Origin of the sequence: Paenibacillus wuxiensis, from assembly GCF_040195695.1 — a bacterium.
Taxonomy (GTDB): domain Bacteria; phylum Bacillota; class Bacilli; order Paenibacillales; family Paenibacillaceae; genus Paenibacillus_B; species Paenibacillus_B suaedae.
This window is the reverse complement of sequence record NZ_JBEFZI010000004.1, coordinates 288,358-403,700: the sequence shown is the minus strand read 5'-3', so window position 1 is coordinate 403,700 and position 115,343 is coordinate 288,358. Positions and strand designations below refer to the sequence as shown.

General features: G+C 47.3%; 101 protein-coding genes and 1 riboswitch (2 of these 102 only partly in view). Of the genes, 29 read left to right on the top strand and 72 right to left on the bottom strand.

Annotated features, from left to right (window positions below; genetic code table 11):
* Nucleotides 1-962: the 3' portion of a M23 family metallopeptidase gene (locus tag ABN764_RS10845; RefSeq protein ID WP_446671877.1), read on the top strand. The gene continues 157 nt to the left of window position 1, outside the view; only the last 962 of its 1,119 coding nucleotides appear in the window; the start codon falls outside the window, past its left edge; its stop codon occupies nucleotides 960-962.
* A gap of 39 nt (nucleotides 963-1,001) precedes the next feature.
* Entirely contained in the window at nucleotides 1,002-1,442 is a 441-nt protein-coding gene (locus ABN764_RS10840) for a bactofilin family protein (RefSeq protein WP_446671876.1), read from the top strand.
* A 35-nt stretch (nucleotides 1,443-1,477) separates the two neighbouring features.
* On the opposite strand, the gene ABN764_RS10835 is transcribed toward ABN764_RS10840, so the two are convergent.
* The 7 genes from ABN764_RS10835 to ABN764_RS10805 all read right to left on the bottom strand — a co-directional run bounded on the left by ABN764_RS10835 (nucleotide 1,478) and on the right by ABN764_RS10805 (nucleotide 9,371).
* Nucleotides 1,478-2,482: an LCP family glycopolymer transferase gene (locus ABN764_RS10835; protein ID WP_446671875.1), complete on the bottom strand. Its 1,005-nt coding sequence runs from the start codon at nucleotides 2,480-2,482 to the stop codon at nucleotides 1,478-1,480.
* A gap of 145 nt (nucleotides 2,483-2,627) precedes the next feature.
* Entirely contained in the window at nucleotides 2,628-3,497 is an 870-nt protein-coding gene (gene rfbD / locus ABN764_RS10830; protein ID WP_028531643.1) for a dTDP-4-dehydrorhamnose reductase, read from the bottom strand.
* Nucleotides 3,494-4,084: a dTDP-4-dehydrorhamnose 3,5-epimerase gene (rfbC, locus tag ABN764_RS10825; protein WP_021254348.1), complete on the bottom strand. Its 591-nt coding sequence runs from the start codon at nucleotides 4,082-4,084 to the stop codon at nucleotides 3,494-3,496. Before rfbC ends, rfbD begins: the two co-directional genes overlap by 4 nt.
* 162 nt (nucleotides 4,085-4,246) lie before the next feature.
* Nucleotides 4,247-4,720, bottom strand: a complete 474-nt coding sequence (locus ABN764_RS10820; RefSeq protein ID WP_446671874.1) for a hypothetical protein — start codon at nucleotides 4,718-4,720, stop codon at nucleotides 4,247-4,249.
* Complete coding sequence (locus ABN764_RS10815) at nucleotides 4,710-4,868, bottom strand: hypothetical protein (protein ID WP_174809408.1); 159 nt, start codon at nucleotides 4,866-4,868, stop codon at nucleotides 4,710-4,712. The genes ABN764_RS10820 and ABN764_RS10815 overlap by 11 nt, the downstream gene beginning before the upstream one ends.
* Nucleotide 4,869: 1 nt before the next feature.
* Nucleotides 4,870-6,240, bottom strand: a complete 1,371-nt coding sequence (locus ABN764_RS10810; RefSeq protein WP_446671873.1) for a lipopolysaccharide biosynthesis protein — start codon at nucleotides 6,238-6,240, stop codon at nucleotides 4,870-4,872.
* 26 nt (nucleotides 6,241-6,266) lie between these two features.
* Nucleotides 6,267-9,371, bottom strand: a complete 3,105-nt coding sequence (locus ABN764_RS10805) for a heparinase II/III domain-containing protein (protein WP_446671872.1) — start codon at nucleotides 9,369-9,371, stop codon at nucleotides 6,267-6,269.
* Between the two features lie 116 nt (nucleotides 9,372-9,487).
* On the opposite strand from ABN764_RS10805, the gene ABN764_RS10800 reads away from it, so the two are divergent.
* Entirely contained in the window at nucleotides 9,488-11,128 is a 1,641-nt protein-coding gene (locus tag ABN764_RS10800; RefSeq protein WP_446671871.1) for a hypothetical protein, read from the top strand.
* Nucleotides 11,129-11,374: 246 nt separating this feature from the next.
* On the opposite strand, the gene ABN764_RS10795 is transcribed toward ABN764_RS10800, so the two are convergent.
* From ABN764_RS10795 to ABN764_RS10715, 17 genes are all read right to left on the bottom strand, one after another.
* Nucleotides 11,375-12,544, bottom strand: a complete 1,170-nt coding sequence (locus ABN764_RS10795) for a DegT/DnrJ/EryC1/StrS family aminotransferase (protein ID WP_268623617.1) — start codon at nucleotides 12,542-12,544, stop codon at nucleotides 11,375-11,377.
* Entirely contained in the window at nucleotides 12,537-13,652 is a 1,116-nt protein-coding gene (locus ABN764_RS10790; protein WP_446671870.1) for a lipid II:glycine glycyltransferase FemX, read from the bottom strand. Before ABN764_RS10790 ends, ABN764_RS10795 begins: the two co-directional genes overlap by 8 nt.
* Nucleotides 13,645-15,006, bottom strand: coding sequence for a polysaccharide deacetylase family protein (locus ABN764_RS10785; protein WP_446671869.1), 1,362 nt, complete (start codon nucleotides 15,004-15,006; stop codon nucleotides 13,645-13,647). Before ABN764_RS10785 ends, ABN764_RS10790 begins: the two co-directional genes overlap by 8 nt.
* 29 nt (nucleotides 15,007-15,035) lie before the next feature.
* Nucleotides 15,036-15,857, bottom strand: a complete 822-nt coding sequence (locus ABN764_RS10780) for a GNAT family N-acetyltransferase (protein WP_446671868.1) — start codon at nucleotides 15,855-15,857, stop codon at nucleotides 15,036-15,038.
* Between the two features lie 7 nt (nucleotides 15,858-15,864).
* Nucleotides 15,865-16,473: a sugar transferase gene (locus ABN764_RS10775; RefSeq protein ID WP_142545712.1), complete on the bottom strand. Its 609-nt coding sequence runs from the start codon at nucleotides 16,471-16,473 to the stop codon at nucleotides 15,865-15,867.
* A complete protein-coding gene (locus ABN764_RS10770; protein ID WP_268623612.1) occupies nucleotides 16,473-17,303 on the bottom strand; it encodes an N-acetyltransferase in 831 nt (276 codons plus the stop codon). The genes ABN764_RS10775 and ABN764_RS10770 overlap by 1 nt, the downstream gene beginning before the upstream one ends.
* Nucleotides 17,304-17,319: 16 nt before the next feature.
* Nucleotides 17,320-18,615, bottom strand: a complete 1,296-nt coding sequence (locus ABN764_RS10765) for a glycosyltransferase family 4 protein (protein ID WP_446671867.1) — start codon at nucleotides 18,613-18,615, stop codon at nucleotides 17,320-17,322.
* On the bottom strand, nucleotides 18,612-19,298 hold the full coding sequence (locus ABN764_RS10760) for a WbqC family protein (protein ID WP_174810960.1): 687 nt from the start codon (nucleotides 19,296-19,298) through the stop codon (nucleotides 18,612-18,614). Before ABN764_RS10760 ends, ABN764_RS10765 begins: the two co-directional genes overlap by 4 nt.
* Nucleotides 19,295-19,948 carry a PIG-L deacetylase family protein gene (locus tag ABN764_RS10755; RefSeq protein WP_065292608.1) on the bottom strand — a complete coding sequence of 218 codons (654 nt, stop codon included), beginning with the start codon at nucleotides 19,946-19,948 and terminating at the stop codon, nucleotides 19,295-19,297. Before ABN764_RS10755 ends, ABN764_RS10760 begins: the two co-directional genes overlap by 4 nt.
* 1 nt (nucleotide 19,949) lies before the next feature.
* Complete coding sequence (locus ABN764_RS10750; protein WP_268623609.1) at nucleotides 19,950-21,236, bottom strand: glycosyltransferase family 4 protein; 1,287 nt, start codon at nucleotides 21,234-21,236, stop codon at nucleotides 19,950-19,952.
* The gene (locus ABN764_RS10745) at nucleotides 21,223-22,374 is read right to left on the bottom strand and encodes an O-antigen ligase family protein (RefSeq protein ID WP_446671866.1); all 1,152 of its coding nucleotides are present in this window, start codon (nucleotides 22,372-22,374) and stop codon (nucleotides 21,223-21,225) included. The genes ABN764_RS10750 and ABN764_RS10745 overlap by 14 nt, the downstream gene beginning before the upstream one ends.
* Before the next feature lie 142 nt (nucleotides 22,375-22,516).
* Nucleotides 22,517-23,830, bottom strand: a complete 1,314-nt coding sequence (locus ABN764_RS10740; RefSeq protein WP_446671975.1) for a nucleotide sugar dehydrogenase — start codon at nucleotides 23,828-23,830, stop codon at nucleotides 22,517-22,519.
* 27 nt (nucleotides 23,831-23,857) lie between these two features.
* Nucleotides 23,858-24,997 carry a DegT/DnrJ/EryC1/StrS family aminotransferase gene (locus ABN764_RS10735; RefSeq protein WP_446671865.1) on the bottom strand — a complete coding sequence of 380 codons (1,140 nt, stop codon included), beginning with the start codon at nucleotides 24,995-24,997 and terminating at the stop codon, nucleotides 23,858-23,860.
* A 39-nt stretch (nucleotides 24,998-25,036) separates the two neighbouring features.
* Nucleotides 25,037-26,062: a Gfo/Idh/MocA family protein gene (locus ABN764_RS10730; RefSeq protein ID WP_446671864.1), complete on the bottom strand. Its 1,026-nt coding sequence runs from the start codon at nucleotides 26,060-26,062 to the stop codon at nucleotides 25,037-25,039.
* A complete protein-coding gene (locus ABN764_RS10725; RefSeq protein ID WP_446671863.1) occupies nucleotides 26,059-27,894 on the bottom strand; it encodes a polysaccharide biosynthesis protein in 1,836 nt (611 codons plus the stop codon). Before ABN764_RS10725 ends, ABN764_RS10730 begins: the two co-directional genes overlap by 4 nt.
* Before the next feature lie 41 nt (nucleotides 27,895-27,935).
* Nucleotides 27,936-28,616: a CpsD/CapB family tyrosine-protein kinase gene (locus ABN764_RS10720; RefSeq protein WP_021254368.1), complete on the bottom strand. Its 681-nt coding sequence runs from the start codon at nucleotides 28,614-28,616 to the stop codon at nucleotides 27,936-27,938.
* Nucleotides 28,597-29,334 carry a YveK family protein gene (locus ABN764_RS10715; protein WP_081676260.1) on the bottom strand — a complete coding sequence of 246 codons (738 nt, stop codon included), beginning with the start codon at nucleotides 29,332-29,334 and terminating at the stop codon, nucleotides 28,597-28,599. The genes ABN764_RS10720 and ABN764_RS10715 overlap by 20 nt, the downstream gene beginning before the upstream one ends.
* A 271-nt stretch (nucleotides 29,335-29,605) precedes the next feature.
* Between ABN764_RS10715 and ABN764_RS10710 the strand changes: the two genes are divergently transcribed.
* On the top strand, nucleotides 29,606-29,995 hold the full coding sequence (locus ABN764_RS10710) for a helix-turn-helix domain-containing protein (protein WP_174809042.1): 390 nt from the start codon (nucleotides 29,606-29,608) through the stop codon (nucleotides 29,993-29,995).
* Nucleotides 29,996-30,396: 401 nt separating this feature from the next.
* Here ABN764_RS10710 and ABN764_RS10705 read toward each other — a convergent pair whose 3' ends face one another.
* The gene (locus tag ABN764_RS10705) at nucleotides 30,397-31,707 is read right to left on the bottom strand and encodes an MFS transporter (protein WP_174809046.1); all 1,311 of its coding nucleotides are present in this window, start codon (nucleotides 31,705-31,707) and stop codon (nucleotides 30,397-30,399) included.
* 112 nt (nucleotides 31,708-31,819) lie between these two features.
* Nucleotides 31,820-36,421 (bottom strand): glutamate synthase large subunit, encoded by a 4,602-nt coding sequence (gene gltB, locus ABN764_RS10700; protein ID WP_446671862.1) that lies wholly within the window; start codon nucleotides 36,419-36,421, stop codon nucleotides 31,820-31,822.
* Between the two features lie 437 nt (nucleotides 36,422-36,858).
* Between gltB and ABN764_RS10695 the strand changes: the two genes are divergently transcribed.
* Both ABN764_RS10695 and ABN764_RS10690 read left to right on the top strand, forming a co-directional pair.
* A complete protein-coding gene (locus ABN764_RS10695; protein ID WP_021254373.1) occupies nucleotides 36,859-37,170 on the top strand; it encodes an ArsR/SmtB family transcription factor in 312 nt (103 codons plus the stop codon).
* A gap of 188 nt (nucleotides 37,171-37,358) precedes the next feature.
* On the top strand, nucleotides 37,359-38,543 hold the full coding sequence (locus ABN764_RS10690; RefSeq protein WP_446671861.1) for an MFS transporter: 1,185 nt from the start codon (nucleotides 37,359-37,361) through the stop codon (nucleotides 38,541-38,543).
* Nucleotides 38,544-38,803: 260 nt separating this feature from the next.
* Here the strand turns inward: ABN764_RS10690 and ABN764_RS10685 are convergent, their stop codons facing one another.
* A complete protein-coding gene (locus tag ABN764_RS10685; RefSeq protein WP_174809646.1) occupies nucleotides 38,804-41,002 on the bottom strand; it encodes an Ig-like domain-containing protein in 2,199 nt (732 codons plus the stop codon).
* A gap of 256 nt (nucleotides 41,003-41,258) precedes the next feature.
* Here ABN764_RS10685 and ABN764_RS10680 point away from each other — a divergent pair, with 256 nt between their 5' ends.
* On the top strand, nucleotides 41,259-41,849 hold the full coding sequence (locus tag ABN764_RS10680) for a lipoprotein BA_5634 family protein (protein WP_446671860.1): 591 nt from the start codon (nucleotides 41,259-41,261) through the stop codon (nucleotides 41,847-41,849).
* A gap of 109 nt (nucleotides 41,850-41,958) precedes the next feature.
* Here the strand turns inward: ABN764_RS10680 and ABN764_RS10675 are convergent, their stop codons facing one another.
* Nucleotides 41,959-42,540: a TetR/AcrR family transcriptional regulator gene (locus ABN764_RS10675; protein WP_028531634.1), complete on the bottom strand. Its 582-nt coding sequence runs from the start codon at nucleotides 42,538-42,540 to the stop codon at nucleotides 41,959-41,961.
* A gap of 196 nt (nucleotides 42,541-42,736) precedes the next feature.
* Between ABN764_RS10675 and ABN764_RS10670 the strand changes: the two genes are divergently transcribed.
* Together ABN764_RS10670 and ABN764_RS10665 are read left to right on the top strand one after the other, a co-directional pair.
* Nucleotides 42,737-43,846: a UDP-N-acetylglucosamine--LPS N-acetylglucosamine transferase gene (locus tag ABN764_RS10670; protein WP_028531633.1), complete on the top strand. Its 1,110-nt coding sequence runs from the start codon at nucleotides 42,737-42,739 to the stop codon at nucleotides 43,844-43,846.
* A gap of 41 nt (nucleotides 43,847-43,887) precedes the next feature.
* Nucleotides 43,888-44,262, top strand: coding sequence for a permease (locus tag ABN764_RS10665; protein WP_446671859.1), 375 nt, complete (start codon nucleotides 43,888-43,890; stop codon nucleotides 44,260-44,262).
* 166 nt (nucleotides 44,263-44,428) lie between these two features.
* Here the strand turns inward: ABN764_RS10665 and ABN764_RS10660 are convergent, their stop codons facing one another.
* The 17 genes from ABN764_RS10660 to ABN764_RS10580 form a co-directional block, all read right to left on the bottom strand.
* Nucleotides 44,429-45,262: a C40 family peptidase gene (locus ABN764_RS10660; RefSeq protein ID WP_021254380.1), complete on the bottom strand. Its 834-nt coding sequence runs from the start codon at nucleotides 45,260-45,262 to the stop codon at nucleotides 44,429-44,431.
* Between the two features lie 422 nt (nucleotides 45,263-45,684).
* The gene (locus tag ABN764_RS10655) at nucleotides 45,685-46,593 is read right to left on the bottom strand and encodes a cation diffusion facilitator family transporter (protein WP_446671858.1); all 909 of its coding nucleotides are present in this window, start codon (nucleotides 46,591-46,593) and stop codon (nucleotides 45,685-45,687) included.
* Between the two features lie 506 nt (nucleotides 46,594-47,099).
* Complete coding sequence (locus ABN764_RS10650; RefSeq protein ID WP_446671974.1) at nucleotides 47,100-47,822, bottom strand: N-acetylmuramoyl-L-alanine amidase; 723 nt, start codon at nucleotides 47,820-47,822, stop codon at nucleotides 47,100-47,102.
* Nucleotides 47,806-48,225 (bottom strand): phage holin family protein, encoded by a 420-nt coding sequence (locus tag ABN764_RS10645; protein ID WP_072727433.1) that lies wholly within the window; start codon nucleotides 48,223-48,225, stop codon nucleotides 47,806-47,808. The genes ABN764_RS10650 and ABN764_RS10645 overlap by 17 nt, the downstream gene beginning before the upstream one ends.
* Before the next feature lie 67 nt (nucleotides 48,226-48,292).
* Entirely contained in the window at nucleotides 48,293-49,921 is a 1,629-nt protein-coding gene (locus tag ABN764_RS10640) for an XkdV family phage structural protein (protein WP_446671857.1), read from the bottom strand.
* Nucleotides 49,922-49,975: 54 nt separating this feature from the next.
* Nucleotides 49,976-50,617 carry a hypothetical protein gene (locus ABN764_RS10635; RefSeq protein ID WP_446671856.1) on the bottom strand — a complete coding sequence of 214 codons (642 nt, stop codon included), beginning with the start codon at nucleotides 50,615-50,617 and terminating at the stop codon, nucleotides 49,976-49,978.
* Nucleotides 50,610-51,794, bottom strand: coding sequence for a baseplate J/gp47 family protein (locus tag ABN764_RS10630; RefSeq protein ID WP_446671855.1), 1,185 nt, complete (start codon nucleotides 51,792-51,794; stop codon nucleotides 50,610-50,612). The genes ABN764_RS10635 and ABN764_RS10630 overlap by 8 nt, the downstream gene beginning before the upstream one ends.
* Nucleotides 51,766-52,134, bottom strand: coding sequence for a DUF2634 domain-containing protein (locus ABN764_RS10625; protein WP_021254387.1), 369 nt, complete (start codon nucleotides 52,132-52,134; stop codon nucleotides 51,766-51,768). The genes ABN764_RS10630 and ABN764_RS10625 overlap by 29 nt, the downstream gene beginning before the upstream one ends.
* A complete protein-coding gene (locus tag ABN764_RS10620) occupies nucleotides 52,131-52,403 on the bottom strand; it encodes a hypothetical protein (protein ID WP_446671854.1) in 273 nt (90 codons plus the stop codon). The genes ABN764_RS10625 and ABN764_RS10620 overlap by 4 nt, the downstream gene beginning before the upstream one ends.
* A gap of 100 nt (nucleotides 52,404-52,503) precedes the next feature.
* Nucleotides 52,504-53,301 (bottom strand): phage protein, encoded by a 798-nt coding sequence (locus ABN764_RS10615; RefSeq protein WP_315742583.1) that lies wholly within the window; start codon nucleotides 53,299-53,301, stop codon nucleotides 52,504-52,506.
* Complete coding sequence (locus ABN764_RS10610; protein ID WP_446671853.1) at nucleotides 53,285-53,605, bottom strand: phage baseplate plug family protein; 321 nt, start codon at nucleotides 53,603-53,605, stop codon at nucleotides 53,285-53,287. The genes ABN764_RS10615 and ABN764_RS10610 overlap by 17 nt, the downstream gene beginning before the upstream one ends.
* A 30-nt stretch (nucleotides 53,606-53,635) precedes the next feature.
* The gene (locus ABN764_RS10605) at nucleotides 53,636-54,217 is read right to left on the bottom strand and encodes a LysM peptidoglycan-binding domain-containing protein (RefSeq protein WP_446671852.1); all 582 of its coding nucleotides are present in this window, start codon (nucleotides 54,215-54,217) and stop codon (nucleotides 53,636-53,638) included.
* A 70-nt stretch (nucleotides 54,218-54,287) separates the two neighbouring features.
* A complete protein-coding gene (locus ABN764_RS10600) occupies nucleotides 54,288-56,291 on the bottom strand; it encodes a hypothetical protein (protein ID WP_446671851.1) in 2,004 nt (667 codons plus the stop codon).
* Nucleotides 56,292-56,455: 164 nt separating this feature from the next.
* Nucleotides 56,456-56,740 carry a hypothetical protein gene (locus tag ABN764_RS10595; protein WP_005542653.1) on the bottom strand — a complete coding sequence of 95 codons (285 nt, stop codon included), beginning with the start codon at nucleotides 56,738-56,740 and terminating at the stop codon, nucleotides 56,456-56,458.
* Nucleotides 56,741-56,799: 59 nt separating this feature from the next.
* Nucleotides 56,800-57,204 (bottom strand): phage structural protein, encoded by a 405-nt coding sequence (locus ABN764_RS10590; protein WP_446671850.1) that lies wholly within the window; start codon nucleotides 57,202-57,204, stop codon nucleotides 56,800-56,802.
* A 228-nt stretch (nucleotides 57,205-57,432) separates the two neighbouring features.
* Nucleotides 57,433-58,431 carry a DUF3383 family protein gene (locus tag ABN764_RS10585; RefSeq protein ID WP_174810620.1) on the bottom strand — a complete coding sequence of 333 codons (999 nt, stop codon included), beginning with the start codon at nucleotides 58,429-58,431 and terminating at the stop codon, nucleotides 57,433-57,435.
* A 6-nt stretch (nucleotides 58,432-58,437) separates the two neighbouring features.
* Nucleotides 58,438-58,899, bottom strand: coding sequence for a hypothetical protein (locus tag ABN764_RS10580; protein WP_174810619.1), 462 nt, complete (start codon nucleotides 58,897-58,899; stop codon nucleotides 58,438-58,440).
* Nucleotides 58,900-59,254: 355 nt separating this feature from the next.
* Between ABN764_RS10580 and ABN764_RS10575 the strand changes: the two genes are divergently transcribed.
* The 3 genes from ABN764_RS10575 to ABN764_RS10565 all read left to right on the top strand — a co-directional run bounded on the left by ABN764_RS10575 (nucleotide 59,255) and on the right by ABN764_RS10565 (nucleotide 66,541).
* On the top strand, nucleotides 59,255-59,719 hold the full coding sequence (locus tag ABN764_RS10575) for an ArpU family phage packaging/lysis transcriptional regulator (protein WP_021259509.1): 465 nt from the start codon (nucleotides 59,255-59,257) through the stop codon (nucleotides 59,717-59,719).
* Nucleotides 59,720-59,895: 176 nt separating this feature from the next.
* The gene (locus tag ABN764_RS10570) at nucleotides 59,896-61,080 is read left to right on the top strand and encodes an MFS transporter (RefSeq protein WP_326848298.1); all 1,185 of its coding nucleotides are present in this window, start codon (nucleotides 59,896-59,898) and stop codon (nucleotides 61,078-61,080) included.
* A gap of 358 nt (nucleotides 61,081-61,438) precedes the next feature.
* The gene (locus tag ABN764_RS10565; RefSeq protein ID WP_446671849.1) at nucleotides 61,439-66,541 is read left to right on the top strand and encodes a S8 family serine peptidase; all 5,103 of its coding nucleotides are present in this window, start codon (nucleotides 61,439-61,441) and stop codon (nucleotides 66,539-66,541) included.
* Between the two features lie 107 nt (nucleotides 66,542-66,648).
* Here the strand turns inward: ABN764_RS10565 and ABN764_RS10560 are convergent, their stop codons facing one another.
* Entirely contained in the window at nucleotides 66,649-67,413 is a 765-nt protein-coding gene (locus tag ABN764_RS10560) for a TrmB family transcriptional regulator (protein WP_021259512.1), read from the bottom strand.
* Between the two features lie 350 nt (nucleotides 67,414-67,763).
* Here ABN764_RS10560 and ABN764_RS10555 point away from each other — a divergent pair, with 350 nt between their 5' ends.
* Both ABN764_RS10555 and ABN764_RS10550 read left to right on the top strand, forming a co-directional pair.
* Nucleotides 67,764-69,800: a peptidoglycan D,D-transpeptidase FtsI family protein gene (locus tag ABN764_RS10555; protein ID WP_446671848.1), complete on the top strand. Its 2,037-nt coding sequence runs from the start codon at nucleotides 67,764-67,766 to the stop codon at nucleotides 69,798-69,800.
* Nucleotides 69,801-70,060: 260 nt separating this feature from the next.
* Nucleotides 70,061-71,287: a niacin permease NiaP gene (locus ABN764_RS10550; RefSeq protein ID WP_021259515.1), complete on the top strand. Its 1,227-nt coding sequence runs from the start codon at nucleotides 70,061-70,063 to the stop codon at nucleotides 71,285-71,287.
* A 111-nt stretch (nucleotides 71,288-71,398) separates the two neighbouring features.
* On the opposite strand, the gene ABN764_RS10545 is transcribed toward ABN764_RS10550, so the two are convergent.
* From ABN764_RS10545 to ABN764_RS10535, 3 genes are all read right to left on the bottom strand, one after another.
* Nucleotides 71,399-72,070, bottom strand: a complete 672-nt coding sequence (locus ABN764_RS10545; RefSeq protein WP_446671847.1) for a response regulator transcription factor — start codon at nucleotides 72,068-72,070, stop codon at nucleotides 71,399-71,401.
* A 182-nt stretch (nucleotides 72,071-72,252) separates the two neighbouring features.
* A complete protein-coding gene (locus ABN764_RS10540; RefSeq protein WP_446671973.1) occupies nucleotides 72,253-73,707 on the bottom strand; it encodes a sensor histidine kinase in 1,455 nt (484 codons plus the stop codon).
* Nucleotides 73,700-74,365 carry a response regulator transcription factor gene (locus ABN764_RS10535; protein WP_446671972.1) on the bottom strand — a complete coding sequence of 222 codons (666 nt, stop codon included), beginning with the start codon at nucleotides 74,363-74,365 and terminating at the stop codon, nucleotides 73,700-73,702. Before ABN764_RS10535 ends, ABN764_RS10540 begins: the two co-directional genes overlap by 8 nt.
* A gap of 161 nt (nucleotides 74,366-74,526) precedes the next feature.
* Between ABN764_RS10535 and ABN764_RS10530 the strand changes: the two genes are divergently transcribed.
* The 4 genes from ABN764_RS10530 to ABN764_RS10515 all read left to right on the top strand — a co-directional run bounded on the left by ABN764_RS10530 (nucleotide 74,527) and on the right by ABN764_RS10515 (nucleotide 77,939).
* Nucleotides 74,527-75,324, top strand: coding sequence for a hypothetical protein (locus ABN764_RS10530; protein ID WP_446671846.1), 798 nt, complete (start codon nucleotides 74,527-74,529; stop codon nucleotides 75,322-75,324).
* Nucleotides 75,325-75,542: 218 nt separating this feature from the next.
* Nucleotides 75,543-76,967: an ABC transporter permease gene (locus tag ABN764_RS10525; protein WP_446671845.1), complete on the top strand. Its 1,425-nt coding sequence runs from the start codon at nucleotides 75,543-75,545 to the stop codon at nucleotides 76,965-76,967.
* A 12-nt stretch (nucleotides 76,968-76,979) separates the two neighbouring features.
* Entirely contained in the window at nucleotides 76,980-77,657 is a 678-nt protein-coding gene (locus ABN764_RS10520) for an ABC transporter ATP-binding protein (RefSeq protein ID WP_315742550.1), read from the top strand.
* A 33-nt stretch (nucleotides 77,658-77,690) separates the two neighbouring features.
* On the top strand, nucleotides 77,691-77,939 hold the full coding sequence (locus ABN764_RS10515) for a hypothetical protein (protein ID WP_446671844.1): 249 nt from the start codon (nucleotides 77,691-77,693) through the stop codon (nucleotides 77,937-77,939).
* Between the two features lie 408 nt (nucleotides 77,940-78,347).
* Here ABN764_RS10515 and ABN764_RS10510 read toward each other — a convergent pair whose 3' ends face one another.
* The 5 genes from ABN764_RS10510 to ABN764_RS10490 all read right to left on the bottom strand — a co-directional run bounded on the left by ABN764_RS10510 (nucleotide 78,348) and on the right by ABN764_RS10490 (nucleotide 81,420).
* Entirely contained in the window at nucleotides 78,348-78,803 is a 456-nt protein-coding gene (locus tag ABN764_RS10510; RefSeq protein WP_446671843.1) for a DUF6630 family protein, read from the bottom strand.
* Nucleotides 78,804-78,817: 14 nt separating this feature from the next.
* Complete coding sequence (locus ABN764_RS10505) at nucleotides 78,818-79,792, bottom strand: hypothetical protein (RefSeq protein WP_446671842.1); 975 nt, start codon at nucleotides 79,790-79,792, stop codon at nucleotides 78,818-78,820.
* Nucleotides 79,793-79,805: 13 nt separating this feature from the next.
* A complete protein-coding gene (locus ABN764_RS10500; protein ID WP_446671841.1) occupies nucleotides 79,806-79,991 on the bottom strand; it encodes a hypothetical protein in 186 nt (61 codons plus the stop codon).
* 260 nt (nucleotides 79,992-80,251) lie between these two features.
* Nucleotides 80,252-80,656 carry an Imm7 family immunity protein gene (locus ABN764_RS10495; RefSeq protein ID WP_446671840.1) on the bottom strand — a complete coding sequence of 135 codons (405 nt, stop codon included), beginning with the start codon at nucleotides 80,654-80,656 and terminating at the stop codon, nucleotides 80,252-80,254.
* A gap of 14 nt (nucleotides 80,657-80,670) precedes the next feature.
* A complete protein-coding gene (locus ABN764_RS10490) occupies nucleotides 80,671-81,420 on the bottom strand; it encodes a restriction endonuclease fold toxin (RefSeq protein ID WP_446671839.1) in 750 nt (249 codons plus the stop codon).
* A 135-nt stretch (nucleotides 81,421-81,555) separates the two neighbouring features.
* Here ABN764_RS10490 and istA point away from each other — a divergent pair, with 135 nt between their 5' ends.
* The gene (gene istA, locus ABN764_RS10485) at nucleotides 81,556-83,043 is read left to right on the top strand and encodes an IS21 family transposase (protein ID WP_446671838.1); all 1,488 of its coding nucleotides are present in this window, start codon (nucleotides 81,556-81,558) and stop codon (nucleotides 83,041-83,043) included.
* A gap of 1 nt (nucleotide 83,044) precedes the next feature.
* The gene (gene istB, locus ABN764_RS10480; RefSeq protein WP_446671837.1) at nucleotides 83,045-83,770 is read left to right on the top strand and encodes an IS21-like element helper ATPase IstB; all 726 of its coding nucleotides are present in this window, start codon (nucleotides 83,045-83,047) and stop codon (nucleotides 83,768-83,770) included.
* Nucleotides 83,771-84,620: 850 nt separating this feature from the next.
* On the opposite strand, the gene ABN764_RS10475 is transcribed toward istB, so the two are convergent.
* The 12 genes from ABN764_RS10475 to ABN764_RS10420 all read right to left on the bottom strand — a co-directional run bounded on the left by ABN764_RS10475 (nucleotide 84,621) and on the right by ABN764_RS10420 (nucleotide 98,630).
* The gene (locus ABN764_RS10475) at nucleotides 84,621-85,469 is read right to left on the bottom strand and encodes a barstar family protein (protein ID WP_446671836.1); all 849 of its coding nucleotides are present in this window, start codon (nucleotides 85,467-85,469) and stop codon (nucleotides 84,621-84,623) included.
* Nucleotides 85,470-86,103: 634 nt separating this feature from the next.
* Nucleotides 86,104-86,703, bottom strand: coding sequence for a hypothetical protein (locus ABN764_RS10470; protein WP_446671835.1), 600 nt, complete (start codon nucleotides 86,701-86,703; stop codon nucleotides 86,104-86,106).
* Nucleotides 86,704-86,714: 11 nt separating this feature from the next.
* Entirely contained in the window at nucleotides 86,715-86,864 is a 150-nt protein-coding gene (locus ABN764_RS10465) for a hypothetical protein (protein WP_446671834.1), read from the bottom strand.
* A 9-nt stretch (nucleotides 86,865-86,873) separates the two neighbouring features.
* Entirely contained in the window at nucleotides 86,874-87,812 is a 939-nt protein-coding gene (locus tag ABN764_RS10460; RefSeq protein WP_446671833.1) for a hypothetical protein, read from the bottom strand.
* 697 nt (nucleotides 87,813-88,509) lie between these two features.
* On the bottom strand, nucleotides 88,510-89,109 hold the full coding sequence (locus ABN764_RS10455) for a pentapeptide repeat-containing protein (RefSeq protein WP_446671832.1): 600 nt from the start codon (nucleotides 89,107-89,109) through the stop codon (nucleotides 88,510-88,512).
* Nucleotides 89,110-89,120: 11 nt separating this feature from the next.
* Nucleotides 89,121-92,138 (bottom strand): contractile injection system protein, VgrG/Pvc8 family, encoded by a 3,018-nt coding sequence (locus tag ABN764_RS10450; protein ID WP_446671831.1) that lies wholly within the window; start codon nucleotides 92,136-92,138, stop codon nucleotides 89,121-89,123.
* 75 nt (nucleotides 92,139-92,213) lie between these two features.
* On the bottom strand, nucleotides 92,214-92,666 hold the full coding sequence (locus ABN764_RS10445; RefSeq protein WP_315742531.1) for a DUF4280 domain-containing protein: 453 nt from the start codon (nucleotides 92,664-92,666) through the stop codon (nucleotides 92,214-92,216).
* A 51-nt stretch (nucleotides 92,667-92,717) separates the two neighbouring features.
* On the bottom strand, nucleotides 92,718-93,239 hold the full coding sequence (locus tag ABN764_RS10440) for a serine protease (RefSeq protein WP_315742529.1): 522 nt from the start codon (nucleotides 93,237-93,239) through the stop codon (nucleotides 92,718-92,720).
* The gene (locus tag ABN764_RS10435) at nucleotides 93,236-94,423 is read right to left on the bottom strand and encodes a pentapeptide repeat-containing protein (RefSeq protein ID WP_446671830.1); all 1,188 of its coding nucleotides are present in this window, start codon (nucleotides 94,421-94,423) and stop codon (nucleotides 93,236-93,238) included. The genes ABN764_RS10440 and ABN764_RS10435 overlap by 4 nt, the downstream gene beginning before the upstream one ends.
* 22 nt (nucleotides 94,424-94,445) lie before the next feature.
* Complete coding sequence (locus ABN764_RS10430; RefSeq protein ID WP_446671829.1) at nucleotides 94,446-95,861, bottom strand: phage baseplate assembly protein V; 1,416 nt, start codon at nucleotides 95,859-95,861, stop codon at nucleotides 94,446-94,448.
* Nucleotides 95,845-96,531, bottom strand: coding sequence for a hypothetical protein (locus ABN764_RS10425; RefSeq protein WP_446671828.1), 687 nt, complete (start codon nucleotides 96,529-96,531; stop codon nucleotides 95,845-95,847). Before ABN764_RS10425 ends, ABN764_RS10430 begins: the two co-directional genes overlap by 17 nt.
* A 473-nt stretch (nucleotides 96,532-97,004) precedes the next feature.
* Complete coding sequence (locus ABN764_RS10420) at nucleotides 97,005-98,630, bottom strand: ABC-F family ATP-binding cassette domain-containing protein (protein WP_072727464.1); 1,626 nt, start codon at nucleotides 98,628-98,630, stop codon at nucleotides 97,005-97,007.
* 708 nt (nucleotides 98,631-99,338) lie between these two features.
* On the opposite strand from ABN764_RS10420, the gene rsgA reads away from it, so the two are divergent.
* A complete protein-coding gene (gene rsgA / locus ABN764_RS10415) occupies nucleotides 99,339-100,466 on the top strand; it encodes a ribosome small subunit-dependent GTPase A (RefSeq protein ID WP_446671971.1) in 1,128 nt (375 codons plus the stop codon).
* Nucleotides 100,467-100,722: 256 nt separating this feature from the next.
* Here the strand turns inward: rsgA and ABN764_RS10410 are convergent, their stop codons facing one another.
* A complete protein-coding gene (locus tag ABN764_RS10410; RefSeq protein ID WP_446671827.1) occupies nucleotides 100,723-101,808 on the bottom strand; it encodes an MBL fold metallo-hydrolase in 1,086 nt (361 codons plus the stop codon).
* Between the two features lie 457 nt (nucleotides 101,809-102,265).
* On the opposite strand from ABN764_RS10410, the gene ABN764_RS10405 reads away from it, so the two are divergent.
* From ABN764_RS10405 to ABN764_RS10375, 7 genes are all read left to right on the top strand, one after another.
* Nucleotides 102,266-103,411: a virulence factor gene (locus tag ABN764_RS10405; RefSeq protein ID WP_446671826.1), complete on the top strand. Its 1,146-nt coding sequence runs from the start codon at nucleotides 102,266-102,268 to the stop codon at nucleotides 103,409-103,411.
* A 298-nt stretch (nucleotides 103,412-103,709) separates the two neighbouring features.
* A complete protein-coding gene (locus ABN764_RS10400) occupies nucleotides 103,710-104,102 on the top strand; it encodes a GntR family transcriptional regulator (RefSeq protein WP_446671825.1) in 393 nt (130 codons plus the stop codon).
* Entirely contained in the window at nucleotides 104,099-104,800 is a 702-nt protein-coding gene (locus ABN764_RS10395) for an ABC transporter ATP-binding protein (protein ID WP_446671824.1), read from the top strand. The genes ABN764_RS10400 and ABN764_RS10395 overlap by 4 nt, the downstream gene beginning before the upstream one ends.
* Nucleotides 104,801-104,815: 15 nt before the next feature.
* On the top strand, nucleotides 104,816-105,562 hold the full coding sequence (locus ABN764_RS10390; RefSeq protein ID WP_446671823.1) for an ABC transporter permease subunit: 747 nt from the start codon (nucleotides 104,816-104,818) through the stop codon (nucleotides 105,560-105,562).
* A 20-nt stretch (nucleotides 105,563-105,582) separates the two neighbouring features.
* On the top strand, nucleotides 105,583-106,506 hold the full coding sequence (locus ABN764_RS10385; RefSeq protein WP_446671822.1) for an ABC transporter ATP-binding protein: 924 nt from the start codon (nucleotides 105,583-105,585) through the stop codon (nucleotides 106,504-106,506).
* A gap of 57 nt (nucleotides 106,507-106,563) precedes the next feature.
* Entirely contained in the window at nucleotides 106,564-107,715 is a 1,152-nt protein-coding gene (locus tag ABN764_RS10380; RefSeq protein WP_446671821.1) for an ABC transporter permease, read from the top strand.
* 247 nt (nucleotides 107,716-107,962) lie between these two features.
* Nucleotides 107,963-108,352, top strand: a complete 390-nt coding sequence (locus ABN764_RS10375; protein ID WP_174810760.1) for a hypothetical protein — start codon at nucleotides 107,963-107,965, stop codon at nucleotides 108,350-108,352.
* A gap of 31 nt (nucleotides 108,353-108,383) precedes the next feature.
* On the opposite strand, the gene ABN764_RS10370 is transcribed toward ABN764_RS10375, so the two are convergent.
* Nucleotides 108,384-109,670, bottom strand: a complete 1,287-nt coding sequence (locus ABN764_RS10370; RefSeq protein WP_021254740.1) for a Gfo/Idh/MocA family protein — start codon at nucleotides 109,668-109,670, stop codon at nucleotides 108,384-108,386.
* Between the two features lie 309 nt (nucleotides 109,671-109,979).
* Nucleotides 109,980-110,171, top strand: a riboswitch (Lysine riboswitch).
* A gap of 110 nt (nucleotides 110,172-110,281) precedes the next feature.
* Here ABN764_RS10370 and ABN764_RS10365 point away from each other — a divergent pair.
* Nucleotides 110,282-111,730: an amino acid permease gene (locus ABN764_RS10365; protein WP_021254741.1), complete on the top strand. Its 1,449-nt coding sequence runs from the start codon at nucleotides 110,282-110,284 to the stop codon at nucleotides 111,728-111,730.
* 208 nt (nucleotides 111,731-111,938) lie between these two features.
* On the opposite strand, the gene ABN764_RS10360 is transcribed toward ABN764_RS10365, so the two are convergent.
* The 4 genes from ABN764_RS10360 to ABN764_RS10345 form a co-directional block, all read right to left on the bottom strand.
* Nucleotides 111,939-113,141 (bottom strand): transglutaminase domain-containing protein, encoded by a 1,203-nt coding sequence (locus ABN764_RS10360; RefSeq protein ID WP_174809584.1) that lies wholly within the window; start codon nucleotides 113,139-113,141, stop codon nucleotides 111,939-111,941.
* Nucleotides 113,142-113,477: 336 nt separating this feature from the next.
* Nucleotides 113,478-114,383: an alpha/beta hydrolase gene (locus tag ABN764_RS10355; RefSeq protein ID WP_446671820.1), complete on the bottom strand. Its 906-nt coding sequence runs from the start codon at nucleotides 114,381-114,383 to the stop codon at nucleotides 113,478-113,480.
* Between the two features lie 113 nt (nucleotides 114,384-114,496).
* Nucleotides 114,497-115,177 (bottom strand): bifunctional 4-hydroxy-2-oxoglutarate aldolase/2-dehydro-3-deoxy-phosphogluconate aldolase, encoded by a 681-nt coding sequence (locus ABN764_RS10350; protein WP_446671819.1) that lies wholly within the window; start codon nucleotides 115,175-115,177, stop codon nucleotides 114,497-114,499.
* 51 nt (nucleotides 115,178-115,228) lie between these two features.
* On the bottom strand, nucleotides 115,229-115,343 hold the 3' end of the coding sequence (locus ABN764_RS10345; protein WP_446671970.1) for an ROK family protein. 860 nt of this gene lie beyond the right edge of the window; only the last 115 of its 975 coding nucleotides appear in the window; its start codon lies beyond the right edge, outside the window; the stop codon is at nucleotides 115,229-115,231.

Sequence of the window (115,343 nt, the reverse complement as noted above, 5' to 3'; positions counted from 1 at the left end):
AATCTACCGCACATATTCAAGAGCTTCAGGGACAAGTGACTTCCCAGACTACGGCCTTGGACGTCACCGTTAAGGACAAAGACGAGGCCATTCGTCTTCTGAAAAATGAAGTCATCCGCTTGTCTTCCCAAGCAGAATCCGTCAAAGATCGATTGGAGCAGATGAGTTCCCTGGAGAAGCAGCTTCAGCAATTCGTCGAAGGATACATCGCTCCTTCGGATGCATCCAAACATTCAGCTATGCTATCCGCCCCCTCACAATCCTCTGGTTGGAATGAACGCATTCAGGTTGGCGGCGAAGACATCGAGGCAAGCACGGATCAAATTCTTAATTTGGCAAACCGCTCTCGCATCGATCTCAAGCAAGTAAGTGACATGTTGAATACAATGCAGCGTTCTGTTCCGACTACCTTGAAGCAAGCACAGAACAGACAATCGACGATCGCAGGAACGCCGTCCATCTGGCCGACGAAGTCACGCCGTATCACATCCAGCTTCGGCTATCGCCAAGATCCAATGCATGGCCGAGCCGCCTTCCATGCGGGACTCGACATCGGCGGCGAGCTGGGCGACCCCGTCTATGCCGCAGCTGACGGCAAGGTCATTGAGGCCGGATTTCAGCCAGCACGCGGCAACTATATCGTCATCCGCCATGTCAATCAACTAGACACCTGGTATATGCATCTACAGTCGATCCTCAGCGACGTAAATGACACAGTGGCGAAAGGCGACCATATTGCCAAGCTTGGGAATACCGGACGAAGTACAGGGCCTCATCTTCATTTTCAAATTGTACAGCGCGGCGAACCGATCGATCCGTTTCCTTATGTACGCAACGCTCTGTATGAGACTGCAAGTTCCAAGAAATCTATCCCTACTCCTCTTATTCGCACCAGACGTTCAAGCGAACCATTGACGTCTCTCAGCACTCGTGCCGACTCGTATCCGATTTATCAATCCTAGCTTCGTCATCCCGATCCATTTCAAGGAGGTTATGCGAGCATGCTCCGTCGCTCAACACAACAACCGAAGCACAGTGACACGTATATCGCACCTGGGACTCAATTAGAAGGCGCAATCCGCTGCGAGGCAAACATCCGCATTGACGGCAAGTTCACAGGAGAAGTGACTTGCAGTGGTACGATTACAATTGGTGAACATGGAGAGGCACACTCTACCCTTACCGCCAATCATATTATTGTAGCAGGCAGCGTAGTTGGCGATATTCACGCAAGCGGCAAATTAGTAATTTCCTCAACGGGGCAAGTCTGCGGCAATTGTCTATCGGAAGTGCTGTTAATCCAGGAAGGCGGATTGCTGAATGGAACAAGCCTCATGGAACGTTCATCCGAATCTAGCTCATCCAAGAAAGGCAGCAAGGGGAACCGACAAGAGGCGGCCAACGCATCTAGTCATAAAGAAAGCGAGAAGCAAGCGGGATAACCGCTTGCTTCTCTTTCTATTATGTATTCTTATGCTTACCCCTTCAATTGGTTGCGTATCGATTCGGCTATTTTCTGCAATTGTTCTTCATCAGGGAGGAAGTAGTAGATCCCGTTGATCGTCTTCCCCTTCCCCTGCAGCACCTGCTGCTCCACTCTCGTCAATTGTGGCCGATAATGAAGCATCAGCTGCTTCCAATCGTCAAATTGCAGGTTTGTACGGATATTCTCCTTTACCTGTGCGAGCAAATCCATCCAATGTCCTGCTGAGTCAAGTTGGGCCGACTTGTTCAGTATCGCCTGCAGCACTTGGCGCTGTCGCTGCATGCGGCCAAAGTCGCCATCTGGATCCTGCTTGCGCATCCGAACATATACGAGTGCTTCTCTCCCTTGCAACGCCACCTTGCCCTTCGGGAAAGTTATACCGTCGTCCGTGAATGATAAGCGATTCTCTACTTCTATGCCGTTTAAGGCATCTATCATCGACACAAACCCATTCATATTCGTCTTCACATAATAATGAACAGGCACCTTAAAGAGCTGTTCCACCGTGGCAACTGTCATTGGAACTCCGCCAAATGCATAGGCATGATTGATTTTATCAACCGTATGGTGGCCTACGATTGACGTCCTCGTATCACGAGGAATGCTGAGCAAGGACAAGGTACCACTCTGCGGGTGAACCAGAACCAGGGCGAGCGAATCAGATCTCCCCTTATCGCCAGGCCGCTCATCCGTCCCGATCAGGAGCAGCGTGAAGGGGCTCTGCTCGGATAAATTCGGCAGACCCATAGCTGCCTGTGTCGATGCTGGCACTGTCTCGTTCCTATCTCGCACAGCATGCTTCGTCGAATTAGATGTCGGCTGCTCCAGTAATGGCCCTCTCGTTCCTTCCGGGAGCGGTTCATACATCGCATCAGCCGTTCCCTTCAACGTATTCCATATGATAAGAAGAACGGTAGATACAATTAATATCATAGCTCCTAGTAAGATAAGAACGACCTTGTGCCATCTTCGCAATGAGTTCCTTCGTACTATCAAACATCTCCCCTCCCCTTGCTCCCCTCTATTCACCTTGATCGTTCGTGCAAATTTGAACCGACCGGCCAGATCGCGCAAGCAAACAACGAATAACGAGATCCATCTTATTCACTTGTGCGATCTGCCCTTTCACCCTATTACCACTCTATTTCTCGGGAGGAGCATCCTTCTGCAAGAAATGCCGTATTGCCTCATTCCAATGTCGAAGCAGCGAGAAGTCATTAAGCCTCAACGCTAGTGGCTCCAACACTGAATATTCAGGTCTGCGAGCAGGCCTTGGAAAATGAGAGGTGGGCACCGCGCGTACGATCGTAGACAAGCCTGCCTCCTTGATAATTGCTGTAGCGAATTCATGCCACGAGCAGCTTCCGCTGTTCGTAATATGATAGGTTCCATATTTGGTAGTGTAGAGCAATTCGACTATCTTCTCCGCCAAATCAAGCGTATACGTAGGCGAACCTACTTGGTCATTAACGACTTGCAGCACTTGTTCCGTCTGGGCCTTCCTTAGAATCGCTTTGACGAAGTTGTCCCCATACAAGCCGAAAACCCAAGAGGTGCGTACAATAAATGCAGCAGGATGATGATTTCGTACAAATCTCTCGCCTTCCCACTTCGAACGCCCATAGATATTGATGGGACGAACGGAATGGAACTCATTGTATGGGCAGTCACTCTTCCCATCAAATACATAATCCGTGCTGATATATACAAGTGCTGCACCAATACGGTTAGCCGCTACGGCCACGTTGCGCGTCCCGTAGCTGTTAATTCGATACGCTGTGTCAGAATCCGACTCAGCCAAGTCTACCTTCGTATACGCCCCAGCGTGGATAACATGTGTAGGACGCTCCTTCTCCATCACCGTCCGCACTCGCTCCGCATCCGCCACATCCATATCGTGATGCCCGTAGCCAACTGCCGATATGCCATGGCGATGCAGCACAATCAGCATCTCCATTCCAAGTTGTCCACCTGCTCCTGTAACCAGCACCTTCATCTCTTCCTTGTTCACTCGGCAACACCATCCTTATTGCAAGAATTGGGAGCTGCCTTCCAAGCAGGAAGCTCGGCATCTTCTAACATCGGATGCTTGGCATCCTTCTCGGACAAGATGGGCTTGCTTACAGGCCAGTCAATATGAAGCGCTGGATCGTTCCATGCAATCCCTCGGTCGGATGCCGCATGATAGGGAGCATCCACCTTATATAGAACCTCTGTATTCGGAACGAGCGTACAGAAACCATGTGCAAAGCCTTGCGGGACGAGAAGCTGCCGACGATTTGATGCGCTTAAGATAGCACCAACCCATTGTCCGAACGTCGAAGAGCCTTTGCGAATATCAACCGCAACATCATAGACGGCCCCGACTGCAACCCGTACCAGCTTCGTCTGCGCATAAGGATCCAACTGATAATGAAGACCTCGCAGTGTGCCAGCACGCACAGATAAGGAATGGTTATCCTGCATGAACGAATAATTTATACCAAGCTCTTCCCACTTATGTGCGTGATAGCTCTCCATAAAAAATCCGCGTTCATCCTCGAACACATTCGGCTCGAGAAGAAGTACTTCGGGTAATTTTGTCTGACTGACCTTCATCCTGACAACTCCCTTTTCGAGAGATAATTCGTGACTGATTGAAGAGGCTTTTCGCCCACTCATAACTATTCTATGCCGTTCGCCCTCTTATTGACATTCAATGTGGGGAAAGTGCGACATATATCCATCAATCACATATTCGGGATGATTCCAGTTCTACGGTCAGCCGAACCATTGGACGTGCGTCCAAGCAGGATCGGGGTTATACAAAAAACATTGATTATACGTATTCATCATTTTGGAATAATGTGGACATTCCTTCGAAAGTTGAATGTTTAGTCGTGAGGTAAGCATTGCTTTCTGCTGAGGGGTTAATATAAATTTGACGGTGTATTGATATTCAACCTGTTCTTGTTCATGCTTCCGTTCTTTGCACACAACGTTTCCGCGAATGGACATACGGTCGTTGTCAAATTCACATGTAAATGCTAATGAATAATGGTTCGATATTGGCAATCTCAAATGAGTAATCATCGTTAAGCAGTTCGGGCTAAGCCCGACAAGCATAACTTCACAGCTTCGCGCGTGATGAACAGGCTCCTGATGCACGCAATCTATTGTCATCAGAACTGGAACCGGCTTGGGCAAGACAATGAATAGTTGCGACGGATACGCAGTAGACCAATTATTCGTCATGATATTCCTCTTGTGCAATCTGAACAACAGAATGACTCGCAGCACATTCCCACCTTGCACGAAAAATGCCTAATTGCAACATGATGTCCGTAATATCAACCGTTCGTTTCTCTGCCAAGTTCTCTCTTTCATGCAGCTCAACTGTCATGTCATGCCTCACTCCTATCACCTCGTTCATTCACTGTCGTATCGGTTCCACCTGTTGCAGCGGAATTCATCCACTCTTCCTTACGCTTCCTTATGCCGATAGCGCTCATTCGATAAATAATCAAATAGAATACGCCCAATATCACGGCTTGCAAGATGGCAGCCGCCAGCGGGGACAATTGCAGCCATACGACGATTAGCAAACCTAGCGCCAATACCAGAAAACGAGTAACCGTCCACCAAAAATTCCAATGCTGCAGGCGAAGGGATTCTAAAATGACGGATACCGGAGAAAACAAAATATTTACACCGTACAATAGCGCGTAGACCGGCACATATTTGGCAGCAGGCTCCCATGCAGTACCGAACAGCCATACAAATAACGGCGGGCCTACAACCGCGATTACAACAATAGGTACTACTCCAATTCGACATAGCTTGCGAAACGTATCCCGGAATAGTTGCTCGAGCATCTGCGGATTCTCGCGTGCATGCTTCATCGATTCCGCGTAGAACACTTGCGAGATAGACATGCTCAGCAGCAGTATCGGCCCTCCCAGCACCTTATCTACGAGAGCGATGGAGCCCGCTTCCTTCAACCCATAATATCCCGCCATGAAGAGCGGCAGCATTTGGAGTGTCATCGAGGTGAATACTCCTGATCCAGTCACATAAAGCGCAATTTTGCGATATCGGCTGGCCATCTTCTTCATAATGCTCCAATTCGCTTGACGGGCCCATTGGCCGGGCCGGAATTGCTTATGAAATAACGTGTACAGTGTTCCCGTTCCTGCTACGCGTCCAAATACTTCGCCCAATACGAGTCCGACTCTGCCCAATCCGACGAACGGAGCAGCCAACTGGATAAGGATTCCCCCCATCCCCTGCACCCATTTCGTTCTGGCTAGCGGTCCATAGCTTCTCGTTCGGAGCGCCCAATAATTTAACGTATTATAGAGGCCATAACCGAAGAAGGATATAGGAAGCAGGTACACGATCATTCCAATTCTGAACGAATCAGTTATCATCGGCGCAAACAAAATAATCGCTGCCAAGAACACACCGGTGAGAAGAACGAGAAGCAAAAAACAAAAAGTTACGATATAGGGGATATGCTCTTCGTCCTCCTCCATCGGTATCGCTCGTTCAAACCCCAAGCTTCCGAACAAAACAGAAATCGCCAGTATAGACATATAAACAGCCAGCTCACCATATTGCTCAGGTGTATACAAATGTGCCAAGAGGGGGGATAGAACAATCCCTATTCCTTGGGCGGCAGCCGTCCCGCTAAGCATAATAATAACGTTCTTAACAAAGGATCCCTGGCCGGTGAGCACGCGCCAGCGCTTGATCGCAGTATGGATAATGTTCATTCTCGTACCCTTCCTTTGTCATTCCGCTAGAATTGGCGTACTTGCGATAGAGGGATAACAAACGACTGCCCTGCCTGAATATCGTAGATGAATCTATCGCCGATCTGTTGTTGAATAAAGGTCGTATTGCCAAGACTGACGACCACATGACTGCCTTCCTGCTTGATTACACTCTTAATCGTGTAAGCCGCATTCCGTACAGCTGCAGAGTTCGATGAAGTCACCGAATGATTGTCAACATACACCGTAGCACCAACTAGTTTCTTCACATCGAACGATGCCAAATTTTCAAATTTGAGTTCCAAACGATTATCAAGGCTCCACCCTGTTGTAAATCCAGCAACTTTCCCTACTAAGCGCTCTGCTTCCGATTTGGACTCCTGCTTGCCGCCATCGTTCTGCAGCCACGTTCCATCGTGTGCATACTGAACCTTCGCCCCCTTAGACGACATACTTGTCAGTCCAAAAAAGCCCTTGAATGACAGTCCGTTCTCCAATTGGTATTCCCGATTCGATTCCAGACTGCAAATAATCGTATCTTTCCGACCATTTTGGAGGGCAACCTCAATGGCCATCGCTTCCCATTCAGGAACAGCCGCGCCTTGATGGGTTACGCTAAGCCTTCGAATTGTTTTGATCGTTCGTTCCTTCGCGAATGGCTCCAGAATCGAAGTGAACAAGCTCTCCCCGCCAGGACGCCGTGTTAATAAATAATCGAGTCGCCGAGGATTCCCCGGCTTATTTTGGGGTGGATCTCCCTGGGCAACTGCTGCATCTGTATACGAACCAAGCATCGTAACCCGCAAATTCGGCTTCACCTGCACGCGGTTATATGACACAGACTTCGCCGACTTCCACTCTGCATAAAACTGGCCGATCGGATCCTTGTCCTTACGGACATTGTACAAATAGTTATATCCACTCTTGCTCTGCTCCGAATAGGCAGGATCTGCAAGAGGAATCTGTTCGCCAGCATACGTGCCTGACTTCTGCTCCACTAATTTCAGCCCACCTGTCTCGACCGTTCCTTCCATGCCGTGAAAGCTTGACACTTGTTCACCCGCCCCCTTGACGCGGAAGAAATCAACGGCATAGGCAACTCGATCATCAATGGGAATAAGAGCGAACGTCCTTCGATACACGTCAGCCCCCTCGTACGCATAGGGCGCCTCCACATCGATTAATTTGGCGTATTTGCCGTCATCAAAATGACGTGGAATGCCAACCCATGAATTTGGCTGCTGTCCTTCCTTATTGAACACAACTGTATTATGCGATATGGTGTTCGATTCCCAGCGTCTGCGCAAAATGTTATCATCAGCGAAGGTCACGTAACCTAGATCCGGGGCCATATCTAGACCGAACCCATATAAGCCGATATTCAGCGCATCCCGATGAGCGTGGGATGTGCCATTTCGCCCATAGTACAACCAAGCCTCAATATCCCCATGCCTCAAAGCTGTGTATCCATATCCCGTTAAATTGATACTTTTGAACTTATAGCTGCCCTGAGATTGTACGACTTTCCGGAACTGAGCAAGCAGTGCTTCCATCTTCGGCTGGAACAAATCATTTGTAATCCCTTCCGTTCGGTTTCCATTCAATAGAAATGCTGCCTGGGCAAATAAAGGATCGCGATATTTAACAAATGCCCTCCATACCAAGTCCCGCTTCGCCCAAATATTATCTTTGCCTATCGAGCCAGAATCCCCGATATTGGGTGTGTCCTTGCCTTGCATCACAAGATCAAGAAAGGCATAGAACATCTTCTTCACCTTCGGATGCTTATACAAATCCGCGCTTGGGACGCGCTCATAGCTGTCCAAAATATCCGCCAAACTGTTCATTCGTTCCAACCAAGTCACATTGTATTCAGGGGAAGCTTCATCACCATAGCCATCGCGATCAATACGATTCGCCAGAACGTCATAGACGCCCCCGCCGCTTATTCTCCATCCGCCGCCCGCTACACGCTCCAACTGCCCTGACTGCAGCGCAAATTGAATCCACTCCGCAGATTCAGGAAGCTGATCCAAGGTAATAGCCGCTAGTGCAATCACATTCTGATGAGATCCGAAGTTGCCTGAGATCTGCGCTTTCTTGACAGCAGGCACAATTTGACGAATGATACGATTCTCAAAGTTTTGCTTTATACTGTCGGCTGTTCCCTTCGATGAGGGAAGGCTGTAACGAGCGGCTTTCTTTTGCAAAAAGGACAAGTATGGAGCAGTCTTCTTCTGGAGTACGGGTAAAAAGGCATCGTAACTGAGGAGCAGCTGCTCCGTCAGTGTAACTTCAGCAATTGATCCCAATACTTTTCCCTGTCCCGTCCCGCCGTGCGCATTTTTGAACCCATCCTCCCACCGATACACGGAGACGTCCATATCAGGATACACATCGGCTACACGATCTAATAGAATCAGGCCGCTATAAGCGTACTTCTCATTTCCCGTATATAAGTAGGCTTCACGCAGCGAACGCAATGCATCAGTTAACCACTGACTCCATACCCAATGATTGTAGAACGCGATAAACGTATACTTGTTGCCTTTTTCATCAACATATCCACTGCCGTCATCGACGCCAAATGCCGTGCCTTTGTCCGGATACAGCGTATTCACCAAATATTTGCGGTCGGCGCGCTTCGGATCAAATCCTCCCTTATCATCTAAGCCGCTCCGGTAGTATGAAGCGAAATCATTCGTTGGGAACATCATTCCATTCGATTTATCCTTTACTTTCCACGGCTTCGCCACAGGATTAATTTCGTAGCTTGAACGGTCATCACGAGGCCCCTTCTGACCACCTATCACACTTCCCATCTCTTCATTCACATCATAGCTTCTCGGCAAGGCCTGCGTGGTAATCATCGACCATAGCTCTTCGTAGCTCAAATCTATATATTTTTTCGCCCTTCTTATGCTTGCATCCCTTTCATCCCGCGCCCATTTATACATTTTCACATTGTCCTGAACAGCTTGGCGTTTTTCTGCTGTATAGTAATTGCTCCTGGACTGACCTGCTGCATGCGGACTGTTCATAAGCACGAAATCGATACAAAAATATAGTACAGCAATAATGAAAGAAACAATAATTAACTTCCATTTCCAATCAATTCTATAAGTTGTCATATATGTAATCTCCTTACTCATATATCGTGACATTTGCTGTCATCACTTTCTAGTAGGGCGTTTCATATTGTATAAAAAACAAGCTACTATTCCGATAGAAGAGGATGTGTCCGCCTATGCTTAATCCGAGCTTTGTTACTCCGCAGAACTTCGGAGCCTTGTATGATGGAGCAGCAGACGATACCACTCCCGTCAATAAAGCGCTGCAATTCGCTGCGGTCAATCAGATGAGCGTCTACTTTCCTCCCGGCAAAGGTGCTGTAGTCTCCCAAGCAATCACCGTGCCATCCGGCGTCAGACTTATTATGGATGCCCCGCTTATTTATAAGGGAGACAACACTCAACCTTGTCTGCTGATCGGCAATGCCATCGAATCTACCACCATGATGGATTACAAATTGAATGTCCGAAATGCTCAAGTATCCGACTGGAGCAACGAAGGGAACATCGGCATCATTCTGACCAACTTCATCTCATGTAATGTCGACATTGTAGGGGTCGATGGCTTCACAATCGGTCTGCAAGCTAAGGGAAATAGTAAAGGATTCTCCTTCAACAAGCTGACACTTGGACAAATCATGAATAATAAGATTGCGCTGGATTTGTCGGCTGTTCGTTCTGGCTGGGTCAATGAAAATTTATTTGAGAATGGAAGGTTTGGATGCTGGAGTCAGGTCAATACAAATGCAAGCCGTTACGGAATTCGCATTGTATCGCCTGATAATTCGTACTTGTACAATAACAACAATGTCTTTATCAAGCCTAGCTTCGAGCTTGGCCAATCCTACCTTACGGGCAATGCCGAAGCAGTCCCGCTTCTGATCTATCACGGTGAGCAAAATAAATTCCAAGATATGCGCAACGAGGACAATAATACAACCTTTGTACGGGTGTTCAACTCGTCTTCGAATAACGTGTTCAATGTCGGTTATGGAGAACTGAACGGAAGCAATATCGATGATCGAAGCCGTTATCCTGTATCCGTGTACTCCTCACGCAAATCCAAATTAATCAATACAAAAGGAAACATGATCTTCCTATCCGGTCCCCTGAATAAAATAGCCTGCTACTACAATGGGAATAGCTTAGTCAATATTCCACGCGTTAATGTCGCCACTTCTCGCACGTCCACAGTTCTGAAATCTGGAGCAATGACGCTCGCCAATGAATATGTAGAGCTTATTCAGCCAGCAATCGGCGTATTCATCAACACCTCCAAAGCCAAGCGATTTATTGTACAAAAAGATACGATCGCTGGATATGGGGGACGCGTCATTGTCATCTGCTACGATGCAAACGGCAACATTCTAGGAAGCACTATTCAAAATGAAGCAACAGTCAAAGGCTCCTCCAACGCAGAGCCCTACTTCAACACAACCGCACCCGGGGGTGGAGCAATAGGCGGTTATATTACCGGCTCTGATTCCAACAAAGACTTCTATTTCCGTGTTCATTCTGATGTCACTATGATACGCGTCTTGTTATCAGGAGGAACACAGCCGCTGCGCATCAAGAGTTTCTGCATTTACAGCATCGACTGCACGGCAGCGGTCTGGTCTGGCTACGAAGAGATCATTCCTGGTGTGAATCTTGGCACGCAGCCGCCTACTGCAGGACAATGGGATAAAGGGCGAATGATCTTGAACGATAATCTCTCGCTGCTCGGCACCGACGGCAGCAAATATGTTGTAGAAGGCTGGCAATGCATTCAGGCACCCAATCAGTGGATAGAAAAAAGATCCTATACAGGCTTATAGAGGTTGTTCAAAAAGTCCGCTTTTGATCACGAAGTAAATCATGAAGTGGGCTCGGCATCGAATCTTGAATTCAGCCGGGCCTTCCGGTGCTCATGTACCCAAAACGTACGCTCCGCTCCTCATGCCCTAGCTTCATCCAACTTTCTCGGTGCTGAAAACCAGCCTTTTTGAACACGCACTTATAAAAAAATGGTATGGGCAGCCGGGTGATTCCTTCTTCACTCGGCTTCTAAGCCTCTTCCTGTTCTACACACTTTGCCGATAAATCGCATTCTGCTGTAAATGTTCCAAAACGACATCGACCACCCGATCCTGTTCGGCACTCGTCAGATTCGAGCCGGATGGCAAGCATAGCCCTTGTGCAAACAATTGCTCGGACACACTAAGATGCGATTCGTGAGGGAAATATAAGCTGGAGTGGAACATCGGCTGCAGATGCATCGGCTTCCATACGAGACGTGACTCGATGCCGTTCTGCTGCAGAGCAGTTTTGATCGAGAGCGGATACGTCCCCGTACGCTTGCAGTCAACCAAGATAACCGTAAGCCAGCAAGTCGATCTTCCGTAGGTAGGTTCTGATATCAGTCGAATACCATCATAAGCTTCCAATACACTCCGATACCGCTGATATACAGCCCTTCTTGCGGCAATTCGCCCTTCAATCACGGTGAGCTGACCACGTCCAATTCCTGCCAGCACATTGCTCATCCGGTAATTGTACCCCATCTCATAATGCTCATAGTACGGCAGATCCTCTTTAGCCTGAGTCGCCCAATGTCTGGCCTTTCTAAGTGCCACGGGGTCGCTGCTCACCAGCATTCCCCCTCCGGATGTGGTAATGAGCTTATTGCCGTTGAACGAATAGATGCCGAAATGACCGATTGTCCCACAATGTCTGCCACGATAGGTCGTACCTAGCGACTCTGCTGCATCTTCCACCACAATAATGCCATAACGATTGCAGATAGTCATAATTGCATCCATATCTGCGCTCTGCCCATAGAGATGAACGATGACAGCAGCTTTCGGCGTCTTCCCCTCTTGCGCAAGCTGCTCACATGCCCGTTCCAGCGCCTCTGGCGACATATTCCAGGAATTCGGCTCCGAATCAACAAATACAGGAATCCCGTTCAAGTACAAGATAGGATTCACACTAGCTATAAAGGTAAACGTGGAACATAGCACATAATCGCCCGCTTCTACCCCGGCCAGCCGTAAAGCCAAATGGATGGCCGCCGTCCCTGAGCTTAGCGCAACTGCTCCTTGCGCCCCTACATAATGGGCCACTTCTTCTTCAAATGCCTGAATATGCGGACCGACGGAGGACAACCAATTACTAGCAAATGCCTCATCGATCTTAATCCGTTCTTCATCTCCCATATGCGGAGGAGACAGATATATATAAGGCTTAGACATACTGGGTCACCTCTGCTGAGTCAATCCCAACCGCCATAAGTGAAGGGTCGCGATAAAATGGGAAATACTCGCTCTCCGTAATACCATTAAATTTGCTTTTTAATAATTTGTATAGGTAGGGATCTCGTACTTTCCTTCCAACATAGAAGTCCAATGGTTCATGATTATTGAACCCTTTCTTGAAGCGATACAAGGAATCATTGCCCGTATAACCGCCGCCTAAATGAATCTTCTTGAATCCTCGTTCCTTGAAGTGCTGTATGGCGAAGTACAGCAAAAAATTATTGGGCGCGCAAGAAAAATATCGCTCATTGGAAGCGAGCAGATGATAGTGCACATGTTCACCTTCATGCAAAAATATCGATGCACAAACCAACTCGTCTTCCGCGTATATTCCCAGCATGGTGAGCTGATCGGATAGGCGATCCAGCATGTCATAAAAGTATTGTTCGGTAAAGTAATAGCTGGCCTGGGCCTTCACACGATCCATCGTGTGATAATACATATCAATGAAAGATTGAAGCCGTTCTAACGTCATCGTTTCCTGCCGTCCAAAAAGTCCAGATTTCAAAGATACACGAATTCGATTCCGGTTCTTGGAGCTGAACTTGGCGAAAATATCGTCTACCGCCGGCTCTAAATCTACACTGATCGTATTGCGCACGAAGCACGGATCCACATCCATGTAATCCTGATGATTGCGATAAAGAGGATGAAATCTGACAAACTCCGTTATAATTTTTTGTTCCTTACAATAGCTGGAGAAGGCTTGCTGAAATCGCCCAAGCAATCCATTACGATCTTCATCATGTAAGGAAGTGCATATAGGCCCTCCATAACCGTATGGGGTAATGATGTCGTACATTTCCGGAGCGTCTTCCCATAAGCGCTTAATATGCGGTAGAGTATTGACTTGCCTGAGAACAAATGGATAGATGACAGTTCCGGTATCTTCTTTGTAAATAAATAGACGTGCCGATTCTTCCTGTCCGCTCTCGTATAAGGAGCAATAGCCTGATAACCAATATATGTCCGGATCCACTATACTCATGGCAAGCTCATCCCATTGCTTCCTATCGTCAGGCGACAGTATTTGAACATTACCCAATTGGACACCCTCCTTGAATGACGAACGAATGATAGTAATTCGCATATGGCTTCCAGAACGAGTTGCGAATGTTGGAGTTGTGCCACAATAAAACGAACTGTCCGCGATATCGATACACGACTCCTAGAAGGTTATTCATCTGCTCAAACATCTGAGCGGGTTCAAGTCCTTGATAACCGCCAAGGCTTACCTCCATTGCGGTTAGAGGGAGCTCTTGTAGAGATAAAGGCTGTCTGGCATGAATATCAAAGACACGGTATGAATGGCAGATTCCGCTGCGAAACCCGATTTCATCGGCATACCCAATCGTACTGTCTATTTTCATCCCGGCTCGCTCCCATATGCCCCATGTATCCGGAACACGGAAGCGCAAATAATGATGCCTTCCCTCTGTAACCACGCATCCCGCCGCCTCTTGAAGCCGCTCCTTCTCTTGCAAGAACAACTCTTCATTGCAGTATGCATCATAGCTGGGGTGGAATCCGACGATATGACCGCGCTCACGTACACGCTTGAGCACCGAACGAGCGAGTTCTCCCCGGACATCATATCGATTGTCGTAAAAGGTCGTGCCCCCCGCCATAAAATAGAACCTGGATTGAACCCCTGCCTGCTCAGACAGATCCATCAGCCAATCAAAGGTATCGTACGGGTCGGCACATCTACCTGACTTTACTTGTATGTATTCCAGCATGCTTCGAATGGGAGCCAATGGACTCAAGTTGGCCAAGCCTCTTGCCATACTCCGAATAAGACGCTTCATACCGTCCCAATATCGCAAATCATCCACATCATGCGTCACAATCAATTCAGAGGGACGATCTGTTCGTTCTGCCTCCAACCCTACTTCAATGAGCATATTCCAGAGCATCTCAGCCATCTCATTCACAACAGGACGCTGCCAGAAGCGGCTCCGAACAGCCAAACTGCCGGATGAGGGGAACCGTTCATGACGGTCTCTTATGTTCGCGCACTCTTCCCATCGAGTGAGCATAAAAAAGCAAGCAGCCAGCAGATCTGCTTCGCAATACAAGTCCCCTCCATCCACTCGCCATTCCCCTCTCCCGAACCATACGGGCAAATCCCCTTCGGGAGCAAATCTGGAGTTGGCATAGGACACACGTAGTTGGCTCGTATCCGCGGACAAGTAAGACAATCCATCCTCATATTGAGCAAAGAAGGCATCTCTGATATACAGGCTTCTCCCGTTCGACAGTGCGAACCGGATATAGGGCGACTGATCCTTATCATTGTCCGCGACGAGTTGATACGGTAATCCGAGCATATCGCCGACCAATTGTTGAATGATATATGTTCGTTCGGGTACGAACAATGCAGGTATTGTTATAATCATGGCCCTTAACCCTTCCTGTCCTCATCTTATCAAGACAATGGCTTCACCATGCGAAACGCTACAGCCAACTGTTCCATGCCGGAGTGAGGCGGCTCTTCCCCTCCGTCTGACACAAGCACTCTTCGATGCGGGGCAAGACGTGCAAGCAGAGCAAGCACATCCTTATTCATTGCAGCTTTCAAGCGCATACGGAAATAATTCTCCTTCATAAGCACAATTCGTTCTTCTTGATGATCGAAGCTCACGCGAAAGAATCCATAGCCATACCCTTCGAGGCTGGCTACCGCTTGCGGCCAGTCTTGAATCATATAATCCAAGCTGCTCTCTTCCGCTTCTACGTCCATCCATTGATGCAGCGGAGCACTTGCATACCAATAATAAGCATGCTGTCGAACGAATCCGTTCCGCTCATATAGCCGAATGGCAGATTCGTTCGTGTCGAATGCATCAAGCTGCACGGAAGAGAAGCCCTCCTTCGCGGCGTGAATGCTTGCCTGTCGAATCACATGGGAGCCGATGCCTCTTCCTCTGAACAGAGCAGATACGTAGAAATTGTTCAGAAATAAGATGTCATCGAGCAGTCTCCATTCTGCGAAGCCAATCAGGGAATTCGCATTCGTATATATCCCAATAAAATGCGAAGTGAAACGAGACGGAGGGATAGCAAGCGAAGCACGCAAAAAATCAGCATATCCATGGGCCGAAAAAAGCGTCGCTTCATAGAGCCCCACAGGCATCCATGACTCGCTCATGCGTGAGATTTCCTCATAATATTTTGGTTCCAACGTTCGGACATGAACAGATTCGCCTCGTGACTCGATGCGGCAGTCAGGAAATAATCGTTTCCACATGTCCCCGTCACCCCTCGCGGCTGTGATATCGTTCCTTATCGAGGTCAGAAGCCCCACGACTTCCGGGAAGTGCAACTCCCTCCCGCTTGACCACAGTAATGATTGTTAAGAACAAAATTTTGATATCCAGCCAGAAGGACCAGTTCTCCACATACTGGACGTCAAGCTCCAAACGTTCATTCCAGGATAGATGATTCCTTCCCTTCACCTGGGCTAATCCAGTAATGCCCGGACGAACATGGAATCGTTTCTGTTCCCGCTTCGTGAAGTACGGCAAGTGCTTCACGAGCAAAGGCCGTGGTCCTACCAGACTCATGTCACCACGCAATACGTTCCACAATTGGGGTAGCTCATCCAAGCTCGTTGAGCGCAGGAACGTACCGAAAGCGGTAATGCGATGCGCATCTGGAAGCAGTTGCCCTGCACTGTCTCTGGCGTCTGACATCGTGCGAAATTTATAAACCTGGAATACGCGTTTATCCTTGCCCGGCCTCTCCTGCTTGAAAATGGCCGGCGAACCTAATGCAACGCGAACGCAAATATAGGTAATAAGGAGGATTGGGCTGATTACGAGCAGTAAAATGGACGAAACTGCAATATCGAATATACGCTTCATTACTGATGCTGCAGCAATTGTTCCTTGGCCACTTGACGGAGAACGCGTGCAGGAATCCCCATGACCAATTGCTGTCCTTCCACATCTTTAGTAACAATACTTCCAGCCGCGACAACGGCTTCTTCTTCAATGACAACCCCCGGCAGCGTTACGACTCCAGCCCCAAGACGTCCGCCCTTCTTCACAGTTATTCCCTTCATCCACTTAAATCGTTCCTTCGTTCGGCCAATGAAATTGTCATTGCTCGTGATAACACCCGGCGCAACAAATACATCATCACCAATAGTGGAATAAGCCGTAATGTAACAATTCGTTTCCAGCTTGCAGCGTGCGCCTACCGTACAATCGTTCTCTACCGAAGCTCCGCGTCCGATAATCGTACCAGCACCTACACGTACACGTTCACGCACAGTAGCTAGGTCGGCGACGAATACATCCTGCTCCAGAACAGCACCCGCATATACGATGCTAGCTGTTCCAATCGTACAGCCTTTCTCGATGATGCACGGATCCTGGCTTCCTCTATCTTGAAGTACAGATCGTTTCGCACGAAATGGCTGCTTGCCGATGACGGCTTGATCCATAATCGTTACCCCATCGCACAAAACCGTCTTCTCTTCGATGATGACATGACGGCCGATAACCGCTCCCTTGCCAATGACCGCACCTGCTCCAATGATGCTCCCATCGCCAATGCAGACTCCATCTTCGATTGTCACTCCATCACCAATTACACAGAAATATCCCAGCTTCACCTGTTCTCCCATTCGAATATCCTGTCCCAACACTTGCAATTCTGCTGATGCTCGCTTGTCATCCTTTATCCCCATCTTCGAATCATCCCCTCTACACATCGTAGGACGCAGCCGTATTGCGCTTGCTAACTCGCTTCTCGTTACGCCCAACGTCCTCCGCTATTGCCGCGGAGAGCTTATAGGACATGCGTTCCCAATCATGCTCTCGTTCCACATACGCTCTTGCTCTGCGGCCCATTTCCTCCCGATCCTTCAACTGCCTCGCCAGTTTGGACAGAGCTTCACTTAATTCCTCTGGATCTTGCAGGACAAGACCGATTCGTTCCTTTGCAATGACCGAATCGTCAATCTTGCCAACGAGAAGAGTCGGCAATGAAGAGGCCATATAGTCGTACATTTTGTTGAAGCTCATGCCCCATTTGTATACAGAAGCATCACGCAGCGCAATTAAGCCTACATGAGCCCGCGCCAAAAGTGTGGGCACAGCTTCCTTCTTCACGAGTGGGAGGAAGGCTACATTAGTCAATCCCGCTTGTTCCGCCTGCTTCACTAGAGCTTCCTTCTCCGGTCCGTCCCCAACAAATACGAATTGAATATTACTGTCGGTTCCCTTACTAAGTGCTGCTGCTTCCAAGAGATGATGTATGCCGTCAGAAATACCGTGCGATCCGGTATAAATCGCAATGAACTTCCCTTGCCATTGTTCAAATTGGCGCTCCACCTCAGAAGGGAGTTCGGCCAGCGGAAGAGCGAAGCGCTCCATATCGACACCATTAGGCAGAACCAGTACCTTCGATCCCAGCCCGCTCTGCTTCTCCACATAATCAGCAGCTTTATCGAACAGCACGATGATGCGGGACGCCTTCCGATATAAATGAGATTCCAGCCAATAGAGCGCCTTGACGATCGGATGGTTCGGCGACATCTTGCCGAAGTCTATGAGTGTCTGCGGCCATAAGTCTCGTTCCTCGAAGTAGAATACCGCATTATGATGAGCAGCGAGGCGGGAACCGATCCATGCAGCCGCAGGATGCATAAGGGAGCCGATGATGAGATCTGGGCTCTCTTTGCGCCGCCGCCCCTCCCAATAACAGCGCCATGTATAATCCAGCATATTCTTAACGCGCCGCCAATCATTGCGCTTATAAGCTGTTGTGCGGAGCCAGACGAACCGCACTCCATCATATGTCACTTCCCGAACCGCATTGCGCGAGCCTTCCAAATGATTAATCCAATTCTGATGCCCGTAGGCGGAAGCAAATATCGTGACACTCGCTCCTTGCCTCACAAGCTGCTTCGCCAAATCAAAATGACGAGTCCCTCCGCCTGTGCCAGGGGCGACTCCGTAATGATTCACGATCCATATGTTCATTCCAGCTACACTCATACTGCCGCCTCCTTCCAATGCAAAGTTTCCACTTGCATCGCATAATCCAGCGAGCTTAACCCGCCCGTAAACCCTTCCCTGACATGTCTTTGCGGATAAGAAAACGGTGTGAATTCGTGATATTCCACCCGGATTCCATATTTGTGAAATATGGATTCATCTAAATACTCCCTGCCGCTGGGGCCTGATAAATAAACATCGCCGCCTGCCTCATGCACGAGCTGAGCAAGCAGCTCCGATTTACTCCCATCTGCCAACATGGAACTCGAACGGATGAGCGGAGTGCGAATGTCCAGCCAGTTCATGAGCAGCTCGATGCTCGGTATAGCAAAATCGACAAGGCGCTCATATTTCCCACCGTAGAGATCGTGTAGTTCATTTTTCCGCTGAAGATACCCAGGGCATTTGCCATAGCTGGCCTCGAGCTGGCGCATGTGCTCCGCCTGCCAGTCGCGGTTGTTCGCAATTCGCACATCGATCGTCCTCGTTCCGAACAAGCCTTCCTTCGCTACGGGAATAGTCAGCCATTTCGGACCGCCTTGCGTGTCGATCATTGTGCGATTTTGATAGCCATTTTTCGTGAATTGAACGGTATCGAGCAAGATGAACAAATCCGAGCAGGCCATCTTATGAAAAAAACCAAGCCACGGCAGCACATTCGGCTGATGAATGCTGACAATCATATTCTCACCCTGAGGGGTTCAAAGGCTTCGGCATACTCTTCACCGATTTGAACGCCTCGAATTTTGGCCAATCCAAATACCATCTCTCTCGTAAAATAACTCCGGTTCAGATGCAGCTGAGAACGATATTGCTGCAAAGCCTCCCATTTCCGCTCCATATATTTCCGGTCAAGCGGGGCAAATATTCGTGAATTGGTGCTCAGTTGATTCCAAGGGAGCTCGTAACCGTAAAGGGATTGTTCCTTGAATGCGCGCTGGCTCTCACTACAGATGACCTGATGATCTTGATGTATATCGGACGAGGATGGCACTAGAACCAAATCCGGTTTCATGTCTCGCTTCATTCCAACGAGAACTTCCAGCAATTCTTGGCGATGGGTGGGAAATTGGCGGACAGGGAATCGATAGATGATGCGATTGTCATGTGGAATTTCCAATACGTCCATGGATGCATGAAATTCATGCGCCAGCGTGTCTTTGGCAAAATCGCCTGGCAATGATTGCTCAGCTACCGAAAACGCCGCGACAACAACATTAGCTCCAGACTCGATCTGCTTCGCAATAAACGCGCCGCAGCCTAGTTCCGCATCATCCGTATGAGGAGCCAGCACCAAAATGTTACGAGCGCTAACTTGTGTTGGTAGTACCATGCTACTTTACAACCTTCCTTTCACGTTCCCTATTCATCGTGCCAAAGGCAGTTTGCTGTACTTCTTCCTTCCTGATGCGACCCGTGACGTCGGCATAAACATGCAGCAGCTTTTCTTTTTCTACATTCCAATGATAGAGAGACTGAACTGCTTCTTGCCCGCAGCGCCCCATTTCTTCCGCTTCTTCATGATGCGTAATGAGCCAATCGATTCGTTGCGATATGCCTTCAAGATCGAAGGGGTCGACACAAAATCCGCAGCCTGCTTGCTCAATAATCTGCCTCCACTTCGGGAAGTCAGAGGCGATGACGGGAATGCCTGCCGCCATATATTCGAACAGCTTGATCGGGAGCGCGTCTATGTAATTGATCGTCGGGTGCAAAATAACGAGCCCTGCTCTCGAACGAGCCATCGTTTCATATACCTGCTTACGGTTCAACTGCCCGAGGTAATCAACTTTGGCCCAGCCGGAACGTCCCATAGCAACATGCTTCTCCTCGGCAGAAGCGAAGGAACCCGCCAGCAAAAGCTTTTTATCCGGTATTCCGAACTCCATGGCGCCAACTATCTGCTGAAGTCCGCGAATATTCCCGATGGAGCCAACATAACAGACGGCGTCCTCCTTACCTGCATGTTGGGAAATGCCAACGAATTCCCCGGATTGTACAGATTGTGGTGACTCGGCAGTGTGTACGAATTCGTCCAGAATTGGATAATTGCACACTGTCTTGGTGCAACACTTCGGGTGTCTAGCGAACCGTTCTTCAATATGAGTCGTTGCCGTTACAATCGCATCGAAGCGAAGACTAGCCCAGAGCTCTATCCGCTCCACCAATCGCGATACGCCGCCTCTTAGCCACTTCGGAATCCACCCTTTGCTCAATATCTGGCGCGGGACATCTTCATGCACATCGTATATGACTCTGTATCCCTTTTTCTTCAGCCACAACCCTATCGGAATCAATTCTGGATCATGAAAATGGTATACGTCTGCATCTATTTGCCTCGCCGCCTTATAGAGTCGCCATGTTGTTGTCCACATTCTCTCAGACCGAGAACGTGGAATCGGCAGAGGGACAATTCGCACCCCTTCAATAACTTCCTCTCCATGGTGCGGTACAATGAACAGTGTGTTATATCCCGCCTTGGCCAGTGAGACAGCTTCTTTATACGTTATGCGGGAATCGTTAGCATCGTGGGCCGTGCTAAGCATGCATACCGTGAACAAATGATTACGCTCATGATGATCCGCCGTCAATTCGCTGCTGTCATATTTAACGGTGTGCAATAGAATGCTCCTCCTCTCGCGCTGCTAATAATCCTGCTTTAGTAATGACTGGAAGCAGGCCGATTACGGCAAAGAACGCTCGATTGTCGGGAATATCGCCACTGACCGTTACATTGAACAGCATGGCTATAAATATCATGACCAGCACGATCCAGCGCTCGGATTGAGCAGATTTCAAGATCAATATCGCATATCGGATCGTAATGCCAATCAATAAAGCTAAGAGCAGCAAGCCAATACCACCGAGTTCTACCATCACTTCGATGAACAGATTATGCGGATAATCGCGGAAATCGTCCATCTGAGACAGCACAGGCCATGATCCAATCCCATTGCCCCGCAATGGGGATCTCAGCCAGTAATCTCCCGCTTCGCCTGCATACGACACCCTTGCGGAGGCCGAACCCCCAATTCCATCACTTCCCGGCATCAGCAGAGATAACCGGAGCAATGTCTGTGGTGGATTCGGAGATGCAGACCATATTACCGCTGTAGAGATCGCCCCCGCTATCATGGCAAGCAACAATAAGCTGTAACGCCTTACGTACATCCGATTGTGCTCCAATCGAATCGAATACAGCATCGGCAAGAGCAAGGACAGAAATGTTGCTAGCAGAGGACCTCTACCCCCGCCAACAAATAAGTGAAACATACAAATACCGAATGAGAACAATGAGAGCAATTTATACAGGGCTTCTCTCTGTCCGAACAGAAGCTGCCACATGAATACAATTGCACCTAAGCTCGAAATTTGGCCTGCTCCTAAATACGTGCCACCCATAACGTTGACAAATCCCTTCCCCCCGGACGCTGCGTAGGTGAGGATCCCTTCCCCTGCAATCCATAAGGAGAATATGCCGAGCGCCATTATGAATCGCTGTACCCGCTTCGGTTCCGAAGCAATGATCCATGAGCTGCCGATGATTGACCACAACACGAGTGTAAGCATCTTGGACACTTTATCAGTGGCATAGATCTGGCTTGGGGACCAGATTAGCGACAGCATCGCATAGGCTGCGAGCAGAAGATAAATGGCTGTTACCATGTAGCTGTCCCATAGAACGATGAATTTCCTCTTCATCAGTACAAAAATCGATACCAGCACACCGAGTCCCAACGTCAGCATCGTGATGTCCATCGGTATCCAACTGAATCTTGGATCGGATTTGAATACACCTGCGAACAGAAAGATCACAAATAACATTTCAAAGGAAAAAAGGGTGTGAAGGAGACTCTTCAAAAGGTGATCAATCCGAATTGTGCTGGCACGCCGATGGTGATTAAAGTCGATAATATTTGGCTGAACCATACTCGCCCTTAACCGCATTGCGCGTATCGTATACAACTTGGGATTGTTCACAGATGAACTGATAATCGAAAGCGGAATGATCGGTTGTAATGACCGTAATATCCGCTCCTCCCAGGAGCTCTCCCGTTAATTCTGACGCTTCCATACACTGTCCTCGATGGATGCAGTGAACGACATGCGGATCGCTAAATACGACATCTGCCCCCTTCGACTTCAAGGCATCCATAATGGTGAGCACGGGGGATTCCCGCCAATCGTCTACATCCTTTTTGTAAGCCATGCCGAGCAGGACGATGCGCGAATTTTTTATTGTTTTCCCTTCTTCATTCAGGATCGATCCAATCCGAGTCACTACATATTCCGGCATTGTTCGGTTGATTTCACCGGCCGTTTCAATGAGCCGCATATGGCAATTGTATTCACGAGCCTTCCAGCTTAAATAGAACGGATCGATCGGAATGCAGTGCCCGCCGAGGCCAGGCCCTGGATAGAACGCCATAAATCCATATGGCTTCGTCTTTGCAGCATCAATGACTTCCCAAATGTTAATCCCCATTCGATTGCACAGAAGGGTCAGCTCATTTACAAGGGCGATATTGATGTTGCGGAACGTGTTCTCGAACACCTTCTCCATCTCCGCAACTGCGGGAGAACTTACTTCAACCACATCTCCCTCCAAAACGGATCGATAGAGCTGAGCAGCCACTCGGGTGCATGACGCTGTTATACCGCCAACTACTTTTGGTGTGTTTTTTGTGTTATAGCTTTTGTTGCCTGGATCTACCCGCTCAGGAGAATACGCCAGGAAAAAGTCAACGCCACAGGTAAGGCCCGAAGTTTCTAGAATAGGCTTCACCAACTCATCCGTCGTCCCGGGATACGTCGTACTTTCTAAGATCACTAGCATTCCGGGACGCAAGTGCTTGGCAATTTCCTCTGTTGATTGCTTGACATAGCTCGTATCCGGTTGATGATAGCTGTCTAACGGAGTCGGCACGCAGATCGTTACGACATCCACTTCATTTATGAACGCAAAATCTGTAGTTGCCATTAATTTATTCGTCTGCACCATCATGCTCAATTCTTCGTCGACGACATCGCCGATATAGTTAATCCCTTGATTAATCAGGCTCACCTTCGTGTCCTGTACGTCGAAACCGATGACTTGGAAGCCGGATTTGGCCTTCTCCACCGCCAACGGCAGTCCCACGTATCCCAAGCCTACTACGCCGATCACAGCTGACTTATCAAGCAGCTTTTCCATTAGAACATCGGCCGCACTAATCGCAAAAGAGCTGGCAACTACACTCATCTATTTATCACGTCCTTTAAAAAACTGTGTCACGGCATCTATAATGTATTGCTGATCCTGCTGAGTCAGTTCAGGGAACAACGGCAGCGCCATACAGCGGGCGGAGGCCTGCTCTGCATGCGGCAGGTCGCCTTCGCTATATTCAAGCGGGCGATATACCTCTTGAAGATGCAGCGGAACCGGATAATATACACCGGAATCAATTCCCTGCTCCTTGAGATGCGCCATTAACTGTTCACGCTGATCAGTCTCAATAATGTACAAATGATAAGCATGCTTTCCGTAATCCAGCTCTGTTGGAAGCGTAATAGGCAATTGTGACAGCCCTTCTTCGTACTGCTTCACCTTCTGCCGGCGCACGTCTGTCCATTCATTCAATCTGCGCAACTTGACACGGAGCAAGCTCGCTTGAAGCTCATCCAGCCGGCTGTTATAGCCTACTCTCGCATGATAATATTTCGGATTCGAACCATGAACACGCAGCATTCGAATGGTACGGGCAAGTTCTGCGTCGTGCGTAACGACGATGCCGCCATCTCCGAATCCCCCTAAATTCTTGGTAGGGAAGAACGAAAAACATCCCGCAGTGCCAAGGCTTCCTGCCTGCTTCCCGTTATAATCTGCGCCCAGCGCCTGACAAGCATCTTCCACAACATGAAGCCCATGCCTCATGGCAATGTCATTCACGGCATCCATATCTGCCATCTGTCCGAAAATATGTACCGGAATAATTGCTTTCGTGCGCGGCGTTATCGCTTTCTCGATACAATTTGTATCAATCAAATACGTTTCTGGATTCACATCAACAAACACAGGAGTTGCCCCGACACGCGAGATCACTTCCGCACTGGCAAAGAAGGTAAAGGGAGAGGTAATTACCTCATCTCCAGGTCCGACACCGAGCGCATCTAAGGTCAGCATGAGCGCATCTGTTCCATTCGCTACTCCAACGGCATACGGAACATTCAAATATTGCGCCAACTCTTCTTCGAACGCTTGAACTTGCGGGCCGTTAATATAATGGCCGCTAGACAGCACTTCTTCTGCAGCCCGCAGCAGCTCTTCTGAAATCGACGCATAGGAAGCTTGCAAATCAATAAGAGGGATGCTGCGTTTTGTTTGCACGAGAATATTAGACAACCGAATCTCCACCTTCACCTATTAGTCCATTCATCCCGATTACAGGGAAATGAGCTGCTCTTCGCTGCTCCGTTGATTCACGCTTGCATCGTAGATGTCCAACACCATCTGCAGCGCTCTCTTGCCATCTTCGCCTGATACATGCGGATCACGATCATCGCGAATCGCGTCGACCATATCCCGAATCATATGGGTATGTCCGGGCTCGCCAAAAGGATTTAAATGCGTATGCTCAACAAATGCCAACGCTTCTTGCTTATCAAGGGATGCAAAGTTCCAATATTTAATCCAGTGCGCGGTTGGACCGCCTATCACCGCTGAACCATGCTCGCCGAACAATGCAATCTCTTCCTCTAAGTTGTTCGGATAGACGGTCGAAGCAACTTCTACCGAGCCAAGTGCGCCATCGGCAAATTGCACTACAGCCAATGCCACGTCCTCCATTTCGATATTTCTCAGACGCGTTGCCGACATGGCTCGCACTTTAACTGCCGGCCCCATCAGCCAAGCTAGCAAATCCATCGAATGGATGCCTTGATTCATCAGGACACCGCCATCCATTGCTCTCGTTCCCCGCCAAGGAGATTGATTGTAATAGTCCTGGTTCCGATTCCAGCGAAGCTTGACGCTCGCATGGCTCAGCTTGCCGAATCTCCCATCATCCAGCATTTTCTTCAATTGCACAATTGCCGGACGATAGCGGTTCGGATGTACGACTGCCAGCTTCACCTTATGCTTGCTGCATGCTGCTATCACCCGCTCTGCATCGAGAATCGTCAAGGCGAGCGGCTTCTCCACGACAACATGCTTGCCAGCCTGAGCCGCTTGAATGGCCATATCCGCATGCATCCCGCTTGGCGTGCAAATAATGACCACATCTACACATGGATCCTGCAGCATGTCTCTATACTGCAAATACGCCGCAATCCCGTTCTCTGCCCATGGTTTCATCCGCTCCGCGTCCGAGTCGCACAACGCTTGCAGTACTGCTCCTTGTACGTTCTGAATAGCTTCCACATGCTTTGCTGCAATATGGCCGCATCCTACAATCCCGAATCGTATCATCGTGCCATCTTCACTCCTTCATCCGAACTCGAAATAGTTTCCATTAAAAAACGCTTCAAATGTAGGGGATTATCAAGAAGAAGCTCATTGAGCTGCTTATTCCAGTGCTCGAATGCGCGCTCCTCCATCAGAAGCGGATTGCCGACAAAAATGCGCTGATGTTTCGTTCTCCGCAATCCCTCCTCCTCCGTTGACAATTCCTCATGCAGCTTTTCCCCAGGTCGTATTCCCGTTACTTCAATTTCAATATCTTTGTAAGGCTCAAAGCCGGACAAACGGATTAAATCTGTTGCTAAATCCAAAATTTTAACAGGCTTGCCCATATCCAAGATGAATACCTCTCCGCCAACGGCATAGGCTCCAGCTTGAATTACTAAGGCAACAGCTTCTGGAATCGTCATGAAAAAGCGCGTCATATCCGGGTGTGTGATCGTGATGGGCCCGCCCTGCTGGATCTGCTCCTTGAAGCGCGGAATTACACTGCCGCGGCTGCCAAGCACATTGCCGAACCGAACCGAAGTAAAGTTCGTACTGCTGCGCTCGTTCAGATGCTGGATGACCATCTCAGCCATTCGCTTCGTTGCCCCCATGACACTCGAAGGATGCACAGCCTTATCTGAAGAAATAAGGACGAAACGCTCACTGCCAAATCGATGGGCACATTCCGCTACATTCCTCGTCCCGTGCACATTATTTCGAATAGCCTCGGAAGGGTTCAGCTCCATGAGCGGGACATGCTTATGCGCCGCCGCATGAAACACGACATTCGGAGCATATTCGTGGAACAGTTGTTCAAGTCTTGGCTTATTTTGAATATCCGCAATGATTGGCATCATTTCCAGCCCAGGATGAAGCCGTTGAAGCTCCGACTCAATGGCATAAATACTGTTCTCTCCATGACCAAGCAACAGCAATAACTGCGGACTAAGAGCAGCGATCTGACGACATAACTCGGAGCCAATAGAACCCCCAGCCCCTGTAACAAGAACCGTTCTACCCCGAATATAATTGCAGTTGTCTTGCAAATGTAGACGAACAGGCTCTCTCCCAAGCAAATCCTCGACGTCTACATGACGAATATCGTTCACCGTGAGCTTGCCCTGCATCAGGTCATCAAGACTAGGCATCGTATAAATATTGCAGCCCGTTGTCTTGCAGCAATCGATAAATTCGGCAATTTGCTTGCGCGGCAAGGAAGGCAGGGCGATAATAATGTCCTGAATCTGATATTGCTGTACAGCTTGCATAATCGAATCACGGCCACCAACGACCGGAATGCCCACGATTTTTTTGTTCCACTTATTTGAATCATCGTCGATGAACGCTGCAGGCAGGGAGTCTGAATGCTCATTGTCCAATATCTTTTTGGCCACTAGCGACCCACAATCACCCGCTCCGATAATGAGAATGTGACGCTTCACCTGCTGATGGCTCACCGTATGTCTCTGCCTGTACCTTTGCAGCATTCGGATTCCTCCGACGGACAGAAGAACCGTCTCATAGGTCATGATCATAACCCCCCATGGCACCTCATTTCCCCATAGGAGAATAGATATCATCGAAGACATACCACAGCCAGCCGTAACGGCAGACGCAATTAACAACACATGTCTACTATCTGCATAACGCCATACTTGTTCATATAAATTGAACACCTGGAAGCCGATCAGACAGCAGACGATGGTAAGCACGCTGAACCCGATCACGAACGAATTTCCAATCTGTCCTTCGTTAGCATGGATCGTAAGCAAATAGGACAGCCCGACACTTGCAGCAATACATCCTGCATCCAGAACTGCAAAACTCCCTTTCTTGAGCCACCACAATTTCAACTCCATCACTCCATTAGTTCAGTTGTCTCTATCCCGAGCAGCTATTTCATCGCAATTACCTGTGAATTCAACGAATTGCGCCGTTCGACTTGATTGAGTACAGTGCCGATAATCGTACCGCTCACGCACTCTATGGCCTCTTTCACTTTCATGAGCGTAGCAGCTTTTACTTTTCCAGATTTGACAACGATCAGTACCGCATCGCACAAACCTGACAATATTAGTCCATCCGTGACTTTCGTTATGGGGGGCGAATCGATAAGAATCAGATCGAATTGTTCTGCAAGATGACTTAAGAGGTATTCCATTTGAGAGCTGCCCAACAGCTCGGAAGGATCACTGTTCGTCGGATTCCCAGGGAGTATGAATAAATTAGGTATGGAGCTTTCTTGTATCATTTCTTCCGACCATTGCGCAGATTCCAAATAATCGCCTAATCCGCTGCGCTTCGAGAGGGAGAATACATGGTGAAGTGTTGGCAGCCGCAGATTCGCATCGATGATTACGACTTTCTTTCCTTCTAGCGCGAAGGCAATTCCCAAATTGCTAGCTACCGTCGTCTTGCCTTCCCCATGCACGGATGAGGTCACCAAAAGAGTTCGATCATTTCGCTTGGCTAGCATATAATTCAACTTCGTTCGCAATGCGCGGTACGTTTGGGAAATGTTAGACGTCTTCTTCATATGCACTAATAGCTGAATTTTACGTCGATATCGGAACATTCTTTTTATCACCCGCCAATTTGGTATTCGCTGTCTTTTGCGTCAACATATCTCCTCTTTTGCAAGGTTCGATGGACACGAGAGGTGAAAGTTCCAGTTCCCTCAGTCGTGCTTCATTTCGCACAACATCTCCTGTCATATCTTTCATGCTGACAAACAGCATGAGTAAAATAAAGCAAGCAGCCCCAACGATCACTGTGTTGCGCAATACATGGGATTCGACTTCTGGAATCATGCGCTGTTGGTGATTCGGGTCATCGAGAATGAGAATGTTGTCCATTTTGTAGATGAATGCTACTTGTCTTTTTAGCGTGCTTGTTACATCATTCATAATGTCAATCACTCTCGATTCTGAGACGTCTCGAACGGTTATAGACATTACTGGGGTTTGCTCCACCGTGCTTACCGAGATGCGATCCGCGAGTTCACTGATTGACAGGCCCCAGCTTGGATTATCACGTATAACCGCCCCAAGAATAGTAGGTGTCTTAATTAATTCCTTAAAGGTGTTCATCAAGGATATATTCAAATTCATTCTTTCCATCGTCATTTCTGCATCTGAACCGCTATTGCTCATAATCATCTTTACTGTAGAGCGATAGGTCGGTTTTTGAGTTACTTGCATGAACAATGCCGCAAGCAATGTTACAATAAGGGTAGTGATGATTAGAAACCATTTTCTACGGTTGATAACTTCAAGCAAGGTTAGAAGTTCGATGGTCGTTCACTCCTTTTTGATGGATTATAATGCTTCTCTACTTGAGGAAACGTAATCGATTTATCTTCAATTGACCATCATATGGGGGGGACACTATAATAGAAAAAGAGGTTCTAAAGTCATAGTTTTGATACATTTTGTAACCTTGAACTACTTTTAGATTAAGATACATTTTGTATCGTGTCAATTCATTTCTGTATAATTTATAATTTTTTTGCGACATATTGTTTCAAAAAGGGTGTATCGTCTTAGCAAGGGAGGAATTGTTGGCATGAGTACCGGAAATCGCATATCATATCTTCGAGATCAGAAGGGATGGACACAAGAGGGACTCGCTGAGCTGCTGGGTATTACCCGGGCCGCGCTTTCTCACTATGAAAAAAATCGCCGCAAGCCTGATTTTGAAACGTTGACCAAATTAGCGGATTTATTTGGAGTATCTATAGATTATTTGGTGGGACGCATCTCCAATCCAACAACAACCTTGACACATGAGGTTCGTGAGTTTGCAGACGCTTTGGAGTTGTCTGACGAAGACTTGATGAAGAAGTTCCGTCTTACGGTAGATGGACGTGAGCTGTCTGAGGACGAATCGCGGCGCTTCATCGCATTTGTGCGTGCCGAGCGTTCCATGCAGCCAACTTCCAGAATTAAGAAATAACCATAAGAAAACAATACATCCTCCATTGATCAAATGGAGGATGCTCATCTACATACTATTCAATTGCAGGTATAGCCTCCGGTCGACGGTATACATCAGGCCATCGTTCAAGATCAATTTGCAATTGAGTCAAAATGTCAAAAATATCTAGTTTAGTCTGTTTATTGTCTAGACTTGTTTCATTTTGACTTTTCAGATTATGATTCTCCCCTATTCCTCCCATAACCCGTACCTCACTTATCTTGTAATGACCACTGCTATAACTCTTTATTTAGTTCCAAATTGCCATATTTCAATCTTTATTATAACCCATAAGATGCAGGTACACTGTCGTATCATGGGGAGAGGAGCGTACCTATTCAGTTCTACTTTTGTCGAATTATATACGTATTCTTCAAAAATTACGAAGATGAAGGAAAAGAGCGCGGACGAACTGGAACTTTGCCTTGACGTTGAAGCCATGCATGAATGATAAAACTAATAATCGATAATACTGCAATAGCGATTGAGATGACCGCTACGCCAGCAAGGCCGCTATGATCGTAAGTAACGCCTAGCAAATACGGCCCTATCATCCGTCCAATAGAGCTGATTCCTCCTGCAACCCCCATATAGAATGGAGCCTCACGACCAGCCCGAGCGGATAGGAATGCCGGGACAGCAGGAGATACTAGCATTTCTCCTAGTGTTGCCAATGCCATTCCAAGCACGAAACCTGCATAGTTCGGCACGATCCAAATGACGAGATATGCCGCTCCATAAAAGATGCCGCTCCATGTCAGCTGATCGGTTACCCGCTTCGCCACGGTTCGCTTCAGCCATGTCGTAAGCGGCTGGGCTGCAAAGATAAGTACGCCGTTCAACGTCCACAGCAGGCTGTACATTGAGAAGCCCATGCCCTGATCATCAATATGCGGGGCGATCCCGCTTCCCCACAAGGAATTCGCCAGCCATATGCACATGGCCCCTAAGGACATGAACAAATATATGCGATAAGCGGCAAGCTTATTCCATAGTGTCTGTTCCGGCAGCACTCCGGCAGAAGGCTGTTGTCTATCGCCAGAATTTACTGCCGCTCCAGTACCTTTACTCTCAAGGGCTTGTCCGTTATTTGTCTCATTATTCTCTTGCACGGCTCCCTCTTCCTGCATGCCTTGCAGGAAGCGATAGAAGAAGAAGGCAAACCCGGCTGAGGTGACTCCGGTCAGCAGGAAAGTTAAATTAAACGAAATGTCTGCGAGCACACCGCTTAATGCTGTTCCCAGCGCGACCCCGATGTTGTTCGCCACATAGATCACATTGAATAACTCATCCCGCCGATCAGACCACCGAAAGCCAATAAAAGATTGAATCGCCGGCATCGATACGGAATTGGCTAGTCCAATCGCCCCCATCGTAATGACATAGCCCCACCAGCTGGTATATGCCGTGAACACGAGCGAGCATTGCAGCACGGAAGTAATCGCGAGTGCCCATACAAGCAGGCGCCGCACCCCTATCCGATAATACAGCCCTCCGCCCAGGAACTGCCCAAACACGCCGCCGAGCATCTGTATTAGAATGACAAATCCGGCATCAGCCAAAGAGCGATTCAATTGCGTGTAAACAAACAAGGTCGTGAGCGGCCACATAAGAGCGCCGCCTGTCGAGTTAATGATGCTTGCCCAAATAAATACGTTCATCTCCCGCGTATAATTGCGGAACGCCCCCATCGGCGAAAACTTCATGGTATCACCAACGATTTCTAGTAGAAGTAGGTTGAAAAAAGCGATGGCCTGCGCCCGGATAGTTCCGAACTGCAGGCCATAGCTATCATACCATAATTTAGTTTCCGCTAGCACGTGATAAATCGCGCATATTCGCTTCAAATGCGGCAAGCAGCGCCGCTTCACCGGTCATCCCCTGCGCCTCTACCTTCGCAATTTGCTCCATCATGCGCTTATAATCCTTCGGAATAACACGGACGAATTGCTCGCTTGCTCCATTGTCCCATTGCTGCAAGATTCGCTCCCCAATAGTGCTGCCCGTTGCTTGCACATGACGCTCAATCATGCCTCGCACCAGCTGCTCTTCTTCCGCTCCTTCAAGCGGCTCCAACAGCACCATTTCTAGATTGCAGCGGTTCACGAATGTACGATCCTCATCCCATACATATGCAATCCCCCCGGACATACCTGCCGCGAAGTTGCGCCCCGTCTTGCCGAGAACGACGACACGGCCGCCAGTCATATATTCACAGCCATGATCGCCTACGCCTTCGACGACCACATGTACACCTGAATTGCGAACCGCGAAGCGTTCGCCAGCAATTCCGCGAATGTAGGCTACACCGCTTGTAGCCCCATAGAATGCCGTATTGCCGATAATGACATTGTCCTCTGCTGCAAAAGTAGCCTGCGGAGACGGCTTCACGATAATTTTACCGCCCGATAACCCCTTGCCGACATAGTCGTTGCTGTCGCCTTCAACCGTCAACGTCATGCCGCGTGGAACAAATGCGCCGAAGCTCTGTCCAGCAGACCCGATAAATGAGTAACGGATCGTATCCTCAGGCAGTCCTGCCGCGCCGTATCTTCTCGTTACCTCGCTGCCCAATATTGTGCCCGTCGCACGATTCACATTGCATATCGGGAATGTCCCTTCCACTGGCATTCCTGATTCCAGCGCAGACTGCGCTTCGGGAACGAGCCTTGTCATATCGAGCGTCTCTGCCAAGCCATGGTTCTGTTCGCGTACTTGAATGCGCGAGGAACCTTCTGGCATCTCAGGCTGATACAGCACCGGGGACAAGTCGAGATGCTTCGCCTTCCAATGATCCAGCGCATCCTTCATGCCCAAGCATTCTGTACGCCCAATCATCTCATCCAGTGAACGGAATCCAAGCTCCGCCATCCATTCACGAAGCTCCTCTGCAATGAAGAGCATAAAGTTCACGACATGCTGCGGATCACCTGCAAAGTTCTTGCGCAGCTCTGGATTTTGTGTCGCCACTCCGACAGGGCATGTGTCCAGCTGGCATACTCGCATCATAATACAGCCAACCGCAACAAGCGGTGCTGTGGAGAAGCCATATTCCTCAGCTCCCAGCAGGGCAGCGATAGCAAGGTCGCGTCCTGTCATCATCTTCCCGTCCGTTTCCAATACAATACGATCGCGCAAGTTGTTCAGGATCAAGGTCTGATGCGTCTCCGCCAATCCAAGCTCCCACGGCAAGCCTGCGTGGCGGATCGAGCCCTGCGGTGAAGCGCCAGTGCCACCGTCATAGCCACTGACGAGAATTACATCTGCACGCCCCTTGGCTACTCCGGCAGCAATCGTTCCAACACCGACTTCCGAGACGAGCTTCACATTGATGCGCGCCTGCGGATTGGCATTCTTCAAATCATAGATCAGCTCAGCCAAATCCTCGATCGAGTAAATGTCATGGTGCGGCGGCGGAGAAATCAAGCCTACTCCTGGTGTCGAGCCGCGCACTTCCGCAACCCATGGATATACCTTGCGGCCTGGCAGCTGACCGCCTTCTCCCGGCTTGGCTCCCTGTGCCATCTTAATCTGGATCTCATCTGCGTTAACGAGATAATGAGATGTCACACCGAAGCGTCCAGATGCCACCTGCTTGATCGCGCTTCTTCGGGAATCGCCATTCGCATCCTTCACATAGCGGGCTGGATTCTCTCCGCCTTCACCGGAGTTCGACTTGCCTCCGATTCGGTTCATGGCGATAGCCAAGCTCTCGTGCGCTTCCTTCGAGATCGAGCCGAACGACATTGCTCCCGTCTTGAACCGCTTCACGATCGATTCGACGGATTCCACTTCATCCAATGGAATCGCTGGGCCAATTGGCTTCAAGGTGAACAACGAACGAAGGGTTCGGCTGCTGTTGTACTCTCCTTGCACCATTTTCGAATACTTCTTGAACAGACGGTAATCGTTCGTACGTACAGCTTGCTGCAAGGTATGAATGGTTTGCGGGTTGAACAGATGCTCCTCCCCGTCCTTGCGCCACTGATACTCGCCCCCGGAATCCAATTCCGTATCTCTTCCCGGCTGTGAGGCGAAAGCACGATAGTGATGAGACAACGCCTCCTGCGCTACTTCCTCCAAGCCAATGCCGCCGATTCGGGATGGCGTCCATGTAAAGTATTGATCGACAAAGTCCTGCTTCAATCCAATTGCTTCAAAAATTTGTGCGCCGCGATAAGACTGTACCGTCGAGATTCCCATCTTGGACAAGATCTTCACGACGCCCTTCGTCGCGGCCTTCATATAATTCTTAACTGCCTTCTCATGCGTAATGCCGTGCAGGATGCCTTGGCGAATCATATCATCAAGCGTCTCGAACACCAAGTATGGGTTCACCACACTGACGCCATAGCCAAGCAGCAGTGCATAGTGGTGTACCTCGCGCGGCTCGCCCGATTCCAGCAATAGGCTTACCTTCGTACGCGTCCCTTGGCGAATGAGATGGTGATGAAGGCTGGATACTGCAAGAAGCGCCGGAATAGCCGCTTGATCCTCCTCCACGCCACGATCAGACAGGATAATTAAATTATGTCCCTTGCCGATTACCCGATCAGCTGCCTCGCACATCGTCTTCAAAGCCGCTTCAAGCCCCGCCGCTCCTTCTGATGCTGTGAATAAGATCGGAATGGTGATCGACTTGAAGCCTGGTCTGCGAATATGGCGGAGCTTCGCAAATTCTTCATTGGAGAGCACGGGAGAATCGAGCTTAATCTGGCGGCAGCTCTCCGGCTCTGGAAGCAACAGATTTCGCTCAGGCCCGATCGTCGTGCCCGTCGCAGTGACAATCTCCTCGCGAATGGCATCGATAGGCGGGTTCGTCACCTGTGCAAATAATTGCTTAAAGTAATTGTACAGCCGCTGCGGACGTTCAGATAATATCGCGAGCGGTGCATCATATCCCATCGATCCAAGCGGCTCTACACCAGCAGCCGCCATCGGCTCGATAATCTTGCGCAGTTCCTCATAGGTGTAACCGAATGCCTGTTGGCGCTGCTGTACATTCTCATGCTTCGGCTCAGGCACTTCCGGCGCGTCCGGCAAATCCTCAAGACCGACCAGATGCTCCTCCAGCCAAGCTTGGTACGGGTTCTCCGCCGCAATCTGCGCCTTCACCTCTTCATCGGAAATGATGCAGCCTTGCTCGGTATCTACAACGAGCATCCGCCCAGGACGAAGTCGATCCTTGTAGGCAATCTGCTCTGGCGCAATATCCAGCACGCCCGCTTCGGAGCTAAGCACAATCATATCGTCCTTCGTCACACAGTAACGAGATGGGCGCAATCCATTGCGATCCAAGGTGGCTACAATTTGCACACCGTCAGTAAACGCCATTGCCGCAGGGCCATCCCAAGGCTCCATCAGACAGCTGTGATACTCGTAGAATGCCTTCTTCGCTGGGTCCATGCTGTCATGATTGTTCCACGGCTCAGGCACCATCATCATCGCAACATGCGATAGCGGTCGTCCCGCCAAATACAGAAATTCAAACGTATTGTCGAACATCCCCGTATCTGAACCATCATCATTAATGACTGGCTTCACCTTCTCCAGATCAGCTCCGAAGACGCCTGATGCGAACAATGTCTGACGCGCATGCATCCAGTTCACATTGCCGCGAAGCGTGTTGATTTCACCATTATGAATCATATAGCGATACGGATGGGCACGCTCCCAACTCGGGAACGTGTTCGTGCTGAAGCGTGAATGAATAAGTGCAATCGCAGATTCGAGCAAATCATGCTGCAGATCGAGATAGAACTGCCCAACTTGCTCGGTGGTCAGCATTCCTTTATATACAATTTTCCGGCAAGACATGCTCGAAATATAGAACGTGCTCGCTTCCTCTTCACCGGTATAGCGAATTTCCCGCTCCATCCGCTTGCGAATCATGTACAGCTTGCGTTCAAAGGCCAGCTCACTGTCGCTATCCGCATTCCGTGCGATAAACACTTGACGAACATAAGGCTGAACCGCCCGTGCGGATTGGCCAAGACCTTCCCCGTTCGTTGGCACAGTACGGAACCCGATTAATTGATGCCCTTCTTCCTCAACGATGCGACGAAGACGCGCTTCATGCTCTTCCCGCGCTGGCTCATTCTGCGTCAGGAACAGCATACCCACGCCGTATTGACCCGCTTCCGGAAGTGTAATTCCTTGCTGCTCCAACTCGCGAGCAAAGAAGCGATGCGGAATTTGCAGCATAATTCCTGCTCCATCGCCTGTATTCGGTTCGCTTCCTTGACCGCCGCGATGCTCCATATTCACCAGCATCTGCAGCGCTTGACGTACGATATCATGGGACTTCTGCCCTTTAATATGAGCGACGAAGCCCATTCCGCACGCATCTTTTTCAAATCGTGGATCATATAAGCCTTGCTTGGGAGGTAATCCGTTCAGTTTCATACGAAGCAACCTTTCTATTTAAAAGTGATCGACATACATTGCATAGGATCGACAGCAATCAACACGTTCTCTTTATGAATTTATAATTATTCATTTGTATTGTTTCATTATTTTATCACCACGTTAATATGATGGCAATTTAATATTTTTATGTCCTTGATAAGTTATAATAGTTGATAATCCCTTTATATAGAGCCAAATATATAAATTCCCCTCTATGCATCGATCACCCTTTTTGTTTATAAATTCTCGTTCTTTTTTTGCATTTTTCGACATATTCGATCCATTATATTCTTTTACGAGGACAAATAACATCATTTTGTATGCATATATATTCAGACGTGTGTATATTAAATTCCACTGTTATCGGTGCATCTACAGACTTTTCAGCCAATTATTGTATTTACAAATCTATAATTATAGATATAATAAGACGTATGGAACCTTTACTCATATGCAAAGCTTTGTCTAATGACACACGCGCCCAAATTCTTCAATGGTTGAAGAACCCTGAAGAACATTTCAATGAAGAGAAATACATTCAGTATGGAATATCATTTGCAACAGGCATATGCGTAGGCGATATTCAGAAAAAGACAGGGCTTGCGCAATCGGTTATCTCCAGCTACTTGCTCACGATGCAGCAAGCTGGACTATTAGAGTCTGAACGAATTGGCAAATGGACGTACTATCGCCGCAATGAACGCACGATACGAGAATATGCCGATTACGTCACCCATCACTTGTAGAGGAGGAGAAATATCTCTTTTTTTTGTTAGAATACATCTATATTTTTAGATATGTATTTATGTATATCGATCGGGATGAAGTGAAGTGAGTTGAATGAAGTGTAGTCTTTGAAATAAAGTGCATCATCGTACTTTTAAGACCATTAAAGTGTAAATTCATAATGAATAGAAATGGAGTTATCGTTGAAATGAGAAAAACAACCCCCTTGCTGCTTCTTCTGCTGTCCCTTGGCGTATTCGGCATTATTACGACAGAAATGGGTATTGTGGGCGTGCTGCCTCAAATATCGCAGAAATACAACATTACAGCTTCCCAAGCAGGCTGGCTGGTCGGTATATTTGCACTCATCGTGGCCGTTAGCGGTCCGTTTCTTACCCTGATCGCATCCCGCTTTAACCGCAAAAGTGTCCTATTGACGGCCATTTCCATTTTTGTTCTGTCCAATCTTGTCTATGCGTTCACCTCGCATTTTGAGGTAATGCTTATATTCCGGATCTTGCCTGCGATGTTCCATCCGATTTTCTTCTCCATCGCACTCGTAGCTGCCGCCAGTCTGGTACCTCCCGAGCAGAGCAGTCAGGCTGTCGTTCGCGTATTTGCAGGTATTACAGTAGGCTTCGCATTTGGTGTCCCGATTACGTCTTACCTTGCTGAACGTATTTCGTTATCCACCTCCTTCTTATTTGGAGCCATCGTGAATGCAATCGCCTTGATAGGTTTGCTTATTTGGCTGCCTTCCATGCCTGTGAAGGAGAAGATGTCTTACGGCAAACAGCTGAGTATTTTACGTAAGCCCGGACTTTGGCTCAACATAGCGGCTGTCATCTTTATTTTTGCAGCGATGTTCTCTGTGTACGGTTACTTTGCCGAATACACAAGCCAAATCACTCGAATGAATGGCTCACTCATCAGTCTCATGCTCATGGTATTTGGGCTTGTTATGATTGCTGGCAACTTTCTGTTCGGAACTTTACTTCAGAAAAATACTACAAAAACGATACTGCTTTTCCCGCTTCTCTACGCGTTCATCTATGTACTTGTCTATTATGCAGGGTCGTATCTTTCTCTCATGATTGGGATGATATTCATTTGGGGAACTGTGCACTCAGGAGGACTGATTGTGAGTCAAACTTGGCTGACTGCTGAAACGAAGGAAGCGCCTGAATTCGGCAACAGTCTGTTCGTTTCTTTCTCCAACTTAGGAATTACGATGGGTACTGCTGTTGCGGGATTTATCATCGCTCACCTCGGTATGCAACAGCTTATCTGGTGTGGGATAGGCTTTTCCTTGCTTGCGTTTGCCTCAATTACGATCAAAATGAAGCTCTTCAGTGATGCCATGCAAGGGAAAGATCAGGCACTCGGGGCATAGCCCATCACGGATATATATAGCAATTTCGACTCAGATTAAATATCGATTGCAATTTATACTTAACTCAAACTTAGCTTCGTATTAGGTTCATAACTAGTTTCAGATATCGATTTATACCGAGATTCAGTTTTCATTGGTACCTTGTTTCAGAATTAGATTCCCAACTCTTACTTGCAGCATACAATCGTAAAATCAAAACAGGGACTGCACATGCAGTCCCTGTTCTGTGTTCTCTGACTAATCCCATTTTGAATTAATCCTTATTTCACCGTTACACGCAGTGATGTGCTCTTGCCGTCCAATGTCAGCTTCAAACTCCCACTGCCCTTGGATACACCTTGCACCGAACCACGCGACGCCTTAATCTTCACATTGGAAGGAACGAATGTCACGGAGGACGTCACATCCACAACTTCACCTGTATCATAAATCGCCTGAACCTTCCACGATGCAGACTGACCGATGCCCAGCTTCACCGTTGTCGGATTTGCTTCCAGCTTCAGCAAGCGAGGCTTCACATGCACTGTAACCTCCAGCTTTCTTCCTTGATACTCACCGACCAGCTTCGTGCTGCCAATAGCCACACCCTTGACAGTAGCTCCACGAACCGTCGCTACCTTTTCATTTTCAATAGTCCACTTAATACGCGAAGCAAGCGCAATCGTCTTTCCGTTCTTGTAGGTTCCTGTTACCTTAACCGATTGGGACTTGTTCACGTTCGTACGAATTTCAGAAGGAACGATGTCATACTTCACAATCTCTTCTTCGATCGTTGCTTTCACAGTCACTTTCACATTGGAAAATGTTCCTGTCAACGTCGCACGTCCTGCAATGAGACCCTTCATGTTCCCCTCGCGAACGAGCAAGTTCGGAGAACTTGATTCCCATTTCACTTGAGTCGTTACATTTTCCTCTGTACCATCAGCATAAATCACATTTACTTCTGGCAATGGCTGCTCACGACCCGTTACGATACTGATATCCGCCTTGTTCGCCTGCAATACGAGTGCCTTGCGCTGAACATTTACTTCCAAAGGAAGCGTTTGATTGCGAATGCTCGCAGTCAGGAAAGTCGTTCCCGGTGCTGCTGCCTTCATCTTGCCATCTTTAACGGAGACAACACTTTCATTAGAAGATGTCCACTGCACCAGTTCCGATACATCAAGCGTATTGCCGCTCAAGGATACCCCACTGATCTTAGGCAAAGGCTTCACATCTTCCAAGATTAGCTCCTGCTTGCGAACGTCTCCAGGTTTTGCATTCTTATCTTCTTCCGTCCATTTCAACTTCTCGATCGTCGGGTATACCGTAATCTCAACCGACTTCGTCAGCCCTTTGTAAGAAGCTGTTACCGTTGCAGTTCCTTCGCTCTTCGCGTAGACCTTGCCGTGTTCTACCGTTACAGCCATCAGGTTGCTTGATGTCCACTCTGCAAGATCACTAACATCCTGCTGATTATCAGCCGAATTGAGCACGAAGGTCTGCACTTGCAGCGGCCCGTCTCCCAGCATCATGTGCTGTTTCTGATCCGGTGTGATGCGCATCGCTTGGTAAGAAGCACGTACGACCACTGTAATGGATTGCGAAGCCCCAAGATAGTTCGCCGTTACCGTTGCCGAACCTACGTTGATAGGCTTGACTTCTCCGTTCTTCACTTCGACGATATTCGCATCGCTTGTTGTCCAATCTGCCTTACCTGTTACATCTTCGAGCTTGCCGTCAGCAGTCTTCGCCTTGGCGGTTACGGTCTTGGAAGCTGCACCGTATTCGAATTCAACCAGCTTTTCTGGAGACAGCTCCAATTTGTCGTAAGGCTGTTCAACCTTCAGCTCGATCTTCGTGCTTAATCCTTTATGCTTAATGGTAATGTCCGTTTTACCCTTGGACTTCAGCGTAATGACCCCTTTATTCACATCCGCTACATCTGTATTGGAGGAAGTCCAGGAGGCTTCAGCCGTAACATCATTGTTCGTATTTGTCGATTTGTCCAAGGCGAATGCCTTCCAGGCAAGCTTGTCTCCAAGATTCGCCTTCACTTCATTGGCAACCTCTTGATCCGTATCCCCTGTGCGAATAACGATCTTGTCATACAAGTATTCGGATACAACCGTTTTCTTCAATGTATATCCTTGATATTTCACTGTAATTTCCGAAGTACCTTTTCCAGCGCCGCTTACCCAACCAGCGTCTACTTTGACAGCACTCGGATTCGAGGACGTCCACGTAGCCAAGCTCGTAACATCTTTCTTATCCGTCTTTCCGCTGATTGTACCAAGCACCTTCAATTGTACAGAGGAACCTTCAACTGTGACGTGTACTGGAGACACATCTGATTCAAAAGCAATACCTGTAAACGAATCTTCTGCATGAACGATACCTTGGATTGGCAGCATACCGAATAGCAACGTGCATACGAGCGCTATGCTAAGCCATGTCGATTTTTTCCTTGATGGGTACACCTTATCTTCTCCCTTCCCGTTTTGCTCCTGTGAGCCAATGGAACAAAAAAGTACATATCTACTATAACGGTAAAAAGGAGGAGAATTATTATCTTATGCAGGCAACTTCTTGCGAGCAGCGGCTATTTTGATACTATAGTCCTACTTTCTTACGAGATTGAAAGAGTGCTGTCATCTAAACCAATGGCAACAAGATGATCCCTCCTGTATCGTTAACGGTGTAAGAATCAATACTGGTAATTGAGGTGGATGACGAATGAAAAAGAACCTTGGCATAGTAGCTACCATGATACTTGTACTTGTAATGGCGACAGGCTGCAGCCTATTCGGCCCTAAGGCAAATGGACTGATTATGTATGGAACGGATGCTCAAATTAAAGATGCTCTGGAGAGCACGAAGAATGATGTGTCGAAGACAGATGATTTCTCATTGAAATATGATGCAAAGCAAGCGGATGACCGTATCATTGCGATCAGCAAATCAACCGCTCAAGGCTTGTTCAATAATGGGTTGCTTCAACAAGTGAAGGACAAAGACACAACAGAAGTGATTGCGAAGCTGCCTGAAGTAACAGGCGACAATGCGGTGATCTTCGCGAAGACAGATACAACGGTGACAGAACTGAAAGGTGTGAAGCTCGCTGGTCAGTACGGTGGCGATATTGTAATTGGGGAGTCACGCGGATTTGCCCAAACGATTGTGCTGCTCGATGATGCAGCTTGGGAGAAGCTGAACGCAGACAAGCTTGGCTTAACGGTTGCTCATTTCAAGAAGGATCCGAAGAGTGCACTAGTTGACTTGTCTAAGAAATTAGAGAAAGCTCAGATGGTCGTCATTAAAAAGTAAGATAGCTATTTTATAGTCTCCACACAAAAGCACCCTTCTGCAGGTTCGACCACGCGTTCCTATTTGAAGGGTGCTTCTCTTTTGTATATCAACATCCGTCCTGGCTTCCTTATGGCTGGCGAATCATTAACCCTTCCATAAAATGAAGGCGAAAATAATCCTTAATCGCTTCCTTATCGAGCGGAGCATTCAGCTTGTTCCATTCGGTCGTAAGCGCTTTGTACAATTGAAGCATGACGAAGCTGACGACCTTCGGGTCACCTTGCTTCACTTCTCCACGCTCCATAGCCACACGCACTTCGCGCTCTATGTACTCAAGCAATTCCTGTTCCATCTTAGCCAGCGCTTCCTTCGCCATCGGCGTCCCGAAGTCGCGCAGCTCCTGGGACAGCTTCAATGCCAGCTCATGGCGGCTTCTATATTCCAGCACACGATCCAACACACGATACAGCTTATCAATAAACGGTCTATCCTCGGTGATTTCCCGATCCGCGATCTCTTTCATCTCGTGGATGAGCTGCTGCAAAATCTCATCGAACAGCTCCTCTTTGTTCGTAAAGAACGTATAAATCGTTCCTTTGCCTACCTTGGCAATCTTCGCTACTTGATCCATCGTCGTCGCTTTGTACCCGAACAGAGCAAAGGATTGCGCTGCCGCTTCCACGATTTGTTTTCGGCGGTCTACGGTCACATCCCCCGCCTCCTTTCTCCTGGCGCACATTTGACTGAATGACCAATTAGAAATTATGGTCATATGCCGTTACCTGAACCTTATCATACCTGCCTGTGAATTTCAACTAAACCAAGGAAAATGAACGCTCAGTTTCGACGTAATTGGCTGATGCTTCCTTTCAACTTTCAGGTTATAATGGAATGTGGGTGAGAACATGCGAAAAAAGAGAATCATCCTTCTATCTGAAGGATTCGGTACAGGCCATACGCAGGCAGCCTATGCCCTATCAGTCGGACTGCGCCAGCTGGAGCCCGATGTCCAAACACGCGTCATCGAGTTGGGCAAGTTCTTGAATCCGACGGTCGGGCCGCTAATCTTCGCTGCTTATCGGAAGACGGTAAGCTCACAGCCGAAGCTGGTTGGACTCTTGTATCGAAAAAAATATAAAAAATCGCTGAACCGCGTCACACAGCTCGCATTGCATCGCATTTTCTACACACAAGCTTCTCATGTGCTCGATCAATTGCGTCCTGATGCGATTGTGTGCACTCATCCATTTCCGAATATCATCGTATCGCGCCTGAAGCGCTCTGGTCTTCATCTTCCCTTATATACATTGATTACGGACTACGATGCGCATGGTACGTGGATGAACCCAGAAGTTACAAAATACCTCGTCTCCGCGCCAGAAGTACGGAACAAGCTCCTGGAACGCGGGATTGATGATAGCCGCATTGTTGTTACTGGCATTCCTGTTCATCCGAAGTTCTGGGAGCGCTGTCCTCAATCGGAAGCGCAGCTGGAGCTTGGATTGCGTCCGCTTCCGACCGTCATGATTATGGGCGGCGGCTGGGGATTGTCGCTGAATGAAGATTTGCTCCAGTACATGACGACATGGCGCGAACATGTCCAGCTTCTGTTCTGCATGGGCAGCAATCAGAAGGCAATCGCTCGGATGGAACAGGATCCATTGTTCCAGCATCCGAACATACATATATTCGGCTACACGCAAGAGGTGTCGCGTCTGATGGATGCTTCCGATTTACTGGTAACGAAGCCTGGGGGAATGACTTGTACAGAAGGAATGATGAAGGGCATCCCTATGCTCTTCTATGATCCAATCCCTGGACAAGAGGAAGAGAACTGTGAATATTTCATGGAGCATGGTATGGGTGAGAAGATCGAATCCTCGGATACCATTGCACGTTGGTTCAACGAATTACAGCACCACTATGACCGGCTGCGCGAGAAGCGGCAGCTTGGTGCTCTTGCTATGACGGATCCTGAGGCCTGTGCCCGAACCGTGTTGCAATTGCTGCAATAATCATCTACGATTAGGATCTTAGCCAAGGAGTTGATTGCAACATGCTGTTTACTGGAGTAGGCTTCGTCGGATACGCCCTTATCACGCTTGCTCTTCTCATGAGAGCACTCGGCTGGATTACAGGAGCGTTCCTATTCGCTGCCATCATTATTGCCGGTTTCTTCTGTTTCGGTATCGTTGAGAACCGCTTAGGCCTCAGACATCGGATGGTGCGGTATGTCGATTACGCCCCACTCATGGTGCTTGTCATTGCCTATGTTCTCTATCAGGATGATATTGTACGCTACACAACTACTGCTCTACTGCTTCCAATAAGCTTGCTAAGCTCATGGGCTGCAGTTGCCATGGCGAAGACGAAGAAATATCGCACAAGACCGAAGATCGATGAACAACAAGGGCCTCCAAAATATCAATAACTAGGAACCGCCGTGTTCCATTTTAATGGATGTGGGACGGAACATGCATCAGCACGCTTGAATTCCTCTTCCTACGAACAAGTAAGGGCTATCTACCAACAGCTTTCCCTGTTGAATAGATAGCCCTTTTTGATGCGTGCATATGCAGTATGCTCGATGAACGCTTCTATTTTACTACGCTTCCTCCATACAGGAAACGATGTTCCCAGCTAGTGTTGCTCACCGTGTCGATCCGTACGCCGCCTGAAGCTTTGGAATATGTATGAATGATTTTGCCATTGCCCAAGTAAATGCCGACATGTGTAATTCGCTCTTTTGATTTATTTACATTTTTATAACTGGATGCACTGGATCCCTTATAGGACATGAAGAACATCAAGTCCCCACGCTGCAGTTGGCTGATACTCTTCTTCACGCCGCCTTTATCCTTAATATAAGTGCCTTGCTTCCGGGAGTCTGTCGGCAGTACGATTCCTAATGCTTCCTTATAGACTTGGCGTACAAAGTCGGAGCAATCAAATGTTTTGGTTGTATTCCGATTCGATCCAAATTCATAAGGCGTGCCCATGTATTTCTTCGCTACTTTCTCCACTTTGTCCATCTTCGCAGCCTTACTTGATGGAACAGAAGTTGTAGGTTTATTATTTGAACTTCCTGAAGAGTTAGAGCCGGATGTATTCCCTACTCGTATGTATTTGCTCTGAGAGCTTACATAGCCCGTGTTGCCTTTGGTATCCTTCACTTTGTACCAACTGCTGTTGGGCTTGTCCAAAATTGTAACGGATTCGCCTGTCTTCACCAATCGAATGATTGAGGATGAAGTACTCGGCTTCGTTCTCAAATTGACGGACTGAACAATCTCTCCGCGATTCTGGTTGGAGCTCGTTACAGATGCAGCTTGTACATTGCTAGTTGCTGCAGGTGCCGCATGCAATGACGGCAATATCATCTGCCCTGCCATTGTGAACATCATTATGCCTAACAGTAATTTCTTCTTCATAGAAATCCTCCTCTAAGTTGTTGTTACATTACTGTAATCGTGAACCGAATGTGAGTTGATGTTCATATGAACAAGATGTCAATTGTTTCTATAATTAAGTGGTTATTCTATTTCTGTAATGACATCCCATTTCCCCTACGCCTAATTATATAGAGTCTTCTTCGTCGGTTTCTATCGGCCTATCCTCTTAAAAAAGACAAAATTGTAACCTTCTCTGTGGGTCTTTGTGCCTATTAATTGGTTGATTCATGGGGTGAATACCAGATTTAAACAATCGGGCCCGTTCCCAGTACTACTCTTTCGAAGCTTATTTACGTGATCTGCTCCGTCTGTCCGTTTTACTAGAAATACAAAAAAACGTGCCCTGAGGACGGATGTTACCGTCACTCGCGGGCACGCTGGTCGCGTTCTATGATCATACATTACACCAATTGCTGATGAATTGTTTTGCTTGTATCTGTATCCATTGGCTCCACATGCACATGTACATGAGTAATATTATGCTTGCGCTTCATACGCTGCTCAATATCGTCACAAATATGATGTCCTTCAATAAGGCTTAGCTTCGGATCAACCTGTACAACTACATCAACGAGAACCAGACTTCCATGCAGGCGCGCCTTCACTTCCTTAATCTTGCGCACGCCTTCTGTACTCTCTACCGTCTTGCGCAGGCGATCCAGCTGCGCTTCATCGAATCCGTCCGTCAATGTATGAGTTGCTTCTCGGAAAATATCCCATGCTGTCTTGCATATAATGAAGCCTACCGTTAAGGCGGCAAGCGGATCGAGCCAGCTAATGCCAAGCTGAGCGCCGAAAATACCAACTGCTGCGCCAATACTTACAAATGCATCTGACCGGTTATCTTGTGCTGCCGCCATAAGCGCCTGATTACGAATGCGCTCTGCCAGCCGCTTATTATATGAGTACACCGCGTACATCACAATCGCACAGCCAAGCGCTACCCAACCCGTAAGCGGGTTCGGGGTTGTCGACTCGCCCTGGAACAATGCTTGTACCGTGGATATGATCACTTGAATCCCGACTGTCGCCATAATAAAGGAAGCAATTAGAGCAGCGATTGTCTCCGCCCGCAAATGACCGTAAGGATGGTCATGATCCGGCGGCTTCTGCGAAATTCGCAGTCCGATAAGTACAGCAAGCGATGCGACGATATCGGTCAAGTTATTCCATCCATCTGCTTGCAGCGCCTTCGATTGGTAGAATAAGCCGATAGCTAGCTTGAATGCGGATAGGGCAATATAGGCAGCAATGCTGATCCATGCTCCTTTTTCCCCTTGTTTCATATCTGCATATATGTCCGCGCTCACGCTGACCCCTCCCTGACTCCTTATTACCAGGCATATTATGGAATATGCCGTTCCAACCCGGAATCCTATCTTACCTCACCGATCCCGTGTGGGTCTACAGAAACAGTGTTGCCCCTTCTTACAACAATTGAACCGGCAACAACCTGTTGGAACCGGCAAGGAAAGTTGAGTCCACTAAGGAAAGTTGTTCGGCGGCAACAATGTCACATTATGTTAGATTGTGCAGTCAGGAGGGGAAATATTCTTGGTTGTGAGAAGGAGCATGGACAGGGATATACAGCAATCGCAATCGTGCCAGTTCTTTATCTTTGATGACATATCAGCGAAGGTATGGGTGTAAAAGCGAACAGCGCTTTTTTCGATGATCCAGATCAATACTAAACGCATCAACTTTTAAGCCTTGCCCATATGATAAGCGGTTAAACATCGCTATGCGAATAGAGCAAGACTTCGTTGGGAAGTAATTGATTCTCCATCTCCGTTGAATGTGGCCTCATTCGTTTAATTTACTTGCTGCCTCCGCGGACAACAACCTGCCTCTTCACCGCTTCCCATTGCACGCTCATTCCGCTTCGTTCCGCAACATCGCGTACCGGAATATAGACTTTGTTATCAATTAAGTAACCTTGCGAACTTTCTTTGGGTGCACCTTCCCAGATGACCTTCACTCGCTCGGCACGCAGCTGCTGTTCGGTAGTCGGATTGGGCGATGGCGGCTTCGTACCACTAGTGTCGCCTGACATCGCTTCCTTAGCCTGCACCACCATGTCCATAAATTGTTGCCAATGCGGCAGCAGTCGGGACGGACAAGCCTTCCCGCTCCAATGTTTGTGCGGCATGATGCGTTCCAGTGCAATGCCATACTTGCTAGACAAGATGGCAAGCAGTTCAGCAGCATTGCGCCATGCGGCCTGCTCGTTGATCCCTGCGTACATACATACTTCGATGCCAATGGACAACGCATTGCCAGGGCCTGTCCCATCCCCAGCATGCCATCCCTGCTCATGATCTCGCAAATGCTGATACACACTCTTATCATCCACCGTATAGTGCCAGCTCTTTTTCGCCCCACCACTACCGTTCAACAAATATCTTGAATGCGCTTCTGCTGTCGCCCCCGCATCCGTATTGTCCGTATTGTGCACGGTAAGATACATCGGCTTCATGGCAAGGTTCGGTTTATTCGCCCTTCCGTCTGGAATCAGGCGCTGCTTAATGTCGATGCTCATCATGAATTCCCCCTTTTCCCTTCAACACTTCCACCGCCTGCTTAATAACCGGCGGCAGCGGTACGCCTAGACGTCCGCCATTTTCAATAATCGACAACAGTTCATTTGCCATATAAAAAAAGACCGTCGCATCTCTGAGTAGATGCTGCCCTCCAAGCACCACATCCACCTGATGCGCGATCGATACGATTACGAAAATAAACACCTTGCGTGCAATGCCTATAAGTCCTACACTGCTACGCAGCTTTCCTTCAGTTCCAGCAGCCATAATGCCAGTGACGTAATCCGCCACGGTCATGATAAGCAGCACTTGCAGCAGCATCGGCCAGCCGCCAAATAGCAGTGCCGTCAATCCTCCACTGGCCGCAATGCTTGATTTTAGCAGTACGTCCCATCTTTCCATGTCAATCCCCCTCTCAAATTGAAATAGCCCTCATGTAAACATGAGAGCTATTATCGAAAAGTAACTCTTAATAATACACCAATGTTCCGATTGCAGACGCCTTTAATGTAGCGCTATATGAGTACTTATACGGCTTTCGAAAAGAAAACTCAGCCACAATTGAGACAGGGCCATTTATGTCAAACGTACTTTTAAAATCTAGCCACTTTCCCTTAGGCCATTCTGAATTAGGATCATTATAAATATATTCTGTCGCCTTGTACGATCTCCCAATAATAATAGGGTGATCATTACTTTCGTACCGTCGTGTCCTAGAATAGGCCGCACTAATAATTTGTTCCTCTACTCCATGTTGATCCTTAAACAATATACGAACGCCCGCTTGATTGTAGTCAGCATTAAGATCTGGTTCATTTTCGACGTGTAACCCCCCAGAAAAAGCCAGGAAAGACTTCATATTCACCGTAGCTATTGTGGTTTGCCAAGTATCTACTTGCCAATCTTCTTGTACTGTACGAGAGTTAGAACGCTGAAAATCTATAGGTTGTATGATCGGTGGAGTCTCAGTTTTAATCTGTCCAATTTTCGAAGCAAGCGTAGAAAAATCGTCATTTGCGGATGCAGGTACTCCCTTGGCGTTGATTGCACCCGCGATGCGATTTTTCGCGTCAACGCCAGATTGCTTTAGCTGATCAAGCTCAATTAAGATATTGCGGTCGTTGACCATAACCCCCTGCGTTCCTTTTAGAACGAGGAATCCGCCATCACTTACTACGGCTACGTTGCCCGGATTATTCGGGTCAGATGCTCCAATGTAACCAGAACGGTTCCCAGACTGTTTTGCGAAGAAGTTAATATATTGATGCGTGGTTCCCTTTAGGGTTAAAACTGGACCGTCTCCTTGTATGGTCGCTCCACCTTTGACGTTTAAACTCCCGTCCATAGTTTGGCTTCCTGAGGGGTCAACGTTCCATTTTTCATTACCTGATCCCCTCTGAACTGAGAATCCGCCTTTTGTTATCCATCTACCAGTACGGGAATCCCACATACCAGTGACAGACTCATCATAGGTTTTCATCGCCAATCCCCAGTGGACTCTTAGAGCATTGTTGTAAACATCATAGGTGGCGTTGTCCCCCGTACCATGAGTAAACTTCATAATGCTCCCATATCCAGGGAACCCTACGCTTCCGTCGAAATCCCCACCAGTTTTATGCATATAGCCAGCCAATATTTTTTCTAATTCATCACTTGCCACCATTCCTCCCCATTCATTCCACTTACCAACTTCGTTTTTCGTTCTCACTGCTAAACGGCTATCTTTCTCCCACGCCATTTGATACGTAATGCCTACCTCATCTTCGTACACGAAAATGAGTCCACGAACAAAACCACTCGGTGTACTGATATGTGCCTCGTTGAATGAATACACTCCGAGCTTGTTCCATTTGTTGATATCGCGGTCAGGAGCAATTTGGGCTGTCCCGTCATCACGTGTGATCTTGGCAGCCTGTACATGTTCCTTCTCTGCTGCTTTTTCCCTAACTTCCTTCAATGCTTCATACGTCTTATTCATTTGCCAATTCAGCCAAGCTGCGGGAGGCTTATCTTGGACTTTCCAGCCTTCGTCGAGTTTGCTTTGCGGGGGCTTTACCCCTTTTTCCTTCCATTGTGGAAGCTCTTTTTCGAATGCCATGTATCGTCACCTCATTTATCATTAGTAATCCTTCTACTCTATCGAACTATTACTCTACACGGGTAGCACATAGTCATTCCCTGGTACATAAAGATCGCCCAGCGTGCCGCCTAAGGTCATATCCTCATCAGCAAGGCCATGCTCAGATTGTTCAAGTGCATCGTAGGCGGATGCCAGCTCGAACGTGCCCGTCAGGCCGACCTGCGTCACGCGGACACCAGCGGCGACGAGGCTCTCGACAAGTGAAACGAATTGCGAAGGGCTTAGCCCAACGCCGTTCAGTTTCTCGTACGGCACCTCTGTAACTTGAATCGCCGCAGGTTCGGGCTGAATCGGGTCATCGTACTGCTCCGCGATGCGAAACTCGTCCGGTGCTGCTCGAAGAGCTAGAGCGAGCACCTCAATGACGGAATCCAAGCTGCCGCTTGAATTCATGCGGGCCAGCTTGGAGCGCAGAAGCAGTCGATAAACCTCGTCGGTCGCTTGACCACGCGCTTGTCCCAGATTGCCACCTATCTCATCCAAAGCAGCGCCTTCTGCCTGCTCGATGCTTTTCCATTCGGATATTCGCTGAATCGTACTGCTTAGCTCATTCATCTGCTTCAGCCATACATTTACGAGCTGAGCGAAGCGGCTGCTGCCTTCCTTTGCGATGACATCCGGCAGCAGCTCCATTACCTCTGGCAGCTTAAACATAGGTTACCGCCACCTTTATCCGTTCAGGTGTCACACGAGCCACTTCATAAAGCGGAATGCTTACGTTGCCGCTGACGAATTCGCCATCGCCGAGCTTCACCTTCAACTCGAGCACTTCCTCGACGCCAGCCACATTCTGAATGGACGCCAGCAAACGACTGTACACGATACGAGATCCCTGCGGAAGTCCTGTGTAGTCTTGCTGATCCGCGCCGACGCCGCCAATATACTGCGCAATCGCCGTGACGATGTCCTCCTTCCCACGAGAAGAAAATGACGAAGTTGCCTTCACTTCTGCCTCAATATGAGCATCAAGCAGCTTCATGCGGCTAAAACGAACATCATGCTCACCACCGCTGACATCGCGAACCTTTACGGTTTTTGTTCCGTCTGTTCCAATTCCCGCTGCTTTTTTATCAAAAATGGTCTGCGCAATCCGCTCATCCTGACCACCATACACGTACGTACGAATCGACTTCGCTGGAATGCCTTCCTCGTTCGTCTGCATCGTATCGTTCACACGTACAGCTGCTGATTTTACATCCGGAATTTGCAGCAGGGCAGATACAATTGCATCCACGGTTGCCGCATGACTGCCATCTCGTGCGGCACGCAAACGGTCACGGAACTCGACATCATTTTCCCGTTCACGCCCCTCTGCCATACTAGCTGGGTTCGTAATGCTCGTAATTTCCTTCACGGAAGTAAGTATTTCTGTAATGGAATCAGCAGGTACGTTACCGATAATGCCTGGTACAGTCGCCACCACAGCAACTTCTCCCTTGCCCGAATCGTCCAATACGCAATCATCCACCGTCATGAACCACACGCCTGATTTCGTACCAACTTGTAGTCCTGCTGGAACGATAAACTTCGGAACGCCTGTCAGCTTGATATTCCCATAAGCCGCCTGCTCCAGCTTGCGGCGCAGCCCATAGAATACCGCCAATGCATCAAGCTGCACTCCTGTTGCATATTGAATGTATGACTCGTGGTATACCTGCTCGACATCTTCCCACAGCACAGACAAGTGCCATGCAAAGAGCTGCATCATCATGCCAAGTGGCGATGTCTCCGAGGTATTGATGTCCTGTCCGAGCTGCTTGCCTAAATCCTCAACCATTTCTTCATAAATTTCGTGATAGGTTTTACGCTTCAATCCCGCTGCCGTCAGCATAGATAAGCTCAACCTCCTCTCCTTCAGAGCTTGTCATGACTAGGCGTACTTGAGCTGTACGCGAGTGCTTGTCTCTTGTCACTTCTACATCCTCGACCGATTGAATGCGCGGTTCATCCATAAGGCAGCGCATAATCGCCTCGCGAATGGTATCCTCATCTACCTGCTTGCCAACCATTCGCTCATGATCCAAGCCCATATCCGGCGCAAAAAAATACTCGCCCAAGCGAGTACCCAACCGAATGCGAACCGCTTGCGTTAATTCCTCACGCCCATCGATCCAAGCAATTTGTCCATCTGATAATTGAAGATCTCCGTCTTGAAGCGCCCACGTCCTCATCCTCCAGCCACCTTTCCGACAATGACGCCGCCACCTTTGCTGGCCTCTGTAAATACAACCAGTACACGGCTCCCACTTTCGATCACGATGTCTTGTGCCTGCTCTAGAATCGGCAGCTGATATCGAATAAGTCCAGCTTCGCCTTCCAGCTCCACATCAGCCGTGCCCACTCCCATGCTCACAATCGTACCCAGCTGCGCTCCTGCTGTTCCCGAGATTCGATGATCCATCCAGGCTTCCAGTGCACTGACCGCTCGATTTGCGCCCATAGCGTCACCTCCTTGTCGCTTAATCGCATTATCATTGCATTGAATTTCTGGGCACACTCACGCTTATCGCCCTTACTCCTTTTGCAAATGCAATGAAAGGTTAAATCTTAACCAAATCCACTTCCGTCACAAATTGATCCATCGAAATGGTATGCTTGCCCCGCTTCACCCGGTACACACCGTCAAAATCCTCACTAACCAATCGAAGCTGTGCATCTGCATGTAGCCGATAATTCAAGAGGGACGTCACGCGCACACCCTTAACTTTGTCCTCTTCATACGATTGCGGGCTGTCAATTAACCCGCTGTCTGCGGATAAACGAACGATGCCCGTCACCTCTAATCCGGCTCCAGTAAGAGGTTTGAAATGCAGCTTGCCTTGCCGCGTAAACACTTCCGTATTGCAATCACGAGCTGCCCGGCGTATCGATGCAACTGGATCGCCTTTCACAATGAATCCCTTCATATAAGCATGATTGGAGCCAAGCTGCACGGCTCCATGCGGAATTTGCGCCCGACTTAACAGATCATGAATAATTTCGCTAGCCTTCGTGCCCGGCCGATACGTATGTGCCATTTCATATAAGGAAACTGTCAAATCATCCTTCACTTGAATCGTCGTCACCCGATCCATCTGCTCCCGCTTCGTTCGCACCTCTACAATGTTGCCCTGAAGCACAGTGCCGAGATCCTTGCCGTAACCCGCATTGACAATGACTCGCATCCCCGTGCGAATGTTCGCCAGCGTATGCTTGGACAAGTTGTACAGCTCCACGGTGGATTCATTCGGTTCATTGTTATCATCAAAATCTACGTGAACATTCATTGTCAGATCACCGTAGTTGAATCGATAGCCACCAATCAAAATCTCGCACCCGCGATTAAATAAGTATTCCATCGTCATCCCCCAAATGCAGGTAAACAGACTGCCCAAGTGTATCCCACGTAATCTGTTCTTCCGGATTATCCCCATACGGGACGATGAGCTCAAGCGGGAACTCCCGCGTCTCCATACTGACGAACAGCGGCATTCCCCATACCAACTTTACGCCTAGCGCCAATGGAGTATCCCCTTCCGATAAATCCACGGTAAAATAATCATGGGTAAAGTTGTAGCGTACTTCGAACGTATAGGTTCGATCGCCCAAATCCATATCAAATGAGTAAGGAACAAGATCTTTGTCGATCCCGATGATCGCCATCCTTCTCCTCCTTTCTGAAGCTTCCTTGCCTTACCGATCCTGCATGTATTGCTTGCCTCCACCACCTGAAGGCCTGCTGCCTTTTTTCTTCTTATTGATGTAACCGAGTAAAAGCTTGGTACCTTCTATTAATGGGATTGCCGGATTGATAATACTGTTGGCCACTTTAACAATCGTAGCGCTAACCTTGTGATAAGTTGAGATATCCCACAACGATTGTCCATTCCGCACTGTATGAGACTCCGGTTTTGGACGATACGAAGTATTTCGCTTGCCTGAGCGACTCTTCGGTTTCACAGCTGCCTTCTTCTTCGGTGGCAGTTTGCTGTACGCTGGCTGGACAATGTTGACCTGCTTCAATGACATTGTGAAAGTCATGCCATTGGCGATTGAACTATCATGCGCAGTTCGCAAGCTGGTGATGACACAGTTCAGCATCATATTGCGTCCTGTGTATTGGAGCAGCTTGCCTTCATTCATCGCCTTCACCAGGCGCTGCTTGTAATTGGCTGCCTGTGGCCCGATCAACAACCCTTCCAGATGAAGACTTGCAGTATCCCTCTGGATATGATCCGTAATCGTGCCGCCCTTTTCCACATTGTGACTGCTCACCTGTACCGAGTATTCCGGTTCCTCTGAGATAACGAACAGTTCAACTCCACCTAATTTGCTTTTTCGCGTATTAATAGGACATCATGCCTCCTTCCGCCACCTGAGGTCTCGGGATAGGCTTTGGCTTCGGCAGCTTGTCTGCAATGCTGCGCTCGAACGCACGGAACGAGGCATCATATTGCTCACGCGCGATTCGTTTGATCTCTTCAATCATGCGGTTATCGATATAACCATTCACGTTCAGGTTCATCGTCACATTGCTGTTCGTACTAACTTCCATACTGCCGGCTGCTCCACCAACTCTAGGCATATTAGGCGTTTGAGATGTTGGCATTGAAGGATCAGTTGTACCCGCTCCAGATGGTACGGAACCTGCTAATGTTTGCATGCTGCTACTATTTGCAGAATAAGCTTGTACACTCGAAGACACCGTCGAAGCTGCTAGTGCACGATTTTTTGCGAATAGGTTGGATCTCACCATCGGCCTAACTTGCTTCTCTTCTTCCTCTTCCTTTACTTTCTCCTCATCTTCCTTCGGGAGAAAAAGCTTTTCTGCTGCCCATAAACCTGCATCGACAGCCAGGCCGCCAATAAATCCAGCTGGATTCCATCGCAGGAACCTCGTCGCCTTGCTTACTGTGCGGGCGCCTTTTATCAATTTCCCCAACCAGCCAACCTTTTTCGTTGCAGATGCGGCCTTACTTACATCAGATGCAGTCGATGCGGCCTTTGCTGCATCGGCCATTGGTTCCACTGCAGATTGCACAGATTGGATAGTCTCAGCTGTTGACTGAAGAACTGCTGTTGTCTGGACGGTTGTAGAGTCTGAATTGCCCTCTTCCTCTTCTTTCTTCTCTCCTCCGAACAGCCTCATCGATATGCTGCCGACCGCCGCCCCAAATAGCCCCCACTTTCCAAACTTTTTCGCTTTTCCCAACATTCCGCCCCTGGATTTTTGGCCATATCCTGTGCCGGATTTACCGTTGCCTGCTTTAGAGCTATTCTGCGGTGTGCCTTGTCCTTGCCCACTCGTACCCGAGGCAGCCTTGCCAAGATCCTGCTGAGCATTGGGGCCAGCGGATGAGGAGGACTTCTGTCCAGTATTCATCGCTTGTCCAAGATCTTTATTAGGGGAACTTCCGACGTCTCTATTCTGACCTTGAGCTGCCCTCCCCAGTTCTTTAAAATCATTTTTCTTCTTGTACGTCGTTCTTTTGAAGTTCTTACTCTTTGATCTACTTATTGTTTTATTTGCACGTCTTTTGCCATACTTCGCTTGACCTAATCTTTTGTTTTTACCTTTGTCCTTTTTCCGTTCTTCCTTCTTCTCATCGGAAGTATCATCTGTAACCGACATGTCGCTGCCTTCTCCACCGTCAGTTCCGCCAGAACCTCCATTACAGCAACACTTCGAATCTCCATCTTTTCCGGCCTTTTCTCCCTGAAAAAATTCCTTTACGAGTTTCCCGTTTTCTTTCGCATCCCGAATCTTCGTTACCTCATCATTCAGGTTGTAGAGAAAATCTTGACCGGAGCGAATATAATCCATTATGGACTTCGATTTGTCCTCTGCCTTTTTCCCTGACTTTCCATTTATCGTTGTGCTGACCTGCACCAAGGCAGACATGCTCTGGGACTGAAACGACGCAAATGTTGTAGCTAGCTGCTGCGATAGTGAAGAGGACAACTGCTGAGCGATAGACACGGCAATCTCATTTGTATTTTCAATCGTGACCTCATTTGAAGTTGATGAGTCCACATTTGCAGATATCGATATCGTTGGCGAATTTGTGATGCTTAGTGAAGTCACCTGCTTTTGTAAGGAGGTGATCATCATGTTCATTTTGGAAAGCAAATTGCTTTCAGACGAAGCAGATGCGGAAGCAGATGAAGCGGCCGAAGCTAAAGCGAGCCCCCCTATCTTCGGCGTCTTCCTTCTTGCATTTCGCTTCATCTCCGCGGTCTGTTCCTTAATGCTGTCCGTCAATATGCGGGAGACGACGCCCATCTCATCGAGCTTCCCGTTCATGGTGCGCAGTTCGCGGTGAATATTTTTGGAGATCCGATCATCCATTGGGTTAACCCCCTCCTTTCCCGTACATCCATTCCACAGCGGCGGCGGCTTCGCACAATTCCTCAATACTCATACCGCTCGCTTCTGCATACGTAATGCCGCCCCGGCTGTTCAGGACGACACGCCAGAACAATTGCCGGAGCGGATTGCGGGAGATGGATTGCTTATACGTCGGATGATTCGGATTCCAAGGGTGTATCGACCATGCCCAAGAAGCGCGCACACTCCAGCCAGAGCGGCGTCATCAGATCGGTCTTCTCTTCAAGACCTTCCCAGCTTAGGCGCGGAGACACGATGACATGTTGGAGGAAAAAGTCCATCGACGCTTCCAGCTTCCATCCCCCGTCTGCCTTCAATGCTGCATCATACAATCGCATGAGCGCCCGCGCGCCCGGATGCTGCAGCACATATTCCTCAGTTTCAATCGTTACTGTCTTTTGCTTACTCACAAGTAGCCACCCTTTCCGAATCCGTTTTATTGAAATTTAGCTCCTAAATTTTTACTTCACTATTCTGTTTGATGCATATAATCGAGAACTTGGATTTCAAATTCACGATCCTCAAGCTCTGAGCCGTACGAAGCAGCCGGCAGCTTCTTGATGACAGCCTGATTACCGCTAATTGTTTCTCCTGGCTTGTTATTGGACTTCACCATAATTTTGAATAATTTCTTCTCATTCCCCAGTCGATACAAAAGGGGCAATTGTGGGGACGTTGACATCACCGTCAGCTTAATCGTGCCGAGCGGATTGTTCTTATAGGCAATCGCTACCTCGCCGCGCGCGCCGACATGCGTCACCGTCTGCTCCTCGTCCTTTTCACAGGTAACGAATGTATTCTCGCCAAATCCCGTAATGTGTTCTTCGTTAATGATTACAGATACTTGCTTTGCATCATAAATACCGATACTCATAGATAAGCACCATCCTTTAATAGAAAATGTTGTGTGATAAACAAATCACTTTTTAGCACCGAGAAGGTTGCAAGACTCGAAGAAAGAAGCGCGGAGTGTAGGCGACTACATGAGCACTTGAAATGTTTCCGAAGGAAACATGCTTCGAAAGCATATGCTTTTCGAGAGTGAATGCAAGATTCGATGTCGAGTTACTTCTTGTCATGCCTCGTGATGGAAAGTGATTCACTAGAAGCGGATAACACCGTTCACCTTCACCTGATGCACCGCGCCCGCGATCTCGAACCAGAACGAGCCGCCGCGATATTCGCGGTTCGCGCGATCGCTTGGATTTACCTCATTGCGAGACAGGAAGGACGTACCGAACAACGGCTCGCCGCTGTCGGCTGTCGCGATGATGCCCATACGGGAAGATTCCAACAGCACGTTGATCACCGCGCTCTCAATTTGGACAATTCCTGCATCCGTGTACGGAATTTTGCTCGATTGATTGAGCAAGTTCTGAATTTGCATTTCCATGCGGGCACGCACATAATCACGCGCCATAATGACGTCGATATATTCACCGGACAGCGTCTTGCCTTCCGAAGTGCGAGCCTCGCCTTGCTTGTTCACGTACGTAATTGCGCCGCTGTCGTGAATTTCCATCAATTCGCCAGCTGTTACCTTCATCGCGTCGATGCCGGTGCACTTCTTGAACTTCCACGTCACAGAGCCCACTTCAGCAGAACCAACCGAACCTACGAGCGCGGCTTCTGGATATACCGCGGCATCCGTGTGATAGAACACGACCGTACGCGTATAAGCCTTGGACTTCAGCGCTTGAAGCTTCGTCTTATCAGCAGTACGTGTAAAGAACAGACGGTAATCTTCCTTCTCAATCTCTGCGGCCAACGCCTCAACTACAGCATCGCTATTATCAGAGGAGAGCAGATAGTACCAGCCGTTATCGACTACAGAGCGAAGGCGAGCTGCTGGTTCCTCCTTCTCATCACAAGCTGTAATCGCAATGCGAGCCGGTGAGCGATCGCCTTGTCCAAAGAGCGCCTCCGCCATTTTGTATTCCGCTGTCGTATCCGCGAAATCATCCTTGACCGCCTTGAGATCCCCGTATTCTTTATAGGCAGAGCCTCCGGCTTTTTTCCCGATAATAAGCGGCATTCCGAAGGACAACCGACCTGTAGGCTTTTGTAAATCAATCGTTACTTGTACGTCTTGAATTGACATGAACAATCACTCCTTCTTTTCGTTTCGTTGTAATTCCACTTTTTCGATGAATGTAAAGTTTCGCTCGAAGCGATCCTTCATGCGAAGCCTAATGCGGAGACCTAGTCCGGCAGTCGGCTCCGTCTTCCACTGCGCTGGCCCCATATGCACCTGCACGGCTGGGATTGTCGTCAAGCACTCCAATCCTTCCGTCCACTGCCAGCCGAGCAAATCCCGGCAGCGTTCCACCATATCCATGCGATCCTTGGAGCAAATGAGAAGAAGCCATTCCATCTCAACAACCTTCTCAATCATCCCTTGTGATTCCGCATGATGGGGCGAGCAATCGATGTAGGGCTCAGCCACGTCGTACGCGATAAGCGGCTCGGTCTGATCCGCCTTCAGGCCGTCCAAGGGAACAACCGGCATGTTCAATGCCTTCCCCATGGGCACGAGCCATCGTTCTACAATGTCGCGATATACAATCAATCCACATCACCTCCCTTCATCTACTGGGAAAATTGCTAATCTTGCATCCTGCTCATTTGCTAATCGGCCATCCTAATAGAGCCTCATGCTGCTTGCTTGAAAATAGCGAAGGCAGCTTCCTTTCTGCTCACGATGTCCACGTTAATAGTATAAAACGGCGAACACCTGTTTGGTTTAAACTCGTTTTATAGTTTCTTTTTGATTTGTTTTTAATTATTTATAGGAACAAATGTTCTTGTTTTTGTGGTATAATGGGAATACCTGCCCACGGTGTTCCATTTCGATGCTGGACCCAATAGATAAATAGGAAGTACACAACCTCGAGTATGAATGGAAACAAAGGAGGCCTTGCCTAATGGTAATGGGATTCATGGACATGCCAGAGCATGAAGCGATGGATGCGAAGCAAGCAAAAGCACGAATTGATGAGGTATTTGCCAAATACAGAATGTGCAAGGTTATGAAGTTCGCAGTTCGCGAGGCGCGGATTACAACGAATTATGAAGCGAGAGAAAATGGCGCGACGAACCGGGTCGGCGATCCGACTGCCGCAGTAGCGGTCTATAATACAGATAAAGCGAGCGAATGTCTGGCGTTTTGCGAGCTGATTGAGTCCATCGTGCACGAATTGGAGCCGGACGAACAGCTGCTCATCCGCGAGCGATATATGAAGGAAGCTCGTATGACGGACACGAAGGTGTACAATTTCCGATTCGATCCCCCAATCAGCGCCGTAACCTACGGACATATCCGCAAGCGCGCATTCGCCAAGCTGCTGAATGCCTTCCAGTACGCCTTTCGTTCGACCAAGACATCATAATGCATGGAGATATGCTGAACGTAAACTAGCCGACCAGGATGCCATCATCTTAGGTCGGCTTGTTCTTATCTTGCGAGTGAATAAACACGATATCGGACAAGCAGGAATACTTTTCTGTTGCACATTCGTATTTAGGTTACTATAATAGTAGTAACTTTTTATTCAATCAGAAAGGAATGTCTCTCTTGAACTTTCGTGTATATATTTTGGCAGTAGCCGCATTCGTTGTCGGCACAGTAGAGCTTATTATCGGGGGAATCCTCGATCAGATAGCTGCGGATTTGAACATTTCCGTCAGTGCAGCCGGGCAGCTGATTACGATCTTCTCGATTGCCTTTGCGATTTCGGCACCAATTTTAATGAATCTCACAGCCAAATTTGAACGCAAAAAACTGTATATTGTCTTTTTGTTCATCTTCCTAATCTCGAATCTTATCGTGGCGTTCAGTTCGAATTATGCTACATTGCTCGCAGCCAGAGCCTTGTCGGCATCCAGCGGCTCGCTGCTTATCGTGTTGTCCATCACGATTGCCTCGAAGCTCGTCCAGCCGGAATATAAAGGGCGCGCCATTGGCGTCATCTACATGGGCATCAGCGGATCACTCGTCTTAGGCGTTCCTATTGGGATGGTTATCGGAAATGCATACGGATGGCGGGCGCCGTTCCTGCTAGTTGTGGGACTGACTGCAATTGCAATGCTAGGGATTTATGCCTTCTTATCGAAGGTTCCCCCTTCCGAGGTTACGACCCTGCGTACACAGTTCGTTTCATTGAAGAATGCGAAGCTCGTCAGCGGTCATCTTATTTCGTACTTGATGCTGACAGGGCATTTGACCCTCTATGCATATCTGACACCTTATTTACAGGAGACGTTCCAGCTTAGTCCAGGCATGACCAGCATTGTGTACTTCTTGTTCGGCTTGGCAGCCGTATCTGGCGGAGGGCTTGGCGGCTTGATGGCGGATAAATGGGGAACAAAACGCTCCATTTTGTTGATTGTATCAAGCTTCGCGGTGATCATGTTTGTCCTGCCGCTGACGGCACAAGTATCGTTCTACGTCTTCTTGATTGCGATGGTGATTTGGAGTGCGCTTAGCTGGGCATTGTCCCCGGCGCAGCAAAGCTATCTCATGCAGACTGCTCCCGATACAGCTGACATCCAGCTCAGCCTGAACTCATCGGTGCTTCATCTTGGTATTGCGAGTGGTTCTGTCGTTGGCGGACTTGTCATTGAACAGAGCTCTGTAGCCAATAATGCATGGGTCGGCTGCCTGTTCGTCCTGCTGGCGCTGGGAAGTGCCATGTTCTCTCTGACTCGTTCTTCCCGAGTTAAGGCCAATACAGCCGCTGCAGCTGAATAAATGAAGCAAGCCGAAGGCAGTTGATATGATACAAATTCCACGCTCTGGAATTGTGAATCCACGGGTTCAAATTTGGTTAATCACTTGGTTAATTGGATGCGAATTTATATTCATTGCGGGCGGATATTAAGCCCAAAAAACGACACTCTACTCCGAAAATTGGTGTAGAGTGTCGTTTTTTATTTTTGATTTTAGGAAATTTGATTTCAGTTACATTTCATTAACATGAAAGCGTTGACACGATACAATTTGTATCATATATTCTAAGTGAACCGCCATCATTTTCAGAATATGTAAGGAGGTGTAAATAACCCGAGAAATGCTATCTATCAATTTGAGAAAAGGAGTGCACAGCCGATTGAAAAATTTACGTTTATTTGTAAGTCGTTTGCTAGTAGTCGTATTGACGCTATTTTCCCTACTCTTTCCGATTTCCGCATACGCATTTGATTCACAAGCACAATTGACAGGCAAGGCACTGAGTCCTGAAGTGCGTGCAAAAATGCAGCAGATTGTTGATCAGAATAAATTTACAGAAGGTCAAGAGCCTGTACTCCATCCCGATTTGCAAAACCTTACTGACGACAAGGAAATTTCAGTTATCGTCCAATTATCCGAAGCCCCAGTAGCTCTAGCGAAGGGTATGAGTATGCTTGAGGGCAAATCATTTACTGCAGCCTCAGAACAGAGCACGAAACAAAAGATCAATAAACAGCAACAAAGCTTTGTCAGCCAATTAAGTAGCAAGAGTATCAACGCTAACGTGGGCTTTACATACAATTATGCATTTAATGGGGTCTCCCTTAAGGTAAAAGCAAGTCAAGTGGAACAGTTACTTAAGATGAAAGGTGTACAAATGGTAGAGCCTGACGTGGAAGTTCACGCTCTGGGGGTAGAGTCCCCAAAGCTGCCGGATAGTGAAGTCCATCCGAACATGAACACGAGTAATCCATTCCTTGAAGTTCCATCAGTATGGGCCTTAGGCTATACAGGCCAAGGAGTTAAAGTAGGCGTTATCGACACCGGAATTGATTATACTCATCCTGATTTAAAAGACGTTTATAAAGGCGGACATAACTTTATTACGCAAGTAGTAGACGGTTCCGATACGGGATACGCTCGTACTAGAGGAGACGATCCGTATGAAACTACGCTGTTGGATCACCCTGATAATAGACCGTGGATTCACCCTACTACTGGAAATCCTTTTAATACCTCACATGGCACCCATGTTGCCGGGACGATTGCAGCTCAAGGCCAAAATCCTTTTGGTATAAAGGGACTTGCCCCTTCCGTTGAATTATATGCTTATCGCGTTCTGGGCGCGTATGGAAGCGGCTCGAATTCAGGGGTTATCGCAGGTATTGATAAAGCCGTCGAAGAGAAAATGGACATTATCAATCTATCTTTGGGCGGATCTACCAATAGCCAAGTTGCTTCTGACGCGATCGCCATCAACAATGCAGTTCTAGCAGGTACGACAGCAGTCCTTTCTATGGGGAACTCAGGTCCAAATAGAGGGACGATCGGCAGTCCGGGCACGGCAGCCTTCGCGATATCGGTGGGCAACTCTACTGTTCCGGAAAAAACGATGGCCGGAAAGGCTACTGTAACTCTAGACAAAGCGGGAACGGTCACACCATATATCATGAATTTGATGGCATGGAAATTCGGCACAGACCCGAAAAGTATTTTGACCGGAACGTATGATGTCGCCCCAATCCCTGGCCTTGGTAAAGTGACGGATTACGCGGGTCTGAATGTGGCAGGTAAAGTCGCTCTCGTTGCCCGCGGAGATATTGCCTTCGTGGATAAAATAGCGGCAGCGAAAAATGCAGGTGCCATAGCGGTTATTGTTCACAATTCTGCGGGCGGAACGAATACTCCAGGACCGTCAGGTGCCTTTGTAGGAGATTCCTTCGCGTCCATCCCAACATTTGATATGTCCTACACGGACGGCAGCGCACTGCGAACGGCTCTTGCGGGCGACTCAGGTACCGTCACCTTCGGAGAATTCACCACCGGTACGACTTTAAGTGACGATATCAATAATTCAAGTTCGCGCGGACCTGCCAATCCGGTCTTTGATATTAAACCGGACGTGGTGGCTCCAGGAACTAACATCATGTCATCGGTTCCTGCCTATGGCAAAGATTATCTCGATAATCAAGGACAGCCTCTGCCTGACTACCCTGACTATTCCGAATCCTACGACCGTTATACAGGAACGAGTATGGCGGCTCCGCACGTAGCGGGGGTTGCGGCTTTGCTTAAATCGCAGCATCCCGATTGGACTCCGTTCGATATTAAAGTCGCGATTTCGAATACGGCCAAGCAACTGGACGTAACGAAATACGACGTCTTCTCTCAAGGTCCGGGACGTATTCAGCCGCTTAAAGCAGCGACAACTGAAGCGCTCGCGTATGAATTGGATCAAACCACTTTCTCCAATAAGACTTATGACTACACCAAGGGAACAATCACCTTCGGCAATGTATCTCCGAATACGAACAATCCAACAACGGTATCACGGTCTATTCTTGTTAAAAATGTAACGGGAAGCCCAAGCGACTATACGGTATCCGTCCAAACGACGAAAGCGGCGACAGGTACGCTTGCGAGCTCAAACGTGACAGTCGACAAGTCCAGCTTTACGTTAAACGATGAACAAAATTTGACCGTGACGCTAAATGTTCCGAAAGGGACTGGAGCAAACGGTAACGAAATGCTGGGTTACGTAAAGATTACAAACGGTACGACAAATCTAATTCTTCCCTTCGCGGCGAATTTCGCCCCACCGACGGGATTGAAGACCTTTACGATCGACAGCAACCATATCTCTCCGAACGGGGATGGCAAGCTGGACAGCACAACTGTGAGATATGAATTCCACGATAGGCAAGGAACTTCATACATTCAACTTTATGATCTAAACAATATGAGCGGCGGATATTACGGAGACGGTACTATCGGATGGATTATGAACGGCAGCGTGACAACGGGAGCAAAGGCGTTAACCTTTAACGGTAAGTATCATCAATGGGGTCAGCCGGGAACGACGCTGAACACAGCTGTTCCGGAAGGCGCCTATGCCATGGAGATTGTAGGGCAATCCTCTTCAACAGGAGCAGTGACAGGGGATTGGATTCCCGTGTATGTCAAGACGAGCACGCCAAAATTCGTTTCTCCCGACAGTTTACATGTTACGGGTTCGAATGTGCAGTTCTCCGGCTCGATAGACGATTCGTACGTGAAATTCGGACCAGTCGTTGAGGAAACTTTGGGCTTGGCCTACAACGTTAACGACAACTTGCATGTGAAATACGAACTATTAGACAGCGACGACAACTTGATTTCCTCGCAACCTGTAAAGCTCGATCAAAATGGCAAGTTCGATATCACGTTAAGCGGTTTAACGACCGGAGCGAATAAGCTGAAATTGCTCGTAGACGACGCGGCAGGTAACCATGCGGAGAAAGTTGTTACGATTACTAGCGCAGATCCCGTGTTAAGTGGAATTAAAGTACAGCCGGAGGCTCTAACCTTAGGTGTCGGTTCCACTGCAAATCTTACGGTAACGGCTCAATATGTTGACGCAGACGGCAAGCCATTCCCAGTAAGTGTTAGTGACGTCACGTATGGGGCCATCTATGCCGATTACGATCTCAGTGTCATAGACGTTGTCTATGGTAAAGTAACGGGGGTAGGAGAAGGCAGCACGACGATAACGGTAGCTTATGAAGGGAAATCGGCTTCAGTACCCGTCACTGTCACTACGACCCCAGTCGATCCTGTATTAACGTCGATTTCGGTATCGCCGGACAGCGCAGCTCTAAAAGTTGGGAAGGATGCTCAACTTGCGGTCACCGCGGTGTATAGCGACGGAAGCAAGAAAGACGTTACAAGCGACGCAGATTATCGTACAGCTAACCCAAGCATTGCTGCGGTAAGCGATACCGGCAAGGTGACAGCCGTTGGAAAAGGTGAAACGACAGTAACCGTAGCTTACGAAGGTAAAACCTACGCGGTACCTGTTACCGTTACAGAAGAAACGACAACCCCAGTCAAAGTAACGTCGATTTCGGTATCGCCGGTCAGCGTAGATCTTAAAGTTGGGAAAGATGCTCAGCTTACGGTCACCGCGGCGTATAGCGATGGAAGCAAGAAAGACGTTACAAAGGGTGCAAAGTATAGCGTTCCTGGTACGACCATTGTTACAGTAAGCAATACCGGCAAGGTGACAGCCGTTGGAGCAGGGAAAACGACGATCACTGTATCTTACGAAGGCAAATCTCATGAGGTATCAGTCACCGTAACCAAGGATTCTGGCACAACGACACCGACTTCTCCAAGATCGCCATCGACTTACACACCAAGCCCACCATCGACTCCAGCACCAATAGGCAAGAAAGTAAAAGCAGGCACGCTCACTACGACGAAAAACGTTAAGGGTGCGACTATCGCAACGATAAGCGTATCGAGTGAGGCCTTGATCGCCCAGTTGAAAGATTCGAAAGCGACTGACGCCACGCTGGATCTTACCGATATTGGCTTCAACGACTACAGCAGTGCGAATGTAATCTTTAATAAAGCAACGGCTGACAAACTACTGGCATCCGGCAAAGGATTGATCCTTACCGGCAATGGATTTACCATCCGAATTCCTGCGGATGCATTGGCTGATTTTATTGGTACAAATGGATTTAAAGCAAGCTTATCGGCAAAAGATTCTGACAATGGTGAAGTTAACATCCATTCGGCAAATCAAACAACCGTCGTATCGCAGATCGTCACGATCGGCAACGATACAGGAAAATTGAGTCATCCGATTAAGATCGAGCTTAAGCCGGCTAACAAAGTAATTGATTTGCAAAAAGTTGGCGTTTACCAGCAAGATGAAAACGGTAAATGGGTATATGTGGGTTACAATGCCGTGCATCAGCCGGGGAATATTCAACTTACAACCTCTACGCTCGGCACCTTCGAGCTGATGGAGATTCACATTTCATTCGACGATATTCAGACCCATTGGGCAAAACATGAAATCGAAGTTATTGCGGCTCAACACGTAACCAAAGGGAAAAGTGAATCCAAATTCGTTCCGAACGATACGATAACGCGCGCAGAATTCGTGGCGCACTTGGATCGTATTCTTGGTCAAGAGAAAGAATGGAGTCATTACGTTGCGATGGCAGGGGCAAATGATATCCTAGGCCGCGAAGAAATGGTCGTATTGATGATCAATGCCATGAAAGTCGATCTGAAGGGTGAGAAAGTGCAATTAAACTTCAAAGATAAAGATCGGATTTCGGCGAGCGCCCAAGCAGCTGTAGCGTATGCCGTGGATAAAGGGTTGATCAATGGCATGTCTAACAACACGTTCGCTCCTGATCAAAGCTCTACTCGCGCACAAGTGGCTTCTATTCTCTATCGTTTGATGAAACTCTCGGGCAAAATTTAACTTCAATAAGTAATCAGTTTCATAGGATGAAAAAAAGCAGACCTCTTCGGAGGCCTGCTTTTTACTTCCTTTCACTTGAGGCTCTTCATGCAACAGTTTAATCCTCTTTAATAACGAAGCCGCATCAGCAGTGACTTCATTTCCTCGTCCGCCATGAGCTCTGCATTATATTTTTGTGAAATTCTCGCCAAGGCAACATCATGGTAAAAGAACTCAATAAAGAATTTTACGAATGGCTGCGCCCCGGTGCGCATTGCCTGCCATTCCCCTTGCTCCATCCCCGCGAACATAATTTGGGATGAGTCGGCTGCAACCAGCATGAATCTCTCCAGCGTATGATGCTCTTCCGTCGGCGATAACGTATTCAGCTTCGACACTCGGGCTTTCGGCACATCTGTCCCCGTTACAAATGCCTCCACTCGTACGCCTTCCCGCTCCTTCTTCTCCAGCAGCGGCACATATTTCCGAAATTCATCGCTCCACATCGAGACGATAATCGTGTCCTGCGCCTCTTCAATCAGATGCTGGCAATACGCCATAATCGAAGCTTCCGATTTCAAGCTCCACACATGATTGTCCGCTGCGATTTTGCGCTCATTCATTTGCTTCAACTGTTCAATGCTCTGTTCGAATTCCTTGGACAGCTTCTCGATAACAACCTGAAGCGGTAGCGCCAAATAAGTCTTTTTCTTTTCGGATATGGAATCCGATATTAATCCCTTATCAATAAGACGCGACAGCACCTCATATATTTTCGCCTTCGGCACGCCTGAGTGCTTGACCACACTCGTTGCATCCATAGGGCCGTCTCCTGCCACCAACGTCTCGTATACTTTGCTCTCATATTGTGAAAAACCGAATTTCTGAAGCATAGCTCCTCCTTCTCTTTCCTGCAGCCGTATCGGAACTTGTCCGCATCATGATGATGTTAGGATTATCTTACTCCAGCCGATTCAAAATGAAAAGTCGAGCACGAAGCGAAGCCGAAGCACACTTGCATTATTTTGTAATATTTTTCAAGAAACCATCGTAACCGTTGCTGCATCTAATAGGTGTACAAGTCTGCCTTTTCTCATATGGAATCTGAATTGGATGATTAAAAGAGCTTGCAACTATATGAATATATGATCAATTTTAATAAAGTCGAGGTGTACTTGTATCAAAGGAATGACGAACCTGGTAAACGGAATATGATACGCAGATGCAGAAAGGAAATAGTGCTTTGAATCTATCTAAGGAAACTCACGCAAACAAACACAAATCAGACATTGAACGCAAATTTTCTGTCCGTTTGACTGGATTTTTCTTTATTATATTCGCCTTATTCGCCATACTTATTATACGCTTGGCGTTGCTGCAATTCGTAGATGGCCCTGCCCTGAAGCAAAAAGAAACTTCATTGGGCTACCGGACTACAGCTATCGCACCGATTCGCGGAATCATCTATGATGCCAGCAATCACAAGATCGCTTATTCCACATCGACACAATCACTTTACTTTAACGTGAACAAAAACTACAAGAATAAAGAAAACATGGCGGAAGCCAAGAAGCTCGCTGAAAAGCTCGCCGAGAGATTCAAAAGCAATACCAAGACGGGAGAGGAACAATCAGTCGAGGACATAGTGAAGCGTATGGATCTGAATGCCAATGTTAATCCCGTATATGTCCCCCGCTTGATCAAAACGGATTTATCCTCGAAGGATATTGCTTATTTTTTGGAGCATAAGTCCGAATATAAAGATCTTGAGATTATAGAAGACAGCGTCAGAAACTATGATCAGGATACAGTCGCGGTGCAAACAATCGGCTATCTGAAAAAGTTCAGAGGTGTCAGAGAGTCCTACGATTATTATAAGGAGATATACGAAAATAGAAATTCCCGGCACGAGGAGCTCAGATACCTCGATTATGAGGATGTCGGTGTTGACGGGCTGGAGTTCATGTACCAGGAAGAGCTCCGCGGCAAAAACGGACTCAAGAAATTCCCGGTTAACGTAGCGGGAAGAATTATGGGCCCCATGGAAATGACCAAGCCTGAGCGGGGCAACAATCTTCACCTAACCATTCATAAAAGCATTCAGATGAAGACCGAAGACGCGATTATGAATACGCTGCAGAAAATTCGCAACTCCTCGAATTCCGTGGAGCGAGCCCCTAACGCACGTACGGGCTATGCCGTCGCCATGGAAGTAAAGACGGGCAATATCGTCGCTATGGCCAGCATGCCGGATTATGACAGCAATGTCTGGAAGAACGGCTCCATCAGCGTTGAGGATTACGAAAAAAATAAATCCTTTATGAACAACGGCACGATTAAAGCAGCCTACGGCCCATACGAGGAAAAAGAAATGAACAAGCACCCGAACTCCATCGTGTATCTTGGCTCTACAATCAAGCCGTTGTCCGTCCTTATCGGTTTGAAGGAAAAGCTGTTCAGCGTGTACGATGATTATCCTGACATCGGCTATGCCGAAATCGGACTCGAAAAAAGGAAAATCCGGAATGCGAACAACAAGTCGCATGGTCGCATCGATGCCGCAAAAGCGCTGGAATTCTCCTCCAATGCCTTTATGATCGATTTGATCGGCAAACGTTTATATTCCCGAACGGATGTGAACGGACTGAAGACATGGGACAAATATATGGAAATGTTCGGACTTGGTGTAAAGACCGGCAGCGGACTGCCTGGAGAGATAGCCGGCCTAAAGGACTACATGAGCGAAGCCGTGCGCGCCAGCGCGCAATCCGCTCTTGCATACGCCTCGTTCGGCCAGCAGGGCAAGTATACAACGCTTCAGCTCGCCCAGTATGCGGCTACGCTGGCTTCGCATGGCAAGCGAATGAAGCCGCAGTTCGTCAGCAAAATTACGGATCCGGACGGAAAGGTAGTAAAAGAGTTTAAACCGGAGATGCTGAACGAAGCAAAGTTCGATAAAGCCTATTGGGACTTGATTGAGCTTGGCATGAGCCGAGTGAAGGTACGGGGATTTGAAGGGTTCAATTATGACTATTATCGGAAAACGGGAACATCCGAACAGGAAGTCGCAAAAGGCATCAGAGTAGAAAATGGAGTGTTCATTGCGTACGCTCCCGCGCAAAATCCGACCTTAGCTGTCGCAGTCGTTGTTCCGGAGGGCAATTACGGGGCTTATAGCGCAGCGCCAATCGCGCGAGCGATATTCGATGCGTACGACGAGGCTGTTGGGCTTACGGGCACGCCGCGCCACACTTCTACAGATAAGCAATTTAAAAATTAAATGATAAGCGATGGCCTTCGATTAAATGGGGGTCATCGCTTTTTTGATTAGGCTAAGACTCACTAGCTGAATAACCTTACCTATTTTTCGTGAATTTTTATAACCAAAATTAGCTTTATTTGTTATGATAAAGTCCATACTGATGAATGGTATCACATCAGAGAGCAAGTTGCGCCTTTTTAAAGCTTGTTCTAAAGCTCGCATGTGACCTTCTGAACAAACTATATCCAAACACATATCAAGTGGAGGCAGAGACTGAAATGAATACGGCGAAAACGTTGGATAAGCCGAAGCAGCGCAAGCTGCTATGGAGTGCCGGAATGAGCTGGATGTTCGACGCGATGGATATCGGCATTATCTCCTTTATCGCGGCGGCACTCGCAGCCGAATGGAGCTTAACCCCGCAGCAGACAGGACTCTTTACAAGCATTAATTCGATTGGCATGGCAGTAGGCGCGCTGCTCGCAGGAGCATTAGCGGACAAATACGGCCGTAAGTCGGTTCTGCTCTGGACGCTGGTCATCTTCTCGATTGCCAGCGGATTATCCGCAGCAGCAACGAGCTTCACGATGCTGTGCATATTGCGCTTCATCGCCGGAGCGGGTCTAGGTGGCGAACTGCCCGTCGCGTCAACCCTTGTCTCTGAATCCGTTCCTGCCAAGGAACGTGGACGTGCCGTTGTCCTGCTGGAGAGCTTCTGGGCAGCGGGCTGGATTGCTTCTGCACTGATTGCTTACTTCGTGATTCCTACATACGGATGGCAAGCGGCATTTCTAATCTGTGCCGTTCCAGCACTGTACGCACTTTACTTGAGAAAGGCAATTCAAGATCCGCCGCGCTTTACTCAGCAGGCGAAGCAATCAGAACAGCAGAAGCTGTCGTTCCGCGAGCGCTTTGTCGCAGTATGGTCTGGGCCGCACCGCCGCTCTACGATTATGCTGTGGGTATTGTGGTTTACCGTGGTCTTCTCGTATTATGGCATGTTCCTCTGGCTGCCTTCTGTTATGATGCTGAAGGGCTTCAGCTTGGTCAAAAGCTTCGAATACGTGCTCATCATGACACTCGCACAGCTGCCCGGATACTTCACCGCCGCTTACCTCATCGAGAAGTTCGGGCGCAAGTTCGTCCTCGTCTTGTACTTGCTGCTTACCGCAGGTAGTGCAGCCTGGTTCGGCAGTGCGACAACGGAAGGCATGCTGATTGCAGCCGGAATATGCTTGTCGTTCTTCAACCTTGGTGCATGGGGAGGCATGTACGCGTATACGCCAGAGCTATACCCGACCAAGGTTCGTTCTACCGGCGTTGGTCTTGCCGCATCCTTCGGCAGAGTCGGCGGCATTATCGCTCCGTACCTAGTCGGCATGCTCGTCGCTCGCCAAGTTGCGATTAGTGCGATCTTCTGGCTGTTCTTCGTCACCATTGTAATCGGTGCGGTTGCCGTCCTCTGGCTTGGTACGGAAACGAAAGGCAAGGAGCTAGAGGAGTAATCGAGCAAATTTTTGCCACGTAATAAAAATAACAACAGCACCAGTTCCTCCCTCGACCGTAGAGAGACGCTGGTGCTGTTTTTTCATAGCAGCTTTTCAACCCAATACCCGTCATTTATCAACCTCAAATTTATATCCAACCCGCACGACCGTTGTAATATGCTTAGCTTTATCCCCCAGCTTGTATCGGAGGTTGCGAATATGTGTGTTCAGCGCCTTGTCGCCTCCGCCTTGCTCATATCCCCATATCGTTGTAATGAGCGTGTCTCGAGTAATTACTTGCTCCTTATGTTCCATAAGACTCAACAAGATCGTATATTCCGTATGAGTTAAATTGATTGGCGTCCCTTCAATCGACACCTTGTGGGCAGACTTATTCATATGAATGCCGCACAAGATAATATCGTCTTGCTGCTCGTCCTGACTCGCAGACTTCAGCAATCTCCTTGCTCGTGCCATGAGAACTGCAGGCTTGAAGGGCTTCGTTACATAGTCGTCAGCACCCAAGTCAAAACCAAGGAGCGCCTCCTCCTCATCGCTACTTGCCGTAACTAAAATAATGGGAACCTTGGACACATCACGGATACGGCGGCATACATCCCAACTATCCAGTTCCGGAAGCATGACATCCAGTACCACAAGGTCGATATCATACGCTGCAAATAGCTCCAACCCTTGCTGTCCATCCTCAGCTGTATAAGCAGTGTATCCATCCTGCTGGAAATCATGAGCCATTGATTCCCGCAGGAGCTCATCACCTTCGATAATTAATACCTTTTTCATCGTGTGATTCCCGTCCTATTACCCATCTTATCCGCTCTAATCCCTGCATCCATCATTCCCCCGGCAATTCCCGCATATACGCCAAGTGCCGCCAATACGTCTATTCTGACCCTGTTTGCGTTACTCGCTCTCTTCTCATCATACCCTGCACGGCCATTTTATTGCCCGCCCCTTGTAAACGCTCACTGTCGTGATTTCGGAATGATAGCTGCAAATTGTACGCCCTGCTCGATGTTATGCATAGAGTACGTGATGCCCAGAGCATCGAAAATCTGCTTAACAATATATAGTCCCAGTCCGCTCCCCCCTGTGTTGCGATTTCTCGACTTTTCAACTCGATAGAAAGGTTCGAAAATCTGCTGCATGTCCTCTTCCTTAATGTTCACGCCCGTATTGATGACTTGAAATTGTATGCTGCCTTCCTGCACATCCTGGGTTAGCTGAACAAACACTTTTTCTCCCTGCGGAGAATACATAATCGCATTATGGATGATATTTTTGCACGCTTTCTCCAGCATCAGACGATCAGTGTGAACCATTATGTTTGAGGCAATATGCTTCATAAGCTGAATCTCCCGCTGAGCCGCAAAATATTCAAGATCCGCAGTTATTTTATCCATGAGCTGCGAGAGATTCACTTCTTCCAACTGCAGCTTGAATGTATCGCGCTCCAACTTCGACATGCTTAAAATCTCACGAACCAACTGCTCCATTCCCTCGACAATCTGATGATTTTTCTGCAAATATTGATCGCGATCGCGATATGGACCGATATGATAGATCATTCCTTCCAAGTATCCTTTCATTACGGTGAGCGGTGTCTTCAATTCATGCGCTGCAATCGCGAAAAATTCCCTGCGTTTTGTTTCTACTGCTCTTTCTTTTTCAATATCGCTTTTTAACTGCCGATTCGCATTGTGCAATTCTTGCATCGTTTGCTGCAAATTCACGGACAGTTCATTTAGGCTGGTAGATAGCTCCCCCAATTCATCCGTAGAACGAACCTCGATTGGTTCGGAGAAATCCAAGTTCGCCATCTTCTGCGCACCTTGATTAATGTACAGAAGCGGCTTCGTAATAAACCTCGAATACAAGTAAGCACTGCCTATGCCAATCACAATAACGATAACGCTTAAATAAGGGAGAAAAAGCGCCAACACCTGTGAGGCCTCATCTATTGGTTGAAAGGTAGCGGACACGACGAGCGTTAGATTCGCATCCAAAAACCGAATGGGCACGGCGACATCAAAGGAGTTTGAATTCACGATTGGTTTTGCTCTTTCGACTCTCACTTCCGTCGATAGTGAATATGAATAACCTTTGCGAACCGCAGAAAAAAAAGGAGAGTAAATGATGGCTCCTTCTTTATTTTGAAGATAGACGATTGCGTTATTTTTTTTGGAGAAGTCATCAAGAAGAAGCACGCCATATTGCAAATCAAGATCCTTCGATTTCGTTATGATTTCTTCGATTCCTGTCTGAAGCTGATTCGTCTTGTATTGCTCATAAAAGGTAGGGAGAAAGAAGTACAGCGATACATAAATTAGGACGGCAAAGGCTAACAGAATAAGTGACGTAGTCACGAAAAGCTTATAGGTAATGCGCTTCATCTTCAGCATGTCCAACCATTTACTCATCAATTTTGTAGCCGATCCCCTTTACCGTTTTAATGTAAGGTATATCTAACTTCTTTCTAATATTTTTGATATGTGTATCGATGACCCTCGTCTCTCCATAATAATCGTACCCCCATACTTTCTCGACGATGCTTTCTCGGGTAAGCACTTTTTTCTCATTTTGAACAAGCAGCTGGACGATTTCAAATTCTTTGGTCGTTAATGGGATCTCCACTTCGTTGACGTATACTTTATAGGCGTCGCAATCTACTTGAACTTCCTTGAACGCCAGGCCATTATTCGTTCCTTGATCCTTGCTTCTTCTTAATACGGCTTCGACTCTCCGTATCAAAACATGAAAGGAAAAAGGCTTCGTAATATAATCGTCGATTCCGAGATCGAAACCTTTTAATTGATCCTGTTCTTCCTCTAAAGCGGTTAGCAAAATGATGGGAACATTGGACTCACTCCTAATCATCTTAGCAACCTCGAATCCGTTAAGGTTAGGCATCATGACATCCAATAGAATTAAATCGAAGGATTGCTTATTGAATTGTTTCATGCCCTCTATTCCATCGGATGCAACTTCAACGCTATAGTGTTGGGTCATTAAAAACTGTTTGATTAGTTCCCGAATCTCTTGATCATCTTCTACCACAAGAATCTGATAGTTCATTATGATATCACCTCTTGAATTAGTATAGCCGTGCTATCTGGAGTTTATATGGAGAGACCGAAAAATCCCCACCAAAACTCTACATGATCTTCATAGCAACTCCAGATAAGGGTCCTACAATGAGGTCGTAAACAAAAATACATTCACGAAGGAGATTGACAAGTATGAAAAAGACATTGGCCACAACTGCTTTAGGAGCTGTACTCACACTCACCTCTTTGGGATCCGCATTCGCTGCCGAGGTACCTGCGCAATCTATCGGGAATGGACAACTGACAACGGCTGTTAAGGTAACGGCAGCAAGTAATCTCGATGAAGCAACTCAAAGCAAAGTGAAAGCCATTTTCGATCAAGTGAAGAAAGGGACGCTTACGAAAGAACAAGCCAAACCTCAGCTGCAAGAACTTGGCCTCGATGTAGACTTTGATTTCAACGCGGCTCATGACGGTATCATGTTCAAGGGCAAAGTGACTTCCGTTAGCTTCGATGACGCTACCAAGGAAAAGGCAAAAGCGATTCTTGAGCAAGCTCAAGCTGGTACACTTACGAAAGAGCAAGCTAAATCTCAGCTGCAAGAGCTTGGCATTGACATGGATGTGAAATTCAGCAAAACAGCTCATGGCGTTATGGTAAAGATGGACGCAGCGAAATTCGATAACCTTGACGAGGCTTCCAAAGAAAAGGCAAAAGCGATTCTTGAGCAAATGAGAACAGGAGCGCTTACGAAAGAGCAAGCCAAATCTCAGCTGCAAGAGCTTGGCATCGAATTGAATGTAGATTTCAGCCCGGGTCACAACATGAAGAAAGAAACAATAGCGATTCGCTTTGATGATGCTAACCAACAAAAGGTAAAAGCCCTCTTTGATCAATCAAAAGCAGGTACAATCACGAAGGAGCAAATGAAAAAACAACTCGATGAAGTTCTTGGTGTCCAAACCCTTGATTTCCATGTAGAAAAATAATCAAAGAAAATCTTGGTTTTCAAGCTATATAGAGACTTCCAAGAGACAAACACAACCCGTGGGATTGCTATTCGGCAGCCTCATGGGTTGTATTTGTTTGCATCTCAATTACTTTTCCAGATAAGATCCCACGATCTCTAGATAAAATCCTTGCTGGCTCCATCTAGACTCCAGATGAGTCCTTTACATTAAAGATATGAAAAAGGAGGTTACCATCTATGAATTTTATCAAACGTGCATGTTTAAGTGTACAAGCAAGAAAGGGAAAATCCTTGATCTTATTCGCCGTTTTTTTAGTGCTTACTAATTTAGTATTAGCGGGATTCGCCATACAGAATGTCACAAAGACAGCGAATGATCTCGCCAGGAAAAAGTTAGGAGTTGATGTGACGCTAGGATTAGATGGGGATAAATTTCAAAAGTACGTACAAAAACAGAGACTTGAGAATCCAAATGAAAGAATACATCGTCCGGAAATCTCTACAGAGGAAGCAGATAAGTTAGCCGAATCTCCATATGTAAAAGAGTTCAACTATGTAAAAGACAGTCAAGGCGTAGCCGATGGCTATACCCCCATTAATGCCGATCAAGGAGATAACGCGGTAGGCGGTTCCGTAGGCGGAAGCCAAGGGAACATTAAAATGCCAAACACGCTCATTCAAGGCGTTCGAATTTCTGATTTGCTAAAAGAATTTGCGGACGAAACGAATAAAATTATCGATGGCCGTTCCATAACACCGGAGGACAAGGATCAGAAAGTAGCCCTCGTCGAAAAACAATTGGCTGAACAAAACAATCTGCAAGTTGGCGATCAGTTAAAGATTCAAGCACAAGATGAAACATCGACAATAGATTTAGAGATTATCGGAATTTACGAAATATCCACGATAGACAGTAACATGGAATCGGCACCGCCGCTGTTTCATCCGTCGAACAAAGTATATGTCTCGTACGGATCGTTAAAGGAATTTTCAGAAAATAAGGAAACGAAAGGGAGCCCCATTGATCAAGCCATATATTACTTGAATGATCCGAACCATATTGGGGATTTCAAAGCAGAAGGCAAGAAAACAGGCATTGACTTCGATCTATTTAAGCTCGATGCCCATGATGCATTATATCGAAAAATGGTGGGCCCCATTGAGAACGTAGCATCGACCTCGAAATGGATCATATACCTGGTCTCTTTTGCAGGAGCCATTATCTTAGGACTTATTATTACGTTGGCCATAAAGGAGCGAAGGAAGGAATTAGGAATTCTGCTCGCGATTGGCGAGAAAAAAGGAAAATTGATCGGACAACTATTAGTAGAAGTATTGTGTATCGCTGCCCTAGCATTCAGCCTCTCTGTCTTTACAGGCGGGACCGTGTCTCAAAAAATGGGAGACAGCTTATTGCAGAATGAAGTTGCTTCTTATGATCAGGATGAGCAGGCGGAAAATAATCCTAGATTCTCGTTTGGAATGAAACCTGACCAAGCTCAGGATGTGGAGCCGATTCATGATATTGATGTGCGAGTAACCTCCGAGGATATGTTGAAGTTAGGCATGTTGGGACTAGTCATCGCAATCTTATCAACCATTCTCCCAGCATTATCGATTCTTCGATTGAACCCAAAAGATATTTTATTAAAACATGAATAGAGGATGATTTATATGGACGCTATATTGCAGTTCCAAAATCTGAATTACCATTATAAAAGCAATAATAAAAAATATACGATTTTAGATAACGTCAATTTTTCGTTTCAAGCCGGTCACTTTTATACGATTTTAGGACCATCGGGATCAGGAAAAACAACGACTCTTAGTTTAGCAAGCGGATTAGATATTCCTAGGAGCGGGTCTGTCTTATTCAAAGGAACAGATATACGGAAGATAGGGCTTGATTCCTATCGAAACAAACATGTCTCGATTATCTTTCAATCCTACAACCTTATTACGTATATGACAGCGCTTCAAAATGTAGTAACAGCCATGGAGATAACGGGAGTCGATGTGGAAGACAAAAAGGAAAGAGCGCTTGAATTATTAAAAAAGGTAGGGTTAACAGAAATAGAAGCCAAAAGAAAGGTATTGCAGCTTAGCGGTGGACAACAGCAGCGCGTGGCGATTGCCCGTGCCCTATCTTGCAACGTGGATTTATTGATTGCCGATGAGCCTACCGGAAATCTAGATCAAGCAACTGCCTTTGACATTATCGAATTATTCAAAGAGCTTGCCCATAAAGAAAATAAATGCATCATAGTCGTCACCCACTCTCCAGACGTGGCTAGGCAATCAGATACAGCGGTATTTCTAGAACAAAAAGATTTAATAATCAAACATATGTAATGATACATTTTGAAAACGAAAGGAATCAGAATTATGTGGAAAAGAATAGCTGCTTGCCTTGGTCTCGCCATTATTATTCTAATTGGCGGTTGTATATATGTGTTGAACTTTGGTGTAGGAGATAATACGGAACTGAATCAAAAGGACTCCGATGTTTATCAAGATAGAATGATGGAGGATCAAGAGGACATCTCCCCTCCTTATCAAAATCCAGATGGGTCTACAAGCGGTGCGGCAAGGCCTAGCTCAGGTTCTGGGAACATAGAAAGTAATTTCGACTAGCGAAAACGAATGTTTCTTATTGATTAGGGTTTGTCAAAACGTAAAGATGAACTTCCTATATGGGGAGTTCATCTTTACACAAACAATTTTACATAGTCCAAAATTATTATTTTCATAGAAAAAGCCCTATTCCTTCTTCTTGCTTCAAGTTGGAATATGCCTTCAAAGATTAATAGTTGTTTGTCTATAGTGGTAGTTTGTTGATTGTAATGCAAAATTTCGTTTCGTCCTACTTTGATTTGAGCATGCAAAAAAGCTCATTCCTACTCATGATTCAAGTGGGAAAGAGCTTGAAAGTTTATCAAGTGTTTGATTTGTTAGTTGTATTTTGGGGTTATATAGGGTTTACACAAAATTTTAGACTGGATCTCGAAAACGTACAAACTTAAGCCCTGAATGCTATAATCGCTATCTATAATACTTGATACACCTTTCTTGGAAAGGGATTCTATCATCGAGCAGCAATTCTTTTTGCAGTAATTTTGTTATGTTCTCTAATTTTGCAATGAATAGTGCATAAAAGTCGCCCGAATTTGGATATAAAAATAGTCCATACCCCTTTGGTGACAGTATTTTGTTAGCCACTCTGAGCTTGTCAGGTAAAAATTCGTAGTCATACGCTTCTAATTGCTCAAGTTCTTCCTTTGCTGCTAATTCAATTTGATGGTCAAATTCATAGTCCAGAATAAAATTGACGATCTCTTGATGCTGCTCACCTTTATAGTCAACGTATAAAAACCGTTTCGTTTTTAACCCGAATTTTAACAGGTCATCATGTATGTCATAACTTCCTTCATCCTTCAAAAACTGTTCCAGATCCTTTTTAATAGGGAAGATGAGTTGTGCTACTTCTTGATCTTGCATACTTGTTTCCCCCTTTATTGAAACAACTCCCCATGCTGGTTAGGAATATATTCAGGATAGTTTTTACGATAAAATTGATCGATCATCTGAAGTGCAGGGTCCCATTCAGGGTATGGTTCAGGGTCTTCAAACACCATTTTTGCTTCGGGGGTACTCATCAATAAATCGTCAAGGTGTGCGGGAACGGGTAACCCAAGTTTTTCCCTTACATGGATCAAGAATAAGATTTCAAATGGATAAAATCCATATCTGAAGTCACCAAATTCGTCCAGCTGGCCGATTTCAGAAGCTAAAATAGAATGATAAAGGGACATTTTCGAAATTTGATGATCTATTTCCAGCAGTTCACTAGTGGACCATCGGTGAAGCACTTCATCATAAATGTCTAAATCATCAGGGATTGAGCCGCATCGCTGTCCATCCTCCTTTAACCTATTTTTCACAGCTAGATGCAATTTGTTATTCGTTCCCATGATGGTTTTGTTTCTATACTGCAGGTACAGCTCAAGCAAAAACCAAATATGTCTGTTCTCTTCATTGACATCCATTAAATGTCCGCCGAAGTGAGAAACAATAAAATCATATAATATATTTTCTTCTTTCTCCCATCCATACATCGCAAAATGGATCAATGTGATGACAACTTCTCTAAATGTATATTCTAATGTCATATGAGGGTATCTTGTTGTATACGGATCCTGCCCCATAACTTGATAAAACACGACCTTTTGCATGTTCTTTAATCCTTCTGGATTGTTTCCGCCGTTGATCAATACATCGTGTTTCCATTGTGATAAGGAGTAAGAAAAAATTGAGGACAAATTAATTAATAAAATATGATCCTTTTCTACGTCTCTTTCTTCAACAATATCAATAACTTCGCTCTTGCATTCATCATACTCTTCTTTTATATCTTCAAATTTAATACCATCAACAAAATTCTTGTGATATCTTTTAAACGCCATCTCAAATTTTTTAGGGTTTATCATTATGTCCTCCCTATCAATTAATCAATTTCTTTATTCCAATTATGTCCGTTATTTGATGGTCGAATAGGACGGGATCAATATCTTTAACCCGAGAACGATTAGGCAAATCCCATCTATCGATGGAACTGTAGAAATCCAGCGCCTTCGATAAATTACGATTTGCTACTCGGACATCTTGCGGAATCTTGCTCGCCGCCATCTCCATCCCTTTGTTGAGAGTCAGCAAGAATCGTACTAATGATTCTTTGGTCTCCGGGTTTCTCCAGCCTCTCGCATCGGTAAATACTTTGCCAAGCAGTATCTGTGCGGAATCAATAATATTTTTACAAAAAAAAGCCTATTCCTTCTCTTCTTTGTTCGAGTTGGAATAAGCTAATGAAAGTTTACAAATGGTTGTCAGTTTTTAAATGTTTAGTTTATATTATACAATCTTAATTGTTAAGACAACACTATCTATTATTAATCCTCGTAATCATCTTCAATTCTAGGTATGAATGGGGATAGGAAGGGATCCCTATGCTCCATTACTTCTCCTCGAATTAATGTGTAGACCTTGAACTCATTGAAAAATTCTGCATCATCACTATCTCTTATATACAAAACTCCATAAGAGCCTGGAGCCAACACTCCCAACTTTCTTAATACGTCAATCGGACTATGTTTTATCACAGGTTTGTGATTATTAAGACCAGCTATCCAAACTTGAAAATCACCATTTACCCCTCTTATATCTAAAACACCAGAAGGCCACTCTAACTCATCGAAATACTTCTGAATTTCTTGAATTATTAACAAGTACTTTTCATCATCATCCTCAAATGAGGAACTCTCTCTGATGGTTGCCCATCCGTGATATTCGTACATGCCTATTCATCCTCTCATGGTTTTAAGGGCTTTGTATCAATAATTATTTCCACTCCGTATCTTGCAGCATACTCATTGAGTTGCCGCAGTACTCTATTATCGGGTTCTCCTTCAAAATGAAAATACGCTTTCCTGCCTGTCTCATTAGCAGCTTCTATTGTGGCTTTTGCCTGTTTTCTGAATTGCTTATCTAAACTTTTCAATGGTGGCTTGGTTTGCGCAACATACTGATCGCTAATTGTATCAAATTCGCGTCCATTAGGATCATTCTTGAATTTAACTCTGGACTCACCATCTAGTTTTTTAGCCAACATATCGGCTGCTTCATCTTCTTTAGGAACCTTTACTAGTTCTCCTGAATATTGCCCATTAGCTTTTGGTGTCCCCTCACCGGCTGAGTTCTTATTTTTTCCCGACGCAGATCCCGACGCTGAATTCTCCGGCTCGGTCCCAGGATAGTATTTCCGCACCTCAATCTGATTCTTCGTCGGTTCAAGAGGCTTCTGCGTAGACGATTTATAGTTCACATTTGGCCCATCGTACGCCAGCTTATTCTTAGGCAATTGCCCAACGGACTTTTGTAAAGCTTCAAATCTATCATTGATAAACGTCTTTGCTTGACCCCAGTTTACCTTAATTCCCTTAATATTGCTTCCTTTCGATATTCCTTGCGGCTTGATTGGCGGTTGTGGATTACGACTGCGGGCAGCTCTAGCGCCAATAGCACCACCTAGTGCATCAACCCCTTCACTGGTACGCTCCACTGTTTATTGCATACTAAAAGTGCCTAAAATTGCAGCATAAAAATGCTCAAGTTGAATGCAAAAAGGCACTTGTCAGCCCCTTAAATTCCTCCTATCGTTAGGTTTGACGAGAACTTGACGAAGGAGATTGGAAGGATGCTGAAAATGCCTCAACAACACTATATCAGATTTTTACGTGAAGCAGAAGGGTGTTCGGTTAGAGATATTGCTAGACAGATGGGCATCCACTGGCGGACAGCAAAGAAGTACGCAGATGAGTCTAACTGGAACGAATCTATGGGAAAAAGAAAGGGCCGGAGTCCAGTCATGGGTCCATACATGGAGATCGTGGATACATGGCTGGAAGAAGATCGGTTGCTTCCCCGCAAGCAGCGGCATACGGGCATACGTATCTTTCAACGACTAAGAGACGAACATCAGTTCACTGGCGGACAGCGAACCGTACTGGCGTATGTACGAAAACGCAAAAACGAGATGGAACTGGAGCGTGCCAAGACCTATGAACGGTTAGAGCATCCACCGGGAGAAGTGCAGGTGGATTTTACCACCATTCAGGTCAGTCAAGCACAGCAGTTGCTTACCTACAAGCTGCTAGTGGTATCCTTCCCCTACAGCAACGCTGCGTTTGTCTATCCGACACCAGCTGAGAATCAGGAGTGTTTTTTGGAAGCGCTGAAGCAATGCTTCGAACAAATGGAAGGTGTCCCCCAGCGGATTTGGTTCGACAATCTGTCGGCGGCGGTGGTTCACATCGAAAAACAAGGCGAGCGGCAGCTCACGGAAGGATTTCAGCGCTTTTGTTCCCATTACCGGTTTGAAGCCGTGTTTTGTAATCCATACAGCGGACATGAAAAAGGTCATGTGGAGAACAAATGCGGATATGCTAAGCGCAATTGGGCTGTACCTATTCCAGTCTATGAAAGCCATGAACAGCTTGCTTTTTATTTTGCAGAGCAGGCTCGGCAGGATCGGGAGCGTGTACATTACGCTAAAAAGACTCGTATCGCGGATCTGTGGGAGGCGGATCGAAAGCATTTGCTAACCCTGCCGGAAACCGCCTTTCAAGCCTTTCGTATGAGTGCCGCGGTGGTAAACAAGTACGGAGAGATTCGTGCGGACGGGACAACGATTCCGCTGCTTGGCCTGGTTCAACCGGGTGGCGAAGTGCTGATTCAAATGTTTTGGGATCGCCTAGTGATCCTAAGCAGCCTGCACCAGCGAATACGGGAAGCGCCACGTCCATATACGGGACAAACGGCACAGATTCCATGGCCGCAGGTATTTACGAACCTACTGAGGAAGCCTCGCAGCGTCACGCATTCCCAGTTCATTCGTATGTTGCCGGATGTGATGCAGCAGTATGTCTTGGTGAAGGAGCTGGAGGTGCGCAAGGAGCGCCTGCAAGCACTAGCTCACTGGTTCGATGTATACACGGTGGAACAGATTCAGGAAGCCCTTGAGCAGGAAGGCAGTGGAGCAACGGTTGCTAGCCTCACAGCGGCGTTAGGCGTTAAGCAAGGGAGCCGTGAAATTCCTGTCGCTTGGCAAGAAACGCTATCTCCTCCGGGAACACAAAATAGCGGATCGCTCCAGCGCTATGACCGACTCATGGGGGTGAGCTGAAATGCGGACAGATCTGGCGGATTTATGCCGGCAGCTTCGACTGGCACATGTGGTTGAGTACGTGGCGCTACAACAGGACGAGCAGATGAGCGGATGGGTGGAACAACTTTTAACGGCTGAACTCGATGGCAGACGCCGTGCTAAACTGGGTAAACTCGTCCAGCAGGCTGGTTTTCCTCACATTAAGACATTTGAAGGATATGTCTATGACCACATCTCGTTTCCTAGCGGAAGCAATCCGGACATGCTCCGAGAGCTGGAATGGTTGGAAAGAAAAGAAAATTTACTGCTGATGGGTGCTGTTGGAACCGGAAAGACTCACATGGCAACCGCCTTAGGGGTGGAAACCTGCAGACAAGGTAAAGCGGTGCAATTTTACCGGGCTTCGGATCTAGTGGCGGTGCTACAGGAGAAATTCGCGGCAGGCACAGTTAGTCGGTTCCGAGAGAAGTTGAGAAAGGTAGATCTGCTTATCCTGGATGAAGTCGGATACATGCCATTCAACCAAACAGGGTCTGAATTGCTGTTTAACGTGATTGCCGATTGCTACGAAAGGCAGAGTGTTATTGTGACGTCCAACTTGGAATTTGGTCAGTGGACCTCGATTTTTGGAGACACCAAGCTAACGTCTGCGCTAGTAGACCGTTTGGTCCACCATGCTCATGTTCTCTCCTTCACGGGTGAGAGTTTCCGTTTCAAGCAAGCGATGGAACGGGTTCCTTTGTAACTTTGGAGGCTGGCAAGTGCTTTGGCACTTTTGGCTGCAAAATTGAGCATTTTTCACTTGCAAAAAACACTCCACGACAAAGAAGTAGTTCTGAGTCGCTATATCTGTGTCATCCTTAAATCTTTCATATATGAGCTTTGCGATATCATTTTTCTGCTGTGGTGTTAAATGCTGATCTTCCCATGCATTATATTGTTTTATATCAATTATTTGATGGTCGAATAAGACAGGATCAATATCTTGAACTCGAAAACGATTAGGCAAATCCCATCTATCGATGGAACTGTAGAAATCCAGCGCCTTCGATAAATTACGATTTGCTACTCGTACGTCTTGCGGGATCTTGCTCGCCGCCATCTCCATCCCTTTGTTGAGAGTCAGCAAGAATCGTACTAATGATTCTTTGGTCTCTGGGTTTCTCCAGCCTCTCGCATCGGTAAATACTTTTCCAAGCAGTATCGCAAACCGTAAGCCTATATTCTATGAGGGTTTAATTAATGTTTACATAGAAAAAGCCTATTAATTCTTCTTGCTTCAAATTGGAATAAGCCTTCTAAGATTAGTAAGTTTGTTGTCACTAGTGGTGGTTTGTTGGTGTAAGTTCCGTTTCGTCCTCCTTGATTTTGAACATGCAAAAAAGCTCATCCCTACTTACGGTAAAGTGAGAATGAGCTTTGAAGGTTTATCAAGCGTTTGGTTTGTTTGTTTGGTTGTTGTACGATCTTGTTGTTGGGAGCGGGTAAAAATAGAGTTTACACAAAATTTTCGACGATCCTTGTTAAGCCGTTCCATATTTTTCTTAAACATAAATTCAACTTATATAGATAAATTCATTGATTATAAAAAATTGTTAATTCAGCACTAATATTACACCTTCATTTTCCATATTCTCAATAAGTGCTTGGAATAGGGGTCTATTCCCTACCTCTTCGAATTCTGGCTTATCTATAAGTTTATCGTCCCAACTCCTCTTATAGTTAATTTCTTTGACCCAAGAATTTATATCCAAGAATTTTCTTGCTATCTGATGATTATTCCATATAAGGGTGAAAGATGCGGTTGCACCAAATCCTCCATAAAAACAATCAATTAGAGAGCAAATATCAAATCCATAATAACCTCCAGGCCCATTAATAGCTTCTCCTAATGCACAAAAGAAAGATGGATAATCCGTTACAAATGTTCCATCTAGGTGAAAAATTCCCTCCTGCATTTCATTACATTCCGATTTATTTATATTATAATTTTTTACAACTTTTAACCAGGATCTTCTTTCTTCTTCAGAAAGACTAGACCATTCATTCTTTTTCAATGGGGGAGAGATCCTCCAATTGTTCCAAATTTCGATTTCTTTATTAGATAATACTTCATTTAAAGAGCCCTTCCAAGTAACATCCGAAGCACTTTCTGGAACTCCAGTTTTATGATAATAAATATCATCATAAATAGAAAAACGAAACTTTCCAATTGGATTTGTATCATTATCAATGATACAAATATAGACTAGCCTACTTATCGATTCTTTTCTTTTAACAAGGTATTCTTTAAATTTCTGACAAAAAACAAACTGTTTCAGTTCAATTTTATGGTAAGCTAAATCCCCATCAAAATAAACCTTACCATCCAGCCCCTCTATTTCTTTGCAATATCCAATTACTAATTCACTTTCCTCATCAAGAATAGAGAATTTAATTCCCACTTTATTTCCTCCATTAACCATTCTTATGGTTTGAATTTCCCGCCATCTGGAAACCAAGGCGATGGGAATAATTTGGGCTTACTGTAATCATGATCAACTACATAGCCAAATCTTCCGTCAGTCCTCTCTAATATCCTATGTTTAGTGCCCGGAACATCCCATTCTTTTGAACCATCCCAAACATTATAGTCAAATAAGACAGGATCAATATCTTGAACTCGAAAACGATTAGGCAAATCTCATCTATCGATTGAACTGTAGAAATCCAGCGCCTTCGATAAATTACGATTTGCTACTCGGACATCTTGCGGGATCTTGCTCGCCGCCATCTCCATCCCTTTGTTGAGAGCAGTCAGCAAGAATTGGACTAATAATTCTTTGGTCTCTGGGTTTCTCCAGCCCCTCTCATCGGTGAATACTTTGCCGAGCAGGCCCGCAAACCTATCTTCTGTGCAGAATCAATCATATTTTTATAAAAAAAGCCTATTCCTTGTCTTCTTTGTTCGAGTTGGAATAAGCCTTCTAAGATTATTAAGTATGTTTGTCTTTAATGGTGGTTTGTTGGTTGTAATGTAAAATTTCACAACAAATTTGCAAACCTAATATTTAACAGTCCTTTTATTAAGCAGTTGAACTACTCACTCTTAATAGCGCTTCTCCCAGATCCAAAATACTCTTGAAAAAAACCGAAGTCAAACAATTTCCCCTTAAATTTCATTTGTTCATAATCTACTTTTTTTAACTTAGCTTGTTCTATGCTGCTGCTATTCATGAAATCAAATGGAACAGTCTCTGCTATATCAAATTTTAATGTTATTTTAGGCTTACATTCAGTTACAATCATTAAGGATATGTAACAATTATCAAGAAAAGACAGCTTCCCACCGCATTTACATACAATATCACCTTTATCAATTGTATATGGCCAACTATGATACTGCTCACGACCCTCGAGGAGATTACCTTCAATTATTTTGAAATCTGCACCCTTCACCCCTTCAATTTCAACCCTCATTTTCCCAAACACAAAAAGTGAATCATCTTCTATATTAAGGCCCTGATTTTGTATTTGATCTTTAAAATCATAAATATTAATAACAGTATTAATAAGCTCAAATTCATATATTCCTCTGATATCACTCGGAAAATTCAAAAAAATTGTCGGTGTAAATTCTCCATCACCATCCACAATTGCATCAAATTCTTCATTACTTATGTCTAGAGTAAGAATCATTCACTATAACCTCACTTTTTTATAAAGGTATACTGATCTAACATTGGCGATTTTATATTTTCACCGTCTGTGGTTAAATAGCTACCATCATTCGGAACGTCTTGTCTTTCACCCTTGATTTTTAACCCTTTAACATCTAATTGCTTCAATATTTTTTTCATATTAGAACGTTACCCAGTAATTATTATTTCTCCATTCCTTGATAAGACTCTGATTATTTCAGGATTCAATGGATCATAGCCATATGGGTTCTCTATAATGATTTTACTCTGGCTCCCTGTCTTAATATTAGTTAATTTTGTTGCATCTCCGTAATGCACACCAGAAGCCTTAGGGTCTATATCAATATTGTATGCACCTTCTGTAGGTTTGCCTCGTGCCCCAATATTTAGTGTTCCATTTTCATCAGCGGGTTTTTGCAAATATTGGTTTGAGCTTTTACTCGTCCCCTCACCGGTTGAATTCTTATTTTTTCCCGACGCAGATCCCGACGCTGAATTCTCCGGTTCGGTTCCAGAATAATATTTCCGCACTTCGATCTGATTCTTCGTCGGCTCAAGAGGTTTCTGCGTAGACGATTTATAGTTCACATTTGGCCCATCGTACGCCAGCTTATTCTTAGGCAATTGTCCAACAGACCTTTGTAAAGCTTCAAGTCTATCATTGATAAACGTCGTCGCTTGACCCCAGTTTACCTTAATTCCCTTAATATTGCTTCCTTTCGATATTCCTTGCGGCTTGATTGGCGGTTGTGTATTACGACTGCGGACAGCTCTAGCACCAATAGCACCAGCTAATGCGTCAACCCCTTCACTCGTATGCTCCACGACATAGAAATAGTTCTGAATCGCTAAATCTGTGTCATCCTTGAATCTTTCATATATCAGATTTGCGATATCATTTTTCTGCTGTGGTGTTAAATGCTGATCTTCCCATGCATTATATTGTTTTATATCAATTATTTGATGGTCGAATAAGACAGGATCAATATCTTGAACTCGAAAACGATTAGGCAAATCCCATCTATCGATGGAACTGTAGAAATCCAGCGCCTTCGATAAATTACGATTTGCTACTCGGACATCTTGCGGAATCTTGCTCGCCGCCATCTCCATCCCTTTGTTGAGAGTCAGCAAGAATCGTACTAATGTTTCTTTGGTCTCCGGGTTCCTCCAGCCTCTCGCATCGGTAAATACTTTGCCAAGCAGTATCGAAAACCGTAAACCTATATTCTGTGCTGGATTCATTAGTGTTTACATAGAAAAAGCCTATTACTTCTTCTTGCTTCAAGTTGGAATAAGCCTTCTAAGATTAATAGTTGCTTATCTTTAATGGTAGTGGTTGGTTGTATTATCTCTCCTGAGGAGAGACCTGTCCATTACGGCGAATGTTGCCCGCTCCGTTCTGGATAATAGACGAAAAGCTGAAGGAGAATTTAACCCCGATTTTGGACACATCCCGTCCATTTGCGAGCTAACATCCATGGTCGCCAGATAAGCAGAGCTTCATCCGTTGGAAAGATGCTTTATCCTTTCGTCATTTCACCTAACTGACGGTGATTGCTTTCGAGTAATTCTCGTGCTTTCTGCGATATCCGTTTACTTCGTCTATGATTGCCTCATACTTTGCTTGTGCCTGTGCAATTAAATCTATCTTATTTTGGGCATTGCAAAAAAAGCTCATTTCTACTCATGGTTCAAGTTGGAAAGAGCTTTTGAAAGTTTATCAAGTGTTTGGTGTTTGAATTGTTTAGTGTTTAGTTTGTTGGTTGTATTGTACGACCTACTCTCAACTGATGTAAAGGGTCTACTTATTATCTTGTAACCATTTTCTAGCTTCTTCACCTACTAGAATATTTGGTTGTTCTGGCGTCCCAATATTGATGCTTTTTATAAAAGCCTCTTCTAGCCCCCGAACCCCAGTTAATTTAGCTCCTTTTAGCAAAACTCTTTCAAACGTAGCTAACCGCACATCAGCATTAAACAATATTGCATTGCGAAAATCCGTCTCATCAAAAAGGCCAGCTACTAAATTTGCATCTGATAAATCAGCTTGAACAAACACCGTCTCAATACATTCACTATCAGCAAGTCTAGCAGCTTTAACATTGGCATTTGTGAAGTCCACATACGATACATTAGATTTACAAAAGTCTACCCCTTCTAAATTTGTAGATATAAAAGTTGATGAACTTAGTAAAGATGAAGAGAAATCTTTGTGCTTTAAGTTCATGCCATCAAAGATACAAGCTGTTATAAATGCTTGGTCTAATGGGTATTGTGACAAATCCACATTTCGCAAATCAATTTCATCTATACCTAGTTTTTCGCCTTGTTCTCCAATAGTTTCAATCCAAAGGCGGTGTGATTCTAATCGAGTCATAATTTCTTTGATATCAGTTGTCATACCTAACCCTCCTATGGATACCAAATAATCCTATCTGATATCCCATATTTTTTAATTTCTTTTTTTAACTGTTCAACATGTTCAGGAATCATGTCTCTTTTATCCACAATTACATTGTAAGTTTTATCTAGTTCTTTATTAATTGCCTTCATCCCGTTATTTACTGTAAATGCGCCTTTCTTGGGAGAAGTATGACCATTTGGATAAGATACGAAACTTTTAACGTCCCATTTAACGTTATTTGTTATATCAATAAATTCTGCTCCTCCGTTTCCTTGTGGGTCACGTACTATCTTCCCTAGTTTTCCTTGTCGTTCCAAATCTAGTCCTATTTCTCTTTCTTTCAAACCTTGATCCCTAATTTTACCGCCATGAGAAGGATCGCCTGCTAAATCATCCAATTCCTTCTGAGTTCTACCACCCGTATAATTTCCATCCTTATCATAAAGGTTAGGTTTATTACCTTTACCCGTCCCCTCACCACTTGCCTTCTTATTTTTTCCCGATGTAGATTCTGTTGCTGTATTCTCCGGGTTGCTCCCCTGATAATATTTCCGAACCTCGATCTGATTCTTCGTCGGCTCAAGAGGCTTCTGCGTAGACGATTTATAGTTTACATCTGGTCCATCGTACGCCAGCTTATTCTTAGGCAATTGCCCAACAGACCTTTGTAAAGCTTCAAGTCTATCATTGATAAACGTCGTCGCTTGACCCCAGTTTACCCTAATTCCCTTAATATTGCTTCCTTTCGATATTCCTTGCGGCTTGATTGGCGGTTGTGTATTTCGACTGTGGACAGATCTAGCGCCAATAGCACCAGCTAATGCGTCAACCCCTTCACTCGTATGCTCCACGACATAGAAGTAGTTCTGAGTCGCTATATCTGTGTCATCCTTGAATCTTTCATATATCAGCTTTGCGATTTCATTTTTCTGCTCAGGTGTTAAATGCTGATCTTCCCATGCATTATATTGTTTTATATCAATTATTTGATGGTCGAATAAGACAGGATCAATATCTTGAACTCGAAAACGATTAGGCAAATCCCATCTATCGATGGAACTGTAGAAATCCAGCGCCTTCGATAAATTACGATTTGCTACTCGGACATCTTGCGGAATCTTGCTCGCCGCCATCTCCATCCCTTTGTTGAGAGTCAGCAAGAATCGTACTAATGATTCTTTGGTCTCCGGGTTTCTCCAGCCTCTCGCATCGGTAAATACTTTGCCAAGGAGTATCGCAAACTCTCTTTGCATTTCCAGCTGAACCATTTCTTCTTCACTGAACTGGCCTGTTGCCGTCCCCCTGCCTCCGCCTGAAGGCAACCCGATCCGGAAGCCGCTGGAAGAGGACATCATGCCGAGAACACTTAATGCCGAGCCTACTAGCGAGCCAACCACTCCCGCTACCGGAATCATGCCCAGCAGACTGAGCGCCGCACCTGCCAGCAACCCGATTTGAGCCCCAGTAACGCCTTGGGATTCGGCTGCCGCCGTCTTCGCAGCTTGCCCGGCCTCATATGCTTCCACCGTCATCAGCGGCGGCTCCGGCACTGGTGTAAGCGGGGTCACATGCACCGGCGACCTCGCAGTGCCTTCCTGATGCAGAAGATCTGAGCGAATATCCGAATCGCCGTCCAAAATAAGACTGCTCTCGCCTCCGCGCAAATAGAGCGAATGCCCTGCCTTCATGCTTACTTGCTGGCCTGCCTTGACCATAATGTCCCGGCCGCTTATTGCAAGACTATTCGTGCTATGAATATGTACGCCGTTGCCTTCATTCAAGCGGATATTCAAGCCGCCGCCCGCTTCCAGCTTCAATTCAGTACTTCCCATGCTGATCCGCTTGCCACGCTTGCTGCTCCATACTTTCTCATCGGGTTTATCAACGTCAGCATGCTGACGCAGTGAGCCCCGTACTACGGCTTCTGCCTCATGTGCCGAAGGCAAATATAACTGCGCTCGATCTCCCGGCTCCGGCATCCAATACAAGCCGCTGTTTCCCTCAGCTGCGTAGCTTGTTACATACGGGAACCAACAGCCTTCCGAAACAGCATCCTTGCCATCCATATCCAACCGCAGCCTTACCCGATCCCGCTGCACCCCGATAACAATCCCGCTGAGCACAGCGCCTGTCGCCTGCCAATTCTCTGTACGCTGACAGATAACATCTTCCTCGGTACAAAGTTGATAGGTGTGCAATAGAAGCCCGCTCTTCATCTCGCTTACGATTTCGGTTACAACCGTCTTTAGGCCGCTTGGCAGGCTAACGCGATCACCCAGAACGAAGCATCTTCCGCTCTCTAGCGAATACACGGTTGAAGACGACGAACCGAACCCATTCCCGAATAGCAACTTCTGCTCTTCATGCCCCAGCAAAGAACGAAAGCTCTTTCGAACCCGATACGGCTCTTGTTCATCCAGCCTCCAATGCTTTCCGGACGGTAAGCCGAAGAACAGCTTCGGAGATTCTGCGGTAATTTCCGGCACTAACACCGTGCCAAGCCGTGAGGCCATCCGCTTCAAAAACGACCAGTCCGTCTCCTCATATTGTAAGGTAAAAGATCCCAACGTGCTACCTTCGCTTGCTGTATCGATTGAATCCGAACGCGCATAGTCCTTCAGTACTCGTTCCAGGACATCCTCATAAGTCGTATGCTCCGGCTGGAATGAACGGCTCTTAGGTCGTACATCCAGCTCATAGCTCCAGGAAATCGCTTCTAAAGTCAAGACATATACACTGCGCTCCGCCTGTATGGTACGAGTCATCACCTGACCACAAAACAACGTTCGGACTACGGAACCGTCATCTCCTAGCTGTTCTACCTTTACGGACTTGCCATAATCATACGCCTCAATATCCCGATCGCCACGCTCCTCCGCCAGCAGGGCGCGCATATGCAGCCGGGCATGCTCATTCACTCGCTTCTCGATTCGCAGCTCATGGATTCGCTGTATATCATGCGCCCACACCACACGGATATGACCGTAGCCTGCCGCATTTTCTGCGCTTAGCATACTCTTCTCCAACTTCTCCCCTCCTTGCATGATTTGATTACTGGAAACGGGAATGTATTGTTCTATCGTCTATGCGCGTATTCCCCATCAATCCAGTTCCTGTCCGTCGTCCTCAATGCGAATGACACCGCCATAAAGGCATTGGTGCGTACAACCACTAAGCAAAGCTGGTTGTCCCGCCACATGCACATCATGTTTGCCGTTCAACCAAGGAATGGTCATAACCGGAATGCAGGGAGCTTTCTTCACCCCATAAATATCAACCAAATTACTGCTCTGTACGGCCGGATTCATCGAACAAGAACAATTGCCAAAAGAAGAGATGTTCACGCCCGGCACGAAATCCCCAACGTTCATCTGAGCCTTGCCCTTCACGTATGTACCGTGGCATTCCGGCATTGTGAGCCGGGTCGGCTGAGTGCCGAAGCTGCAGCTAAGAATAGCACCGGCGACAACATAGCTACCTTTGCGCCCTTTTCCCGGTTGAACGCGGATATCCTCCTGTTGCTTCCCCAATCGCTCTAATCCCCTTTCTTTCATTCTGAGATCATGCTCAAGCAGAGTCGTTTCCTACACCGCTTAAACGAACTCTCACTCTTGATCCATTTCAACCTCAGCAAAATGAACCCCATATACATCCCGCCGAAGCAGACTCTCGGCAAGCGCCAGATTGGCGATCCATACTCTCTCGCGAATTCCATCCACCTGGAACAGTGGCCGATAGTTGTGCTTTCCTTCCAACACAAGCCGCTTCAAGCCCCCATCCTTGTGGAATTCGCTATCAGGCGAGAGGCAGCATAGGCGAGGCAGCGACGTCATCCAATAGACTTCCTGCCGTTCCCTTTTCATATCAGTCAAAATAACAGGACGCCAACGCAATTCAGGCATGTACAGCTCTATCAACCGCTTAACGCAATCCGATAACAAGGGCATGGGCCGATCCAAATAATCGACATATTCGACGGCATTCCGTTCCCGTATCGGGAAGACAAGCGGCTGCTCTTCCACGCCGGCTTCTTCCTCTAGTCGGCTCACGATTCCGGGCGTCATCATATTCGGCTCTGCCCGATTCGCAATCCGTTCATCCGCAACAAGTCTGAATAACCGATTCATGGCCGTCCTCCCATTTCCCGCGATAGCAGGCGGTGATCCTCATCATCCCAATGTGCATCATTCCAGTTGACCTCCGTTACATCCGCGTCTTGAAAATCAGCTCCCGTCAAATCCGCCTTATCGAAGCGCGCCCCCTTGAGATTTGCTCCGCGGAAGACGGCATTCTTCAGCGTGGCTCCAGTGAACACTGCGCCAGGGAGGTTGGCTCGGGTAAAATCAGCACCCGTCAAGTTGGCCTTAGCGAATTGAACCCCTTCAAATATGGGTGAAAATCCGTCGAATGGCAGCACGCCCCGCTTACCCTGGACGCCCCGGAACACCGCCAACGGCATGGAGCACCCGCTATAGTTCGCACCGCTAATAAGACTATAGGCAAAGTTGGCGCCATCCAACCGGCATTCCTGCCACAGCGTACCGATCAGAACGCCATCAAGAAAACGGCTGTTCGACAAGCAGCAGTCTCGAAATGCGCTGTACCGAAGATCAATCCCCGCCCAATCTCCCTCCGACAAATCCATAGCGTGAAAAGCTTCATATGCGTAATCCTCTTCATTTCCCTCTCGCAGCCATGACCGCACTTCCTCTGCAGCGCGCTTGCTCAAGTCCAGCCGGAACACGCCCTCGCTTTGATCCAAATATTCTCCTACCCGAACCTCGAATACTTCTGCCTTCTCCACAGCTTGGAACTCCGGCGATTGGGAAGCTTCCTGCATCGCCAGCCGAATCAGGCTGACCACGACGCGGTGTATGTGAACGGCCTCGCGCAGACGAATGCGCTCCAGATGTGCGGAATGAACGGCCCCCTTATATTCGCGGCTGGCCAGCTTCAATCTGTCTGCCAGCAAATCCAAGTAGCGATAAGCCCACAAGCCGCCATAGTAGCCTTCAACCGGTTCGGCGTCGAACAGCCACGAGCTGTCGGACGCTTGTACGAGATAGCGAGCTCGTCCCTGCGCAATGTCCGTTCTCAGCATAGAGTAGGTGATGAATCCAAGGCTTCCTTTTTTCCCGAAGAGCTGCTGTTCACGAATGACCTTGCACCATTGCCGGAAGCCATCGACAAATTCTTGCACCCATTCTTTCTTGGCTTCATCCCATTCTTGTCCGATTGCAGCGAACATCTCGCTCCTCTCGCGAGGTACTGCTTCCTGAATGAAATGGGTTAACGCTGCTTCGCTGTTCATGACAACCTCCTCTTCCGCATGCTTAGTTCGACTTCACTTTGCTGCCCGTTAAGCGCGCCTGACGTCCCAAATGAAGCTGGCTGCCCTTGCAGCTCATATTCATTTCACTGCCTGCAGACAACACCATCTTGCGTCCGGCATTCATGGAGATATCCCCATCCGCAGTGATGCTGACTCCTTTGCTGCTGGCAATGTGAATGCCCTCATCATCGTTCAGTTGAATATAAATGGCGCCATCCTTCCCGGTAATGACGATTTCATCCGGAGCAAGCCTGATTTCTTTGCCGGATGGCGTACGGAATATTTTCACATCGGGATTGCTTAGCTTATTGCGTCCGCTCGGTTCAGCATTCTGGCGTACCGCACCGCCAGCGATGCCCTCCTCTTCCTTCTTTCCAGGGAAATAAACGGCTACTGGATCGCCAATCTCCGGCATGACGTACCATCCGGTGCTGCCTTCCGCCGAATAAGCGGTCGAATATCGGAACCAGCGCGCTTCCTCTTTCTTTTGCTCATGATCACATTCAAAGTGAACTTTTACCTTGTCCCCTGCCACATCTATCACTTTTCCGCAAATGGATGCGCCGATCAAGCGCTCAAGGCCATACTCCTTCTGCCGCAATCCTTTGTGAGAGCAGAGCACATACCGATGCTTCAGCATTCCGCCTTGCATCTTCGTCTGCGCTTCACGAACAAAGAGACTTTCTCCTTGAAATTGAATATGACTGCCTAAGTCGAATACCTCATCCGTTTCGATATCATAGGTAATAAAATCGTTTTCGCCGACAGATGCGGCTTCATTTTCTACGAAATATCGGAACGGCGCCATTCGCTTGCTAACGGTATAATTCATTTGCTCCAACCGAATCACTCTTGAACCATCAGGAATACCGAAATAGAATTTGGGTTCATGGAATTGAGCTGCCGGAACTAGACTGGTATGGTATCGAGAGGCCATTCTCCGTAAAAAGGCCCAATCCGTCTCCTCATACTGCAAAGCTATTCGCTGCAGCTTAGCCCCAGCAGTTGCTTCATCCATCACGTCAAGTCCCGGGTATTCCTTGCCTATCTGTTCAAGAAGTTGAGGGATCGTCATCTTTACATTCTGGAAAGATCTCGTCTTCGTCTTCACATCCATGACGTAGGTATGGGATATCGCCTCCACTTCCAAATAGTGAACGCCCTGCAAGACTTGGATTTCGATAGAAAGTGCGATTCCCCGGAACAGTGGTTTGCTCCCACCGTCCGTATCCATTTGATTCAATTCAATAGAGGTGTCCGTATCGGTCATATCCACATAAAGCTTGCTCTTTTCCTCGGACACAATCCCCGTGAAGCGCAGCCGCGCATGCTCGTTGAGCTGCTTCGTCAGGGTCAGTTCCTGCAGGTGGACTAATTGGTATGGATGAATGCTCAAATTCTCATAAGTAAGACTCACTTCGTTTCTCCCCTTTCTCACTGCCGAGGGTTTGTATCGCCCGCATCATCGCATGGGCCACTGGCTTCCAGTTCCGCATGTCCATTGCACTGCATGAGAAAGAAACGAGTAGCGCGCTTCCTTCCAGCTCCTTGAACATCATGTAATAGTACAGCGTCCCGTCTAATACGGAAGCGGTGAATTCACAGTACCCTGCGCGCTCCCCTTCATCAGAATCCATCATGCCTTCATCGATCCGGGAACGGATAGGCTGTACCGAGCGAATCATGCGAGCCATCGTCTCCGTATAAACAGCAAGCCCCTCTTCTTCAAGCGGATCTTCTGTGAGGTTGATCGTTAAGTTCACGGTACCTTCATTGTTCGTATAAATTAGGGATGGACGATATACCGAAGGATATTTGATCGCAGCCTCCTGCTGAGTCATGAGGCGCCAAGTTTTCGGCATCCTTACGTGAAGCTTGCCCGCCAGTAAAGTCCGATCCGCTAGCGGAATCATTTGTCCGTTGACGCTTATTAGCGGATGATTGAAATCGATAGACTCTAGCTTAGCTTGTCCGTCACTACCACTGCCTGCTATCCCGTCTTTTTCCCTCATCTCACCATCATGTTCCTGTCGTTCTTCCTCCAGCTCTTTCATCATCGCCAATATTTTTTCATCCAAATGCTGCACGAAGGCTACCTCCTATCCCTTTACTCCGAGTTCTTTCTGAAGTCCCAGGCTTTCACATTAGAATAAGCGGAACAGCCCACCTTATTTAGATATATTTTCCTATTATATTATAACGGCAAGAATACAATCTGATTTGATAGAATTGGAAAAAATAGATGTCAATATTTCTAAAGATGCAATAATCAGAGGGTGTCTGATCTATTGCACAGGTACAACAATACTCGGGGGGAAAACGGGGCAAAACGAGGGATACGATTGCTGCACATTTTGGCAACTCCAAGCCTGATTTCGTGCACATCCATAGAATGGATTGAATTCGGGATCGAACTAACACTCCTTGCTCGATCCTGCTTTCAAGAAAGAGGCAATGTTCCGCTAAAGCGAAAACTAATCCAGGGACAGCCCCTAAACATACAAAAAGAGGTTTGAACAGCCATTTGGCTACTCAAACCTCTTGCTTCTATTAGATGCTATTAGCTCTCTTCTGGATACAGCTTCTTGCGCAGCTCTTTCACTTCTTCATTCTCAAGATATTCATCGTACGTGCATACACGATCGATGATGCCATTCGGCGTAATCTCGATAATGCGGTTCGCAATCGTCTCAATGAACTGATGGTCATGGGACGTGAACAGCATTGTGCCGTCGAAGTCAGTCAAGCCGTTGTTGAGCGCTGTGATGGACTCGAGATCCAAGTGGTTCGTCGGTTCATCAAGCAACAGCACGTTCGCGCCGCTCATCATCATCTTGGAGAGCATGCAGCGAACCTTCTCGCCCCCGGACAATACGCTTGCCTTCTTCAATGCTTCTTCCCCAGAGAAGAGCATGCGGCCCAAGAAGCCGCGAAGGAATGTCTCGTCTTGATCCTTGGAGTATTGGCGCAGCCAGTCAACCAAGGTATCCTCAACCCCATCGAAGTATGCGGAGTTGTCTTTCGGGAAGTAAGCTTGTGTCGTCGTAACGCCCCAGCTGAATGTTCCTGCATCAGGCTCAATCTCACCCATCAGAACTTGCATCAACGTTGTCTTCGCCAATCCATTCGGACCAACGAGTGCGATCTTGTCGCCTTTATTCACAACAAGGTGTAGATTTTCGAATACTTTTTCGCCTTCCACTGTCTTCGTCAAGCCTTCGATCGTCAGCAATTGCTTGCCAGCTTCACGCTCAGGCTTGAAGTTGATGAACGGATATTTACGGTTCGATGGACGAATGTCGTCGAGCGTAATCTTATCGAGCATCTTCTTACGTGAAGTCGCCTGCTTCGACTTGGACGCGTTCGCGCTGAAGCGCTGAATGAAGGCTTGAAGTTCCTTGATCTTCTCTTCCTTCTTCTTATTCTGATCGCGCATCATCGTTTGCGCCAATTGGCTGGACTGGTACCAGAAATCATAGTTACCTGAGTACAGCTGAATTTTACCGAAGTCGATATCTGCAATGTGCGTACATACCTTGTTCAGGAAGTGACGATCGTGAGATACGACGATAACTGTGCCTTCATAATCCATCAGGAAGCTCTCGAGCCAGTTGATCGATTCGAGATCCAAGTGGTTGGTAGGCTCATCGAGCAGCAAGATGTTCGGTCTGCCGAACAATGCTTGTGCAAGCAATACGCGTACCTTCTGGTTGCCGTCAAGCTCAGACATCAGCTTATCATGAAGATCTCTAGTGATTCCAAGACCGATAAGCATCTCGCCTGCGCTCGATTCAGCTTCCCAGCCGTCGAGCTCAGCGAATTCGCCTTCCAGCTCGCCTGCGCGCATGCCGTCTTCTTCCGTGAAGTCTGCCTTCGCATAGAGGGCATCCTTCTCTTTCATAATGGAATACAAGCGCTCATGACCCATAATGACTGTATCGAGAACCTTGAATTCTTCATATGCATAATGATCCTGCTTCAAGACCGATAGACGGTCTCCAGGAGTAATGTTTACTTGACCATTTGTCTGTTCAACTTCACCAGACAATATTTTAAGAAATGTCGATTTGCCCGCACCGTTCGCGCCAATCAAGCCGTAGCAGTTCCCTGGTGTAAACTTAATGTTCACGTCCTCGAAAAGCGCTCGTTTCCCGTAGCGGAGCGTAACGCCGGTTGTACTAATCATGGCATTCCCGTCCTTTGCCTATTATTGGTTTCAAACTGTTATTATAGCATAAGGATCAGTATAATGCGACGATTGAACATTTTTACCATGATCTTTGGAGAGTTACACATATCTAATTCGGCATTTTATGTATATAATATTTCCATCTTTATCAAAATGAAGGTGTCCCCTATTTCTTACGAATGACGGAGACGCCCCATTATTAAAGTGGTTCACAAGGACTTCGGATAAGAAAAACTCTTATCGAAGAATTCCAAGAGGCCAACCGCGGCCTAAGGTATGTTTTTTCCATTCTAGAAAGCCGCCTTGCTTAACACAGCATGCAAGCCTCTGGAATGATCAAAATCGACCGTAAAGAAGAAAGTGAGGGATGTTATATGGTAAACAGCAATGTATATAACGTTCGGGAGAAACATTTCAGCGCCTAGCGCATCGTACAATTTATGAAATACCAGTAAGCTGTTAACGACGCTAGTGTCGACTGAAACGTCTGTCTCTCCCGAACTTGACCGTGCCGCAATGTCGTTCATTCGCAGGTAAGACCAAGTTCACTATGAAGCGGCTACACGCCGCATAACAAGGGAGAATTCAGATTTGACTACAAATAATCAAAATTCAAGTAACCATAATGAAGGTAAGCATGATTCACATCTATTATCAGATACTTGCGCCGTGCAAGAAACTATAATTGAAAGCAACACATTGAGCATGGAAGAACAATTGGATGCTACTGTGCAAGATCTGCACGATCTCGGCTTCGATGAAGCGTGGTCAAGCACTTGGGAGTCTTGGATTCAAGAGCTTCAAGAGTCTACCGCACGCCGCTACGCGGGCCAGCTAGTTCCTGCACGCGTAGCGCTGGCACATAAGCATCTGTATCGCGTCGTTAGCGCGGAGGGAGAATGGCTGGCCGAGCTGTCTGGACAGGCACGGGCCGGAATGGCACTGCTCAGTGATTGGCCGACAGTCGGCGATTGGGTGGCCGTGGCACCTAGACAAGCAGAAGGACGAGCTACGATTGTGGGCGTACTGCCTCGCCGCAGCACCTTCGGACGCAAGGTAGCGGGAGGTCGCCGCGACACTCAAATCGTCGCAGCGAACGCAGACATTGCGCTGCTCGTTACGTCGATGTCACGCGACTTCGAGCCGCGTCGCTTAGAGCGATATGCCGCCCTTGCATGGGATAGCGGCGCCATGCCGGCCGTTGTATTGACAAAGGCTGATGAGGCGGACGACCCAGAGCTGTTCGAGGCACAAGCCATGCAGGCCGTCCCTGGTGTTGACGTGTTCCGCGTATCTGCAATGACCGGTGATGGCATGGACGAATTGCGCGCACGCATTGCCCCGGGCATGACCGTCGTGCTCGTCGGCTCTTCTGGCGTTGGCAAGTCCACGCTGGCAAATGCACTTACGGGTACCGAGCAAATGCTGACACAAGCTGCTCGCTCAGATGATGACCGCGGCCGCCACACTACGACGCATCGTGAGCTTCTCCGTCTGCACGGCGGGGCATGGCTCATTGATACGCCGGGCATGAGAGAAGTCGGCATGACCGCTATTGATAGTGAAGGCTTGTCGAATACCTTCGAGGATATTGAAAGCCTTGCAGAGCATTGCCGATTTAGCGACTGCAAGCATGAGAGAGAGCCTGGATGTGCTGTACGTGAGGCTATTCAAACAGGCGAGCTGGATTCCAACAGACTTCGCGGCTATCAAAAGCTCCAACGTGAAATTGCATACATGCGTCGTACGGAGAATGCACAGCTTGCCCGGCAACACGTACAGAACAACAAAAAGCTGTCGAAGTTGAGCAGCCGACCGAGCAAGCGTAGATAATGCGAGCCCGTACCATCCGATATTTCTAACACGAACGGGGGCTAGTCCAGACGTACTATTGAATTCGGGTGCCCCACATTCATATGAACATGTGTAAGAAAGACGCCTCCATCCCCACTTCTTCCGTGGAGTTGGAGGCGTCTTTGCTTTTCTTATGAGACTACCCCATTAGTTTCCACCTTTTTGGACAGCCCTTCTATACGTTATTCCGCTTTTACTTTTTCACGTGTATCTTTGTGTATGCCTCGCATGTAGCTTATTGCGATTTCATTCGTGCCTTAGGTGACGCAGCTTGAGCATGCTGAACAGATTGACCAAATGCTTCTGCATAGCTCCATAATTCACCGTGCGCTAAAATATGAATTCGCTTGCGCTCAATTCCTCGTTTCACCCGATCCGCTTCCAGCCGATCAAGTGCCTCCCGCGGTGTATCGTCAGCCAGCTTGAACGCTCCATAATGCATCGGGATCATCACTTTTGCCTTCACATCTTCAAATGCCTGCAATGCTTCCTCTGGGGAAACATGCTGCTGCGACATAAACCATTCCGGCTCATATGCGCCAATCGGCAATAGGGCTACATCAATGTGGAAGCGCTGGCCGATAAGCTCAAACCCACGGAAATATCCGCTATCGCCCGCAAAATATATCGTCTCACCTACGGTCTCCTGACTCGATTGATTCGCTGGAGAGCCTTCGCCTGTTGGCGTGCCGGCTGAATCCGAACCTCCGGATGTCTTTTTCGCTTGTGCAAGGTGCTCAATAACATAGCCGCCCCAATGGGAACGATTCATATCTATCAACGTCCGACGCGTCCAGTGCTGTGCCGGTACAAACGTAATTTTCACCCGATCCGCCACGGTTATATGCTCCCACCAGGCCAGTTCATGTATAATAGAAAATCCTTTGCGTCTCAACTTACTAAGCAGCCCGTCAGGTACAATCAGCATCGTGTTCGGCCCTACCAATCGCCGTAATGACCGTATATGCAGATGATCGTAATGAGAATGCGAGATGAGAACAACATCGACTGGGGGCATTTCCTCAATCGGAATACCTGGCGGAGCAAGCCTAGCTTGTGTCGCCATTCTTGCAGCCCATACCGGATCTGTGACAATGTTTAATCCACCTATTTGTAACAGGAAGGTCGAATGACCGATCCACGTTATCGTTGTCTCTGTTCGATTAGCGTTCAAACGAGCGATATCCGGCTTTACATTTGGTACGACATAGGAATAATCCTTCGTCTTTAATCGTTCTTTGCGCTCTGCTTGCCAACGCCGAAATTGATTCCATGCTTTAACCGTTGTCACATCGTCCATATTGACGTAATAGCGCTTCATAAGCACCACCTCATTTGCGAAAAATTCGGATCGAATGACAAGGGCTACCCTCTCCCTTGCAAAACGGGACGAATGACAAATACTATCTCCTAATCTTTAGCATACCAGAACCCTGTCTCCATCACCAATTCGACTTCAGCTTCCTAACTGCGCGCCATCTGATGGCTGCCATCTTTAACACCTATCTCAATTCTTAATATCTTTCCATTTGAATGACGCCATTCACAGCTGCTGACGTCCTTCCATCCTATGCATGCTCTTCTGCTTTGGTCGAATCCCTCTTTACTATGTATTACACAAAATGAGATGATCCAACCACCTTGCAGACTGCAGCCTAATCCCCTTCACCGAGCAATAATGAAATGCCTGACAGCTGCAAGCATGTTGCCTTCATTGTTCCCCACTCTCCGATAAGATACAATAGAAGCAAACCACACGCCAACGGAGGTGTATGTCAATGAACTTAATCACAATTGAACCGACGCCAAGTCCGAATTCCATGAAGCTCCACTTGGACGAAACATTGCCTGCCGGCATTCGCCGTACCTATTCAGAAGACAATCGACGCTCTGCTCCCCCGTTGATCGCCAGCTTGCTCGACATCGAGGGCGTAAAGAGCGTATTCCATACCGCTGATTTTATCGCGCTTGACCGCTTCCCGAACGCAGATTGGGCTCGTATCCTTGACGAAGTGCGCGGCCTGTTCGGACAGTCGCAAGCGAACAGCACTCAAGAGGAAGATCTAGCTTCTTGGACATCATTCGGCGAGGCACAGGTATATGTGCAATACTTCCGCAGTATCCCGATGCAAATTCGGGTGCAGGCAAATGGACAGGAAGAGCGCGTCGGCCTGTCCGATCGCTTCGTTCGTGCAGTAACAGAAGTTGCGAGCGCCACTCTAATCAAGGAACGTAAGCTTAGCGACTATGGGATTCGTTATGGAGAGCTTGCCGACATCGCACGCGAAGTAGAACAAGAACTTGAAGCGGCCTACACAGAGGAACGCGTTGCTTCCCTTGTGCAGCAAGCGATTGCGAAGGGACGCACAGATGAGCCATTTATTGAAGAGCGCCGGGAATGGTCAGAAGAAGAACTGAAGCAGCATCTGAATAATTCAGATTGGCGCGTTCGTTATGCAGCTCTGGATCGAATGGAGCCAGCGCCAGAACGGTTGGAACTCATTGCGAAGGCGCTTCATGATGAGCAGAGCCAGATACGCCGCCTTGCTGTCGTGTATTTGGGTGAAATCAAAACCGACGAATGTATGCCGCTTCTTATTGAAGCACTCAAGGATTCTTCCGTCAGTGTTCGCCGCACTGCCGGAGATACGCTATCCGATATCGGTGATCCGATTGCAATCGAGCCAATGATCGAAGCTCTCCAAGATAAGAATAAACTCGTGCGCTGGCGCGCAGCCCGCTTCCTCTATGAAGCTGGCGATGACCGTGCGCTAACAGCACTTGAGCATGCCGCTCAAGATCCCGAATTCGAGGTTGCCCTGCAAGCACGCATGGCGATCGAACGCATCCGTTCCGGCGAAGAGGCTGTCGGAACAGTTTGGCAGCAAATGGCCCGATTACGCGGGCAAAGCGATCAATCTTAAAAGGAAAACCAATAGAAAGAGCAGCAGTCCATGCGCAAGCAATGGGACGCTGCTCTTTTTTACGATCCTATTCATTTTGTAGGACTATCCATATTATGCGTACCTATCTAAAATTGCATGACACCATCTGTGTTTTTCGTGTCTATCCAACGTTCCCCACTATCATCAGAGCCGCCCTCGACGCAAGAAATCCTCAGATCATAAATTTATTTCTATTTTTTCATTTTTCCTATTGTATTAAGTGTATCAAGTGATATAATACACTGTATACAAATGATACACCAAAGGAGGGAGCTCATTGAATGACGTGATGGTTGGCGGAATGCGATTCACGTTGGACTTAAGCAAACCACTCTACGAACAAGTACTTAATCAAATCCGAAGCTCCATCGCGAAAGGAGAGATCGCATTGGGTGAGAAAATTCCTTCGGTAAGGGAACTTGCGCAAGCGCTCAAAATCACACCGAATACCGTCATGCGCGCTTACCAAGAGCTGGAACGGGATCAGCTTACAGAGACACGTCGAGGACAAGGAACATTTATTACGTCGAACGCAGAAGCTGTTGCGAGTGTACGAACTTCTTTGGCGGAAGAAGCGCTACAGGAGTTTTTAACGAAGATGTACAGCATAGGATTTACATTGGACGATATTCAACACCTATTAAATCATGAGGGAGGAAAGGAAGTATGAGTCAGTCCACTGCGATACGAGTTGACCATATTACGAAGCGGTACGGGAAGAAGCTCGCCCTCCACGACTTTTCTCTTGAAATCCCAACAGGTAAGGTTGTCGGAATTCTAGGAGCGAATGGTGCAGGCAAATCCACCTTGTTCCGCATGATCGCAGGCATGGTGCAGCCGGAGCAAGGAACGGTTGAGGTGCTCGGGCGCAAGCCAAGCTGGGAGACGAACAAGAACATCGCTTATTTGCCTGACCGGGCGCGCTGGTTCGAAAAACATTCGGTCAAACAAGCACTGGATTGGGCAGAGCACCTATGGCCTGGCTTCGACCGGAAGCGGGCAGAGGAACTCATCTCCTTCATGAAATTACAGTCCGATATGCCTGTGCAGGGCATGTCCAAGGGACAAGAAGCAAGGCTTATGCTAAGCATGTGTATGGCACGGAATGTTCCTCTCCTCGTGTTGGATGAACCGTTCTCCGGTATCGATCTCATATCGCGAGAACGCATTATTTCAGCGATCATCGAAAACTTGGCAGAACGTGAGCAGACCGTGTTAATCAGTACGCATGAAATACACGAGGCGGAAAGCTTGTTCGACTATGTGGTATTCATGGATAACGGTCAAGTGGTGTTGGAGGGGAATGTTGAGCAGCTACGCAGTGAACAAGGCTCGATGGAATCCGTCTACCGCACCCTATACCGCTAAGAGAGGAGAATACGGATGAATACAAGCACCTTTTTATTTTTAGTGAAAGATGAATTCCGCCGCAGAAACTCAACCAAACATTCGAACAAATGGTGGATGTTCTACGTTGCAGCAGGCATCCTCATCGGACTCATTTTTGCAGCTGTATTTGCCGACAATCTTGATCCATACGGGGTCATGTTTATGTCCTTCGGCTTCCCGTATATTACATTCATCATTGCATTTAGTATCGTTATACGGGAATGGAAAAACGGTACTGCCGGATGGTGGCTGACACTCCCTTATCCAAGGCGATCGCTCATTCTATCGAAGTATGCAGCTAGCATTTGTACAGCAGTTATCATGCATATTATCTTCTGGGTCGGTGCCCAGCTGTTCGTTGCCTATGCATTAATCTTAAAAGGAAACTTCGATTTTCACAGTCTTGCCACGTTCATGAAAACATCAGCGATCTGGTACGGCATAATCATGATGGTCATTCCATTCATGGCAGCATTCGGTACGCTTACAGGAGTGGTCAGCCGTTCTCGCTTGAAGCCGTTAACGCCGATGCTGTGGATCTTATATGGCCTTTCGGGGAATTCCCTGTTCTGGATCCTGGAATCACCACATCTCAACAAGCTCCAACTTACACAGAATCCGAATGAGATGTTTACCGTTCAGTCTCATGAATTCGGGTGGATTGCGCTTGGCATCATTCTCTTGTCTGGAATTCTCATAAGCGCAGCAACCGTTCTGATGAACAAACAATTGGAGGGTTAATTCAAGGAGGCTCTATTAAGATGACATTGGCTATTGATGTATCGAATTTGCATAAAAAGTATGGAAATCACACTGCACTGAATAGTATTTCATTCCAAGTCCGTCCAGGAATTTGCTTCGGCCTGCTTGGCCCGAACGGAGCTGGCAAATCAACAACGATGAAGATCATCTCCGGCATTCTCCAACCGAATAGTGGTGCTCTGCGTGTATTCGGAATCGATGCCGGTAAAGAAGCCGCCAAGGTGCGGAACATAATCGGCTATGTCCCCCAAGGCATCACCTTGTATGAGAAGCTCAGCGCGTACGATAATTTGAAGTTTTTTGGAGAAATGTATGGTTTAAAAGGAAGCCAGCTAAAGGAACGCATCTCAACCGTACTGACACAGGTCGGGCTTCTGGATCGCGCTAAGGATGCCGTTGGCACCTTCTCTGGCGGCATGATGCGCCGCGTGAACATCGCTGCTGCACTCCTCCACCGTCCGAAGCTGCTTGTGCTGGATGAACCTACTGTCGGCATTGACCCACAATCGCGCAATCATATCTTCGAGATGATTCGCAAGCTGAAGCAAGAAGGGGTATCCATCATCTACTCGACTCACTATATGGAAGAAGTCGAAACACTCTGCGAGGAACTCGCCATCATCGACCACGGCTCGGTCATTGCCCAAGGCGTCCTGCATGAACTGCTCATGCAGCATGGCACGAATTCCGTATATGTCGAAACGGATAAGCAGACTGCAATTTCCTTCGATTCGATTCCTGGCAAAGTGACTGCCCATGAAGAGGGCTGGATTATTGATACCGACGATACACTGACAACGATGAACCGCGTATCTGAACTTTGCCTGCAGCAGCAAGTGAAGGTTACTCGTCTCGAAATCGTGCAGCCTTCATTAGAAACGGTGTTCTTGAACTTAACCGGTACATCCCTGCGGGATGCGTAATAGGCGCTTTGGAGCGCTAAGAATTCGCAAGAGTACGATTCAAGGAGGAGAATTCGAATGATTACCAGCTTCACACGCAAGGAAATCCAATTGCTGCTTAAGGAAAAGGGTACCTTCTTCTGGCTCATCCTTATGCCTATCATCTTCATCGTGGTGTTTGCCTCTGTGTTCGGCAATATGGGGAATTCCAGCATCACGTTAAATTATGTCGATCAGGATCAGTCTCCTGCTTCGAAAGCGATTGTTTCATCGTTAGCCAAGGTGCAAGGTTTTCAACTGAAGGAAGACACAGAACGCACGCTTGATCAACAAATTACAAGTATACGTGATGGCAAGCAATCCTCCCTCCTGCTCATTCCGCAAGGATTTGAAGCCAGCATGAAATCAGGCAAAGGCTCTGCTGAAATGACACTCTACCGCGACGAGAACGACAACACCTCAACGGCTCCAATCAAAGCCGTGCTTGGACGAATCGTCGATGAGCAGCGTCAGGTAAGCGCTGCGGAGCAGCTTGCAGCCAAAGGAATTCAGGGCGAAGAGATGAAGCAAATCTTCACCCCGCCATTCGTAGTTAAGGAGCAGATGGAGAACGTTGTTCCTGTTGATATGGTTAGTCAAGTCGTTCCTGGATATACCGTTATGTTCGTGTTCTTCATTATTATCTCGATGGTTCGACGCTTCATTCGGGACAAAGAAAGCGGGATGACGGCGCGCCTGTGCAGCACACCAATGAAGCCGCTCAACTATTTAGTCGGCATGTGGGTTCCTTATATTATCGTTGTTCTCTTCCAAAGCGCGGTACTGCTGGCGTTCGGACACTTCGTTTATGGCATGCAGCTCGGTGATGTGCTCGCTATCGCATTAGTCGTCGCAGCACTCGGTATCTGTGTAACGGGTCTTGGCCTCTTCATCTCCCTTATCGCTAAGGGCGAGAATCAAGGGCTTGCCATTACCCAATTGATCGCGCTTGGCGGTGCGATGATTGGCGGACTGTGGTTCCCGCATGAAATGATGCCGAAGTTCATGCAGACGATCGGCCAATTGCTTCCTCAATATTGGGCGCAGGATGCACTGAAGCGCATCATTTCCCACGGCGCTCATGTACAGGATGTGTGGCTGAATGCAGTCATTCTGCTCGGTATCGGAATCGCTGCACTTGTACTCGCATGGGTGCAATACCCACGCTTTATGAAGCAGTCGATCGGTTAAGTTTAGGTCAAATCGCGGGACAATCCTGAATTACTCGTAATAGCTTTTCCACTTATACAACTGCCCTATAAAGGCTGATTCTGTTAGGTACAGAGTCAGCCTTTTTATTGCCTCGAATACATCGGCATTACTGTCCATTATGGTATAATATATTCCATATGATAGGAGGTGCATTCATATTCTGACTCGAATAACACTCCTTCCCCTTGCCCTTTCTCATTTAACAACAATGAAAGGTAGGTCTGTCATGATACATCTACGACGAAGATTCATTTCCATTATGCTACTCGGATGCATACTCCCTGCACTAGTCGGATGCACGAAAGAGACCACCATTTATAAGGCAGCAAGCCTAGATTGGGACGTGCAACTTTCTCAACCAACAGATACGGAATCATTTACGCTGGATATGAAGTATCATGGACCAGAACAGCATATACAGGATTTATCATTCCGTCTCACAAGTCCGGATTTTGAACGTTCTGATTCTATATCTGATCTTAACTCTTCACATTATGCCGCACATTACGAATACCGGATTAAAGGGTTAAAACAACTTCAAGAACCTATTCGTATTCGACTAGAATGGGATCATCAACAAGAAACTCTTACATTAGAAAAAGCTCTCCGTGAGTAACCCGGAGAGCTTCTGACATTTACAAATAGAATTAGTTCATTGCAGGCTCTGCTTCGTTTGCCAATTGCTCACGGACGAACTCTTCAATAGAGATAGTACGCTTCTCTATGCGCGCCTTCTCCGCCGCAAATGACATCATATGGCTTTGAACAGATATATCAGCGGATGTACGTCCTTGCAATGCACCGTCCGCTTCTACCAGCCTCAGGAAGTCCTTCACGAGACCTTGGTCACCGCCGCCATGTCCAACATGTCCGCCTGGTGCTTGCAGGCTGAGCAGCTCTCTAAAGCCATTTTTGAAATGAATGATTTCAATCTCATTCTTCTCCATGTGAGCACGAATTTCCCCAGTCGTTCCCATCAACTTCAACGTACGACCGGAGTCGTAAGTGAACGCCGTCATAGTGAATACCGCGGTTACCTCGTTCGCGAATTCCATGTTCACCACTTGATGGTCAACCACATCATTGTCGCAGTGGTATACGCAGCGGCCATATGGGCCTACCTTCAAGGCCTGAAGGCGAGATTCATAGCTCATATCATCCGCAATAACTGATGTCGGCCAGCCAATATCATCCGTCAAATACCACTTCGGCGCATAGTATGGGCACTCATCAGCAACAGGACACCCATCCAGACAGCGCTTCGTTGCGCCTTCCGGCGCACCTTCTGGGCGGAAGTGCGATAATGTGCCGAAGGAAGAAATATGGGTACACTCGGCACCAGCAAGCCACAACAGGATGTCCATATCGTGACAGGACTTTTGCAGAATCATTGGAGAGGACTGTGCCGAATTGCTCCAATTGCCGCGCACGAAGCTGTGCGCCTGATGCCAGTAAGCAACATTTTCATTATGCTGTATGGACATAAGGCGGCCGATTCTTCCCTCTTCCAACATCTGCTTGAGTGTAGCGAAGAAGTTCGTGTAACGCAGTACATGACAGATCGAGAAGACAAGGCCTCTCTTCTTCGCTTCCTGCCCCATCTTAATACACTCTACTGGCTCTGGAGACATGGGCTTCTCCAGCATCACGTGATAGCCTGCTCCTAGTGCTGCCATCGTAGGCTCATAGTGCATCTTATCTTGCGTACAAATAAACACAGCGTCAGCAAGCTTCGGCTGAGAGAATAATTCTTCCCAAGAGGAAAATTGGCGTTCTGCAGGAATGCCGTGCTTATCGGCAATACGCTGACGGCGGGCTGCACTCGGATCTGCCACAGCGACAACTTCCATCTCATACGAACGGCCAATCGCATAATCCGTATAGATTTCCCCGCGTTGACCGGCTCCAAGCAATGCTACAGTAACCTTCTTCATTTCCCATGCCTCCCTAAATGTCTGTCTCTATTGGTTTCTATTTGGTTGTATAAGATATTTCCCAACTTGCGCTCTCTTTTCATCCATCTTATACCATGCGAGAAACCGCTTGCAAGGAGTAAAATTCCTTTTTTAAAAATATTTTTGGATTATTCAGCTCAAATGTTTGAAATCATACACAACTTTCCTAGATCAGATTTCTACTTTTTAACATTGAACTTACCGCTTCGTTTCATTATACTTAGCAAATATAAGTAACAATGATGGCTTGGCCATCTTCATAGTGCAACAAATCCTCATCCTATTCCACGATGAGGTAGAGGTTGCGGTTGTTAAGAGTACATTCGCGGAGGCAGGAAGAAGCCAATGATTCGAATGGGAAGGAACAACCGCCGAAGTTCGCGTAACCCGCTTCCGGGACGCGTGCTGGGGTCGCTGTCGAATAGGCACGACACTGTCATACGCAGATTACCCGTCTACGTATGATGCGCTATCTTTAAGGAAGGGTATGATGGGGACGGTCAAACCGTTTGAACGTATACGCTTCAGCGGTTTTTTTATGTTCTCCGCTCCTTTCCGGTAATACTAAGATTAGAACAGGAGTGAGCAACATGAGTAAGCAACACAACGAGCAAGGGCTTCGCAGAAGCCTGAAGACACGCCATCTCACCATGATTGCGCTTGGCGGCTCCATTGGTACTGGATTGTTCCTTGCCAGCGGCGGCGCCATTGCACAGGCTGGTCCTGGAGGTGCGCTTCTCGCTTATGCTGCAGTCGGCATCATGGTATATTTCTTAATGACAAGTCTTGGCGAGCTGGCGACCTACATGCCGGATTCCGGCTCATTCAGCACATATGCTTCGCGATTTGTAGATCCTGCATTCGGATTTGCGCTTGGCTGGAACTTCTGGTTCAACTGGGCAATCACGATCGCATCGGAGTTAGTCGCAGCTACGCTTATCATTAAATATTGGTTCCCGAACAGCAACTCTTTCATATGGAGCTTCCTGTTCTTAAGCATCATCTTCTTATTGAATTTCATCTCCGTTAAAGGGTATGGAGAGTCTGAATATTGGTTCGCAATAATTAAAATCTCGACCGTCATCATCTTCCTAGTTACTGGCGTATTGATGATATTCGGCATCATCGGCGGAGAACGTATCGGATTCGAGAACTTCCATATCGGAGATGCGCCATTCCATGGCGGATTCTTTGCGATTCTTGGTGTATTTATGGTTGCTGGGTACTCGTTCCAAGGTACGGAGCTTGTCGGTGTTGCCGCCGGCGAAAGCGAAAATCCAAGCGAGAGTGTACCGCGAGCGATTCGCCAAGTATTCTGGCGCATTTTGCTTTTCTATGTTCTGGCGATATTCGTTATCGCAATGATCATTCCATATACACATCCAAGCTTGCTATCGAGCGAGGTCAATAATATTAATGCGAGCCCATTTACGCTCGTATTCGAAAAGGCCGGCTTCGCATTCGCCGCTTCAGTTATGAATGCAGTCATCTTGTCCTCCGTGCTGTCCGCGGGTAACTCTGGCATGTACGCCTCAACACGCGTGCTCTGGGTGCTTGCGAAGGAAGGCAAGGCGCCGAAGTTCCTTGGCAAGCTGAACAAGCGCGGCGTACCGGTCAATGCGCTTATTATGACCAGCATCATCGGCATGATGGCATTCCTAGCCAGCTTTTTCGGAGATGGGATTGTCTATACGTGGCTGCTGAGTGCATCCGGCATGTGTGGATTCATTGCTTGGCTAGGCATTGCAGTCAGTCACTATCGGTTCCGTCGCGCATTCAACAAGCAAGGTCATGACCTGAAGGAGCTGCCTTATCGTGCCCGCTTCTTCCCGTTCGGTCCGATTTTCGCCTTCGCGCTCTGTATGTTCGTCGTACTTGGTCAGAACTATCAAGCCTTCCTCGGAGAAGCGATCGACTGGCAAGGGCTGTTGATGACCTACATTGGTCTTCCGCTCTTCCTGATCATATGGTTCGGCTACAAGTTCAAGCATCGGACGAAGGTCATTCCACTTGAAGAATGCAAGTTCGATCATAAATAATCAATCTCTATATTGTCTATGAAGTAAATAAAATAAGGCCCTGCTTCACGCATTTAGTTGCGTAAAGCAGGGCCTTTGTTACGTGGTTCCATCGCTTTTTCCGGGTAGTGAAACTCCTGTATTCATTCCTCTGGATTCATTCGTGATGTGAATTCCTAATGTGAGTTCCGAATTCCCACACCAGCTCTTATGCTGATGTTCTGTCCCCTTATTTCTGAAGCTGAATATCGACAAGTAGGTCATCACTGTTATTCAACGTCGATACTCTGTATTCGAACGGAGTAGACAATCCTAGCTTGTCCATCATATCATGCAGGTCAGCACGCAGCTCCAGCTCGCTGCCTATATAGCGAATCTGGAACTGCACCCGGTTCGCCTTCTGTGCAGACCGATAGCGTTCTACTAGTCCCTTCACGTCCTTGACCTGCCGTTCTGGAAGCAGTACATCCGGACTCCAACCGTGCTCCAACTCAGTAACGAATGAGCGCAGGCTCTTATCCGTCCCTTGGCGCATCTGATTCAAGACATGCTCATAAGGGTCGTTCGCCTTCGGAAGCTCCGTACTTTCCTCCCAATCATGATCGGTTCTCATCTCCGCATCGGTGCGCATATAGTACGTGTAGCGCACTTGCTTGCCTCGATCCGGAAGCGGGTCGTCCCATGTCGCATCAACATGATACCATTTTCCATCCAGTTCAATCAGGTTCCAAGCATGGAGCAATCCGCCCGCCTTACCCTCGACAACCTTGGATGGAATGTTCGCCTCTTCCAGCATAGCCTGCATGAGCAGCGCATATCCTTGGCATACGGTTGTACCTTCCGTTAGCGCCTCATAGGCAGTAAATTTCGTCATACCCTCGTCATAGGTCACGTGACTGACAATATAATCATGAATTGCTTTTACTTTGAGATGAGGGGATTGTCCTAGACTCGTTATATTTCTTACGATTTCCTTGGCTTGCTCCCTTACATATTGTGACTGTTCGTACGTCTCACGGTAGTCCACATACACATTGACGACTGCAGAATCCGTACTACCTTTCCATTGATAGGAGTACTTGCTGATGTTATACCGAATGAACGGATCCGAGTATAATGCTGCCGACAAGGACTTTCCTGCCATCTCTGTTAAGGATTTCGTGTCACCTTCGTATCGAAATGAAATGGCCGCTTCTCTGCGAGTGAATTGCTCGCTCAGCCATTGTTTCATCTCTGATTGACTATGCAGCGTTATCATAGATGAGCGCGCCTCTACCGTAGGCCATAGAGCGAAGCCAACCATGATTCCTAACAGAACACTTCCCAACATCAGCATTCGGAATATAGAGACTCTAGGGAATCGAATCCATCTCCTCGCTCGCCTCTGCCTCGCTCGTTGTAGGCGCGATGGAGTCTGTGAATCGATGTACATGCCTTCACCACCTTCGCATCAGCGGAGAACATCCGCCTATGTGTGCTAGGTAGCGTAACATAGCGCTATCGCAAATACTGTCTAGTTATAGCATGCCCATCGCAAGTGTGGATTCGCTGCCTTTCTGTCGTGCTCGACATGCTGCGGCAGCAAGAGCCGGGAATTGCATCGTATTCCGAAGGATTGTAGCGATTCGAACATGAGGAATATGACGAGGGGTAGCGAACCGATGCAGCATTTGCCTATAAAAAATATAAAAAAGTTATTCTCTGACGAAAACATACAAGCCCACCTCTCCCCAGAAGGTCAAGCCTTAGAGGGAAGAGATGGGCTTGCTTATCCCGATATATCCAATTGACGCTTGAAGAATGGGATCACTTCCGCCCAGAAACGCGAATCAGTCTCCGAACAGCTATGACCATCCGTATCAACAAAGAGATGCGATTGCTCATACGGTAAGCGTTCAACAAGCTGCTCAAGCTCACTAGGGGGAATAAATCCATCTAGTCGAGAATGAACCATATAGATGGGGATGCTGCCTGCCGTCCGCACATGATGGTCGGCTAAGATTTGACCTACATCCAAGCCGTCGTATACAGCAACCGGGATGCGGGAGCGATATAACCATATACGCGGTATGACCACTGCTAGCGGGAATGAAGGCAGCTTGCGCCGTTTAAGCTCCGCTTCCACCAGGGACAGCGGGCGGGACGGCATGGAATCCGTTACAATTGCCCTTACGTTCAGCCCTTCTTCAAGAGCCAATACCGCTCCGAAGCCGCCCAAGGAGTGGCCGAGGACTGCAATCCGATCCGGATCTACATCCGGCCGTTGACGTACGTAGCGGACTGCGGCCAGCATATCATCACGGAATAACAGCGCCGATGGTGCCTTTACGGCCCCGCTCTCTCCGTGACTTGTCACGTCATAGACCAATACATTGAAACCTGCATCTACCAGCGGGATCGCATACCTCATCACCCTCGCTCGGTTCGATCCCCATCCGTGCGAGATAACGATAACCGGCGCCCGCTTCTTAGGGGAGTTCCCCTTGCCCCATATGAACCACCCTTGCAGAGATGCAGTCCCTTCGAACACCACTCGATCGAAGGGACGTTCCGGTTCCTTATGTATCGGAATCGGACGAGGGGACTGACTCTTCACCGCAAGCATCCAAGTACCGCTTGCGGCACTGCCGGCTAGCACGAGTGTGCCTATTCCATATGTCCACAGCATAGCCATAGATTCGCCTCTCTTCATACCATTACCGTAGAATTGGTTCAAATTCTGATGTATGTATATCATTCACGCAATCGCATGATTTCACACCCGTTCCACGCTCTATGGATTTCTGGTCATCGCCGAACGGGATCAAGCTTGCGAACCGCCTCAACGAACTGAATTGCATTTGCAGTGAGGGCTTTATCATTGCCCGAAATCATATATTCCTTGGGAAGAAGCTTGGAACCAAGTCCGAATGCGGACGCTCCTGCAGTTCCGTATGTGGATATCGTATGCAAGTCGACTCCTCCCGTTGCAATGATCGGAATGTGATCAAGAGGACCTCGGATCTCTCGGATATATTCGGGGCCCAATGTACCAAGCGGGAACAGCTTGACGGCCTTCGCCCCTGCCTTCCACGCCCGTACAATCTCAGTAGGCGTTAGTACTCCAGGCCATACATCGATTCCACGCTCAGCTGCATATGCGATGACTTCCTCATCCAAATTCGGAGAGATGAGGAACTGCGCTCCGCATTCCAATGCCTCACGAGCCGAGGCCAAATCAATCACTGTGCCTGCACCGATATAGGCCCGTCCTGCAAATCTCTCACGCCAATGGGAGATAATCGCTGTGGCTTGCTCTGTATTCATCGTCACTTCCATGAATCGAATGCCCCCTGCCACCAACGCCTCTGCCGCTCTATTAGCAAGTTCTCCTGTACAGCCGCGGAATATTGCGACAATGCGCTCTTGGAGCATTCGCTCGGTGATATCAGCACCGTAGGGGAAATTCTGAATATCTCGATCCGACATCGTCACTCGTTCCTCCCGATTCTTTTCTCTCTCTTCTCTTTCTAGTTGATCTTATACCGACACGTGTCCGAGCTTCTCTGCACGGCTTTTCGCAAAGGCTGCACTTCCAATAACGCCTCCGTCATCAATCAGTTCACCCTGGCGTATCGTCAAACGCTCCAAATAA

Bases quoted from the DNA above. Each gene is read 5' to 3' on its own strand.
- ABN764_RS10680 (WP_446671860.1), top strand. From the start codon at position 41,259: ATGAAAAAGAACCTTGGCATAGTAGCTACCATGATACTTGTACTTGTA.
- ABN764_RS10720 (WP_021254368.1), bottom strand. From the start codon at position 28,616: ATGTTCCGATATCGACGTAAAATTCAGCTATTAGTGCATATGAAGAAG.
- ABN764_RS10775 (WP_142545712.1), bottom strand. From the start codon at position 16,473: ATGAAGCGTATATTCGATATTGCAGTTTCGTCCATTTTACTGCTCGTA.
- ABN764_RS10765 (WP_446671867.1), bottom strand. From the start codon at position 18,615: ATGAGTGTAGCTGGAATGAACATATGGATCGTGAATCATTACGGAGTC.
- ABN764_RS10730 (WP_446671864.1), bottom strand. From the start codon at position 26,062: ATGATACGATTCGGGATTGTAGGATGCGGCCATATTGCAGCAAAGCAT.
- ABN764_RS10445 (WP_315742531.1), bottom strand. From the start codon at position 92,666: ATGAAAGAAAGGGGATTAGAGCGATTGGGGAAGCAACAGGAGGATATC.
- ABN764_RS10625 (WP_021254387.1), bottom strand. From the start codon at position 52,134: ATGAGGACGTGGGCGCTTCAAGACGGAGATCTTCAATTATCAGATGGA.
- ABN764_RS10470 (WP_446671835.1), bottom strand. From the start codon at position 86,703: ATGATTCTTACTCTAGACATAAGTAATGAAGAATTTGATGCAATTGTG.
- ABN764_RS10780 (WP_446671868.1), bottom strand. From the start codon at position 15,857: ATGTGGAAACGATTATTTCCTGACTGCCGCATCGAGTCACGAGGCGAA.
- ABN764_RS10550 (WP_021259515.1), top strand. From the start codon at position 70,061: ATGAATACGGCGAAAACGTTGGATAAGCCGAAGCAGCGCAAGCTGCTA.
- ABN764_RS10365 (WP_021254741.1), top strand. From the start codon at position 110,282: ATGAGTAAGCAACACAACGAGCAAGGGCTTCGCAGAAGCCTGAAGACA.
- ABN764_RS10705 (WP_174809046.1), bottom strand. From the start codon at position 31,707: ATGGGGGCGTTCCGCAATTATACGCGGGAGATGAACGTATTTATTTGG.
- ABN764_RS10615 (WP_315742583.1), bottom strand. From the start codon at position 53,301: ATGGAATACTTATTTAATCGCGGGTGCGAGATTTTGATTGGTGGCTAT.
- ABN764_RS10620 (WP_446671854.1), bottom strand. From the start codon at position 52,403: ATGGGCGCAAATCGAGCGGTCAGTGCACTGGAAGCCTGGATGGATCAT.
- ABN764_RS10575 (WP_021259509.1), top strand. From the start codon at position 59,255: ATGGTAATGGGATTCATGGACATGCCAGAGCATGAAGCGATGGATGCG.
- ABN764_RS10375 (WP_174810760.1), top strand. From the start codon at position 107,963: ATGATACATCTACGACGAAGATTCATTTCCATTATGCTACTCGGATGC.
- ABN764_RS10530 (WP_446671846.1), top strand. From the start codon at position 74,527: ATGAAAAAGACATTGGCCACAACTGCTTTAGGAGCTGTACTCACACTC.
- ABN764_RS10505 (WP_446671842.1), bottom strand. From the start codon at position 79,792: ATGATAAACCCTAAAAAATTTGAGATGGCGTTTAAAAGATATCACAAG.
- ABN764_RS10440 (WP_315742529.1), bottom strand. From the start codon at position 93,239: ATGAATCGGTTATTCAGACTTGTTGCGGATGAACGGATTGCGAATCGG.
- ABN764_RS10660 (WP_021254380.1), bottom strand. From the start codon at position 45,262: ATGAAGAAGAAATTACTGTTAGGCATAATGATGTTCACAATGGCAGGG.
- ABN764_RS10405 (WP_446671826.1), top strand. From the start codon at position 102,266: ATGAACTTAATCACAATTGAACCGACGCCAAGTCCGAATTCCATGAAG.
- ABN764_RS10815 (WP_174809408.1), bottom strand. From the start codon at position 4,868: ATGACAGTTGAGCTGCATGAAAGAGAGAACTTGGCAGAGAAACGAACG.
- ABN764_RS10635 (WP_446671856.1), bottom strand. From the start codon at position 50,617: ATGTTTAAGCTGCCAGAGGTAATGGAGCTGCTGCCGGATGTCATCGCA.
- ABN764_RS10585 (WP_174810620.1), bottom strand. From the start codon at position 58,431: ATGTCAATTCAAGACGTACAAGTAACGATTGATTTACAAAAGCCTACA.
- ABN764_RS10370 (WP_021254740.1), bottom strand. From the start codon at position 109,670: ATGAAGAAGGTTACTGTAGCATTGCTTGGAGCCGGTCAACGCGGGGAA.
- ABN764_RS10745 (WP_446671866.1), bottom strand. From the start codon at position 22,374: ATGGACATCACGATGCTGACGTTGGGACTCGGTGTGCTGGTATCGATT.
- rfbC (WP_021254348.1), bottom strand. From the start codon at position 4,084: ATGAAGGTCAGTCAGACAAAATTACCCGAAGTACTTCTTCTCGAGCCG.
- ABN764_RS10710 (WP_174809042.1), top strand. From the start codon at position 29,606: ATGAGTACCGGAAATCGCATATCATATCTTCGAGATCAGAAGGGATGG.
- ABN764_RS10390 (WP_446671823.1), top strand. From the start codon at position 104,816: ATGAATACAAGCACCTTTTTATTTTTAGTGAAAGATGAATTCCGCCGC.
- ABN764_RS10500 (WP_446671841.1), bottom strand. From the start codon at position 79,991: ATGGCGGCGAGCAAGATTCCGCAAGATGTCCGAGTAGCAAATCGTAAT.
- istA (WP_446671838.1), top strand. From the start codon at position 81,556: ATGCTGAAAATGCCTCAACAACACTATATCAGATTTTTACGTGAAGCA.
- ABN764_RS10590 (WP_446671850.1), bottom strand. From the start codon at position 57,204: ATGAGTATCGGTATTTATGATGCAAAGCAAGTATCTGTAATCATTAAC.
- ABN764_RS10820 (WP_446671874.1), bottom strand. From the start codon at position 4,720: ATGACGAATAATTGGTCTACTGCGTATCCGTCGCAACTATTCATTGTC.
- ABN764_RS10460 (WP_446671833.1), bottom strand. From the start codon at position 87,812: ATGGCGGCGAGCAAGATTCCGCAAGATGTCCGAGTAGCAAATCGTAAT.
- rsgA (WP_446671971.1), top strand. From the start codon at position 99,339: ATGGAAGAACAATTGGATGCTACTGTGCAAGATCTGCACGATCTCGGC.
- ABN764_RS10630 (WP_446671855.1), bottom strand. From the start codon at position 51,794: ATGCTGACGGCAGCGGGATTGAAGCGTAAAACCTATCACGAAATTTAT.
- ABN764_RS10650 (WP_446671974.1), bottom strand. From the start codon at position 47,822: ATGAGCATCGACATTAAGCAGCGCCTGATTCCAGACGGAAGGGCGAAT.
- ABN764_RS10810 (WP_446671873.1), bottom strand. From the start codon at position 6,240: ATGAACATTATCCATACTGCGATCAAGCGCTGGCGCGTGCTCACCGGC.
- ABN764_RS10640 (WP_446671857.1), bottom strand. From the start codon at position 49,921: ATGGCATTCGAAAAAGAGCTTCCACAATGGAAGGAAAAAGGGGTAAAG.
- ABN764_RS10570 (WP_326848298.1), top strand. From the start codon at position 59,896: ATGTCTCTCTTGAACTTTCGTGTATATATTTTGGCAGTAGCCGCATTC.
- ABN764_RS10645 (WP_072727433.1), bottom strand. From the start codon at position 48,225: ATGGAAAGATGGGACGTACTGCTAAAATCAAGCATTGCGGCCAGTGGA.
- ABN764_RS10385 (WP_446671822.1), top strand. From the start codon at position 105,583: ATGACATTGGCTATTGATGTATCGAATTTGCATAAAAAGTATGGAAAT.
- ABN764_RS10525 (WP_446671845.1), top strand. From the start codon at position 75,543: ATGAATTTTATCAAACGTGCATGTTTAAGTGTACAAGCAAGAAAGGGA.
- ABN764_RS10350 (WP_446671819.1), bottom strand. From the start codon at position 115,177: ATGTCGGATCGAGATATTCAGAATTTCCCCTACGGTGCTGATATCACC.
- ABN764_RS10690 (WP_446671861.1), top strand. From the start codon at position 37,359: ATGAGAAAAACAACCCCCTTGCTGCTTCTTCTGCTGTCCCTTGGCGTA.
- ABN764_RS10560 (WP_021259512.1), bottom strand. From the start codon at position 67,413: ATGCTTCAGAAATTCGGTTTTTCACAATATGAGAGCAAAGTATACGAG.
- ABN764_RS10545 (WP_446671847.1), bottom strand. From the start codon at position 72,070: ATGAAAAAGGTATTAATTATCGAAGGTGATGAGCTCCTGCGGGAATCA.
- ABN764_RS10695 (WP_021254373.1), top strand. From the start codon at position 36,859: ATGGAACCTTTACTCATATGCAAAGCTTTGTCTAATGACACACGCGCC.
- ABN764_RS10355 (WP_446671820.1), bottom strand. From the start codon at position 114,383: ATGGCTATGCTGTGGACATATGGAATAGGCACACTCGTGCTAGCCGGC.
- ABN764_RS10360 (WP_174809584.1), bottom strand. From the start codon at position 113,141: ATGTACATCGATTCACAGACTCCATCGCGCCTACAACGAGCGAGGCAG.
- ABN764_RS10435 (WP_446671830.1), bottom strand. From the start codon at position 94,423: ATGAACAGCGAAGCAGCGTTAACCCATTTCATTCAGGAAGCAGTACCT.
- ABN764_RS10455 (WP_446671832.1), bottom strand. From the start codon at position 89,109: ATGACAACTGATATCAAAGAAATTATGACTCGATTAGAATCACACCGC.
- ABN764_RS10520 (WP_315742550.1), top strand. From the start codon at position 76,980: ATGGACGCTATATTGCAGTTCCAAAATCTGAATTACCATTATAAAAGC.
- ABN764_RS10800 (WP_446671871.1), top strand. From the start codon at position 9,488: ATGCTTAATCCGAGCTTTGTTACTCCGCAGAACTTCGGAGCCTTGTAT.
- ABN764_RS10540 (WP_446671973.1), bottom strand. From the start codon at position 73,707: ATGAGTAAATGGTTGGACATGCTGAAGATGAAGCGCATTACCTATAAG.
- ABN764_RS10420 (WP_072727464.1), bottom strand. From the start codon at position 98,630: ATGATTAGTACAACCGGCGTTACGCTCCGCTACGGGAAACGAGCGCTT.
- ABN764_RS10495 (WP_446671840.1), bottom strand. From the start codon at position 80,656: ATGTACGAATATCACGGATGGGCAACCATCAGAGAGAGTTCCTCATTT.
- ABN764_RS10510 (WP_446671843.1), bottom strand. From the start codon at position 78,803: ATGCAAGATCAAGAAGTAGCACAACTCATCTTCCCTATTAAAAAGGAT.
- ABN764_RS10395 (WP_446671824.1), top strand. From the start codon at position 104,099: ATGAGTCAGTCCACTGCGATACGAGTTGACCATATTACGAAGCGGTAC.
- ABN764_RS10670 (WP_028531633.1), top strand. From the start codon at position 42,737: ATGCGAAAAAAGAGAATCATCCTTCTATCTGAAGGATTCGGTACAGGC.
- istB (WP_446671837.1), top strand. From the start codon at position 83,045: ATGCGGACAGATCTGGCGGATTTATGCCGGCAGCTTCGACTGGCACAT.
- ABN764_RS10755 (WP_065292608.1), bottom strand. From the start codon at position 19,948: ATGGTACTACCAACACAAGTTAGCGCTCGTAACATTTTGGTGCTGGCT.
- ABN764_RS10465 (WP_446671834.1), bottom strand. From the start codon at position 86,864: ATGAAAAAAATATTGAAGCAATTAGATGTTAAAGGGTTAAAAATCAAG.
- ABN764_RS10380 (WP_446671821.1), top strand. From the start codon at position 106,564: ATGATTACCAGCTTCACACGCAAGGAAATCCAATTGCTGCTTAAGGAA.
- ABN764_RS10515 (WP_446671844.1), top strand. From the start codon at position 77,691: ATGTGGAAAAGAATAGCTGCTTGCCTTGGTCTCGCCATTATTATTCTA.
- ABN764_RS10795 (WP_268623617.1), bottom strand. From the start codon at position 12,544: ATGTCTAAGCCTTATATATATCTGTCTCCTCCGCATATGGGAGATGAA.
- ABN764_RS10785 (WP_446671869.1), bottom strand. From the start codon at position 15,006: ATGATTATAACAATACCTGCATTGTTCGTACCCGAACGAACATATATC.
- ABN764_RS10760 (WP_174810960.1), bottom strand. From the start codon at position 19,298: ATGATTGTCAGCATTCATCAGCCGAATGTGCTGCCGTGGCTTGGTTTT.
- ABN764_RS10665 (WP_446671859.1), top strand. From the start codon at position 43,888: ATGCTGTTTACTGGAGTAGGCTTCGTCGGATACGCCCTTATCACGCTT.
- gltB (WP_446671862.1), bottom strand. From the start codon at position 36,421: ATGAAACTGAACGGATTACCTCCCAAGCAAGGCTTATATGATCCACGA.
- ABN764_RS10610 (WP_446671853.1), bottom strand. From the start codon at position 53,605: ATGGCGATCATCGGGATCGACAAAGATCTTGTTCCTTACTCATTTGAT.
- ABN764_RS10770 (WP_268623612.1), bottom strand. From the start codon at position 17,303: ATGGGGATAAAGGATGACAAGCGAGCATCAGCAGAATTGCAAGTGTTG.
- ABN764_RS10840 (WP_446671876.1), top strand. From the start codon at position 1,002: ATGCTCCGTCGCTCAACACAACAACCGAAGCACAGTGACACGTATATC.
- ABN764_RS10410 (WP_446671827.1), bottom strand. From the start codon at position 101,808: ATGAAGCGCTATTACGTCAATATGGACGATGTGACAACGGTTAAAGCA.
- ABN764_RS10600 (WP_446671851.1), bottom strand. From the start codon at position 56,291: ATGGATGATCGGATCTCCAAAAATATTCACCGCGAACTGCGCACCATG.
- ABN764_RS10805 (WP_446671872.1), bottom strand. From the start codon at position 9,371: ATGACAACTTATAGAATTGATTGGAAATGGAAGTTAATTATTGTTTCT.